Genomic DNA, 115,343 nt, shown 5'->3' with positions numbered 1-115,343 from the left:
CCAAAGGCTGCGACCGTTTTCACCAAATTGACGTTCGAGAAGTTTGGCCGGAATTTCACTGAGGACTTTGATGGTCCGCACGCCCATGAAGCTGAGTTTTTTGTAGGTTTCCTTACCGATGCCGGGGATTTTGGCGGTGGAAAGAGGAGCGAGGAAGTCCTTTTCGGTTCCGGAAGGGATCTCGCGGGTTCCGTTGGGTTTGGCTTCCCCGGTGCCGACTTTGGATACGAGTTTGTTGACAGAGAGGCCGAAGGAAATGGGCAGGCCACTTTCGCGGATGATGGACTGCCGTAGTTCATCGGACCATTTCATGCAGCCAAAATAACGGTCCATGCCGGTGAGGTCGAGGTAGAACTCGTCGATAGAGGCTTTTTCGAAAATCGGTGCGCGGTCTGCGATGATGTCGGTGACCAGTCCTGAGTATTTGCTGTAGCTGTCCATGTCCCCCTGAAGGATGAGGGCGTGTGGGCAGAGTCTTTTAGCCATTTTGACGGGCATGGCAGAGTGGATACCGAAAGCCCTGGCTTCATAGCTGCAGGCTGCCACCACACCGCGGCTGCTGTTGCCGCCTACGATCAGTGGCTTACCCCGCAGGGAGGAGTTCTTCAGACATTCCACAGAGACGAAGAAAGAGTCGAGATCCAGATGTAGTATGGCTCTGTTAAACATATTCGGTTTTTATTCCGCAGTATCGGAACACAAATGTATAATAAAACGACTTTTAATGTCGAATAATTCGACATTTTTATATCTTTGTTCCCTCACAAAACTCAAATCCCTTTTATGTCGACCGATCAAAACCAGAGCAAACCCTCCCGAGGCACTTCGTTGCACCTCGCCAACCGTTTTCATAAGACCAATCCCGTGGCCAATCCGGAAATGAACCAGCTACCGGCTGAAGACCGGGAGATCGCACCTTCCAAAACCCAAACCATTGAAGTCAAGGCCAAGAGCATGATTAACAAGGTGAACAGTCCGGACCTTTTGATGGAATATTCACTGAATCCCTATCAGGGTTGTGAACATGGCTGCGTCTACTGTTATGCCCGCCCGACCCACAATTACTGGGGATACAGTGCTGCTGATGACTTTGAAAATAAAATTCTGGTGAAGGCCAATGCAGTAGAAGTTCTTAGCCGCGAACTCAAATCCAGGAAATATCAGGTGAAGCCGATCATGTTGTCGGGCAATACGGATTGTTACCAGCCGGTAGAAAAAAAATACCGGCTTACCCGACAGATTCTTGAACTCATGCTGGCCTGGCGTCACCCGGTTATGATCATCACTAAAAATGCGCTGATTCAAAGAGATTTGGATTTGCTTGGCGAACTGAATGATCTGCATCTTGTCCAGGTGGCGATCTCGGTTACTGCGGCTCATGATCGTACCCGCAGAGTAATGGAACCAAGGGCTTCCACCATAGCCAGCAGGTTCAGAACCATCCGATTGTTGGCAGAACGAGGGATTCCCGTACATGGTATGTTGGCTCCTATCATCCCCGGTGTCAATGACATGGAAATTTTTGACATGGTCAAGCAGGTAGCAGAGGCTGGCGCCAAAACGGCTTCTTACCAAATCGTAAGGTTGAATGGTGATCTACAGCCCATTTTTGGTCATTGGCTGGAAGAGCAATTTCCGGATCGGAAAGAGCGCATTCTAAACAGCATCCGATCCAGTCACGGCGGAGAACTGGGGGATTCTCGTTTTGGAACACGAATGAAGGGAGAGGGAAACATTGCGGACATCATCCGCCAGCAATTCAAACTAGCCCACTCCCGCTTCATGCCAAAGACAGAGCGGCAAAGTCTGAGGACTGATCTGTTTCGTCCGGTAAGAGGAAATATGAGAGAACTTTGGGAGTTGAGCTAATTCGTTACTATGCTAAGGTAAAATTTGGGGAACAGGAGAATTTGAAAAAGCAACCTGGATGATGGAAATAGAATGCAAACGAAGGAACAGCATGAGTTTGAAGAGTAAACGAGAGAGAAGTGTGCAACCGGTCTTTGCCGACAAGAATACTGTTTAAAGTTTGCGGGTTTTTCCCGACAGTTGGTAGCGATTTTTGGAAGTGGAATTAATTTCAGAAAGAAGAAGTTCTACAGTAAAATGATTATATTTGTTCAATAAAGACCAAAATCATGAAAACCTTATTTTTTAGTATTTTATTTTTGGGCATGACAGTTGGTGCACAGGCTCAATTGTCCACCTTGGACATTTTCACGGAAGAAAGCATCAATTATATAAAGTTACAACTGGATGCCCACGACCAGGTTTCCGGAAAAATAACAGAACTTGCCAATGGGGAATGGCAGATTTCTGCTTTGGGCACTATCCCCAAAACAGACCATAAAAAATTGTCTTCACCTTTAACTGAAGAGCAAGTAGATACACCGGAAGCAGCAGTAAAAACAGTTCTTGCCTCCTATCAGGCCTCTAATAAAACTTGTGCTGAATACCAAATCCGTAAAAGAGATGAATTTTGGCATGTGTTGTTGTTGGATTGTCAGTAATTTTTTTAAGTTGAATTAATTTCAACTGAAGAAAGAGGTGTCGACATTTCTTAATTTTTATTACCAGAACACCACTTAGGACTTATACACATTTTGAATGTGCTTAAGTAAAATTTCGGGTTAACTTTTATAGAGCCTTGAATTTTCTATGGCTTCCAATACCACTTCCGGAACCATGTACCGTATTGATTTTCCCTGTTTGATCATTTCTCGGATTTGGGTCGAGGAAATGTCCAGAAGTGGGGCATCGGTAAATACAATATTGGGATGGTGTGACAGATCAGTCTGGTCTTCGTAATTAGGTCTTTTATAAATGTAGATTTGAAATCTTTCTAACAGTAGCTCATAATTTTTCCATTTTGGAAGGCTGATGAGATTATCCCCTCCCATGATCAATGCAAATTTATGTTCCGGATATTTCTCTTTTAGATAGGTGAGCGTATCTATAGTGTAAGATGGTTTGGGTAGGCTAAATTCGATGTTGGATACCTGAATTTTTGGATTGCCTTCAGCCGCAAGTCTTACCAAATGAAGTCTATCATAATCCCGCGCCAGACTGGCTTTGTTTTTAAGTGGGTTGTGTGGACTTACGACCATCCAAACCTGTTCTAAAACAGTTTCATTCAGCAGGTGCTGGGCAATGATCATGTGGCCAACATGAACCGGATTAAAGGATCCAAAGAAAAGTCCTATTTGCATTAATAGTTTGTCACCACCAGCATCAACAGGTCTTCGCCCGGCATTTGTTCCTGAGGAAGAATGATGGCCGGTTTAGTTGAGCTGCTGAATTCAAAATTCACGTTTTCACTTTCGATAACGGTGAGCATCTCCAACATGAATTTTGCATTCAAACCAAGGTTGATGGCTTCACCTTCATACACACAGCTCAGTTGCTCGGTAGCTTCATTGTTGAAGTCCAAATCCTGAGCGGTGATGGTCAGGCTTTTATTTTGGATATTCAACACCACCTGGTTGGTGGTCTTGTTGGCAAATATGGAGAGCCTTTTCAGGGAAGAAATCAATTCTTCCCGGGCTACAGTCATTCTGTTAGGGTTATTGGCAGGGATTACCGCATTGTAATCCGGGAATTTGGCTTCAATCAACCGAGTTGTAAAGAGTACATTGTCAAATTCAAAGAAGGCCTTTGATTTTCCAAAGTAAATTACCACTTTGCCCTCTCTTGGTAGAATTCCCTTAAGACTGAGCATGGATTTTTTAGTCAACAAAAGGCTGGAAGCCACATCTGACTGAATATCAAGGAAGCTGTATTTTACCAATTTATGAGCATCTGTAGCTGCGAAGGTCACATGGTTAAAATCAATGTTTAGGTTGATTCCGCGCATGCTCTGACGCATTTCATCGTTGCTGGCAGCAAAGAAAGTTTTATCAATTCCTTTTTGGATTTGAATAGAATCCATTTCGATTCGATCTTCATCGCTGGGTTTTTCGATTTCCGGAAAATCTTCCGCCTTTTCCCCGACCAATTTATACTTACCTGATGCAGAAGTAATTTCAATTCCTCTCGTATCAGTGTTTATTACAAAATTAAGAGGTTGTTCAGGCAAAGATTTCAAAGTCTCGAGCAAGGTTTTACCTGGTACGGCGATCCTTCCATTTTCGGTACCGTTCACTTCAACCTCTGTATTGATGGTCATTTCGAGGTTGGAGGAAGCAATTGATAATTTGTTTCCTTTAAGATCAAGTAGAAAATCCTCTAAAACCGGCATAACGGGATTGGCGCTCAATGCGCTGGAAGCGATTTGAAGTGGCTTTAAAAGAGTGGAGGTTGAGGCAACAAATTTCATAATATTGGATTTTTATTCTGGAAGCGCAAAAATACGCCCCAGGACCTTATCCTCAGCATGATTGGCAAATATTCTTTCAGTTATCGGATTATTCTCTTCATTTTTGCCTTCACTAAACAACGCAAGCTCACAAGTGAAGCAGATAATACAAAAAGAGTGGCCATTAATCATAGCAGCCCCAAGCTGGGATTTGAGATTACCGGAATTTGAGCAAATCCAGATTTCCAATGGCGCTCAGGTCTATTCATTAAAGTCAAACAAGGAAGGACTGTGTTATTTGGAGTTTGTGTTTGAGAATGGTCGGCTGACAGAGCACAAAAAACTTAGTTCAAGAGTATGTGCATCCCAAATCCAGGAAGGTACACGAAAGTTTTCAAACCCAGAAATCGTGGATTTCTTTGATTTTTATGGTTGCTCGTACAGTATTCATGCTGATTTGGATTTTACAGTAATGTCCTTGAGTTGTTTGGAAAAGCATTTTGAAACCATTGCCAGGTTTGTGGTGGAATTGTTGACCACACCGATATTTCCGGAGGACCAGCTGGTTAAGGGGAAAGTGTTTCTTGCCTCACAGTTAAGTCACCAGCTGACAGAACCTGATTTTGTTTCTTACAGAGAATTTACAGCCCATCTATATGGAAGCCAATCCCCTTATGGTTACAATTCAACTCCTGAACTCATTAATGATATCAGTTCAGAAGATCTTATACGCTATCACAAGGAGAATTACGTGGCCAATAAATTACAAGTGTTTTATTGTGGAAGTTCCAAGGGATCGGAATTTTGGGAAGGCTTATTGACCATTTTTCCACAAAACAATCATCAGGAACCATATTCAATGAATATACATCATCCTGAAGTTTTGAGCCACCATATTCCCATGGCTAATTGTTCCCAGACCAGTCTGAAAATAGGACTCAAACTGTTTCCCAAAACACATGAGGACTATTATGGGATGTACATGCTGAATACAATATTGGGCGATTATTTTGGTTCAAGGCTGATGCACCATATCAGGGAAAAACACGGTTTAACTTATGACATTCACTCCACAATTGATGCACAGATTCACGATGGTTGTTTTTACATCAGTGCGGAATTGAATCCCGAATCCAGGGAGAAATCTATTGAGATGATTAAAAAGGAAATTAGAAAGCTCCGAACAAAACCTGTGCCGGATCAGGAACTAAACATGGTCAGGAATTATCTGAATGGCCATCTTTTGAGACTGGTGGATGGACCTTTCCAATCTATTCTGTTCCTTAAAATTCTATTGACCGAGTTTAAGTCATTGCAGGCTTTTGATAAATTGGTCAGTAAGATCAGGTTTATCGAACAGAAAGAGTTGATGGAATTGGCCAACAAATATCTTATTGAAGATGAAATGTCAGTTTTTTCTGCAGGAGCCTAGGTAGTTTTCCATTACAGAAACTTAGCTTCAATTCTCAACAACACATTGTATCTTACGGCTTAAACAAAACCAATATGACCCAGGCAATCAAGACCAATTACAGTGCACTCACGACCTTAATTACCGTATTTTTCTTTTGGGGATTCATAGCTGCCGGAAATGGTGTATTCATTCCTTTTTGTAAAAATTATTTTAAACTTGATCAATTTCAAAGTCAATTAGTGGATTTTGCTTTTTACGGGGCGTATTATATTGGAGCATTGATACTGTTTATTATTGGGGCTGTTAAAGCCAAAGATTTGGTATCGAGTTGGGGTTATAAGAGAAGTATAATTTATGGACTTTTATTTTCATTGATGGGGGCCATTGCCATGATCATGGCTGTAAAAACGGGCTCAAATGAAAATGGGTTTAGCTTTTTTCTGTTTGCATTTTTTATTCTGGCCTTGGGCTTTTCACTGCAGCAGACCGCTGCAAATCCATTTGCCATGTTATTGGGTGATCCCGCAACGGGTTCACACCGCATCAACCTAGGAGGTGGCATCAATTCTTTTGGCACAACCATTGGCCCCATTGTAGTGGCATTGGTACTCTTTGGAACCACTTCCGTGAGTGACGAATTGCTGAATTCGCTCAGTCTCGATAAAGTCACTGTTTTGTATGTCTGTGTAGGTTTATTGTTCATGGCAGCGGCTGTTTTGTTTGCGAGTTCGAAGAAAGTGCCACCCGGATATTTTGATGCCAACATTGAACCTGCAAAAAAGGCAATGTGGACCATGGTCCTTATTACTGTAGGATTGTTTTTGTGTTTTACGCCGGTATTCAACAGTTACAAAACAGATTCGTCAGGTTTGGGAGATACAGAAATGCTGGCCCTGGAGAATTACAGAATGTATTGGCTAATTGCAGCCCTGCTTGTCATCTTGATAGGATTAACTTTGGCCAACCAATTCTCGAAGAAGGATAAAACAGGTTGGGGAGCTTTGCAATATCCTCAGTTGGTATTGGGAATGATTGCAATATTCGTTTATGTCGGGGTGGAGGTAAGCATTCAAAGCAACATGGGAGAATTGTTGAAGAGACCCGAATATGGCTCATTACAAGCTGCAGACATTGCACCATATATTTCTATGTATTGGGGAAGTTTAATGATTGGTCGTTGGACAGGTGCAATTCCTGTTTTTGATTTGAATGCAAGAATGAAGACCATTCTGATGGTGATCGTACCCATCGTTGCATTTGGGGTAGTGATTGTACTCAATATGATTGCGAACAAAAACATGAGTCATCTTTATTATTACATTTTATGTGTGCTGGTTTTGGTGGCTGCTTTTTTTGTGAGTAAAGACCGCCCTGTTTTCACCTTGATGTTATTTAGTGGACTTAGCCTGGTGGCTATGATAATTGGATTGACTACCACTGGTCAATTGTCTATTTATGCATTTTTAAGTGGTGGATTGTTTTGTTCGGTGATGTGGCCTTGTATATTTTCTCTCTCTCTGGCGGGCTTGGGAAAATATGAAACACAGGGTTCCGGTTTTTTAATCATGATGATACTTGGAGGAGCAATAATTCCACCGCTACAAGGTAAATTGGCAGATATCCCCACAATTGGAATTCATCAATCCTATTGGATTACCGCTGTATGCTTTACTTACCTTTTGGTATTTGCAATGGCTATAAAATCGATACTAAAAAGACAAGGAATCGATTACGATCAACAAGTAACCGGAGGGCATTGATTTACAATCTGGCAATATGGGGATAAATTGATTTTGTCCAGTATTATTTTCCTCTGATCAGTTTTGGTAAACCTCTTAGAGCAGCCAGTTCGCGGTATTTAACAGAAATTTCTTCAGCGGGTGCGCCGAAATACGTCTTACCAGCTTCCAAACTTTTAGAAACCCCTGAGGTGGCAAGCACAGTTACGTTGGATTCAATTACAAGATTCTGTGCAACCCCTACCTGGCCGTATAAGACCACATGATCGCCTATAATTGTTTTACCTCCTATCCCAACTTGTGCTGCAAAAAGGCAATGCTTTCCAACAACCACTCCATGGCCAATGTGCACCTGACAATCGATTTTGGTACCTTCTCCGATGATCGTGTCTCCAGACACTCCTTTGTTGATGGTAGAACCAGCACCAATTTCAACATGATCATGGAGTATGGTCCGCCCGCAGGAGCGCCATTTGACAAAACCATCTTTAGTTTTTTTATAATAAAAGGCATCGGTGCCTAAAATGGCGCCAGCCTGTATTCTGCAATTTTTACCAATAACTGTGTATTCACCTATATAAACATTGGCCTGGATGTAAGTTCCCTCTCCAATGACTGCATGGTGTCCAATTATTGCACCGGGTTCAATAATCGCAGTAGGATGTATGTCTGCTGTATGTGCATAATTTGTGTTAAGGGCTTGTTCTGGTCTTACAGAAATTACGAGTTGGTTGTAAACTTCGAATGGTTGTTCACAAACCAGCAAAGTTTTACCTGGAGGGCATTCTGTTTCCTTGTTGATCAGAATAATAGTGGCCGGAGAATTTATTGATTTTGAATAATATTTTTCAGCATCCACAAAAGTGAGATCTCCTGGTGTAACCTTATGAATTTCGTTTATTCCATAGACAAGCTGGTTTGCTTCGCCAATAATTTTGAGAGAGAATTTTTCAGCAAGTTCCTTTACAGGGATGGGTTGAGCTAATTTCATATCAATAGATTTCCGTTCTTATTTAATGTGCTTCTAACCAATTATTACCACTTCCAAGGCCAACTTCCAATGGAACACGAAGCCCGGGAATGGCATTTTTCATTTCGTAAACAACCATTTCCTGAACTTGTTTGAGTTCCGTTTTCAAGACGTCAAAAACTAATTCATCGTGGACCTGGAGTATCATTTTAGTTTGCAGGTTTTCTTTCAATAAGCGGTCATGAATTTTAATCATCGCCAGTTTGATCAGGTCCGCAGCAGTTCCCTGTATTGGGGTATTTACAGCGACTCGTTCAGAGTTTGTCCTGGCCAGAGCATTTTTCGAATTTATATCTCTCAATACTCTTTTGCGACCAAGAAGGGTTTTTACAAAACCGTCTGAACGTGCAGCCTCGACAACGCCACTCATGTATTTTTTCAGGCCGGTGTAGGTATTAAAATATTGATCAATTAATTCTTTTGCTTCGGTGCGTGATATACCTAATTGGCGCGAAATATTCGTAGATCCTGCTCCATACAAAATTGAAAAGTTAACCGTTTTCGCGTTGCGGCGTTGGTCAGATGTGACGGCTTCATAAGGAATGCCATACACCTTAGCAGCTGTGGCCCGGTGGATATCTTGTTCTTTGATAAAGGCCTCCATCATGGCCTCCTCATTGCTGATGTCTGCAATTAATCTTAACTCAATTTGACTGTAGTCTGCCGAAAAAATCAGATGGTTTTCATCACGTGGAATGAATGCTTTCCGGATTTCCCTCCCGGCCTCGTCCTTAATGGGAATATTCTGCAGATTCGGATTTTCTGAAGCAAGTCTACCGGTGGCAGCCCTGGCCTGATTAAATGAGCTGTGCACACGCCCTGTTTTTTGATTGATCATCAGGGGCAAAGCGTCTACATAAGTAGATTTCAGTTTTGAAAGTTTACGATGTTCCAAAATAGTTTTAACGACCTCATTTTCATCGGCCAACTCGTTTAGTTTTTCTTCGTCGGTACTGTATTGATTGGTGCTGGTTTTTTTCCATTTGTAGGGTATTTTAAGTCGATCAAAAAGCACTTCTCCTACTTGTTTCGGGCTGGCTATATTAAATCTCACACCGGCTTTGGAATAAATTTCATTTTCTGTAATTTCAATTTGTTTACCCAAAACCTTGCTGTAGTTGTTTAGAAAATCCGCATCAACCCTAACCCCTGCATGTTCAATGTCGCAAAGCACTTTAACCAAGGGTAGCTCAATATTTTGCAAAACATCATTTACTTCAAAGTTGATGATTTCTTTTTCAAGGATGGGTTGAAGTTGTAGAGTGATGTCTGCATCTTCGGCGGCATATTCTTTTATTTTTTCCAATGGAACATCCCTCATGGATCCTTGCTCAGGACTTTTTTTTCCTATCAGTTCTTCAATACCCACCATTTTGTAATTCAGATATGCTTCAGAGAGGAAATCAAGTTTATGACGCAAATCTGGTTCAATGAGATAATGAGCTATCATGGTATCAAAATAAGGTCTAGGCATATTGACACCATATTGGAGCATCATCAGCATGTCGTATTTTATATTTTGGCCGACAAACTTTTTGTGTACATCTTCAAGAAATGGTTTGAATTTATCCACCAATTGTTGTGCTTTTTTCTGATCCCGGTCAACGGGCACATAGTAAGCCTCTTTCGGTTTAAAGGCAAAGGACATCCCTACCAGTTCGGCTGCTGTGGCATCTATTCCTGTGGTTTCGGTATCAAAAGAAATAATTTTTGAGTTTTGCAATTTGTCGAATAACTGTAGTAAGTCTTTTTCCTCTAAAACCAGGTGATATTCATGTGGAGTATTGTAAATGTCATGGTCAGAAACTTTATATTCTGTCAATGGCAATGGTGTTTTTTCTATTTTCTCTTCTACTCCAAAAAGTAAATTTGATGCAGTGCTTGAATGACCGCCTAATACGGATTGCGCCAATGATCGAAATTCAAGTTCTCTGAACAATTCTGCCAACTTTTCTTTATTAGCACCCTCAATTCGGTACGCTTTTTCTTCAAATTGGACAGGAGCATCCAAACTGATGGTAGCCAGTTTTTTACTGAGCAAAGCCTGGTCTGCGAATTCTGTAATTTTATCTTTTAATTTGCCGCTGACTTGGTCTTTATGTGCAATTAAATTTTCAACAGTATCAAATTCCTGCAAGAGTTTTACGGCTGTCTTTTCTCCTACCCCCGGGATTCCGGGAATATTGTCCACTGCATCTCCCATTAGTCCAAGTAAATCGATAACCTGGTCAACTCTGTTAAGTCCCCAGGATTCCACAATTTGTTTTGGGCCTAAAATATCGACTCCATTTCCTTGGCGTGATGGTTTGTACATAAAAATGTGGTCTTCCACCAATTGGCCATAATCTTTATCAGGCGTGACCATAAACACATCAAATCCTTCACCGGCTGCCTGCTTGGCTAAAGTGCCTATCACATCATCCGCTTCATAGGATTCAGCCGTGACAATCGGAATGTTAAAAGCCTTTACAATTTCTTCAATGTAAGGGAGGGCGATGCTGATGTCTTCAGGTTGTGCTTCTCGGTTGGCTTTATATGCAGGAAACTCTTCGTGTCTGAAAGTAGGACCATGTAAATCAAAAGCAACCGCAATATGGGAAGGTTTTTCATTATTAATGATATCCCAAAGAGTTCTGGTAAAGCCTGAAATGGCGGAAGTATTGAGACCTTTGGAATTGATGAGTGGACGACCGATAAAGGCATAATGAGCCCTGTAAACCAAGGCATGACCGTCCAGGAGGAAAAGTTTTTTCATAACTGTATAAGCTGGGGGGCTAAGATAGGAAGTTTGATTAAGGAGGACTCATAATATCCTAAAAACAGAAAGTCTATTGACTTTGTCCATTTTGTTGATTGGCCTGACGATATTGGTCGATGGCTTCTTTAATTTTTTCTTTTCTGTTTTCCGGATCCGGATGTGTAGAGGTAAATTCCTCACGACTTTGTCCACCGGAGGCTTGTTTAAGAATTTCCATTACCCCGATCAGTTCTTCAGGTTTAAATCCGGCATCCATCATAAATCGGACACCTAAATTATCTGATTGAAGTTCCTGGTCCCGGCCATATTTCAGACTGATTAGGGCTGCAATTTGTTGGGCAGCTTGGGCAGATTGGTAATCACCCATGGCGATCCCGGCAGCACCTGCAATTCCTTGCCAAAGCTGATCCTTTTCTATTCGTTCACCTGCATGTCGGGCAATTACATGCCCTATTTCATGCCCCAATACACCTGCCAATTGATCTTTGGTCTGTAGTTGGTTAAATAGAGCCCTGGTGATGAAAATTTGACCGCCGGGCAGTGCAAAAGCATTGATGGTGTTGGGGTCTGCCAAAAGATGAAACTGGTATTGGTAAGGAGTTTTAGAAGCAACACTTTTTTGGACTAGACTGGCTCCAGTTTCCTGGACTAAAGCCTGGGCCCTTTGGTCCGGGTCCATGCCACCATACTCCTGTATCATGGCAGGTTTTGATTGTAAACCAATTGCAATTTCCTGTTCGGGGGTTAAACTGATGTGTTGATATATGCCTAAATATTCATTGTAAGTTTCAGTAGAACAATACCGAAAATAGGAAAAACCGGCAATTACAAGGGCAATAATAATCGGCGCTCCAAGTCTTAAACCTCCTCCACGTAATTTGTTACCGCTGTAAGATTCCCTATAACCCGGGTTGTTCCTGAATAAGCTCATATTTTTGACTTTAACTCTAAATGCAACAAAATACAAATAACAGCGTTAACATCCTAAGGTCTGCCCCATTTTCACCCTTTTCCAAGTTTTCCTAATTTAATTTATTAATATGAACAGAATAATGTATTTGTTTGGTATTGCCATTTTGATCGGCAGTTTGGTTACCCTAAGTTCCTGTAAAAAGGAAGATGATCCTGGTCCTGCGAAAGTAGCATTTATTAATGCATCACCGGATGGAGGAATAATGAATGTAGTCATTAAAGATTCAGCCAGTTATTTTGGTTCAGTAGGATTTTCCAGTTTTATTAGTTATAAGAATGTTGACCCGGGCAATCAGGTAATCAACGTTAAGGATAAATCAAATGGAAGCACTTTGATCAATTCAAGTTATGATTTCGGGGGGGACAAGGCCTATACTCTTGTTGCACTCAATCCAAAATCGAGTCTTGAGGTTATTGTTTTTAACGACACCCATGAAACACCGGATACTTCAATGGCCTATTTACGTTTTGCACATTTGATTTCAAATGGTCCTTCCGTTGATATTTATATTGATGGCGTAAAGGTGTCCAACAGTTTGTCCTATAAACAATATACAAATTTTGGAAGCGTGGCAGCTAAGCCAATTACAGTAGAAGTTAAACTACCCGGCACCAGTGTTGCCTTGTTCAGTTTGTCAAATTATAAGGTGGCTGCAGGAAAGAGTTATACCATTTTTGCATATGGATTAATCGGAGGAAGTGGATTAAATGCACCCGGTTTAAATTCCATGCTAAACAATTAAGAGTTTTTCGTTTGTTGGTAATAAAAAGAGGTGGAAATATTTTTCACCTCTTTTTTATTGCAATTATGTACAAACATAAAAAAGTCATTGTAAAAATCTATTCGTTAAAAGCATTATTTGAACTCCATGCTTTCCGAAAACTATGTTCATTCAAAGCTGCACTGAAAATTATTTACCAATAAATTCAGGTTTTCTTTTTTCAATAAAAGCACTTACTCCTTCCTTGAAGTCATGAGTTTGAGATGCCAATATTTGAAATTTTAATTCAGTTTCTAATTGTGCTTCCAATCCGTGATGGATGGATTCGTTAAGTGCATATTTTGTATAGATCAATCCTTTGGTAGGCATTGCTGCAATTTGGGAAGCAAGTTCTTTACTAGATCTTTCAAAATCATCATTTGCAAACACTTTATAAATCATTCCCATTTGTTGTGCCTCATGAGCGGATACTTTTTCTGCGGTCATCATTAGGGCAGAAGCTCTCTGCCATCCAATTAATCTTGGCAACATAAATGTTCCACTACAATCCGGAATCAAGCCGATTTTACTAAAAGCCTGTATAAAAGAAGCCCCTTCATTGGCCACCACAATATCACATGCCAGGGCCAGATTGGCACCCGCTCCTGCGGCAACCCCATTCACTGCAGCAATGACAGGTTTGTTAAGTTTTCTGATGCGCAGTATGAGGGGATTGTAATGTTCTTCTAAAATGGTTCTGATTTCCGGCCCTTCAGGGTCGACTGCTTCTTTCAGATCTTGTCCTGCACAAAAAGCCTTCCCTTTTCCGGATAAATAGACTACTCTGATTTCATCATTTGAGTAAGCACGATCCAAGGCTTCTTGCAATTCAAGTGACATTTCACGATTGAAGCTATTAAAAACATCAGGTCTGTTAAGGTAAATGTAGAGTATGTGATTGTCTATTTGAACTTCCAGATTTTGCATATTGTAATTTAAATGTTGATTATATAAGGCTCAGAATATCATAAAGTTTAAAAAATTTAAGCTGAAAAGAGAAGCAGATTTGTTTGCCATATGAATTTCCATTCAGACTTTTATACAAATCCCTTATGTTGGTTGAATGGTACAATGGAAAATAAATGTTCCATACATCACCCGCTATATGAATATTTATGCCTCCACTCATTAGCCAAACATTTTTATTTGAAAAATTGTCATCCATGTATACCGCATCAAAATAGGGTCGAATTATGTTACCTATATATTTGATTGGAAGATCTGTACTTAAATTGACAGCAGTTAGAAATTGGTTGGTATTTCCCAAATTATTTCTTTGACTTATTCCAGGAGCAATTTTCATACCGCCTTGACGGATCATAATTTGTTGTGACCATATTCCTTCATCTCTGCTTCTACCCAAAAATAGATTTTCATTGGTATAATCGTGATATCCCTGAAAGGAGGCACCTGCGGAACCACGAATAAAATTTTGTTCGTTTCTTGCAGCAATTGCTGTAGATTTTCTTTGTGAATTTAATGGAAAGAAAGATCCAGCCACCCTTAATTCAAAATATCTTTTATTTTGGATTCTGAATTTTTGATTGAATTCAAGATCTGCTCTTAAATAATTTTGGTTTTTAGCGAAGGCATCCTGATAATTTTCAAATTGTAACAAGGCTGTAAAAGATTGAGGTGATAAGATTTTAGGATTTTCATAAATATATTTTAGTTCATGGATTTGATTGTTGAGATGACTTATTCTGAAAGTTGAATCTGTTGCGTTAAAATCGGTCACCTCATCTCTTATGTGATGAAATTGATAGGAAAATTTAGATTGAATAAATTTTGAAGGTGGCGTATTCAACGTAACTTCTACATAAGGACTGAATTGCATATAATTTAAAGCTTCCTTTAATACCTGCTTTTCATCATACCCAAATCTTTTGGCGTGTATTCCAATTTTAATTGAGTGCAGAGCCCCTTCACTGAAATGTTTTGACCAGGCAGCATGAGCCTTTCCGCTCAGGCTTTTATTGCCAAAAGAGTACATCGGCATGGCATTAAAAGTCCAAACTCTTGGTGGAAAATAAGGTTGAGAAATATATAAACCCGCCATAAACCCATTGTAGGAATTCCTGCCAACGACAGGAGTAATTCCTATTTCGGTTTTTCCTGGATTGTCCACTACAGGAAATAGTTTAAATTGAAGTGGTTCGATTTTTTTAAAAATGCCATGATTGCGGATGGTGTTGTTATGACGGTACAAATCATAGCTTTGAAATTTGGGATCAATAATATAATGGTCTACACTTTCTTTTGGCAGAGTTACTTTACGGCTTCCTTGGAAACCATCGATCCATTTGGAATATTTGATTTGATTCTCCTGCATACCGGTAATTAAAAAAGGCGCAGGAACTTGTCCTGAATTTTTTATTGAGAGTAGGACAGAGTCATTTTGATGCTTGATTTTGCTGATGCGGTAATCCATTTTTTTATTGGTGGTCAGAAAATAGTGGAACAGCCAGTCCATGTTCTTCTCTGTATTTTCGGAATAGACTTTTTCGAGGTCTTCCGGATATGGATGTTTGAATTTCCAGGCCTCATAATATTTTTTCATAATCCGGTCAAAATTGTCCACACCAAGATACTCCTCAGCATCTTCAAACAGTCTGGAAGATTTTGTGTATACATCATTTCCGTAATTTATCAGACTAAAATTTTCACTGTGTTGGTCAGGAAACTGATCTAGATAAGATCTTCCCATGTATTGATAAATCAGTTCATTTTCTTCAAACCCTCCCGTGAATTTAGACATCATTCCGAGATTGTCATTGGAAGAGTTTGGATAATATTCTTCCATATATCTGTCTTCATAGTAGGAATTTAATCCTTCATCCAAATAAGGATGCTCCCTTTCGTTGGATGCAAGAATTCCATAGAACCAATTGTGTCCAACTTCATGGGTTATCACTTGATCCAAACTTTTTGCAAAGCGTTCATTACCAATTACTGTGATCATGGGATACTCCATTCCTGCCCCTGCACTCAAAGCACTGTGAACGGCAGTTGCCTGAGGATAGGGGTATTCTCCAATGTGCTTGGAGTAAAATGCAATGGCACGGCCTACATATTTCACAGCATCTGTCCAGGCACCCAGTGTATTAAACATGGCCCATGTTTCTATTTTTTTTCCGGATTCCAAGACCACTTCATCTTTTTGTACATAGAATTTTTTGTCGGCAAACCAGGCAAAATCATGAACCTGCTCGGCTTTGTAAGTGATGATTTTAAATTTCTTAGAGGATGCGAGTAAATTTGAAAATTTTTCTACTCCATCCTTGATAAACTGGTCTGTTAATGAGATTCGTTGTTTCAAAAATTCTTTCTCAGTTTCCGTTTCAAGAGTTCCCGTGGCTCCGACTACATAGTTTTCCGGAATTTTAATGGAGACCTCAAAGTTTCCGAACTCAGAATAAAATTCTCCCTGATCTAAATTGGGCATTAGGTGCCAGCCTTTGTGATCATAGACAGCCGGTTTAGGATACCATTGAGTAATTTGATAAGTCTGACCCACATGCCCAAGACGGCTGAATGAAACGGGAATTTTAACTGTAAATGGAGTCTCAATGATGATTGTATTACCTGGTAACAGCGGATTTTTTAAATGCAACCATGCCTGATCAGGTTTATTCTTTAAGTACTCTAATCTTACTTCATCCTTATTAACGGTAAATCGTAGGTTTTGAATGGATCCTAGTTCATCCGGTTTTGCATCGTAGAATTTAGTTTTTCTATGAAGGAGCTTTTGTTTCCCAAATTCTGTGTTTTTATTGGAAAAGGCGTTCGGCCAAAGATGCATCCCAATCCGATCCAACACGTCAGGACTTTTATTGGTGTATTGCATAGAAATCTTACCCTGAAGCAAGTGGTTTTCATCATCGAGGGTTACTTCTATTTTATAATCAACGATCTGTTGAAAGTAGTTTTTTTGTTGTGCAAAACTTCTTTCCAGATGCAGGCTGAAAAGAAAGATTAAAAGAAGCATAAATCTGCCAGCACATGGTTTTTCATTTTTAGTTGTGGTCATTTTTTTAACTTGTTGTTTTCTCCTGTGGTACTTTAAAATCAACTTGTATTGAGGAGGGATGTTTTGTATATGCAATATCATTAAATTTAAATCAATAAGGAAAAATTCGATTGTTCAAAAATAAGCAAACAAGATGTCAATTCTGAACAAATTATTCTTTTGAGGTTAATTTTTAGTAAGCATTCATTATTTTTAACAATTTAAATTTTACTAAAGCATGAAATAAACACCAAAGTTGTGAGGACAATAAAGTTTTTCCACTTTACCCATTGTGTAGAAGTCATTATTTTTGATTGGCAGGAGTTTTCTTAATAAATTGATATTTTCCTAAAATGCCGATGGGATTACCATTTGAATCTGTAATCACATTAAAATAGGAACATTCAAAATCCTTACTGAAAATGATTTCACCATTTGGGGCATTAAAAACGCTTAATAGGGTTTTGTTGTTTAATCCTTCGTTATTCTGTCTCCTGCTGGACATGAGGTTTGTTTGATTTCTAAACTCTCGCAATTCTCGTGACCAAGGTTCAATATTTAGGTTCGTAGCTAAAATTTTGGGTGAAAGTGATAGATTGAGCGCATGTGAAAGAGTATCCAGAAACAAATTTAATTTGTTGTAATCATGTAGCGTAAATGGAGGAGTACTGTTGCAAATTCCTACAATGAAATCCTGATTTTCAGAATTTTTTAAATGGGCCAATATTACCGGATTGTTGTAAATGGAAATGGTATCCACTTCCTGGAAACTTTTTTTACTAAAAATTCCTTTTCCCATAGGGTCTATTCGAAATATTGTAATGTTGGAAGGATAGTTTTTAACGAACAAATTGGTTAATTCTCTCCACTCAGGGGTTAATTCTTCGAAAATGACCAAATCCGCCTGAATGCTGTCCAAAATTCTGAAGGTATTATCTCTGTCATCTGTGCTTAGTGAAGGATTGGCAAATAAAACGGAAATAGATAGATCTGAATTTTCTGATGCAAATTTTATAGAGGTGTTGAAAGATAATTGCAAAAACAAGGCTAAAAATCCGGCACATCCAAAGGCTATATACAAAATCCAATTAATATCTAGAAACATAAAAAGAATCCCAATAGCCAGACAAGCAAACATCCAATAGGTGGCATACTTTGCAATCTGTTTAACAAATAAATACTCAGGAGGAAACAAAAACAAGGTACTGATGCCTATGATTCCAATTACCACTGACCACTGAAATATTCTATTTTTAAACCAATGTGATTCCTGAGAATTCAAGCTAAGTTCGATTTGGTTACAAAAGTAACTTTAATTAGTTACTTCTTCCCATTATCGACGACAATCAGTTCTTTATATACATGTTTTGAACCTTCAGGATGAATGAGTTGCATACTTAATATATAGTTTCCTGAAGGTATTTTTTGTTCATTTTTGTCAATGCCATTCCATTTCAAAAGTTCATGAGGTCCAAGAATCTGATGACTGATGACACGGATCAATTGCCCAAACAAGTCATAAATTTCTGCTCTGATTTTATAACCACTCAGTTCAAGATTGAATTCAATGCTCAGAAAGTCTCTATAGCCATCCTGATCCGGGCTGATGATAATGGATGATAGGTTGTATGGTTTATTTTTTTTTGTTATTTCATCCAAATATTGACTGTTTTGAATTCCAGGAGTAGCATATTTTACACCCGATGAAGCAGATTGCCAATGATTTTTATTTGCTGTTAGCAGAGATGGGTTTATTTTTTCCAGTGAAACACCTTCTTTGTTGATTAGTAATGGATTATGCCAGTCTTGCGAATATTGTAAGGAATCTATCACTACCAGACTGTTGTGTATTTGGATCGCTAATAGAAGGCACCCACTTTGATCATCGAAAGAAGGAATTTCAGTCTCTACAATATGATGTGCTTCAGAATAAGGATATAGATTGATCAAACTCTCTTTATCACGTGTAAGCGCAACATAAGATTGAGGTAATAAAAGATAATCAGAATTTATTTTGATGAATCTGGGTTCAGAGAGTGGATTTGAAATATACAGATCTCTTATATTAATTGCTTTATTACTTTTATTATAAAGTTCCACAAAATCTTCGCCACCTGATTCCGGATTAAAAAGAATTTCATTCCAACTAAGATCTCCAAGTTCTGGGACACCGGGAATATAAATTTCCACATCTATTTCCGACATTGAATTTCCTGAGCAGTCGGCAAGATTTTTAATATTTAGCAAATATTTATTTCCACTTACAAGAGGCATGTCAAAAAATAGAATCACTTTACTGTTTTCAGTGGAATGTAAATTTGCAGTGGTGGGGACTAAATCATTATTCAATCGAAAGTTAATAATTTGTTCCACAGAAGCCGGGTCTAAAGATTCATTAAAAATCAGCTCTAGCTCAAATGAATTGGATACTGCGTAAGTGATTAATTCAGGCGCAATTTGGTCAGTTTCTTTATCATATCCAGTATTTATAATTCCAGGTGTACCACCTAAGATATGTTCAGTGGGCCCCCAAACTTCTGAACCTTTGCAAAATTGTAATGGTTTTTTTAATTCTAAACTGTAGCCACCATTTTTTTTAAAACTATTTTGATACCATGAGTCTGAAAAATTTACCTGGTGTATAAGATCACCGGATGCATCAAACAATCGAAGGATTTCTTCAGAGTTGTTAATGGTTGGAAATTTAGAGAGACCAATTCCTTTTCCATAATTCTTAAATAGCGAAGAGTCAGCTTTATGGTAAATGAGAATGAATGAATCCGGCTCAATTATAAAATCCGGAAAGTTTTCCGAAATACTGGAACCATCAGCAATACTTAAATTTTTAAGTTGAAGATGTTTTCCTGAAATGTTCAGCAGTTCAATAAATTCAGTTTCCGGAAGTCCTGCTGTTGGACTGGGATCTGCCATGAATTCATTGATCAGAATTTCTCCGGATTTTGCAGGATAGTGTTTCTGTGAATTAAAGTTGATGTATTGATTTTCACGGACCTGGTTACCTGAAATATCCTGGATATCTTTATAAAAGAGACGATACTTTTTTTCTGGTTCGAAGGCTTTGTCAAAGGTTAAAATTAAATTCCTGTCATTAGGTGGGCATTTATCTACCTTTAAAGGATGTGTAAATGAATCCAAGGAGTAGTTAGTAACGTTTAATGTTTGCAGTTCGTTCGTAAATTCATTGAATTCAATTTTCAATTTGGAATCATCCAATACTTCTGCCTTAATAATGTATGGAGCTATGGTATCCAAATCCTCAACTCTTATTCCAATATCATCAAATATAAATTTGTCTTTTCTGGTTTCAGTATAATAACAATGAATGCCAAAATATGAATCTTTAAGATCTAATTGAATAGAATCGTAAATTTCGGTTTCAACCATGAAGTTATTATCTCCAGTATAATCAGTAGAAACTAACCAAAGTGTGTCTGACATTCGTTTTATTGAAAATCTGCATTCGACCGGATCAGAAGAAAATTTTCCAATAATTCCTGATCCCAGTAACGATATCTTTTTGTTTTGCAGGGCATATAGTTGCCAGCGATCCTCATTTCCATTTTCGCCAATTTCAAGATAATATCCATCAGAAAATATAGGATTGGGTACATCTGCAGCCAAGTAAATTTTAAGTTTATTTGAGGCAGAGGGATTAAATAGCAGCTTGCAATAAATGGTCCAAATCATGCTGTCTGAACTGTATCGGTATGATCTGAATATACTGCTTTCACCGGGGCCACCCGCAAATAAATTAAGTTGGTTTTCTTGATTGACTTTAAATTCAGTTACATCGCCCGTCCATAGATTTAAGTGACCATCATTAAATGATTCGTACCATTGTGCAGAGACGAATAAAGGCAATAGCAAACAAAGTAATACAGAATATCTGCTCTTCATAGTAAGTTTATTTAGAGGTTAATAGTGTCTATCTCCATTCGATTATTTAATCGAATGATAATTTGTGTCTCATTACAAAATTAATAAATAATTTTATTGTAATGTATATTTTTTATTTATCTCCAAATCAGGCGTACCTTTGGGACTTCAATTTTAATTATGAAGATAGCTGTTGTAGGAGTTACCGGAATGGTTGGCCAGGTAATGTTGCAGGTACTGAAGGAGATGGGATTTGCTTCAGCAGAATTGATTCCGGTAGCTTCTGAACAATCAATAGGCAAAACCATTTTATGGAATGACCGGACAATTCCAATCATAAGTATGGAAGATGCAATTGCACTTAAACCGGCCATTGCAATATTTTCTGCGGGCGGAGCTACCTCCACAGAATTTGCCCCGAAGTTTGCAGCTGCGGGAAGTTATGTTATAGACAACTCCTCTGCGTGGAGGATGGATCCTTCTTGTCCACTTGTGGTACCGGAAATTAACAGTGGAAGTATCACTGAACAAACTAAAATAATTGCCAATCCGAATTGCTCCACAATACAGATGGTCATGGCTCTGGCACCCCTTCACCGTCAATATTCAATTGATCGAATAGTAGTGTCAACCTACCAGTCATTCACAGGGACCGGAATGAAAGCCGTCAGGCAATACGAAGCCGAAAGAGATGGAAATCCAGTACCCGAACCAAGGGCATATCACCATCCAATATTTGAAAATTGCATTCCGCACTGTGATGTTTTTCTGGAAAATGGTTATACCAAAGAAGAGATGAAATTGGTGCATGAGACGAGAAAGATATTGTGTGATCCATCACTTAAAATTACGGCAACGGCTGTGCGTGTTCCGGTCCATGGAGGTCACTCGGAGTCCGTGAATGTTACTTTTAAGAAAGACTTTCATATTTCAGATATCAGGAATTTGTTGAAGCAAGCGCCTGGCTTGGTTTTATTGGACAATCCGGAGAAATATGAATATCCTACTCCTTTGTTGGCTAAAAATATGAATGAGGTTTTTGTTGGTCGGATAAGACTGGATGAATCCCAACCAAGGACTATAAATCTTTGGATTACAGCAGACAATTTACGCAAAGGTGCCGCAACGAATGCTGTTCAGATTGCAAAATACCTGGTGGAGCAAGGTTTTTGTTGAAACATAACTACAAGAAATTCAATATATTATGAATTAAGGTCGCAAAAACACCTATCCTTATTTTTTTTTTTAAAGTTTTGGTTTGATTTTTGCACCCATTTTCACGGACTTCAGTGGTCGTATAAGAATACAGCATGACCCAATAATATGGCGTCAAAAAATAGTTTGAATTAAACGGGTAAAACAGCAGACATGCGGACAAGATTGGTAGTATGGGGAACAAATGCCGAGGACCAAAAGGTGCTTTTGGCAGTAGCCCTTCAGGCAGAAGAAAACAAAATTGATATTTGGGCAATCCCCGAAAAATCATGTAGTGAGGATTATTATAACCTCGTCATGACACAATGGAGAGAAGGCAAGGATCTTAATTTTCCGGAGGGCACGGTACACCGTACGACGGAGCTAACCATGTCAGACAGTATTCTTCCTGAGGATCTTAAGGTGGAACGGGGAGATATGATCCAGCGTGCTCAGATGGAATGGCATTTCGTTGTTTTATCTTCCAAGCTTTATCGCAATTTCAAAAACGATCTTGAAGAGCTTTCAGATAAGATCAAAAGACTGGAAGTTTATGACCAAAATCTTTGGGATGATCTTAAAGAACTTTGGTCAAATGTTCAAAAACACATCATGGATCGTAATCTGTTCAGAGATCATTCTGATTCTTTGAGACAAAAATCGGATGCGATGTTTGAAGAGCTTAAAAAGCTTCGTTCTGCTTTAAAATCAGAATTAAATCAAAAATCAAAAGTTTTGGTGGATGGTTTAAAATCCAAGATAGCAGAAATAGAAAAGAAAATCACAGAGGGTGCTGCACTGAAGCCTTTGTTTGATGACATGATTAAAATTCAGACAGAATTTAAAACCATGTCCCTGAACAGGGATGATCGCTCAAGTCTCATGTCTAAGATTGATGAAGTATTTAAAGGCATCAGAGCGAAAAGAGAATCCGGAAAACCGGGTGGTCAACGGGGTGATGCCAATCCGGCTAACAGAAACCAAAGTCGATATGAGGGTTTAATTCAAGCGATCACTAAAATTGAACAAGCGATTGCAAGAGATCATACCGATATTTCATTTGAGAATAGACGAATAGAATCATCTACCGGCCAACTTGAAGCGCAAATTCGCGTGGCTAAAATCAAAATGATTGAAGAGCGAATCAAATTCAAGCAAGAAAAGCTGGATGAATTACTCAAAGTTAAAGCATCTCTGGAAAAAGCGAATGACAATGCTAAAAAAAGGGAAGAGAAAGATGCAAGAAGGAATGAGCAAAGGCAAAAGGTAAAGGAAGAGGAAGAAAAGATTAAAGCCAAAATTCAGGAAAACATTCAACAGCAACATGAGACTTTATCTAATGAAGAAGAGAAATTAATAAAAGCTGCTGAAGAAATAAAGACCAGTAAGTCAAAGGCTAAAAATAAAACCGGACAAGCTGCTCCTGATAGCATAGAGTCCATTCCATCTCTTTCTGTTGAGCAAACTCCTATGTCCAATACATCAGAGGAAAATCCAACTGTTGAAGAAGATAAGCCAACCTCCAATGAGGAGGAATAAAAGACAGTGAGTTTGAAAATTTATTTTTTACTCCTACTCCATTCTAGTAATTTCTGACATAGAATGGATGGCTGTTGCATTAGAACTGTTGCAACTTTTTGAATTTCCAATTGACAAGAGATTTAACTTGTTTTAGTGCAAAGCATTTGAACAGTTCCATATCTGTATGCAAAGTCAAATGTTTAATTTTGTAGGATCGGTCAATATTATGCAAAGACAAAGCAGCCAAAAATTTTCCAGATTATTTTTCTTAATTCGTCAATCGCTGAAAGGCGAGGAGCATGACTATACACAAGGAAGTATTCAGTCTGCAATTGTACTGCTTGCGATTCCCATGATTCTTGAATTGAGTTTGGAATCCGTATTTGCAGTGGTAGACATGTACTTTGTCAGTAAATTGCCAGATAGCCGGGCAGCAGTTGCAACGGTAGGACTTACGGAATCCATGGTCGCTCTTATTTATACCATGGGCATTGGTTTGAGCACAGCAGCCACCGCTTTGGTTGCCAGAAGGATTGGAGAAAAAGACATTGAAAAAGCTTCCCATGCGGGTGCACAGTCAATTATTTTAGCGATTCTGATTTCAGTTATAATGGCCATTTCGGGTTATTGTTATGCGCCAGATTTATTGAGGTTAATGGGAGCTCAGCCGGAAGTAATACACACAGGAACTGATTTTAGTCGCATCATGCTGGGTGGTACTACTGCAATTATATTATTGTTTTTAATCAATGGAATTTTTAGGGGGGCAGGCGATCCGATGATAGCTATGAAAAGTCTGTGGCTTGCGAGTTTATTAAATATTATACTCTGTCCATTATTGATTTATGGCTATGGAATTTTTCCTGAGCTAGGACTTACCGGTGCCGCTGTTGCGACTACTATTGGAAGAACTGCCGGTGTAATTTACCAAAGTTATCACCTTTTCAAAGGTTCCGGTATGCTTAAAATAAAGAGGCATCATTTTAAATTAGATTGGAGTATTCAAAAATCGATCGTATCCCTTGCCTGGCCGGCCACGCTACAATTTTTTATTCAGAGTGGGAGTTGGATATTTCTTGCATTCCTTGTTTCATCAACTGGAAGTACGGATGCCAGCGCGGGTTACCAGATTGCGATTAGAAATGTGGTGTTTTTTATCTTACCGGCATGGGGCTTGTCCAATGCTGCGGCTACTTTGGTGGGACAAAATCTGGGTGCAGGAAACCCAGATCGTGCGCAGAAAAGTGTATTGCTTACTACTAAATACAATGTTTATTTTATGGCAGCCGTGATGATGTTGTTTATCCTGTTTTCTTCCCCAATAATTTCAATTTTTACCAATCAAGAAGAAGTGCATCGGTATGGTGTGTTGGCTTTACAAATTATGGGGGCAGGTTATATTTTTTATGGAATTGGTATGGTGATGATGCAAGCGTTGAATGGAGCCGGCGACACCAGGACTCCTACCTGGATTAATTTCATTGGTTTCTGGTTGTTTCAAATTCCGGCAGCAATTTTTATGGCCAAGATCTTAAACTGGGGTCCGACAGGTGCTTTTATAGCCATTCCATTGGCAGAAACCCTTGTAGCCCTTGCTGCATGGTATTATTTCAAAAAGGGATCCTGGAAGCAAATTAAGATTTAGTTTTTTGATCTTTTTATTATTCTTAGTATTATTAGATGCTTAATAATAAAAATTATTATTTTTTTCAGGAGTCCGCAATTCTCTTGAGCATTTATGTATGTCTACATCCGAATATTCATAAAATGGAAATTTTGGAATCTCAACAATTTTGATGATGGAAATTTTTCTAAAATTTAATTCTGATTGAATCAAATAAAATCCAAAATTTTCAACCCTGTCAAATTTTGCAAGGAAATTTATTGCATACGATTTCTTCAGGAAAGAAGGAAAGTGACCGGGGAAGGAATCGAACCCTCACCATCAGAGCCGAAATCTGATATTCTTATCCGTTGAACTACCCGGCCAGGGAAATAAAAAAGCCTCGCACAACACCCCAAAAAAACCGGAGATCGTTACTGCGAGGCTTGAGTGGGAGCTACTGGGTTCGAACCAGTGACCCTCTGCTTGTAAGGCAGATGCTCTGAACCAGCTGAGCTAAGCTCCCATATAAACTGTAAAATCAATTTTTGGCAACTAAAACCCTAAGTGCTTTTACTTAATCAACAACCCTTTAGTTGTTGACCCAATGGGTTAATTTGGGGATGCAAATATAGGATTTCCCGATTTCTTTTCTCTCCTCAAAATTAAATTTTATTATTTATATATGTAAAATATTCGTTTATAATACATTATAATAAATTCAATCGCACCAAACTCATCTTTCCATTGTTTTCACTGGGCACAATTAGGCTGGTTTCGTTAATTTGAATGGCATCGGTAATCCGGAGATTCAGCTTCGTGTTACTGGTATTCAAAACACTTTTTCTATTGATGCGACCATCGGGAAGTAAGAGATATTGAGAAACCGTGGATTCATTTTTAATTTCATCATTGAACAAGATTCTCAAAAAGGAGCGATTGAAGAAAATGAAAAAGGAAGAATACAATCCATCATCGTCCTGAGAAAATTGTTTCTTCCGAAGAATGTTTTCCCACTGCTTTTCACCGTTTGGCCCAAAGCTCGCTACAAAAATATCTTCAAAATAATAATCCACCCACCTCATGGTCCCCAAACCCGAATTATCCATGGTATTATTGAAATAAGGCCTTCTTGAGAGTTCTTTGCTGTTTTCCATAAAAACCAGACAGGAGCCATCTTCTTTGAAGCATATTTTTTTAATGGCGAAATTCAAAGATGAAACTGAAGATTTTTTACTCTTTCCGGTCCATTCTTTTAATTTTTCTTTATCAAAGGGAATCAATTGGAGCACCTCTCCTACACTCAGATTCTGTATTAAATACCCGGCAGCATATTGCTCACCCTTTTCTTTATATAATCCAGCCAGGTAAATGTTTTTATTGAAATTATTGTAATTTATATCTAGATCATAAACATCGAAGTCTTCTTTTAGTACTACTTCTTTGTTCAGAATTTGATTACCCCTGAAGTCGATTCCCTGTACTTTTATGATGGCCTTATCCCGATATCTTGCCTGTTGACCATCCATCCATAATAAATAAAAATTACCATCATCTCCCAGTGCTGCTTTTTCTACATTTTCATGGTCTGCATCAAAAAGAGCCTCACCGGATTTTGCCAAAAATTCTTCAGGATGAAAGCGGTTGAAGACACAGATCCATTTCAAATTTTTCCTGTCAGTAAAGCTCATGGAAACCCAATGCTGATTGTCTGAACTAATGAGGTTAAACTCAAGCGGGTATTCAATCACTGTTTCGACAGGAAGAATGTGTTCCTGTATCAAAATTCCGTTCTGATCGTAAGTGGAATAAAAAATTTCCACCTTGTTTTCCACCTTGCTCAAATAAAGAATGCCTATGTCATTTCCATGGGTGTAAGTGTCAAGAATGCGCCATTTACGCCCTTTGAGCTCAACATCTTTTTCAACTGTCCAACTCATGTCGGCTCTTAGATTCTGCACGGTAAGTTTGTAAGATTTATCCCTGATCAGGCTTACTTCTTTACCAAAGGGAAGAATGTAATAGGCAAAATCATTTCTCAAATTAATTTCAGGCGAAATCTCAAAATTCTGCCCGAAGACTAAGTTCATGCTCCAGATGAAAACAAAGCTGAATAATTGAAATTGACCGATTTTAGAGATTTGCATTATGATAGAATAGATACTTTTGCAGAGGTTAAGATAGAACGTATGAAACAAAAACCCATCATAGAATGTGTTCCAAATTTTAGTGAAGGTAGGAATCCTGAAATTATTCAACAAATTGCCAAGGCCATAGAAAGTGTGCAGGGAGTAAAACTGCTCAACGTCGATCCTGGTGCATCCACCAACAGAACTGTCATAACCTTTGCAGGAGGACCTGAAGATGTGGTAGAGGCAGCCTTTCAAGCCATTCGGATGGCCTCTCAACTCATAGACATGAGTATGCATAAGGGAGAGCATCCGCGGATGGGTGCAACCGATGTTTGTCCCCTCATCCCTATTTCCGGAATTAGCCTGGCAGAAACCGCCGCTTATGCGAAAGTCCTCGGTGAAAGGGTAGGAAGAGAGCTGGGAATTCCTGTTTATCTTTATGAAGCTGCTGCTTCGGCACCCCATCGTCGGAATCTTGCAGAAATCCGATCAGGCGAATATGAAGGATTTGCAGAGAAAATGAAGCAGGAGGCCTGGAAACCAGATTTTGGACCTGCAGAGTTTAATATAAGAGCTGGAGCAACAGTGATTGGAGCCAGGGATTTTCTAATTGCTTACAATGTAAATTTGAATTCAAAGTCTGTCAGATTGGCCAATGAAGTAGCCTTCGACATTCGAGAAAACGGGCGACCAAAGAGAGATCCGGCAACTCAGAAACTACAAAAAAATGAAACCGGGGAGATTGAAAGAATTCCAGGCTCCTGTCCGGGTGTAAAGGCCATTGGTTGGTATATTGAAGAGTATGGTTACGCGCAAATTTCAATGAACCTGACCGACCTTCAAAAGACACCTTTACACATTGCTTTTGAGGAGTGCAGGCGATCTGCTGACAAATATGGTCTTATAGTCACCGGTTCAGAGCTGGTTGGGCTCGTACCCAGGAAAGCGCTGGTCGATTCCGGGAAGTACTTTTTACACAAACAGAAAAGATCCCTCGGCGTAACAGATGAAGAATTAATCGAGATAGCCATACAATCATTGGGACTTAATTCAGTCTCTGTTTTTGAACCCAATCAAAGAATTATAGAATATATGCTTGAAGAAAAAAAATCGCCGTTGGCAAACTTAACCCTAACGAAATTTGTCGAAGAGACCGCTTCAGACAGTCCTGCTCCGGGTGGTGGCTCTGTAAGTGCATATGCTGCTTCAATGGGTGCTGCGTTGGCCACCATGGTGGCTAATCTCACCGCACATAAAAAGGGTTATGAAGAAAGATTGAGCTATTTCTCAGAAATTGCTGCACAAGGAATCCAATTGAGCCAGGAACTTCTGCAATTAGTGGATGAAGATACTGCCGCATTTAATATGATCATGGAAGCATTCCGTCTGCCAAAACTAACTCCGGAGGATAAAAAGGACAGAAAGAAAGCCATCAAAAAAGCTACCATTATTGCCATTGAGGTACCTCTCAAAACCATCAAACTGGCCAGCAAGGCATTGCCATTAGCGAAAGCTATGGTAGAAAACGGCAACCCTAATTCAATTTCGGATGCAGGTGTTGGGGCCTTGTGTTTAGAAGCCGCCATAAAAGGTGCTGCGCTGAATGTAAAGATCAACGCATCCGGACTGGAAGACCAGGAAATGAAAAAGAAATACTTTGAAGAAGCGGATGCTCATGTCTCGGCGGCAACACAAGAGACAGCAGCAGTTTTAGCGTTGGTAAATGATTTTATCAGTAAGTCTTAATTGTCTTGACCGATTTGAAACGAATTTCCCTTCATTCTTAAAATTCTGTAATAACTGGGATTAATTTTTGTCCTTTAGTTTGTAGGACTTTTTCAATAATAAAACCAATACCCTTTCATTTTGCCAAGACTATTGACCTCCAGTGTCGGAAATGGAATTTTAAAAATATTCAGTATTCGAAGAGCTGATTTCAGATAAGGATTTTTTACAGGAATTTTTCTCAGGTCTAAGTCGAATGAAAGGAGGTATTGTGAATAGCGGGGATAGATTACAGGGTCCAACTTTCTGGTAGTTCCATCAAGGTCCGTCCATTCATTGTGATACCCTCCGTATAGGTTTTGTGCCCCATATCCAATGGCGATGTTCAGGAATCGGGGCCAGTAATTCTTTTGGGATACGCTCCAATTAAAAGGATTAAAGCTGAGCCAATATGTCTGACCGTTGTAATCCTTTAACAACCGTTCTCCCAGGCTCTTACCATATAAATTATCGGCTCTGGACTGAAGGTCAGGGATTCTGGAATATTTTAACCGGTTGGACGAAAATTTGAGATAAATTTTTTGTTCTCGCCATAACGATTCTTGAACCAAAAAAATTCCGGAACCGATGACATTGGCGGCCATATCAGGCCACGAAAAACCCCATTTGGGGCTAAAACCATCAAAAACCTCAATGGTGGACTGAAACAGCATAGAAATCCCTACACCGTAATACATTGCCTGACGATTATTCATGCCGGTCCATCGGGCACCCTGATAAATTAAATCACTTTGAAAATACCCATTGTACACATGTCCCAGTTTATCCATATGCCGCCATTCCTTCCAGTCATTAAAAAATCGGAATTTTCCGGGATTTTGATTTTGGTACCAGGCATAATACAGACCGGCAGAAAAAACCGCATAGCTTAACCCTGTGAATCCACCGGCGAGATAAACCCTGCTTTTTGTAAGACTGTCTGCAGGTTTTATAAATATGTTTTTAGAAGATTGGGCACCCAGACTGCAAACAGAAAGAATGAACATCAAAATGATCATTCTCTGTACAGGGAACAATTTATTCATACTAAAAAAAAATCCGCAGCAAGTCCATTGCTGCGGATTGAATTCAGATTTTATCACCTGATATTATAATTAATAACGGTAGTATTCCGGTTTGTAAGGACCTTCTTTTTTTACCCCAATATAACTTGCCTGATGGTCTTCAAGAGTTTCCAGTTCGACACCGATTTTATTTAGATGTAATCTGGCTACCTGCTCATCCAAATGTTTTGGCAAGGTGTAAACTTTATTTTCGTAGCTGCCATGGTTAGACCACAATTCCATTTGCGCAATTACCTGATTGGTAAATGAATTCGACATTACAAACGAAGGATGTCCAGTTGCACATCCCAGATTCACCAGTCTTCCTTCTGCAAGAAGGATGATGTCTTTACCATCTACGGTATATTTATCGACCTGAGGTTTGATTTCAACTTTAGTATTTCCAAAATTGGTATTCAACCAGGCCACATCAATTTCATTGTCAAAATGGCCGATGTTGCAGACTACTGTTTTGTCTTTCATCAATTTGAAATGACGTCCCACCAGGATGTCACGGTTTCCAGTTGCAGTTACCACGATGTTGGCTAATTTCACGGCATTGTCCATTTTAAGGACCTGGTAACCGTCCATAGCGGCTTGTAGCGCACAGATAGGATCAATTTCAGTAACTATGACGCGGCACCCTGCACCTCTAAGAGAGGCAGCGGAGCCTTTGCCCACATCACCATATCCTGCCACCACTGCTACTTTTCCGGCCATCATTAAGTCAGTAGCTCTTCGTATTGCATCTACACAAGATTCTTTGCAACCGTATTTATTGTCAAATTTAGATTTTGTAACAGAGTCATTGATGTTGATGGCGGGCATGCTTAGGGTACCTTTTTGTACTCTTTCATAAAGTCTCAATACACCCGTAGTGGTCTCTTCAGAAATTCCTTTAATCCCTGCAATTAATTCCGGAAAACGATCCAAAACCATATTGGTAAGGTCTCCTCCATCATCGAGGATCATGTTAAGTGGCTGACCATCTTTAAAAGCAAATAAAGTCTGCTCGATGCACCAGTCGAATTCTTCATTGTTCATTCCCTTCCATGCATATACCGGAATCCCCCTGGCAGCAATTGCCGCAGCGGCATGATCCTGTGTAGAGAAGATGTTACAGGAAGACCAACTTACTTCTGCACCAAGCTCGATCAGTGTCTCAATTAAAACAGCCGTCTGAATGGTCATGTGAAGACATCCTGCGATTCTTGCACCACTGAGGGGTTTCACTTTACCATATTTTTCTCTAAGAGACATCAGACCCGGCATTTCAGCCTCGGCAAGTTCGATCTCTTTTCTTCCCCAATCTGCCAGATTAAGGTCTTTCACTTTAAATTTCAGTTGATTAGCAACTTGTTCCATTAATTATTTATTTAATTTTTGCAAAGTTAGTTAATAAATATCAGTCCCTATTTAACCGATCGTGTATATAAAGGATTGAGGATTAATTTGGTTGTAATTATTGGTCGCTTTCTTAAAGAGGTTAAAGAAGATTTTTAATAATTTTAGCGTGCTGCTCATCTTATTTTGATAATAAATATCCTGCGGATACAGCTATTAGACAAACCAACACACTTAATACAGCATATCCCAATGCCAATGCCCAATCCCCGTTCTTGATGAGTAAAAAATTTTCAAAACTAAAAGTAGAAAAAGTGCTGAAACCACCACAAAATCCAACCATTAGCAAAGTGCGTATCCATTCTTTTTCCGGATTGGAAATATAGCGCGACATCAGGAAACCCAGGAATAATGAGGCCAAAATATTTATGAAAAATGTAGGGACCATAAAATACTTTGGATTGGAAAATTGAATCATGCCTATAAGATACCGGACACAGCATCCTGTTCCACCACCCAAAAAAACAAATAGTAAATGATGTGAATTCAAGACTTCATTTTTATAACAGCAATCCTTTTGGACTGCGTTTAACCAAAAAGTGAATAACAGCTGAGAAGGTACATCCCAAAACAAGGATCATCACCAACAAATTAAAATTACCCAGTTCAATCAAGCTGAAAGTCATCATGATTACGATTGTATTTACGGAGATCAATAATGAAGTTGCCTGAAGGTGATTCATGCCCAATGAAATCAAAACATGATGTATGTGTTGTTTGTCGGGTGTAAATGGAGACCTTCCATTGAAAATCCGTATAATAAATACACGGAGGGTATCGTACAATGGAATAAATAAAATGGCAATGGTAAAGGCCGGTGCAGAAATTATTTTAAGTTCTGAAGGTTCCATGGTTTTGTTGACCTCAATAAAACTGATGGCAAGGATGGCACATATGGTTCCTACCAGCATGGATCCAGTATCCCCCATAAAGATTTTTGCAGGACTGATGTTGAATTTCATAAAGGCAATCAACGAACCTACCAATGCAAACGAAATAATACTGAGCACAACCTGATCAGTTTCCTTAAACCAATATCCCAGTGTAACGCATATTAAAACTCCCGTACTGGCACAAAGTGTGTTGATGCCGTCTATTAAATTGAATGCATTGATGATCACTAAAATGGTAAACAAGGAAAAGATGATACTGAACCACATAGGAAGTTCTTGTATTCCAAATATTCCATAGAAGCTCGATATTCTGATATTTGCTTTAAAAACCAGTATAGCCGCCGCGAAAACCTGACCCAGCATCTTTTTATAAGGGGTGAGCGGTAAAATATCATCTTTTGCGCCCACCAGAAATATAATTACAAAAGCACAGAGTATGTATTGCAGGTTTCCAAATACCTGAAAAGGAGTCCATAGTATGATGCTGAACAATACACCGGCAAAAATACCTATACCTCCCAGTGTTGGAATACTCTTACTGTGAGAGGTGCGTTCTCCTGGTTCATCTGTAAGTTTTTTAACTTTAGCAATGTTAATGATCGACGGAATGGCGATGTAGGTAAGTATAAAAGCGGTTAAAAAACAAAGTATGATCTGGTACATAATCCCAATTAGGATCAACAAAGATCGCAAATATTATAATTATTTATATATATTATTTTAAATTGTGCGGATCGACCGAAAGTTATTGGATCACGAACCTTACCAACCTGATAATTAAGTTAACCAAAATGGAAAACAAAACCATCGTTGTTATGGGAAAGTAAAAACTAAATCCTTCTTTTTTGATGTAAATGTCACCTGGCAGGTGACCAATCCATTTTAGATAAGGACCAAAAAAATAAACTAACAGAGCGGCAACCAACAGTAAAATGCCCGTTATTGCAAGCCATTTGGCAAGTTCGGGGTTCATTTCATTCTACTTTTTTAGCATTGAATTTGTTCATCGCATTGGACATCCCTTCGGCACAAAAGCTAAGACAGGTATCTGCGCAGAGGCTCAAAATTTCAGGCATTTTGGCAGCTTCTGATTCAGACCATTTGCCCAGAACATAATTCACCTGACGTCCTTTTGAAAAATTAGCCCCAATACCTACCCTTAATCGGGGATACTGATTGGTGGACAATTGCAGGTCTATATCTTTAAGTCCATTATGACCACCATCAGAACCACCTGACCGGAGTCTTATGCTGCCAAAATCAATGTTCAAATCATCCAGGACTACTATTAGATTGGTCAGTTCCAGTTTTTCTTTAGTCATCCAGTATCGCACAGCCTTTCCACTCAGATTCATATAGGTAGTAGGTTTGATCAGGATGAGCTGATGTCCTTTATGTTTGACAACTGTCCGGTGGCAGTGAGTATCCGGATTCCAGGCAGCCCCGGCAACTCTGGCCATTTCATCAACAACCTCAAAACCCACGTTGTGCCGAGTTCCGAAATAATCGACATGCATATTCCCCAAACCGGCAATCAGAAACTTCATTTATAGATATTTTTTGCAAATATAGGATTCAAAAACCAGCGTTTCAATTTCCGCTTTATTCTCATCTTTGTTTGTGATGGGGCAAAATTTTAAGGAAAGCGTTATTTTTTTAAGCAAATGGAATCTTCGCAAAGCCATCAATGCCTTCAAAGTCTGGTTTTCATTCAAGGTTTCCAAATTGGCCGGAAGGCCGATTCATTGGGGGATGCCGATAACAGTGGCCATTGAGCCGACTACTGCTTGCAATTTAAGATGCCCGGAATGTCCCAGCGGATTGCGTGCTTTCACACGGCCTACCGGTAATCTTAAGTTGGAACAATTCAAGGAATATCTGAATCCTTTGAAAAATCATTTGTCCAATCTGATTTTTTATTTTCAGGGAGAGCCATTTATCAATCCCGATTTACTCGCCATGGTCCGGCATGCACACCACCTGAATATTTACACTTCCAGTTCTACAAACGCTCATTTTTTGGACGAGGATACCTGTGAAAAAATAGTGCACAGCGGACTTGACCGATTGATCCTTTCCATTGATGGAACTACCCAAAGTAGTTATGAGCAATACAGAATCGGCGGAGACCTCAACAAAGTCTTAGAAGGAACTAAAAATCTCATTGCTGCCAGAAATAGACTAAAGTCAAAAACTCCTTTTTTGGTTTTTCAATTTTTAGTAGTGAAACACAATGAACATGAAATCGAAGATTTGAGGACTCTGGCCGGTGAATTGGGCGTTGATAAAGTCGAGCTAAAAACAGCGCAGGTTTATGACTTTGTAAATGGATCAGAACTTATTCCTGAGCAGGAAGTTTACAGTCGGTATCAGAGAATAGCAGATGGTACCTTCCAAATTAAAAATCCCATGCACAACGAATGCTGGAGAATGTGGCAGGGGTGTGTGATTACCTGGGATGGGAGAGTGGTTCCATGTTGTTTTGACAAAGATGCCGAGCATCAACTTGGAAGATTGAGTGGCAATGATTTTCTTTCCATTTGGCGTGGAGAGAATTACAGAGAATTCAGACAAAGCATTCTTGCCGGGAGAGATCAGATTGACATTTGCAGAAATTGTACAGAGGGGACTAAGACTTCCTAAACAATTTCCACTTCCACCAAAGTTTAATAAAAAAGGTGCAGTTATAAGCCGCACCTTTTTAAGATTTAACTGATCAAATGATTAATCATCATCTGGTCAGAATAATTTTTTTCGTTGTTTTAGACTTGCCGGATTTATACTCCATGAAATAAATTCCATCGGAGTAATTATGTAAATCAAGATTTAAGTTTTTCTCACCCTGCAAGGTTTTTTCCATCATGGTTTTACCATTTAAATTTTTCAAACTCAGCACAGCTCCAGAAGTACTACCCTGAACTTCAATATTTACTATCAACATCCCTTTGGTAGGATTTGGGAACGCAGAGAGCAATATTTCCTTCTCAGGGTTTTCAGTAGCAACCGGACCCACTAATATTTGAAAATTCTCAATACCCAACCAGCCTCCTCTTCCGTCATTCAGGGTATAAGAAAAGCCATCGTAGTAATTGGAAGAGCCATTATGCGTATAGCTCAGGCGATTGTCATCGATGTCTTTCTGGGTAAAAGTACTTCCATAAACCAGTGCATTTCCATTCAATTTAAGTTCACCGAAATTTGGTATGTACACAAGAGTGTAGACAAGATCATTGGCCACATTGTCTTTGTCAGTACACAACAACAGTTGATTGTCCACTCCTTTGGTTTCACCAACCTGTAGTTTGAGCGGGCCGTTGTTAATGAGCGACGGAGCCTCTACAGTGAGGTCAGCACAATATTGCAAGGTAAAGTTTTCCAATTGGCCTGACCTAAAGGTGTTTTTAGCAATGATCTCTAATTTCCAATCACCTTTAAGATCTTCTCCAATCAGCTTACTGAGGGGTTCGAATGGTCGCATTCTGGTTCCTCGTGTAGGAGGGCAGGTAAGTCCAACCGGAGATTCGTCATCAAAGCTGCAATCAAAATCCAGGGTAACTGCACAGTTGTAGTTGAATAAATTAACTTTGGTTCCGGCTGGGCTGATCAGATTAATGTTGATATCCCTGACTGCATCTGCCCGGATCTGTAAGCCATTTACATTCATATCGGAAAGTCTTCCTGAAAAGGCAATCGGGATGGCTGATGTATAAGTACGATTTGGGAAAAGACCAATTGGATTGCCGGTATAAGGCTGGTCGATACAGGATTTGTTCTTAGTTTGGAAAACAAATATTTCAGAGGATCCACCTTCCCCGCATAAATTAACAGGTATTAAACGCCAATAATATAAAGTATTTTCTTTCAGTAAAACTGGTAACCTAAGACTGTCCGTAAAAACAAACTGTTCGGAATACAAAATGGTATTTCCAAAGGCTGGCGAAGTGGCCAATTCAAAATGGTATGAATCAGCATTGTCACTTTTTTTCCATCGGAAAAGGGGAGTTTCAGTCAACCCTCTTTCGCTTCTGAAAGGTGATAATAGAGCGCCATCCGTGAAATCATTTTTAATGGCATTAACCTTCAATTCATCCCTCAAAGTATCTCCTGCAGGTGTAACAGCAGCAATTACTAAATTCAGGCTTGACTTGCCGGTCAGGTTTCTTAAATCGATGGATAAATTAGTATCATCATTTGGTCCTAAAACTGGGCTGCTGAACTGATAGGTAGATCCTGCCGGAAGACCGCTTTCGATGAACAAATTAATGTTGCCACTGAATCCTCCAAAGGCACAGGATCTCACGGTAACATTCAGGATTTCAGGAAGACATAATGTGGCCACATTTGGACTTACACCCATGCTTACCTTTGGGGTGGTACTTTCGATAATCAAAATATCCGCATCGGAAATGTCAAAAAAGATGTGGTCTGCCGCTCTGATCCAGATTCTCACCCTGATGTTATTACCGATGTCCGGAATGTCCACCAGTTCGCTACCGTCGTTGTCTGTATTGGCTTTTAAAAGGATGGGGTTATTGTATTCCCGACCTTTAAACATCAGAATGTCAACTTTTTGGCAGTTGACCGGGGCCTCATTGGTTTTATTCACATTCCATTTAATGGTGTTACAGGTATTTTTTACCAGACGGTCTGAGGTAAGATTAGGAAACTTAACTTCAAACGGTCCTGCATTTTCGGAAACTTTTAACTTGAGTAATTCATAGGAGCTGCCCCCGGCACCAGGATGATTGTCGCGAACTACAAAACGAAATTTAAGGTCTCTGGTATTTTTAGGGAGGGCCTCTCTGACATCCACATTGTCAAGATTTATAATTGAGTTCCATTGTGGAATCGTACGATTAGGGCTTGATCCAGGGAAAAGAACTCTGAAAAGTGGGCCATTTTCAGATACATCACCTAACAAATTACCATAAGAGCCATTGTCAAATTGCTCCCAACCGTAAGTCAATGTGGTGTCTTCCAAATCAGAACCACTACCTTTTAGTTCGAAAGGTGTCTGGACAGGCAGATACAAGCCTTGTTTTGTTAAAATAGTTGCCGAAGGATAGGTATTGCCTACTTCTTTTTTAACACCGCAGGACATAGCCCGTGTGAATCCAATTACCTGCTCCAAAGAATTGGTGTGAAAAAAGTTGGGGTGTGGTAAGTTTGAAGATTCAATATTGAGGTTACCACAAAGGCCGCTATAGGACATTATAGTTGTCCCGCTGCCAGGTTCATATCTGGTGCCGCTTTCATTGCCATTGCAATTCGAAAAAGTGTGGGAGGCACTGAATTGATGGCCCATTTCATGACAAAATATTCTCAGTGCTACATAGGCTACATCGGTTGTATACCAACAAGTAACGCCGGCAGCTTTTCCGGAGCTGGCACAAACGGAACCTAACGAAGCAACACCCCCTACATCTGAGCAAGATATGTTGAAAACATGTCCATATTCATAAAACCCGGGTGTAATGATCGGATTGACAACCCCTGGGTTTTGACTTAACAATGACCTACCCATTCCATCATTGTCGTATGGATCGTTGTTAGGATTAAGGAAAACTATTTTATCGTTGTTTGCGCACAAATTGATGTGGATGCCAAAATCTTTTTCATAAACTGCATTTGCATAAGTCAAGGCATCTGCCATTTTGGCCAGAGCAGTTTGGACAGATCCTCCTCCAAGGTTGGAGGCCATACCCCATTCGCCGGTACAAGCCAAGGCAATCCGATAAGTATGCAGGATTACAGGCTGGGCACTCACCACTGAGGCTGCCAGGGATTGATTTTGTCCTTCTTTTGTTTTATTATGGTTTTCGAAAACGACCCTGCCGCCTTCGCCACATGCCAGGGAAAGTCCTGAAGGATCCACAATGATATCTTTGGCCCAGTATACCCCAAAATGGTTAGGGTTGCCTTTGACCAAGGGTTCAATTATTATATCTCCCTGGTCGGTCAGGATGTATGCTTTGAGTTCGGAATCAGTCATGAACAATCTCATATAATTTGACCCGTCGCTGCCTTTGTAGGTCTTGATTTCAGGATATTTGGCTGCTAATTCCGGTTCCATGACAGGAGATTCCATCACATGGAAGGTACGTAGACTTCCATCCGGCATTGGTAAGGAAACTGCCATAGTACGTCCATTTTGATTTTCAGCCGGAGCTTCCGCCAAAATACTGGCTCTAAGCGATTTAAAATTAATTTCAAATTGCTTGTACTGCTGAATAGAGCGCCATGAAGGGCTCAATTGTTCAGTTGGAAGGAGGCTTTGGAATTCCGAGTCAAGTCTCCAAACCGGTTTCTGTGCTACCAAACTGAATGAAGCAACTAAGAAAGTGAAACTCAGTAGTAAAAATTCTTTTTTCATGAAGGCGGTTGATTTTCTGCAAAAATAGGAATTATGTAACGAAACAAGGCTTTACTGACCTTTATCCAGGGGTAAAAGTCTCCATTGTCCATTATGTAACGTTTAAGCACTTAAAAAGTGGCAACAAATGCCAAAAACTTTTGGTTGACTGTTTTAGATTTCAGAAGTCGCTTACGAAGTTTAAGTAAAAACTTTATCAGAACGGATTAGGCCAAAGAAATCCACAAAACTGCCATATTGGCATAATAACTCATTATGGTATGGTTTGTGACACAATATTCGCTCCCATACTCCGTAATATCCATTAATTTTGCCTCCTTATTTAATTCGAACAGATGTTTAATTTTCTTAAAAAAGTTTTTGGGACCAAGCAGGATCGTGATGTAAAAGAATACAATCCCAAAATTCAATTGATTCTAAATTATCAGCAAGAATATTCCAATCTCAGTAATGATGATTTAAGGAACAAGACTCTTGAATTCCGTTCCCGCATCAAGGAATATTTGGCGCCAATAGATGCCAAAATTGACCAATTGCGCGAGCAGGCTGAAGCCGAACCAGACATCCATACTAAAGAGGATATTTTCAACGACATTGATCGCGAAAGAAAAGAGCGAGACGGCATGATTGAGGAAATCCTTCGGGAGATATTGCCGGAGGCTTTTGCTGTAGTAAAGGAAACTGCCTATCGTTTTACCAACAATACCACCCTCGAGGTTTCTGCAACAGATCGTGACCGTGACCTTTCTGTTTCCAGGTCTTACATTAATCTGGATGGAGACAAGGCCTATTATTCAAACAGCTGGTCTGCTGCGGGAGGTGAAATTGTCTGGAACATGGTCCATTATGATGTTCAGTTGATCGGTGGTATGGTGCTGCATGACGGAAAGATTGCCGAGATGGGAACCGGAGAAGGAAAGACTCTGGTGGCCACCCTACCCGCTTACCTGAATGGATTGTCCGGTGAAGGTGTGCACATCGTTACCGTCAATGATTATTTGGCCAGGAGAGACTCCGAATGGGTTGGACCTATTTTTGAATTTTTGCATCTGAGTGTGGATTGTATAGATAAGTACAAGCCCCATTCACCGCAGAGAAAGAAGGCGTATGAATGTGACATCATCTATGGCACCAACAATGAATTTGGATTCGACTACCTTAGGGACAATATGGTGCGGAACATGGATGAGAAAGTCCAGAGAAAGCATCATTACTCCATGGTAGATGAGGTGGACAGTGTATTGATCGATGATGCCAGAACTCCTTTGATCATTTCAGGTCCGGTGGATATAGATGAGGAAAGTGAAGAATACAACAAACTAAAACCCAAAGTAGAAAGACTGATCAGTGAGCAAAGGAAATTGCACAATCAGTTTCTCACAGATGCGCGGAAATTAATTTCAGAAGGCAAGACAGGATCCGCAGAGGGTGAGGGTGGATTGGCTTTATTCAGGGCATACAGAACCCTTCCTAAGTCCCGTCCACTTATTAAGTTTCTCAGTGAAGATGGCATTAGGAACATACTTCAGAAAACGGAGAACTTCTATATGCAGGAGCAGAACCGCAACATGAAGGTGGCAGATGAGCCTTTGTTGTTTACCATAGACGAGAAAAATCGTCAGGTCGAACTTACCCCGCGGGGGGAGGATTTTATGGCTACCGGAGAATCAGAACCTTCCTTTTTTATCATTCCGGATTTGGCTGAGTCCCTTCATAAAATTGATTTGGATGAAAGTCTGAAGAAAGAGGAAATTACTGCGCAAAAAGAAAAAATACTCAATGAGTTTGCTATTAAATCACAGCGATTGCATTGCGTCAGTCAGTTACTAAAAGCCTATACTTTATTTGAGAAGGACGAAGAATATGTGGTGTTGGATGGTGAAGTAAAAATTGTGGATGAAGGCACCGGTCGTATGTTGGAGGGCAGAAGATATTCCGATGGGTTGCACCAGGCTTTGGAAGCAAAGGAAAATGTGAAAGTAGGAGAACTGACTCAAACCTATGCAACCGTAACCCTGCAGAATTATTTCAGGATGTACCATAAGCTTGCCGGTATGACCGGTACGGCAGAGACTGAGGCGGGTGAGTTTTGGCAGATCTACAAACTGGATGTGGTGGTAATTCCAACCAACCGACCGGTTGTCAGAGACGACCGGGAAGATCTGGTGTATAAGACAGCCCGTGAAAAATTCAATGCAGTCATTGAGGAGATTGAAAAATGCACCCATGAAGGAAGGCCGGTTCTGGTGGGTACCACCTCGGTGGATATTTCAGAAAAACTGGCCAGAATGCTCCAGCTTAGAGGAATCGCTCACAGCGTTCTCAACGCCAAACAACATCAGCGTGAAGCAGAAATTGTTGCAGAAGCCGGTAAAGCAGGAAAGGTTACCATTGCTACCAACATGGCGGGTAGAGGAACGGACATTAAAATTTCGGATGAGGTGAAAAAGTCCGGCGGACTTGCCATCATTGGTACTGAAAGACATGAATCGCGAAGAGTTGACCGTCAGTTAAGAGGACGGGCAGGCCGACAGGGAGATCCAGGATCTTCGCAATTTTTTGTGTCTTTCGAAGACAATCTGATGCGATTGTTTAATTCAGATCGGATCACCGGAATTATGGATAAACTAGGCCATAAGGAAGGAGAGGTGATGCAGCATTCCATGGTAACCAAATCCATCGAAAGAGCTCAAAAGAAAGTGGAGGAAAATAATTTCGGGATGCGTAAGCGACTCCTGGAGTATGATGATGTAATGAATATCCAGCGTGAAGCCATTTATAAAAAGAGAGATCATGCACTTTATGGTGAGCGTCTTGCAGTTGACCTGAGCTATATGTTTAACTCTACACTGGATGCGCTGGTAAAGAATGCAAGATCATCGGGTGATCTTGAATCATTCATCAATGATTCGATCACCATGTTTGGATTTGAACCAGAGATCGATGCAGCATTTTTTAATGAGTCGCCATTGGCGGATTTGCAAAATGAATACCACAAACAGTTTTTTGCACATTACGAAAAAAAGGAAGGGCAGATCAAAGAAATTCTGTTTCCACACATCACCGATGTTTACAAAAATGAAGGTCACAGGTATCAGCGGATTGTAGTTCCTTTTGTAGATGAATTAAAGGAGCCACTTCCAATTTCAGCAGAATTGGAAAAAGCAGTGAAGTCCAAAGGATCCAGCATCATGCGGGACATTGAGCGATCCGTAGCACTGAGCATTCTGGATACCAATTGGAAAGAGCATCTTCGCAACATGGACGAGCTCAAGGAATCTGTACAGGCGGCATCCTTTGAGCAAAAAGACCCATTGGTGATTTATAAAATGGAGGCTTACAAACTATTTGAGATGTTGGTCTTCAAGATGAATCAGGACATCACCTCTTATCTGGCAAAAGGTAAATTGATGATCACAGTGAATCAGGAAGTAAAGGAGGCACGACCTCAAAGTACTGATCTCAGCAGAGTCAGAACCAATAAAAGTCAAGAAGAGGAAAGAGCACGAAGAGCGGCCGAACAAGCCGGAAGAGAATCAATTCCACAAATACAAACAGTACGAAACAGTGGGCCAAAAATTGGGCGAAATGATGTGTGTCCTTGTGGCAGTGGAAAAAAATATAAGAATTGTCATGGAGCAGGATTGGGTTAGGTAAATTAACGTGAGAACGATTTAAAAATTTAAGCTTATGAAGTATCTGTTGATAGTAGTGGTGTTGATCACTTTGATGAGCAAACAGGGGAATGCTCAGGCAAAAGTGCAGATAAATGCTGACCCATCCATTTCCGCCATGATGAATCAATACCTAAGGATTAACAAAAGCATCACCCACATCTCTGGTTGGAGGATAACGGTAATTACCACAGTCGATCGCAGGCAGATGGAAGCAACGAGAATAGAATTTCAAAAGCAATTTTCTTTTCCGGTAAAGTGGGAATACAAAGAACCTTATTATCATTTAAAAGCCGGAGCTTTTTTGAACAGGAATGATGCTGCATCTGCATTGGAAAATATAAAAAAGAAATTCAACTCCGCTTTTTTATCCATCGATAAAATTCAATACAATGAGCTTTAGAAATTGTTGAATCTAATGAAGCCAAATTGCGCCTAAGCAGTCATAAAATTTAATTAAATCATCCTTGAATGATAAGAACGGTAAGAAATGCTCAGTATGATTGGATGATCATTGGCATATATCTGAGCCTTATTATCATTGGTTGGTTCAGTATTTATGCAGCCACTTATACCTATAGTGAGAATACTAATTTTTTAGATTTATCAGTTCCTATTACCAAGCAGTCGGTTTACATTGCAATTGCACTTTCCGTATTTATTATTACCTTATTTATTGATATCAAATTCTGGCATACGTTTGCTTATATATTTTATGGGATAAGCATTTTTTTATTGCTAATGGTGTTGATAGTGGGCTCAGAAATCAAAGGAGCAAGAGCCTGGTTTGTAATAGGAGGATTTTCCTTCCAGCCGTCAGAAATAGCTAAGTTTTGTACTACGCTGGCAGTGTCAAGTTACCTCTCCTACTACAAGGTAAATCTTAAGACAGGCATATACCAATGGATTGTGGTTGGGATTATTTTTGCGCCTGTGTTTTTCATTTTATTGCAACCGGATGCAGGTTCTGCCATTACTTTTTTATCACTCTTTATTTTACTTTTTATTGAAGGATTTAATCCACTTTATTATATCTCAGCAATATTACTTTTTTTATCTTTTGTTTTTTCCATCTTATTTCCGCTGAACCAGGTAATCATGGCCATTATACTGGCAGCAATTGGATTCAGCTGGTTTAATTTTAGAATTTTCAAATATCATTTTGTCTTGTTGGGTATTCTGTTGATCAGCTTGATTTATGGATTTTATTTTATGAAGCTGGATTATATGATTTATGTTGCCTTATTATTTCTTGCCATCAGTCTAGTTCTGTTGTGGCGAAACAGACAAGAGAAGTTGTCACTTTTTTTACCACTGGCAGTTGCAGTACTTTATGGTTTTTCTTATTTCTCCATTAATTTATTTAATGGTTTGGAGTTGCATCAGCAGGAGCGAATCAAGGTTTGGTTAAAGCCTTCAGAGTGCGATCCCAGAGGCTCCCTGTATAATCTGTTGCAATCCAAAGTTGCCATCGGATCGGGAGGAACCCTTGGCAAAGGATTTATGAATGGCAACATGACCAAGTTAAAATTTGTTCCGGAGCAATCCACGGATTTTATTTTTAGTACCATCGGTGAGGAGCAGGGATTTTTCGGAAGTGTCATCGTGATATTATTATTTGTGATACTTATTTGGCGGATATTGAACACCTGTGAGCACATGACCAATCGCTTCGCTTCTTATTTTGGATTGTCGCTGGCGGGATTTTTGTTTATACATGTTTTAGTAAACATCGGTATGACCATGGGGTTGGTTCCCATAATTGGGATTCCATTACCCTTTATCAGTAAAGGAGGATCATCATTGGTTGGATTTTCCTTAATGCTGGGCGTATTTATTAGAATGCAATCCAGATCTGCATGACAGGATTTAATTTATTGCATGAGGATTCTACCAGTCGTGCGAGGGCTGGCGAAATTCAGACCGATCATGGTTTGGTTCATACACCGGTATTCATGCCGGTGGGTACTTCTGCTACTGTAAAGGCAGTCCATCAGCAAGAGCTTGCCGCTGTGGTGAAGGCTGAGATTATCCTTGGGAACACTTACCATTTGTATCTGCGTCCCGGTCTTGAAGTGATTGAAGCAGCAAGAGGACTCCATCAATTTATGAATTGGCAAGGACCCATCCTGACAGACAGTGGTGGATATCAGGTATTTTCTCTGAGTGCCCGCCGAAAAATCAAACCTGAAGGGGTTACTTTTCAATCACACATAGATGGCTCAAAGCATATTTTTACCCCTGAATCTGTGGTAGACACCCAAAGAATACTTGGTTCAGATATCATGATGGCTTTGGATGAATGTCCACCCTATCCATGTACCAGGAAGTATGCTGAAAAATCTTTAAAAATAACCAATGACTGGTTGATTAGGGGAATTGAGCATTTTAAGAATACCGCAGCAAAATATGAACAGGAACAAATATTCGTACCTATAGCGCAAGGTTCTGTATTTGATGATCTCCGAAAAGAATCGATATTGTTTAACAGTCAATATTCCAACCCAATTTATGCCCTAGGAGGGTTGTCTGTAGGAGAACCGCAAGAAGAGCTGTACAGAATGGTGGCTTTGTCCACAGAGTTTATGCCTCGGCAAAGCGCACGTTATCTAATGGGGGTAGGAACTCCTGCCAATCTCTTAGAATGCATTGGACAAGGCATAGATATGTTTGATTGTGTCCTGCCTACCAGAAATGCCAGGCACGGCATCATCTATACTACCCGTGGAATCATCCATATCCGAAACCAAAAATGGAAGACTGATTTCAGTATGATTGATGATGGCCTGGAGGTTCCAACAAGTAACTTACACAGCAAGGCTTACCTGCGACATTTGTTTATGGTCGGAGAAATACTTGCTGCACAAATAGCAAGCATTCAAAATTTAAGTTTTTATACCTGGTTGATGAGGGAGGCACGCAAACAGATCCTGTTAAACAATTTTGACTCCTGGAAGAGAGAAATATTGATCACCATAAATCAAAAATTGTAATGAACCTGAAAGGCTTCGGCCTGTCGATTTTGGATAAGTATATACTTGGTAAATATGTGTCAACTTTCATATTTACAATGGCCATTTTATCGCTCATAGCCGTTGTATTTGATGTTTCAGAAAGAATTGAAAAATTTATTTCTAAAGATCTCGGGTGGTGGCAGGTGACCCGTGATTATTACTTCAATTTTATTCCCTGGATAAATTCACTGTTGTTCCCATTGTATTCGCTCATTACCGTCATATTTTTTACTTCACGGATGGCTGACCAGACCGAGATCATTCCAATGCTCAGTTCGGGAATTTCTTATAGAAGATTTCTCAGACCATTCATCATCGCGGCCACTTTTTTTACACTTATACACTTGTTGGGTAATCATATCGTAGTTCCCAGGGGAAATAAGATTCTTAAGGACTTTGAAAACACCTATATCAAGACTTCCAACATTTACTCCAAGGACCGCAATGTTCATTTATTTGTCGAGCCTCAGGTGGAAGCTTTTATTTATCTCTTCAACGTATCGGATTCCTCAGGGAGTAATTTCCAATTGAGAAGACTGGAAGGATCCAGGGTGGTACAAATTTTAACCGCCAAGACCATCCGATGGAAGAGTCCACCGCACATCTGGACGCTTGGTGACTATGAGGTCAGGACGCTGGAAGACAGCACAGAAAAGTTTGATGTTTATCAAGCTAAATTTGTTGATACTTCTATCAATTTACTGGTTTCCGATTTTGTCATTCTCAAAAACAGGAAGGAAATGATGCGGACCCCAGAATTGAGTCAGTTTATAGACAGGGAGAAAGTGAAGGGCTCAGGCATTACAGGTCCGTATGAGGTAGAAAAGCACCGGCGAACGGCAGATCCTTTTACTTCCTTGATATTGGCAATAATTGGGACCTGTATTGCGTCAAGAAAGGTGAGAGGTGGTCTGGGGCTTCATCTGGCAGTTGGGGTAATTTTGGGGGTGGTGTTCATTTTTTTGTCTAAACTATCCCTCACTTTTGCCAATAATGAAGTTATTCCTCCATTGTTAGCTGTTTGGATACCAAATATAATATTTTCTTTTGTGGCATTTTATACATATAAAATTGCGCAAAAGTAAAATTGCGATGGGATATTGTGAAAAATTGAAAATTTCAATATTTAAGTGAACAATAATTTATTTAAAATTCTGTAATGCATTACGATCCTGTAAATCAATCCGGTAGATGAATTTAAGGAAATTAATATTTTTTTAACATATTTTTGTTTAACCAAATGCCCTTAATAATTAAACAGAATCATATATTTGTAAAAAATTAGCAACATGTCGACGTTAGAGTTCTATACATCTTTTGACAAACAATCGCAGACACTTCACAACTTTGCCTTTAGTCTCACCAGAGATTCAGAGGATGCGAAAGATCTATATCAGGAGACTGCCTTTCGTGCTTTATCGAACAGGGACAAATTTCAACCTGGAACAAACTTTAAGGCATGGTTGATCACCATTATGAAGAATATCTTCATTAACAATTACCGCCGTAAGGTTAAAGGTGGAATTGTAAATGACAACAGTGAAAACCAGTACTATCTCAATTCAATCAATAATTCAATTTCCAACAGTGCTGAATCAGACATCATGATGGATGAGCTGAACGGAATGGTGGAAAGTTTGGATGATTCCCTCCGCATTCCTTTTCTCCGTTATTTCCATGGGTTTAAATACCAGGAAATTGCCGACGAACTGGAGCTTCCACTAGGTACTGTGAAGAGCCGAATATTTTTTGCCCGTAAGGCTTTGAAGAATATGATTGCCCAGCACTACAAGGGCTATGAGGATATTGCGATAAGGGAGAATTAGTTTAATTAGAAAATTAGTTAATTAGCTAATTAGCTAATTAGCTAATTAGCTAATTTTCTAATTAGTTACTGTTCGATTCATACCCTTCAGGTAGTGTATCTCTAAATAAACAATAAATAGATTTAGTATTTACAATTATTAAATTAGTTGGTCATCAATTTAGTTTGGAGTTGTGGGTGTGTGGTTATTTATACTCCCTATATTTTGACATGATTTCAATTGAAATCAAATGCTTTTTGAGATAGGCAGAATCGGCTGAGTAACTTCCTTTTGAGGGAAATAAAACCTCAATCGTTGGAACGAACCAGCCATTAAGATGCGGGAAAGCGTTTTTTAGGCCTGTCTCGCCTTTCCCCGAAAGGTCATCACCTTTTGGTTGTAAAAGGAAATTATTTTCATAAAGGAATTCCCAACTCACACGCCCTCTTGCCATTATATCTGGTGAAAGTTTGGCGTCAAGAAGTGCGGCCCTAAATTCCGATTTCACATGTTCATCTGTGCAAACTTGTTCTACAATGTCGCCCCATTGGAAAACCCTGTTATTGCCTTCCATGTAGCTGTTGAATTGTCCATCTGCAGTATCAAATGCTCTGGAGCCTTATAAGAACAATGTTCCAAAATCATGAAGATCGACTGAATGAAATTTCAATTTTTGCACAGGGCGAATCCCTTTAAATTTAGATTTTGCGGTCCGGTTTTCATTTCACTAAAGAATCGGTATCAATAAACAAATTCTTAACAAATAAGGCTTCTTTCAATTTCCTGAAATAGCTAAGATGGCTTAGCTTTGCAGCGTTTTTCCAAAGGGTCTTTCCCATGAAGAAATTATATAAAATCCTAACTTTATCAGTCCTCTTTTGCTTCGGCCGAATAGAGGCTCAGCAGCCAGTAGGCGCTGAAACACCAGCCCAGCATGAAGCTCATGAGCATGATCATGGTTCTGCACAAGAAGGGCATGAAGGTCATAATCATGGACCGGTTTCAACCGAAGCTGCCCCTGTGGAATCTGCAGGACACTCCGACACCGATCATGGACATGCCCCTTTCAATGCCAAGGAAACTGCGTTTCACCACATTTCAGATTTAAATGTGTACAGCATTGGTCCGTGGAATTTTCCACTCCCTTGCATTCTTTATGCACCAGCAAACGGGTGGTCAGTATTTTCATCCGGACGATTCCACATCGATGATGCACATCATGGTTCAGGTCATATGGCCGTCGATCGATATGTGCTTCATGAAGGAAAAGTGATGAGAGTGACCGATCCCACCTTCCCGGTAGGAGAAATAGAGATTCAGGGATTTTCTACAGAGGTAAAAGATGAAACCGGTGGCAAGAAGGAATACATTTATGTTTCCTATCAGGGTAGAAATATTGAAACTGAGAAAGCCAGTACTGCAGACGGAGGTTTGTTTAAAGGTGGAATTACCGGCTTTTATGATTTCTCCATCAGCAAGAATGTATTCGCAATGTTGTTGGTCGTGGGGTTGATGTCTTTGTTATTTATCAGCATGGCCCGCAGGTATAAAGCCAATCCAGGTACTCCACCAACGGGCGTTCAAAAATTAATGGAACCGATCATCCTTTTTATTCAGGATGAAGTTGCCAAGCCATTTATCGGGGCAAAATACCTTGGTTACATGCCATTGTTGTTGTCTTTGTTTTTCTTTATATTGGGTTTGAATTTATTCGGGCAGATTCCGTTTTTCGGTGGAGCCAATGTTACCGGAAATCTTGCGGTGACCATGGTGCTGGCCTTGATTGTTTTCATCGTAGTGAACGTAAAAGGCAATCGTCATTATTGGGAACACATTCTTTGGATGCCAGGAATTCCGGCAGGTATCAAGACCCTGATTACGCCCATAGAAATTCTTGGAATCTTTATCAAACCAGTCACCTTGATGCTCAGGCTTTTTGCCAACATCACAGCGGGCCATATCGTGATCATCATTTTCGTCAGTTTGATATTTATCATTGGTAAATCCGGTGAAAACGTAGGTGCTGCATCAGGTGCCGCCGTTGGGTCGGTATTACTTTCTTTATTCATGATGGCCATAGAGCTTTTGGTAGCGTTTATCCAGGCTTATGTGTTCACACTACTGACTGCATCCTACATAGGGGCAGCCACAGAGGAGCATCATCATGAGCATAAAACAGAACATCATTAATTTTTAACTATATAAAACAAATTTTATGACTGGTTCAATTGTAGCTCTAGGTATGGGTATTGCAGCGATCGGCGCAGGTATCGGAGTAGGAAACATTGGAGGAAAGGCATTGGATGCTATTGCACGCCAGCCTGAGGCCATTGGAGATATCCGTTCCAACATGATTCTGACTGCTGCCCTTGTAGAAGGTGCAGCGTTGATTGCGATCCTTTTAGCTTATCTAGTAGCTTAAAAAATTTTACGAACAGGGTGCAGAACGGTTGGTTGCTGTACCTGTTCTTTTTGAATTTAAATCTAAAAGCATGGATTCTTTAATCTTACTTTCAATAGACTTCAGTCCAATAAAGCCAACTTTCGGTTTGCTGTTCTGGTCCTCACTGATCTTTCTTATTTTTTGGTTGATTATTGGCAAATTTGCCTTTAAACCTATCATCAGCGCCCTGAACAGTCGTGCAAACGATATCCAGGATTCCTTGAATGCTGCAAAAAATGCAAAAGAGGAAATGATGAAGCTGAAATCAGAAAATGAGCAGATCATGAATGAGGCACGAGAAGAAAAAATGCGCATTCTGAGAGATGCCAAGGAATCAGCGAATCAAATTGTTGCAGAGGCACGTGACAAGGCTAAAGAGGAGGCTCAGAGAATTGTGGTCAATGCAAAAAATGATATTGAGAATGCCAAAAAATCTGCCCTTGTGGACGTAAAGAATCAAGTGGGTGTGATGGCAGTGGATATTGCTGAGAAAATCATCCGACAGAAATTGGAAACAGACCAAAATCAGCAGGACTATATTAAAAGACTGGTTGACGAGATCAAAGTAAACTGATAAATAATGTCAATGTCAAAAATTGCCGGACGATATGCCAAATCTCTCATAGATCTGGCTACCGAAAAGTCTGCACTCAAAGAGGTGCATGAGGACATCAGAACCATTCAAGCGGTTTGTGAGAATCGGGATTTTGCTTTAATGCTCAAAAGTCCCATTATTCATGGAGACAAGAAAATGGAAATCTTTAAAACCATCCTGGGCACTCATATTTCTGACCTTACGAATGCTTTTGTGAACCTCCTCATTTCAAAAGGAAGAGAACCTGTTTTGGCGCAGATTTGCACAGAATTTATTCAGCAATTCAAAAGCATCAATAAGATCCGCACTGCTGTGGTAACCTCTGCTCAGCCTTTGGGCGAAACTCAGTTGGTTGAAATCAGAAACCGATTCAATCCATGGCTGAAACCCGGTGAAACTTTAGAAATTATACAAAAAACAGATGCCTCTCTTATCGGGGGTATCATCTTTGAATTGGATGGACAGCAAGTGGACTCAACAGCCAAACGCCAGTTGGATCAAATGCGCACCAATCTATATGACAAATCGTACATTAATCTTGTGGTTAAATCTTAAATACTAAAATTCTTATCATGGTAAATATCAGACCCGAAGAAATATCAGCTATTCTGAAGCAACAGATTTCAGGTGTTAACACCGCAGCTGAACTCGAAGAAATTGGAACGGTACTCACTGTTGGTGATGGTATCGCCCGCGTTTATGGGCTTACGAATGCACAGGCAGGAGAGTTGGTTGAATTCGAAACTGGCGTTCAAGCCATCGTACTTAACCTAGAAGAGGACAACGTGGGTGTCGTACTCATGGGTCCGTGGACCGGAATCAAAGAAGGTTCCCGGGTAAAAAGGACTTCTAAAATTGCCTCTATACAAGTTGGAGAAGGTTTTGTAGGCCGTGTGGTGAACCCTCTGGGTCAGCCCATCGACGGTAAAGGACCGATTCCGGGTGTTAAATATGAAATGCCATTGGAGAGAAAGGCCCCCGGTGTTATTTTCCGTCAACCGGTAAATGAACCACTACAAACCGGTATCAAAGCGATTGACTCCATGATTCCGATTGGTCGTGGCCAGCGGGAATTGATCATTGGCGACCGCCAAACCGGTAAAACTGCCATCGCCATTGACACCATCATCAATCAAAAAGAATTCTACGACCGTGGAGAACCCGTTTATTGCATCTACGTGGCTTCCGGACAGAAATCTTCGACGGTAGCGAAAGTTGCCCGTACTTTAGAAGAATATGGGGCAATGCCTTATACTACGATAGTTTCAGCCTCTGCTGCTGATCCTGCTCCTTTGCAATTCTTTGCACCGTTTGCCGGTGCCGCGATCGGAGAATTTTTCCGGGACACCGGCCGTCCGGCATTGGTTATTTATGATGACCTCAGCAAACAGGCCGTAGCATACCGTGAAGTATCTCTATTGCTTAGAAGACCTCCGGGACGTGAGGCTTATCCGGGAGACGTATTTTACCTACACTCCAGGTTGTTGGAAAGAGCTGCAAAAGTGATCAACAACGACGAGATAGCACGAACCATGAATGACCTGCCAGACTCACTTAAGAATGCAGGTATCGTAAAAGGTGGAGGATCTTTGACCGCCTTACCCATTATCGAAACACAGGCGGGTGACGTTTCTGCCTACATTCCTACCAACGTAATCTCGATCACCGACGGACAGATATTCCTGGAATCAAACCTCTTCAATGCGGGTATCAGACCTGCCATCAACGTGGGTATCTCTGTATCCAGGGTGGGTGGTAATGCTCAGATCAAATCCATGAAAAAAGTATCCGGAACCCTGAAACTCGATCAGGCGCAATATCGCGAACTGGAAGCTTTTTCTAAATTTGGCTCTGATTTGGATGCCGCTACAAAAGCTGTACTTGACAAAGGAAAGCGCAATGTGGAAGTATTGAAACAACCACAATATTCACCGGTTACTGTAGAAAAACAAGTGGCGCTGATTTACCTTGGAACGAACAATTTGCTAAAAGATATTCCGGTGGAAAGAGTAAAAGATTTTGAAACATTGCTCTATACCGAACTTGACCAAAAACATCCGGAAATTCTTGAGAATTTCAGAAAAGGAAAACTGGATGATGCAGACCTCGCCATTCTAAAGAAGATGGCCGGGGAGATGAAGTTGAAGTAATTGGGGAATTAGAGAATTAGAGAATGTGAGAATTGGGGAATTAGAGATGACTGAACGATCTATGCTTCAGTAGAGTATCATGCGACAGCACGATAAGTGAAGGAACCGCGAAAGCGGCTAATTGGAGAATTTGGGAATTAGAGGATGAGAGAATTGGGGAATGAGGGAGTTTTGATTTGAGAGCGAATAGAGCAATATATTAATAACATTTTTAACACCCTAAAATATGCAGAATGAGAGATTCTGGAAATAATGTAATACTTGAAAAGTCAGTATTATTTTCATTGAAATTGATAGAGTATGTTGAAATTCTGGAGAAAGACAGAAAATTTGTAATTGCAAATCAACTGCTGAGATCAGGAACTTCAATAGGTGCAAATATTTCGGAAGCACAAGATGCGGAGAGCAAAGCTGATTTTATTCATAAAATGAAATTGGCTTCAAAAGAATTGAATGAAACAATTTATTGGTTCAAATTGTGCCAAAATTCTCTGAGCTATCCGGATTGTAACAGCCTAAACAATGAACTGGAGGATATCAGAAAAATTCTAAATGCAATTCTAGGTAGCTTGAAAAAGAAATGAAAGTTTCCGAGCTAGTACACTTCCAAAGTTGATGTTAGATCTAGTTTACTTACGCCTAATAGATTTAGTTACGCCTTCTCCATTTCTCTAATTTTCACATTCTCTAATTCTCTAATTATAAATTAAAATTATGGCCGCAAATTTAAAAGAGGTACGTAACAGGATAAAGTCGGTGATATCGACTCAGCAGATTACCAAAGCGATGAAGATGGTATCGGCTGCTAAATTGCGCAGAGCCCAGCAGGCTATTGTGCAGATGCGTCCTTATGCCAATAAGTTAAATGCCATGATGAAAAACATCATGAGTTTTTCTGATGGACAGGGTGCGGAGGCTTTTGCAAGGGCTACTGAAAAAAAGAATCCACTGATGGTTGTCATTACTTCTGATCGTGGACTTTGCGGTGCTTTCAACACCAACATCATCAAGCTTGCGACCAAACAAATCAATGAGCAATACAGCACCCAGGCCAAAGAAGGAAAATTGAGTTTTCTTTTTATTGGAAAAAAGGGTTTTGAATATTTTAGAAGAAGGTATCCACAATGTCCCATCAACAGCGATCATGTGGGGGCATTTTCAGGATTGAGTTTTGAAAAAATTGCTGGTATTGCCGATGGCATCATGTCAGATTTTAAAACCGGAAAAGTGGATCAGGTAGAAATCTTTTACGGAAGATTTAAAAATGCCGCGACTCAGTTTCCGGAAGTAGAACAATATTTGCCGGTTCCAAAAGTAATTGCTGCTCCACCTGTTGCAGGAACGCCAACCGACAAAGTGGTTCCTGATTTTCTATTTGAACCTGCGCAAGGAGAATTATTGCAGGAATTGATTCCATCCATTCTGCAATCGCAACTATTTAAATGTACACTGGACAATCTTGCTTCAGAATTGGGAGCAAGGATGACAGCCATGGACAAGGCATCTGAAAATGCTGAAGCCATGTTGGGTGAATTGAAAATCAATTACAACAAAGCACGTCAGGAGGCCATCACGAAGGAGCTTTCCGAAATCGTTGGCGGAGCGGCTGCACTGGGCGGATAGTGAAATTGAAAATACCTACCGCTTTAATTTTGCTCAGCATTTGATCGACCGAACATCAATCAACTGAAAAATCATTCACCGGGATGATTTAACATTTTGACAAAGTCATTGTTCTTATTTTTGTCGCCTATGTTTTTTCGGTCCAATTTTATAAAAATTTCGGGCTTTTCCTTAGCCCTGATAATGGTTTCCTGCAAACAGGAACAAAAACCTAATGTGCCAACCGGACCACCTCCCAAGAAGCCTTCGTTGGTGGATGCCTACATCGTAAAGGAGGAACAGCTTGATGAGTCATTGAGAATTCCGGGTAGCCTGATTCCCAATGAACAGACCGACATCCGAACAGAAACTTCCGGTATTCTTGAGTCCGTATTGTTCAAGGATGGACAAAAAGTAAAAAAAGGCCAGTTGCTTGCCAAAATAAACAACATCGAGCAGAGAGCAAGACTGTCTAAGCTCAAGGTCCAATTGGAAATGGCGCAAAACACCGAGCAGAGACAAAATCAATTGTTAAAAGCCCAGGCCATAGGTCAACAGGAATATGACCAGGCACTGCTGGAAGTCAAAAGCCTGCAGGCGGATTTGAATATTCTGAGAGCAGAGTTGAGCAAATTTGAGATCAGGGCACCTTTTTCAGGGACCCTGGGTTTGAGGATGATGAGTCCGGGGGCCTATTGCACACCTAGCAATGTCCTGGTTTCGATCAGTCAGGAAGATCTATTGAAAGTTCAGTTTTCCATTCCGGAACGATACATCAGTAAGATATCATTGGGACAGGTTTTAGAATTTACCTGCCAAAATTCCAAGGAAGTATATAAGGCAAAATTGGAATCCACCGAATCTGCCATGGATCAGCAGACTAGAAGTTTGAAGGTGCAAGCAAGGGTAATGGGTAAAGCTGATGGATTGAAACCCGGACTCTTTGCTGAGGTCAGTATGCCATTTCAAAATAAGACCAAGAGCATCATGGTACCCAGTCAGAGTATCATACCACAGGCAAGAGATAAGAAAGTGGCCATCCTGAAAAATGGTTTGGTAGAGTTTAAAGTGGTTTCCCTGGGTTACAGAGATTCTTCCAGGGTAGAAATCCTCTCAGGTCTTCAGGCAGGAGACACCTTGTTGATTACCGGTATCATGGGTCTGAAACCTGGTGCGCCGGCTAAAATACAATCCATTAATTAATCCGATGAATCTATCCCACCTCAGCCTTAATCGCCCCGTGCTGGCAGTGGTTCTGAATCTTGCCATTATCCTGTTTGGATACATTGGCTATAAGAGTCTGGGGGTAAGAGATTATCCCGCAATTGATCCTCCCAACATCACCGTAAGAACCTCTTATCCCGGTGCGAACGCAGAGATTGTAGAATCCCAGATAACTGAGCCACTGGAGAATTCCATCAATGGCATTGCAGGAATCAAGAACATCACCTCCCTCAGCAGTCAGGGCAACAGCAACATTACGGTAGAGTTTGAGTTGAGTGTAAATCTGGAAGAAGCAGCCAATGATGTTAGAGATAAAGTATCCCAGGCAGTAAGAAATCTACCTAATGATCTGGATGCCCCACCAACCGTTACCAAAGCGGACGCCAGTGGGGAGCCTATTCTCTCCATGACGGTCAAAAGCAATTCCAGGAATCCTCTGGAACTGACAGAATTTGCATATAACCATTTGGTGGAACGACTACAGACAATTCCCGGTGTCAGCAACATCATGATCTGGGGAGAAAAGCGTTACGCCATGCGTATCTGGATGGATCCTGTCAAACTGAGTGCCTACAACCTAACTCCGCTGGATGTGCAGCAAGCGCTGAGCCGGGAACACGTAGAGCTTCCTTCTGGGAAAATAGCAGGAAACCAAACCGAACTCAGCGTAAAAACTGTCGGTCAATTGCAGACAGAGCAAGAATTTAATGATTTGCTGATCCGTTCGGTAAATGGTTCGGAAATCAGACTGAAAGACATTGGAGAGGCAGTACTGGGACCGGAAAACGAAGAGACTATTCTTAAAGAGAGTGGAGTGCCCATGATTGCCATTGCTGTAATGCCCCAACCGGGAACCAGTTATGTTGCCATATCTGATGAATTTTACAAGAGAATCGAGCAAATCAAAGCCACCTTACCTGCAGAATTTGAAATTAATGTGGCACTGGATCAGGCCAAATTTGTTAAAAAGGCCATCCTGGAAGTAGAAGAAACCCTAATGATCGCATTGCTACTGGTGATATTGATCGTTTTTCTTTTCTTCAGGGACTGGATCATTGCCATAAGGCCATTGATTGACATCCCGGTCTCTTTGATCGGCGCATTTTTTGTCATGTATCTGGCTGGTTTTTCCATCAATATATTAACCCTTCTTGCCATTGTTCTGGCGACCGGTTTAGTGGTGGATGACGGCATTGTCGTAACAGAGAATATCTTTAAAAAAATGGAGGCCGGCATGTCCAAAATGAGGGCAGCCAGAGAGGGGTCATCGGAAATTTATTTTGCAGTAATTGCGACTTCCATTACCCTAGCGGTGGTGTTTATTCCGGTTATTTTCCTTCAGGGATTTGTAGGTCGTTTATTCAGAGAATTTGGGGTGGTAGTGGCAGGAGCGGTGCTGATATCGGCCTTTGTGAGTCTTACACTGACGCCAGTATTGAACGTTTATGCTTCCAGAAAATCCACAGAACCGGGTTGGTTTTATCGGGTCACCGAACCTTTTTTCAGAGGACTTGAAAATGGATATGGTAGATTGCTTACCAATTTTTTAAAATTCAGATGGATAGCAATTGTCGTATTGGTTATTTGTCTTGGAGGGAGTTATTATTTTTTCAATGCCATTCCATCCGAGCTGGCGCCAATGGAAGACCGCGGTCAGTTCAGGCTTCAGGTAAGTGCCCCTGAAGGTACTTCTTACGACCGTATGGATAAGTATGTGGACAAGCTCAGTCAGCTGATGATGGACTCAGTTCCGGAACATGAAGTAGTCCTGTCCGTTACCTCGCCCGGATTTACAGGATCCGGAGCGGCCAACACCGGTTTTGTAAGGGTAATTTTAACAGAGCCGTCCCAACGAAAAAGCAGCCAGGATCAGATTGTGCAGCGAGTAAGCAAGAGTCTCTCGAAGATAGGCGAAGGCCGGGCTTTCCCTATCCAGGAACAAACCATTTCCGTCAGCAGAAGAAGTGGCCTCCCAGTACAGTTTGTAATTCAGAACAGTAATTTTGAAAAGTTAAAGTCCGTACTGCCAACCTTCCTGGAGGAGGCAGCCAAAAGTCCTAAATTAATCAATATCGATTCAGATCTTAAATTCAACAAACCGGAACTGAAGATAGAAGTAGACAGATTGAAGGCTTCAGACCTTGGTGTGAGTGTGGAGGATGTAGCCCAAACCCTTCAGCTTGCACTCAGCAACAGGCGATTTGGATATTTTACCATGAATGGCAGACAATATCAGGTCATTGGTCAGGTGAGTCGTAATTTTCGGGATGCCCCTTCCGATCTGAAGACATTTTATGTGCGCACTAAGGATGGCAATTCCATCAGTCTGGACAATTTGGTAGACATTTCTGAAGGAATTAACACCCCGACAATATATCATTTCAACCGTTACAAATCTGCCACCATTTCAGCAGGACTTGCGCCGGGCTTTACTCTTGGAGAAGGCATTGAAGAAATGAAAAAAATTGCAGATAAAATTCTGGACAATTCCTATTCCACAGCATTGAGTGGCACGTCCAGAGATTTTGCTGAAAGTTCCGGTAGCGTTGGTTTTGCATTTGTACTGGCGTTGGTTTTAATTTTTCTGGTGCTTGCTGCACAATTTGAAAGTTTTGTCGATCCTTTCATCATCATGGTTACTGTTCCGTTGGCCATATTTGGCGCGCTGTTATCTCTTTGGTTAACCGATCAAACCATCAATATTTTTTCTCAGATTGGAATGATCATGCTCATCGGTCTGGTGACCAAAAATGGAATTCTGATCGTTGATTTTTCCAATCAAAAAAGAAGGAAAGGAGAAAGTAAATTGACTTCAGTGATTGAAGGATCCAAAGAACGGCTCCGACCAATTTTGATGACCACCTTGGCCATGGCCTTAGGTGCTTCACCGCTTGCGTTCTCTTTTGGTTCGGCTTCGTCCAGCAGGATTCCACTAGGTGTGGTCATTATGGGCGGGTTGTTGTTTGCACTTGTTCTGACCTTATTTGTGATTCCTGCGATGTATACATTTCTATCATCACCCAAGAAGCAAAAGGATGAAGAAGTTTAAAATAGTTATTTGCGCTTTTACTATTCTTCAAGCAGCCGTTGCTCAGGAGGGCAGTCTGAGTTTATCTGAAGCATTACAGGTGGCCGTCAGTAAAAATTATGGTGTGCTAATTGCAAAAAATGATGCTGCTTTGGCGGCGCACAACAACAACTGGACCAACGCAGGAGCCTATCCGGAATTGAGATTCAACGCAAACCCTTCCTTCTCCAGCAATAGTCTGGAACAAAAGTTGGTGAACGGTACTGAAATCAAACGGAATAATGCCCTCTCAGAAGTCATCAATGCCAATGTGCAGCTCAACTGGAATCTCTTCAATGGATTTAAATTGTATGCGACCAAAGATCGGTTGGAGGTAATAGAGCGTATAGGTCAGTTGAATATTGAATCAGAAATTCTCTCTTTGGTATACGATGTTTCTGCTGCTTACTACAATGTCATCAGGTTGCAAAATTTGAGTTTAGTGACCCTTGAGCAAATTGAAGTGTCAAGAGACCGAGTTGATCTGGAAGAAAAGAAATTTAAGCTGGGACGCACCGGCAAGTCAGATCTCCTAAAAGCTAAATTGGATTTACAGGAATTGCAGATTATTTTCAGCAAACAAGAGGACGATGTGCGGGATGCTTATGCCCGACTTTTTTATTTGATGCAGGAGAAGCAAATTGCTTTTCCAAAATTGACTGACACCATTTCGGGGAGAGAAAATATTTCTGCGGTAGGAATTAATTTGAATTATGATCAACATCCACAGCTAAGAATTTTAAATGAGCAAATGTTGGTCAACAATTTTGCTAAAAGAGAATTGTTGGCAGAGAGAATTCCGTCTTTAAATTTTCTTGGTGCCTATAATTTTAACAGAACAGAAAATCAGGCAGGATTCAATTTGTTTTCGTTGAACTATGGTCCCATCGCGCAATTGCAAATTTCCGTTCCACTTTTTGATGGGAGACGCATCAGCAAATCATCCAAAGCACTCGATTATTCCCTACAGTCGCTTGCTTTACAAAAAGAAATGTGGGCCAGCAATACTGATTATGAGATACAGTTGAACACCAGAAAAGCTGCACAAAGTTTAAAAATTTACGAACTGGAGCAATCCAGAATGGAGTTGGCCAAAGAAAATTTAGAAGTCATCAAAGAAAAATTCAGGCTTGCCACTATCACCAGTTTAGAATTCTCTCAAGTGCAGTTTGACATCATAGACATTGCTGCCAAAATGCAGGACGCCTTGTATGAATCTATGTTGGCTAAATTACAAGTTGATTATTTGTCCGGTAAACTTTCGGACAAGTTAAGTTCTCCAAAATAAATATATAACCCATATTAAGCATTAGAATTTCTATTCCAAGTCAAAGAATTTCAGCTTTCGCTGTTCCGTAAATGCAAGCATTTCCTCATGCCGCTTTCGCGGTTCCTTCACGTGAAGCACTGTCGTGCTTCATTCCGCTTTGCGGAAATCGTTCAGTCATCCATTAGCTAATTTTCAAATTCTCTAATTCTCTAATTTTCTCGTTAGCCGCTTTCGCGGTTCCTTCCCTTGAAGCACTGTCGTGCTTCATTCCGCATTGCGGAAATCGGTCAGTCACCCAATTATTAAAGATGTTTAATTTCTAATTAATCCCCATAAAATTTACCTGACTCTGAATTACGCTTAATCAACAGGATTCAAAAATATTTCTAAATAAATTATTTCCTGTTTTTTAGAATTAAAAAGACCGCATCTTGCGACGCGGTCTTCTCTTCAAAAATTAACCCTGAACTTTAGAACAATTAACTACGAAAACAATTACTGTCTTTTATTGAATTTCGATGGTTTTCTCATCTTTGATGGCTACTTTCTTCTCAATGGTTAGTTTTAACACCCCGTTGTTGTAGCTGCCGGAAATTTTAGCTGCATCAGCATGCTCAGGCAATTTGAATGCTCTGGAGAATTTGCTGTAGCTGAATTCCTTTCTGGTATAATTTTCTTTTGTCTCTTCGGTTTCTTTTTCCTGACTGGTAGAGATGTTCAAATATCCTTTTTCAACAGATACTTTGAAATCTTCTTTTTTAAGTCCCGGAGCTGCGACCTCAACAATAAATGAATTTTCGTTTTCACTCACGTTTACCGCAGGAACCGTGGATTGAAAAGCCTGTCCACCAAAAAAATCATTTAAACCATTGTTTAATAAATCTTCTACCATGGTGCCGATTTGGTTGGCCATGGGTGTGATCGGATAGAAAAAATTACGTTTCATAATTTTATTTATTTTTATAATTATTCAATGTTGATGCTTTTATTCAGATTCTCATTTTTGGGCATGATGATCTCCAGTATTCCGTTTTCATACTTCGCCTGAATGGATTCTTTCACGACGTCCACAGGAATCCTGACATTTCTCTTCATTTCCATTTTCTTGAACTCACTCAATCTGATTTTGTCTGCATTGGTATTTTCTGCAGGATGCGTAGAGATGGTAATCAGATTGTCTTCTGTTTTGATTTTTATTTCTGATTTGTCATATCCCGCCAGATTAAATCTCAGCATATATTGGCTTGGATTCTCCAGAATATTCACCGGAATAAATTCCATGCCCTCCTGGCTGATCTTTACTTTAGGTAAATAGTCGGATGGTCTTACACAGTTTTGAGGATTTTTGAATTGGATGCTATTGGTCCACATGATTTATAGATTTTAAAGTTAATAATGGAAATCATGGATCAAAGGACGTACCAATGCCGAAAATTGATCAATCTGGCAGAATTTCAATAAAATTATATGACAATATGGCTGAAATTAGTGGTGGGATGTGGACAAAAAGGCAGGATGGGTAATTAGCTAATGAGTTAATTAGTTAATGGGTTAATGGCCTTTTCATTTGGTTTTTCGATGGATTCACATATGTGAATCCATCGATTTTTATCACTTGTTCAAATGAGCTTATGAGCTCATTAGTTAAAGTCCTTTCTCATCTGATTATAGGAATGATTCAAACTAGTGAATCATTCCAGTTTTGAATAAGTTCAATTAGCTAATTAGCTAATTAACTCATTAGCTAATTAACTCATTTTCCATATTTTTCATTCAGCGCCTGGACCATGGTGGGTGTGATGTCCAGTGCAGAGTCGGCGTAGAAAATGTTGCCTTCGCGTGCGACGGAGAAGACAAATTTGTATTTTTTATTGGCGTTCAATTCCTGGAGGTAGGAGGTGATTTTGGCGTGTAGTTTATCGTTGAATTCGGCAGTTTCTTCGGCAAATTGGGCACCCATATTTTCTTTGCGCATCATGAGTTCCTGCTCCATTTTCGCAAGTTTCTGCTGGCCGGCTTCCAGTTCTTTGCGGGTCATGTTAGGGGCATTTTCCTGGAGTTTCTGGAATTCGCGCTGAAGGCCGCCCTCTTTATTTTTTAATTCAGCCATCATGTTTTCCTGTTTTTTCTTAAAAGACTGTTCGCCCTCTTTGAAAAAACTCAACTGGCTGAGCAGAGAATCAGAATAAAAATAAGCAATAGGATAATCAGCATCGGATGAAGTCGTGCCAGATGAACTGGCTGTGGTAGTTGAAGATGCTGCGGTGGAATTATTTTTTAATTTATTGTTTTGAGTCAATAAATAAATGATGGCGATTAAAGAGACGGCGTGTAGGATCCAGCTTAAGTTTTTCATATGTTGATTTTCTGATGAGATTAAAATTCTGCATTACCCGGGAAGCGTGGGAAAGGGATGACGTCGCGGATATTGGTCATGCCGGTCATAAACAAAACCAGTCGTTCAAAACCCAGCCCAAAGCCCGCATGCGGGCAGGCCCCATATCTGCGGGTATCGAGGTACCAGTACATTTCCTCGGTGGGAATGTGCATTTCATTCATTCTTTCCGTGAGTTTATCCAAGCGCTCTTCTCGTTGAGATCCACCAACGATTTCGCCAATGCCGGGGAACAGAATGTCCATGGCGGCTACCGTTTTTCCATCGTCGTTCTGGCGCATGTAGAAGGCTTTAATTTCCTTCGGATAATTGATCAGGATGACCGGTTTTTTAAAATGCTTTTCTACCAGGAAACGTTCGTGTTCGGACTGTAGGTCAGTCCCCCATTTTTCCACCGGAAATTTGAACTTACCTTTTTTGTTGGGGGTAGAATTTTGAAGGATGTCGATTGCTTCTGTATAGGTAAGGCGAACGAAATCATTGTCCACGACGAATTTTAGCCGGTCGAGCAGATTCATTTCATTGCGTTCTGCCTGAGGTTTTTGTTTTTCGTCTTCCAGCTCGCGGTCGTTCAGGAATTTAAGATCATCGACGCAATCTGCGAGAATTTTTTTGATGACGTATTTTAGCAAAGCTTCTGCCAGGTCCATGTTGCTGTTCAGATCAGCAAAGGCCACTTCCGGTTCGATCATCCAGAATTCAGCGAGGTGTCTTGGGGTATTGGAATTTTCAGCCCGGAAGGTCGGTCCAAAAGTATAGACTTGTGATAGAGCCATGGCTGCCAGTTCGGCTTCTAACTGACCGGAAACGGTGAGATTTGATGCGCGACCAAAGAAGTCTTCTTTGAAGTCGATCTGGTTCTGTTCATCCCGTGGCAATTTGTCCAGGTCTAAAGTGGTGACTTTGAACATTTCGCCTGCCCCTTCAGCATCAGAAGCGGTAATGATGGGTGTATGTAGATAATAGAATCCACGTTGGTTAAAAAATTCGTGGATGGCAAATGCGATGTGGTGACGGATTCTAAAAATCGCGCCAAAAGTATTTGTTCTAAAGCGCAGATGTGCGATCTGACGTAGGAATTCGAGACTGTGTTTTTTAGGCTGCAGGGGGTAAGCGGCAGGATCCGAGTCACCAAAGATGGACAAGGATTTACACTGCAATTCCACTTTTTGTCCTGAGCCTTGTGAGGCTACCAGCAGGCCGGTAGCATGGATGGCTGCACCGATGGTTACCCTTTTCAACAGCGATTCGTCAAACTGCTCAAAATCAACCACCACCTGGAGGTTGTTGATGGTAGAACCATCATTCAGGGCGACAAAACGATTGCTGCGGAAGGTTCTGACCCATCCCATGACACTGACTTCCTGACCCTGTCCATCCTGCTCCAATACTTCACTGATCCGTACGCGATCCATTACATTTGATTTTTGAGTTGCAAAACTAAGGTTTATCTGCCAAGAATAGGCATTTAGAGCCGATTTTAAGCAGTTTGATTATCTTGCATCGACCCTGTCAAAATTTATTATTATGGATTATCAGACCAATGGAAAGTATTTTGAAACCAATCGACAACTTTGGGAAAAGAGGACCCATGTGCACATCGGTTCTGAATTTTATGAGACAGAGGCCATTGTTGGTGGTAAGTCCTCTTTGACAGAAATAGAAGAGTCTCTGTTGCCGGATCTCAAAGGGAAGAGACTTTTGCATTTACAGTGTCATTTTGGATTGGACACCATTTCGTTGGCGCGAAGAGGAGCCATTTGTACCGGCATAGATTTTTCGAAAGAGGCCATTTCCAGTGCCAGGGAGCTCAGCAAAAAAGCGGGTGTATCGATAGATTTCAGGGAGGCCAATGTATATGATACGTTGAGTTTGAATCTTGGAAAATTTGATGTGGTATTTACCAGCTATGGGGTGTTGTGCTGGTTGCCAGATCTGGAGGAGTGGGCGAGGATTGTTGCAGATTCTTTGTCAACCGGTGGAATGTTGTACCTGGCAGAGTTTCATCCGGCCTTGTATATGTTTGATTTTAATACCGGGTCCATGTCTTATCCTTATTTTAATACCGGAAATCCCTTTGAAGATCTTGAAGAGAATACCTATGCAGATGGATCGGCATCGATTGCCATGCCTTCATTTTTTTGGTCACATTCCATTTCAGAAGTGTTGAATCCATTGCTGAAACAGGGCATGGAGATCAGTAAATTGGAGGAATATCCGTTCTCCCCGTTTAATTGTTTTCCGGCCATGAAAGAAGTGGGTGAGCGCAGGTATTATTTTGGACCTGGAAAGGCCCAGGTGCCACAAGTTTTTGTGGTGATGGCGAGGAAGAAATAATTAGAAATAATCTGATGCCCATTTATTTCTAAATTGGTCCAAACCAATTTAGAAAAATACAACGGGTGATGCCGATGGATACAACTTAATGGTCCAAAAAAAAGTGATAATTGAACTAAATTATTATTCCAATTGATATTAACCCAAATAATACTTCTAATAATATAGAATATCAATATTGGCAACAGTATTATTATTTTATTGACATTTAGACTACAAAGCTAATTTTTCAAACGCTTGCTTATTTGAATAACATTCGGGTTGAATATGCAATTCTTTAAGAAGCAAAATAATACTGAAATAGTTGTGTACTTAATTATTGGGTTTATACAAACCACAGATATGGGGCATAAGTTAGAAACTTGTGCCACCCATGGGGAATAACCAAGAATGCCTTAAGTGGGATTTAATTAAGTCAATACCAATAATGATAATGGTCATGTAAATTCTAATACAAAATACGTAATATCGACAGTAAATGGGTAAACCATGAGGTACGCATTTGATGATGTCAAAAGAGATTGGAATTCGGGGAGGCATCAATGCAGTACGGAGAAGTGGAGTGTGCGTAGTTGGTATTTTGTATTAAATATTTTGATTTGAGATGGGGTAGGGTCTATTAAAAACATAAAACAGTATGAAAAAAAATACATCTTTAATAACAGCATTATTCGTGGCAGGAATTTTTTTAGGAAGATTCGCCCAGGCTCAGGAGTCACTAAATGTTTCTGGTAGTAACGCCACTGGGAGCGGTGGCACCGTGGCATACAGTGTGGGACAAATTGCTTACACCACCATTACCGGAAGTTCTGGTAGCGTTGCGCAGGGTGTCCAACACGCATACGAGATTTTCAATGTAGGCACACAAAAAACGGCGTTGAATATCTCACTCAAAGTATTTCCCAATCCGACCGCGGATGATTTAACCTTGCATATCGGCGATTACCAAAATGAAAAGTTGCTTTATCAAATTTTTGACATGCAAGGTGAAAAAATTCACAACGGACCAATAGTAGCCCGGCATACGCAAATTAGCATGATCCAATTACCACCCGGTACTTACTTTTTGAATGTTGTAGATCAAAAAAATCAAAAAATTCATTCATTCAAAATCATTAAAATCCAAAAAATATGAATAAGCTAATCTTAACATGTGCAGCGATGTTTTGGACTGCAGTTTTGTTTGCTCAATCACCCGAAAAATTGAGCTATCAGGCGGTGGTTCGCAACACGACCAATCAATTGGTTGCCAATGCAGAGATTGGTATGAAAATAAGTATTTTACAAGGCTCTGCATCCGGAACAACGGTATATGAGGAGATTTTCAATCCAAATCCGCATACGAATGCCAATGGGTTGGTTTCTGTTGAAATTGGCAGCGGCATCCCTGTCTTCGGAAACTTCACAGCCATAGACTGGTCTAAGGGTCCTTATTTTATCAAAACAGAAACTGATCCGGCTGGAGGTACCAATTACACGATCACGGGTGTAAGCCAGATGTTGAGCGTACCTTATGCATTGTATGCGAGGACGGCCGAAGAATTAAAAACCGGAGAAACTGACCCTCAGTGGAAAGCCAGTCCTTCATATGGTATCAGCAATACAAATATTTTAAACTGGAACAATGCATTTTCCTGGGGCGATCATGCAGCTTCCGGCTATCTGAAAAGTTTTAGTGAAACCGACCCGTTATGGAAGGCAAGTCCTTCATTTGGTATCAGCAATGCAAATCTTTCAAATTGGAACAATGCGTTTTCCTGGGGCGACCATGCAAATGCGGGTTATCTGAAAAGCTTTAGTGAAAACGATCCTCTTTGGTCTGCAAGTCCCTCTTACGGCATCACAAATGGTCATATTTCAGACTGGAACTCTGCCCTGATGCACAGCACTACAAGCAGCGGTTCCGTGCACGGATCTACGACAGTGGGAGGTAATCTTTTCAGACTTATGAACCCGTCTGGTGTCAGTTTTTTGCGACTGAATGGCGATAACAGTGTCAGTGCGTTGAATGCTGCTGATTTTCGTTCAGCCATCGGCGCCGGAACGGGCAGTGGTACTGTCACCAACATTTCAACCATTAATGGCATCACCGGAGGACCAATCAACAGCACCGGCACCATTGGGTTGACGGGACAGGCTTTTGCCCTACACAACCTGAATGAAAACGGCCTCATCGCCAGAGCGGGTGTCGGAACGATTGCTGCACGGGAGATAAAAGTGATTGGGAACGGTATGAGCATTGCAGATGGTGATGGATCCAGAGGCGATCCCACCATCACCCTCGATATTGGCAAATCTGCCACTCAGGTGGCGGCTGGAAATCACACCCATGGAAAAATATCAGACGATGGGCAAATTGGTGCAGCTATTGGTCGCATCATCATGACCGGATTGGGAGGAACTTTGGAGGCCGTGGCTGGTACAGGAGAAGGACAGATGCTGTTCTGGAACGGCTTACAATGGGTCAAGTTAGCACCAGGTTTGAATGACCAAACCCTTTCATTCCAGGACGGTGAGCCAAAATGGGATCGCGCAGCAAATCACACTCATGGAAAAATATCAGACGATGGGCAAATCGGCGCAGCTACTGGTCGCCTCGTCATGACCGGATTGGCAGGTACTCTTGAAGCAGTTGCGGGCACGGAGGAAGGACAGATGTTGTTCTGGAACGACTTGCAATGGGTCAAATTAGCGCCAGGTATAAATGGCCAATCCCTTGTTTTTATTGACGGAAAACCAACTTGGTGGCCTGAGGCATCGGGCTCGAATGTCGTGGTGAATCCAACCACCGGCAGGGTTTGGATGGACCGCAACCTTGGTGCCTCACGAGTGGCCACCTCCAGCACGGACGCTGGCGGTTATGGCTATCTCTATCAGTGGGGACGCGATGGTGACGGACACCAGCTCAGGACATCCAACACAACCAGTACTAAAAGCAGCAGCAATACGCCCGGTCATGATAAATTTATAACTTCAAGCGCCATACCATACGACTGGCGCAATCCTCAAAACGACGCATTGTGGCAGCATGATAAGTACATTAACAATCCATGCCCTAGTGGTTACAGGGTGCCTACCGATTCAGAATGGGAAGCAGAACGGTTGACTTGGCATAGCAACAATGCGGAAGGGGCTTTTCGCTCATGGTTAAAATTGACCATGGGGGGGTATCGACAAGCCGATGGCTCTCTTGAAGATGTTGGATCCAACGGACGTTATTGGTCAAGCACTGCAACTCCTAGTGCTGGTGGTGGAGCTTATTATTTATATTTTAGTAGCGGAAGTGCCAGATTAGACAGTGGCAATAGAGTGATCGGGCGGTCTGTTCGCTGCATTAAGGATTAAAATTTTTGAAATTCACTGAAATCTAATGAAATTTAGTCTTTCAGATTTCTGCTTCAGAATCTTCGTGCTGGTTTTCCTGTTATTTTCTTTCAATCAGTCAGATGGTCAAACAATCCGGGGCGTTTTTTCTGGACAGCCCAATCAGCCAATCAAACTCAAGGGTTATGAGGGTTTTGATACCTACGTGATTGACAGTGCAGTAACCGATGAAAAAGGCTCGTTCGAACTTTCTTACAGCAAAAATGATCAGGGCATGGGCTATCTGGTCTCAGCTGACGAAAAACCCTTTTTTGTGGTTTTGTGCGGAGAACCAATTCAATTGAAGGGGACTGATTTGGCCTTACCGGAAACCATAAAGCTCATTGCCGGCAAGGAAAATAATCTATTTAAGCAATACACCTCGGAGCATGCGCGTCGGGAACAAACCCTGAGCGCATGGGATTATTTGGAGAAAATTTACCGTCTCGATACGCTCTTTAGGAGTTATGAAGATTCAAGACAATTCATATTCAAGGAAAAGCGACGCATCCAGGCAGAGGATAATTTGTTTTTGGCAAGCTTGCCAAAAAATTCTTACGTGTGCTGGTATTTACCGATTCGCAAACTCATAGGGTCAGCATCGGTGATTGCACAATTCCGACCGAATGAAATACCGACCGCTATTTCTTCATTCAGGGCCATGGATTACATGGATGAACGCTTATCCAAAAGTGGCATGCTGAACGATTTAATGGAAAGTCATTTTTGGCTCATCGAAAACAGTGGACGTTCGTTAGATTCCGTTTATCTTGAAATGAAGATTTCCATAGACTGTATGATCCAAAACCTGAAATCAGATGAAAAAAAGTTGAATGAAATAGGCAACCAACTATTTAAACTGTTGGAAAGAAGCAGTCTGTTTGCAGCATCAGAACATCTCTCCTTGAGACTACTCAATGATTCATCATGTACCCTGAACCAAGATTTGGCAGCCCGGCTGGAAAGCTATCGTGCCATGAAAAAAGGAAATTCAGCACCAGAGATAGAATTCCGGGGCGATGTACTGGCTCCCGCTTACGAAGCAGGGAAGATTCCCGAAAAGTTATCTGATGTAAATTCCAATTACACCGTTGTCATTTTTGGTGCAAGTTGGTGCCCCCAATGTCCGGTGGAGTTATCTCAAATGATTCGTAAATATCCTGCATGGAAAGCGCATAACGTGGAGGTCGTTTTTGTATCCCTGGACGACAGTAAGCAGGCGTTTAAAAGTTTCGCATCTGTGTTTCCCTTTATCAGTATTTGTGATTATAAAAAATGGGAAAGTCCCAATGTAAAAAAATACCATGTATTTGCAACACCAACCATCTACCTTCTTGATCATAAACAGGAGATTTTACTTCGTCCCCATTCGGTGAGCCAATTGGATTCCTGGATTGATTGGTATCTGTTAAAAGGGAATAAATAATTGGCGATTTAGTCACAGGCGTTTTTATACTTTTAGAAAATGCTGATGACGAAAGTTTGCTTTGTACAATCAGTTTTCGGAAGGATGTATTGCTTCTTGAAATTACAGAACATCAGCGTTTTTAAAATCCACCTGGCATAAAACTAAATTGTTGTTTATTCAAGAGGCCCAGGCCTGGGGCAAAATAATCTTGCCAAATGCGATGCAACTTTTTTATCCAGCACCTCAGACCTGCGGTAAGGGCCCGGAAAATTAATTCTCATAGAAGCAAATTATTTCTAATTTAGCACGGCAACTAACCCTAGACGGATGCCAAGCTGGAAGGTCCTGTATATACAAGGAAGATATGAATTTAAAGTAGAGCAGCAACTTGCCCGACTGGGGATAGAGCATTATTTACCCAAGGTCCAAGTCATGCGCCAATGGTCGGATCGGATGAAGAAATTGACGGTACCCGCATTTCCTTCTTATTTATTTGTGTGCAATGAAGACAAGGACCGGCAGGCTGTCTTTCAGGCTAAAGGTGTATTGCATTATGTACGTCATGAAAACCAGGATGCCATTATAAGGGAAGAAGAGCTTGATTTGCTTCGCAAGGGAGGGTCCATGATTATTCAGAATTCCTTGCAGGCCATCCGAGGGTTAAAAGGAAAACAGGTCAAAATAAAAGCCGGTTTATTGGCCGGGAATACCGGAATACTGGTAGATCTCATTGGTAAAAAATTCGTTCAGTTAAAACTTGAAAATCTATCCATGTTTTTTTTGGTAGAAATACCGACTGATCAATTACAGTTGAACTGAACGAACGCAATATAAGAATCACCTTCCATGCCTTGCTTGCGGATCTGTGAGTGAGGACGGCGAAGCCGTAAAATAAAGTTAGCATCTAACTGAAGGATTTTAGGGCGAAACAGGAATTAGTAAGCACTGCAAATATCTTATTGACCAAAATACTACGAATGAATATTTTTAAGAACACTATAAAACACCTACCAAATGGAAACCATTTTATTAGACTTAGCGGAGCAAGAGGGAGTGGAGCTGCTCACCATCCGTGTTCCGTATGATCCAATTTTGATTGCAGCAGTTAAGAAAATCCAAGGTGTACGATGGGATCCAGATCATCGTGTATGGAAAGTTCCTCCCCGAAAAGGCTTGCTCATGGAACTCAGAAATAGTTTTGGAGAAAACGCCAAGCTGGACGAAAGTGAACTTAGAAGAAAATTAAATCAAGTTAAGGAGCAACAGAGGTTTCGACATGCGTATGACCTTCCTTTGGAAAGATTTTCGGCATGGCTTAAGAGCAAAAGGTACAGTAAAAATACTCAGAAGACTTATCTCGACGCAATAGGTGTTTTTCTAAAATTCATGAAAGGCAAACCTATCAATGAGATCGTCCTGGAGGACATCATAAGGTTTAATAACGATTACATTCTTTACAAGGCTTATTCTTCTTCCTATCAGAATCAAGTAGTCAACGCATTAAAATTGTTTTTTCGGGTGGAAGAAAACAAGTTAATAGATCTGGAGGAAATACATCGTCCCAGACGTTCCTTTAAATTACCTAACGTACTCAGCAAAGAAGAAGTCAGGCAGATTCTCGACAGTTTAAAAAACCTTAAACACAGAGTAATGCTGAGTCTCCTTTACGCATGTGGCTTAAGGCGAAGTGAGTTACTGGAACTTAGATTAACGGATATAATGATCGATCGTCAGTTGTTGCTCATTCAACAATCCAAAGGAAATAAAGACCGGGTGGTACCACTCAGTCAGAAATTGCAGGGCCAAATGGAAGAATATATAAAAACATACAAGCCGAAGCATTACCTTTTTGAAGGACAAAATGGAGGAAAATACAGTGAGACCAGTATTGCCAAGGTACTTAAGAATGCTCTTGTGGAAACTGGAAATCAAAAGGCGGTAAGTCTGCACTGGCTCAGGCACAGTTACGCGACCCATCTTTTAGAAAGTGGAACAGATCTTCGTTATATCCAGGAATTGCTTGGGCATAAAAGCAGCAGGACCACAGAGATCTATACCCACGTCAGCCAGAAAAAAATACAGGGCATCCGAAGTCCATTTGACGATTTGTAAAAAGATATCCAATACTAAAAGTGTACATAGCTTACAAAAACAGTAGACTTTGTTTACTTTTGGTGTACATTATAGGTCATTCAAATATATGAACCGTCAAATCCTAAAGAAATAAATATTAAATTACTTATGTATAAAATCATTAAAATATATAACCAATTTATAGGTTTCCAGAATTAATCATACACGTTAAATTATATGAACAAGTCAAAACTTCTATTTTTCATTCTCTTATTCCAACTTCATTTACAAGGTCAGACTATTAGCAGTTTGGGGACGAAAGGAATTGTAGAACTTGAATGTATTCAATCAAAAACAACAAATACGTTTATTGTTGCTTCCATGGAGCGTATCAGCACACAACCTAATAACCGAGAACGTACACTAATACATAGAAGTATCGATAATGGTATGACCTGGTCGGTTATTGATTCCATAGAACCAAGAAATCTGGAAGCAACAGTTGCTGATCCAGTATTAGCACATGATGATGTTGGTAACTTCTATCTAATCGTAATGCGAGTAATTTCGTGGGATGACTGGATAATAGATTTGGAACTCTATAAATCAATAGATGATGGATTATCGTGGAAATTTATTAGTAAACCGTATCATGATGGTAAGGCATCAGATTACCCTCAATTAATTGCAAAAGGCAATGGAGAACTTTTTTTAGTTTATAATTTAGCTGATTTTGTAATTCAGCCATGGGATGTCAAAATAAATTTTACGAAATCGGTAAATGGTGGTGAAACATGGAGCACTCCCCATTCATTTCTTATACCACAAGAATTTTTTAATTTCAATACAGGACCTGACATTAGTTGGGGCAAAAATAAAAAATTATTTGTTACTTTCGGAAGTGTTGTACATAACCAAATATATCATTTTACAAGTAATGATTTTGGAGATAATTGGTCGAATATTTCAATCTCAAATAATTCTACCACTATATCAAACAATATCACTAAGCCCATATCACATACTAACTTTAATTTTGCTGGTGTGTTGTCCCACGAACCGCATGAAACAAATACTCCAATTACTTATCACAGTTTCATTGATGAAAATTGGAATTCGATCAAATTATCTGATGGTGCTTATGCCCAAGGTTATATCACTAGTGATGGTAATGTTCATGTCATTTATAACCAAAAAGAATTTAATACTTTTAATCTCAAATATGTCTTTTCTGAAAATAAAGGAAAAACTTTTTCAACTCCAATGGTTCTTTATTCAGCCGAATACACAAATGATGAATTAGGAGAATACCAATCCTTAACGTTGGGTAATGATGGTAATTTTTATTTAGCATTTTGTGATTGGGCGGATAATTCAAAAGCCAAAATGTTAGTATTCTCTTCAAGAACTACAGGAACAGAAAATATTTTTCAAAATAACTTTCAAATTTGGCCAAATCCCGCGTCTGACAAATTGAATATTAAACTTGAAAACCCATTAATTACTGAAAGCATATTATTAATTAGTTCTGATGGGCGGTTAATAAAAAAATTAAATGTTGAATTAAGATACAATTTATATGAAATGGATATTTCAAATATTTCTAAAGGTATGTATTCATTTATAGTAAAAGAATTCAATAGGGTTTTAGTTCAAAAATTAATAGTACTTTAAAAGTCGGCACATCGATTACTAAATGTATTATGAAACTAAAAACGACCTATAACACAGCACTGAACAAAATCCGCTTTTTAAAATTTTTTGATTAAATGAAAATACAAAAGTTTGGCTTAAATTTCTACCTTTGGCTGCAATGCCAGCGGACTTCGTCAGTGCTAAACCGTTAGCACCAATTTTATGACAGACCAACAACTCGAAATATTATTGACAGAAAGATGTAGGACTCTTGACTTAACAAAGACTGCGTTTAACAATCTTGAACAAATATTCAAAGACAATGAAGGCGACATAGACTTTTTAGGAGGCTTTGAACAAAATGAAATTAAAGCAATATTTGACAGGTTTGAATATCAAATTGACAGACGACACGGAGGTTCAATTATTAAAACCCGAATAGGACTTTATTTCGAAAACACAAACCAAATTGGGCTTGACAACTTAAGACCAATTGGATATTATGCACTAGATACAGATTTTAGTGGAGCAGTTTTGGACGACTGGTTTGTTATTGAGAAAGAGAAATTTTAGTACAGACAATTAAATAGCTGACTAATGAAAAGAAAACAATGTTGACGACAAAAAAAGTACGAAATGGAAATAAAAACTGGTGCTAACAGCACCTACAAGAAATTGGCGGTTCAGTGGTTACATGAAGTTTTGTGCTTCGTATCAAGTGTAGTGGTGGCAGACAGTTTTCGTCTCCGAAATCGCCAACTTCTTGTAGCCGCAAATCGTTACCAGTAATGCTATGACGACAGTGCAACATCAAACGACAGTGCAAAAAATGAACAGAAAAGCCAACGCTTCAGCAAAATCAAAAGAGGTGCAACGCCACCCACAAGCCGACACACAGTTGCACCACATTTGCTTTTGCCCAACCGCACTCCGTAACCTGACAACTTTTCGTTTCTAATGACAGAGAATGAAAAAATATTAGCTGGACTTTTACAAGGTGTTCATTCGTGGACTGACCTGAAACCGAAACTTTCAGAATATAACACATCAGCCACAGACACAACCGCCAAGACAACAAGAGCAGGAAAATTATTTGAATACTTTACAAAACTTTGTTTTCTCCATGACAGTGAATTTGCAGCAGAATACGACTGCAAAGACGTTTACCTCTATGAAGAAATACCAACCGACCTAAAACAAAAACTAAACTTACCGACTGTTGAACACGGTATAGATTTACTAATTGTTGACCGTGACGAAAAAGTAATTGCAATTCAGTGCAAATTCAAGAATGACGAAACAGTAAAACTCAATTGGAATGCTGACAAATTGGGCAACTTCTTTGGCTTTGCCCGAAACGCTGACTTGCATTGTGTTTTTTCAAATTCTTCTGACATCACACAAGTTGCTCAAAACTTAACTGACAACTTCAAATTTTTCAGTTACTCACATCTTCAAAATATTTCAGCAGCGACCTTTGAGAAAATGAGAAACGCTTTAATCGGTGAACCGATTAAAGAAATCAAAAAACCAACTCCGCACGACTACCAACAAGACGCAATTGAAGCAGTAGTAAATCACTTTAAAGACAACGAAAGAGGGCAATTGATTTTGCCCTGCGGAGCAGGCAAAACATTAACCTCTCTTTGGATTAAGGAGAAACTACAAGCTACAAACACTTTGGTTTTAGTTCCTTCATTAGCATTGTTGCGACAAATCAAAAGCAATTGGAACGAAGCATACAACACAAAATTTATTCGCTTAAATGTTTGTAGCGAAAAAGATATTGATGCAGACATTGACAACGATATTGCAATTACACACACTTACGAAATACCAGGGAATGTAACATCTGATAAAAATCTTGTTGCTTCCTTTTTGCAACGACCAGAAAACAAGGTTGTTTTTTCAACCTATCAATCTTTACAGGTTGTTGTTGATGCATTACAAGTAGTTCCAGACTTTCAATTTGATTTGATTATTGCAGACGAAGCCCACAAAACAGCAGGTTTTGAAGACCTTAATAAATTCACTTTAGTTCACAACAAAGAAAAAGTAAGAGGCGTAAAACGCCTCTACATGACAGCAACTCCACGAATTGCTTCGCCTGAATTGAAAGCAAAACATACAGGGAGAATTACTTTTTTAAAAGACATGAGCAATCCTAAAGTTTACGGTAAAGAAGCGTATCGTATGACTTTTGGAACGGCAATCACGAAGAAGATTTTAGTAAACTATAAAATCATTGCTGTTGGTGTTTCAGACAGCGATTTAAAGAAATACATTGAACGAAATATTCAGTTGACCAAATCCGAAAGTATAACTGACTATGCACACAATTACGCATTGAATATTGTAATGGAAAAGTATAAAGCATTTCATGCTTTAACTTTCCATTCTCGTATCAAAAACGCTTTTGCCTTTGCTGCACGACACAACAGATTAGTTCCTAATGCAATTTCAACTTCAATTAGCGGAACTCAAACGACAAGCGAAAGGGAAATTATTTTGAAAGCGTTTGAGCAAGCCGACAAAGCTGTTGTTTCTAATGCAAAGTGTTTAACCGAAGGTGTTGATGTTCCTGTAATAGATGTTGTTTATTACAGCGACCCGAAGAATTCAAAAATTGATATTGTGCAATCCGCAGGAAGAGCCTTGCGTAAAGCCAAGCACAGAAATAAGGAAATGGGTTTTATCGTTGTTCCCATTTTTCACAAGGACAGAGAAACAGTAGAAGATGCAATTGAAAAAAGTGATTACAAAAACTTAATTACAGTAATCCGTTCACTTTGCGACCAAGATGAAAGACTTGTTACTGAAATAAACGAATTGGCGTGGGAAAAGGAAAACAGAAAACAAAAGGCAACCATAGAATTTACCTTCTCAGATGACCAAACTGAACGAGTAATTCAGTTTGAACAAATTCAAGAGAAACTTAAAAATGCTTTGTTCAACCAAGTCATTGAAACGCTAAAAGACAGTTGGGAAATTCACTACAAGGAAGTTGAACAATATTTCAAAGCCAATGGAAACTCCAACATTCCAGCCCGATACAAACTAAAGAACGGTTTTGGATTAGGAACATGGTGTGTAAGTCAAAGAGTGAATTTCAATAAAGGACTTCTCTCCGATAGCGAAATAAAAAAACTTGAAAAAGTAAATTTTGACTTTGACCCTGACAAGTCATTATTTGAAAGCGATTACAAATTATTGTTAGAATACAAGGCTATACATGATAATGTAAACGTTCCAACAATGGGAACTACCTTAGGAAGAAAAGTAAATAGATTGAGAATTAATTATCGCAAAGGATTGCTAAATCCTGAAAGGGTTGAGCAATTGTTAGCAATTGGATTTCAATTTACTTTTGAAGAAAGTAAATCATGGGAAGAAAGATTTGAAGAACTAAAAGAATATTATGAAAAACATAATACTAAACAAGTTAGTTCAGCAATAAATCTAGCATTATATTCTTGGGAAAGACGACAACGTGAGGCAAACTCAAAACAGAAACTTGATAGAGAACTTGTTCAAAAACTAAATAGTATAAACTTCGATTGGAGCTTTAGTAATGACAAAAAAGTAACATTAAGTTGGCAAAAGAAATATGAATTGTTATCTGAATATTTTAAAACTTACAATTCAGTAAAAATCTCCAAAGACCATCCTCAATATGAAATATTAAAGCAGTTTGTAAAAGAATTAAAATATAGTAATTCAAGAAACAGACTAAATGAAACCAAACTCAAATTATTAGCAGAGATTGGAATAAAATTAGAAAACACTAAGAGAGAATTTTTTGATTGGGATGTAATGATAAATCGCCTAATTCAATATAATCAGACTAACGACAATTTCTTTGTTAAAAAAGCAATTGACAAAGATTTATTCAATTGGCTTCATAGGGTTAGGCTAAAATATAGAGAAAACCAGTTAGACGATTTACAAATAAATTCTATCCTTAAAACAGGATATGTTTTCAATACTTACAAAAAAGTTGAACATGAAAAAGAGATTGGAACACAAGAAAAAAACTGGCAGCAAAATTATAATCTATTGAAAGAATTAATTGAAAATGGGAACTCATTTGCAAGTATGGCAGAAATAAATCCAATTTTAAATGGTTGGATGCAAAATCAAAGATTTATTCATAGTAGAAATAAATTAAAACCCCATAGAAAAGATTTACTAGACAAAATCAATTTCCCATTTGAAAAAGGCGGTGGAAAGTGGAAGGGAACAAGAAAATCTGGTAGAGTAAAGTCCGAAATAACGCCACTAGATTGGAAGTTAAATTACAATCAACTTTTGCTATTCAAAAATATTCATAGTCATTTGGATGTTCCGAGTAAAGAGAAGGATTTATACAGATGGATGCAGATACAACGAAAGTCGTTTAGAGAAGATATTTTAAATGATGAACAACTCAAGCTATTACAGGATATTGCATTCCCTTTCAGTATAAGCAAAGAAATTCAACTTGAAAATAATTGGAATTCGCAATATGAAGATTTAGAAAAATTGTTCAAAGAACAAGGAAATAATGAGATTAAAAGAAATCACCCGTTATACAAATTTGCTGCTAGTCAGCGAACTGCATATAAGAGGAATAAACTACTTCCTGCAAGACTTGATAAATTAAAAGCTATTGATTTCAATTTTGAAACAAATCGTTATGAAAGATTTGATTTAGCATGGATGAAGCGTTATGAAGAATTAAAAAAATATAGTATCGCTAATAACAATTGTAACCCTTCTGCAAAAACAGGAAATTACAAGTCTCTTGGCACTTGGGTTCTTGGGCAGAGAATGGAGAAAAAGCAAAATAAATTAGACGATTTTAAAATTGAATTATTAAATGAATTGGGGTTCAAATGGAGTGAAGACATAATCAATGAAGGGAGTAAACAAGACGACATCAAGTGGTTGAAGAAGTATAACATACTATTAAAATTTAAAGAGTTAAACGGCACAACAATAGTTCCACAACACAATAAGGAAATAGGACGCTGGGTAAATGACCAAAGAGTAAATTATAAGCGTAATAAATTATCGCAATTCAGATTTGACAAACTAAATGAAATTGGTTTTGTGTGGGATGTCAAAAAAACAAATAATATTACTGTATAATAATGCATAGTGAATTTAATATATACTTTGACACGCCTAAGACTTTTGAAATTCAAAATATTAAACCACTTGCAGGTTTGGTTGGACTATATTTTATCTTCACAACAGACTGCGAAATTCAATATCCATTCAAAAAATCAAAATTACTTTACATCGGAATGAGTGAGAAAAAGACGAACAGTATGGGAAGTAGGCTGACTGGACACTTTGAAGGAAAAAGTAAAAACTTAGGACTTGTAAATTATAGAAAAGTAGGTCAACTTAAATTCACGATAATAAATTTTGAAATGCTTAAAAACTTTTGGGAATTTAGAATAGAAGATTTGGAAAGCTATTTTATACTTGACTTCGTTGAAAAATATGGTGTTTACCCGATTTGCAATAACAAATCAGGATTTGAAATTTTAGAAAAAAAGATAAAAGCAAATTTTGTAATTGACTGGAAATATTTTGAATAACAACAAATACTATGGACGATAAAATAAAAAGTGGTAAGGACGTGATTGATGATTTTTTTGCGGAAATCTATAACATTCCGAATGCAGACAAAAAGACCGTTGACGCAATAGTTGAGCTTTATAGTCAGGGAAAACTTTCTGATAAAAATGTTCAAAATACTTTGGACGAAATTGTTCAGAAGGAACTAAAACAAATTGACAAAGAAGATGAGTAATAACAAGATTAAATCAATAAACATCACTGGCATCAGAGGTGTTAGAGAAGGTTTAAATCTTTCTCCCGACAAGAAGTCGTTACTAATCTATGGCGACAATGGAACAGGTAAAAGTTCAATTACAGATGCTTTAGAATGGTTCTATAATGACAGCATAGAACATTTGACAGGTGAAGAAGTTGGAGGCAAGGGGAAAAACGCATTAAGAAACGTATTTCTCAATCCAAGTGATGAAGCAAAGATTGAAATTCAATATTCAAACAAGTTACTTGACAATGAAAAGTCAATAAACAATTTACTTAAAACATTTAACTCAAATAGTTCTAAGGAGTTTGCAAGTTATTTTAGTCAATCGCAATCTGAAAACTTAATTCTGCGATACAGAGATTTGGTGCAGTTTATCATTGCTACAAAAGGAGACAAACTTAAACACCTTCAAAATATAATTGGCTTCAGCCAAGTGCAAGAACTAAGAAGTTTATTAAAGCTTGTTGGCGGACGAATTGCCCGAGGAATAAAGGCTGGTGGATATAGTAATAAGCGAAGTGCTCAACAAGCCATTCTTTTAGAGAGTTTAGGACAAAACATCACATCTTCAAAGCAATTCTTTGAAACAGCTTTAAAAGTAATTGCACCGTTAAAACTTGAAAAAGAAATCAAATCTTTTAAGGATGTTAAAACAGCACTTAAATCAATTGAAACAAATGAAGAAACTAAAGTTGTTGAGCAGATTGCTTTCCACAACAAAATTGCTGATACATTAACTGATTTAGAAATTGAGATTAATAACATTCATTCTTTATACAAAGATTATTACAAATCCTATATCGCATTAAGGAAGGATGCCGATAAAATAGGTAAACTTCAATTGCTGGCATTACTCTCAGAAGGTTTAAAGGTTCTTAAAAAAGACATTGTAAAGGATGATTTTTGCCCATTGTGTCAACAAGAAAAGGACAAACTCAAACTTACACAAGAATTAAATCAAAGAGTTGAAGATTTAAAGGAAATAAAAGCGGAACAAGACAGACTCAATGAAGAATGCGAAGAGCTTACTAAGCTACTTCGTAATAATTATACAGTAATTAGCGGTTTGCTAAAAGAGAAGCATCTTGCCGAAAAGGAAAACGAAGCAACAAAAAAGAAGATTGAGCAAATTCAAAATACTATAAAAGTTATTGGCGAAGATTTGAAAAAAGATATTTTTTCAACAAACCCTTTAAAAGAGTTTTCGCTTGTCAAAATTGATGACAAAGAAATTAAGGGCTTAATTTCCAACGCCAAAGTAAAATCGAAGGCACTTGCCGATAGCATCAAAGGAAATATTAAACTGCAAATTCATACAAAGCTTTCAAGAGCATTAGATGCTTATACGGCTCATAAAAAACTTGAAAGAGAAGAGGATGTTTTAACGAAACAACAAATAACATTTGAGGCTTTATACACTGACTTTATTAAAAGACAGGAAGAAGCGTTAGAAGGTTTCTTAACAATGTTTTCGGATGAAATAAACAGCTATTACGTTGAAATGAACCCGAATGAAAAAGTTGAGGACATTCAACTTGTTCCAATCAAAGACAAAAATGATGAACTCTCTGGAATTACAATAGAATATACATTTTACAACGAAAGACAAACACCGCCAGTAGCTTTATTAAGTGAAAGCCACATAAACTGTTTAGGTTTAGCTTTCTTCTTAGCATCTGTTAAGGCTTTCAATAAAGAGAATGATTTTTTTGTATTGGATGATGTTATTTCAAGCTTTGACAGCACACATAGAACAAGATTTATTCGGCTTCTGATAAATAAGTTCAGTGATTATCAAATCATTTTATTAACCCACGAGAAAGACTTTTTTGATATTGCATCAAGTGAAGCAAAACGAAATAATTGGTTAATAACATCACTTTCTTGGACAGCGGAAAAGGGAACAACTTTTGAAACTCCGCTTGTAGATTTGAGAACCAAAATCGAAGGCAAGTTCAAAGCAAAGAACATTGACGGACTTGGCAATGACATTAGACGTTATGCTGAAAGACAATTAAAACAGATTGCATTCAACATTGAAGCTGGACTTACATTTCGTTTCAATGACAGGAATGAGGAAAGAATGATGAATGAACTTTTGTCGTCTGTTCAAAGCAGAGTGAACAAGCAATCACCAGCAGACTTGAAAACCAAAAACAACATCGACAGTATTCTGGCTTCACCAATTCTAATAGGAAATAAAACATCACACGACAATACATTTAAAGAAAACATTAACGACCTTGACGTATTTTGGGAAGACGTAAAAAAACTAATCAAGACTTTTTATTGCTCTGACGACAAGTGTAAATCGTTTGTTGCAATGAAAAACTTTGACAATGTAAAAAACAAAATTCGTTGCAATTGTGGAACGGTAAACTATGACTGGAAAAAATAAGCCAACGCATTTGGTAGCACATTTGCATTTTTTGCCAACGCAAAAGCCAAACAAAAAAATGCAAAAGAGCTACCAAGCCAACGCACCAAGACAGCAGTAAAATGGACAGACACAGCAACAACGGACGAAGAAGCACTACTGGTAACAGCGGGTTTAATAAATTGGCGGTTCAGTGGTTAAATGAAGTTCAGTTTTTCAATCAAACTTTCGTGCAGGTTGACAGTTTTGTGCTCCGAAATCGCCAACTTCTTAAACCCGCAAACCGTTAGTGGCAAGCTTACATAAAAACCTGAAAGAATGGCAATTACAGACAAAACAAGAAAAAATCTTTGGGCAAAATCAGGTAATAGATGTTCTATATGCAAAATAGAATTATTTAACAATGAGAAAAATAAAGATGAATTTAATATTGGCGAAGAATGTCACATAATTAGCAGTAAACTAAATGGACCACGATATAAAGAATATCTTAAAGATTACGATGACTTTGGAAATTTAATTCTACTATGTAGAAATCATCACAAAGAAATTGACGAATTAACTGAAACTTATACAGAAGAATTACTTCGTTATATGAAATTAAATCACGAAAATTGGGTTAAAACAACTATCAATAATGCAATTAATAAAGAGAAAGAAAGTAAGCCGAAATTTTTAGCACGAATAACATCGGGGAAAGAATTACTGAATATTATAGCGGATTGCCACGGTTATAGAACTGACTACGATGAAATTGAAAATGAAGAAGACGCAAAATACATTGGAAGTGTTTTCCAAGAATTGTCTGATTACGGCGATATTAGTGGAATGGTTGAAGCTTACGACAAAGTCCAAATGGGTTTTCAACTCAATGAACTAATAAAAGAACTTAATGAAAAAGGATACTTTCTATTTGGAGAGAAAGGAATTGAAAAAATGAAATTTAGCAATGGAGAAAGTGACAATTGGAAAGTTGCAACGCTTATAATTAAGAAAAAAGAAAGTAGTGAAATAATAAAAATTGATTTAAACGAACAAAAAGCCAGCCACTAACAGGGGTTTTGCAAAAGTGGGGCATTTGTGTTAAATTTGAGCATTAGGAATTCTAATAAACATTTGTATTAAAATGAACATTTGTACTTCTAATCCCCCACCTTCGCAAAGCCCCAAAACGTTACAAGCCATTTTAAAAGACAGACATACAATGAAAAAATCAATCTTGACATTTTTAATCTTATTAATTGCAAATGCCACATTTTGCCAGACAAAGGAGACTCCTTCAAATTTAAATTTCGACTTTGAAATTACTGAGAAGGGAAGTCCAAGTGGTTGGAACAATTTCGGAGGTTCAAATTACAATCTTGCCATCGACTCAATTATCATAAAAAGTGGAAAATATTCTGCTTCCATTGAGTTTAAAGAAGGAAATCCAGACTTCAAGGCTTGGGCTTTTACAATTCCCGACAACTACGCGGGTAAGAAAATTACACTTACGGGATACATTAAAACCGAGAACGTGACAGACGGATATGCTGGACTATGGATGAGAATTGACCCATCTATTGCCTTTGATAATATGAATAAAAATGGGGTAAAAGGTACAACTGACTGGACAAAATATGAGATAACCCTTGAGATGAACCCTGAAAAAACAAAACAAATTGTTATTGGAGGATTGTTAGTTGGGAAAGGTAAAATGTGGTTAGATAATTTCAGCTTATCTATTGATGGGAAAGACATAAAAGACCTAAAACCATTTCAAAGAAAATTATTTCCTGCTGAAAAAGATAAAGAATTTGACAAAGGCTCGGGAATTACAAGTGTCTCGATTGACAAACCCCAAATTGAAAATCTAAAAAGCCTTGGTTTAATTTGGGGCTTTTTAAAATACTATCACCCTAATATTGCTAAGGGAGAATACAACTGGGATTATGAACTTTTTAGAATTCTTCCAAAAGCTCTAAATTCAGACAACAGCAAAAAACGTGATACCGTTTTGATAAAATGGATAAATAGTTTTGGTGAATTTTCACAAGGAAAGGAAACTGTGATTAAATCATCAGAAGTAAAAATTGAACCTGATTTAGTTTGGATTAAAAATTCCAATTTTTCAGATGAACTTACGACCTTACTATTAAAAGTTAAAAATGCAAATAGACCGAAAGAGCATTACTATATAGGATTACAACCTGGAGTTGGCAACCCTGACTTTAAAAACGAAAATGCCTATTCATCGATGAAATATCCCGATGCGGGTTTTCGACTTTTGACTTTATACAGATATTGGAACATTATTCAATACTACTTCCCATATAAAAATCTTATCGAAGAAGATTGGAAAAATGTATTAGAAGAATTTATACCCAAATTTATTGAAGCAAAAGATGAAACAGAATACACACTTGAAGTATTGGAACTTATTGGGCGGGTTCACGACACCCACGCAAATATTTGGGGCGGAAACCAAGTTTTAAATAATCATTTCGGACTTCGTTATGCTTCTGTTGAACTAACATTTATTGAAAGCAAACCTGTTGTAACAGGATTTTATGATAAAAAATTGGGAAAGGAGACAGGATTGGAAATTGGAGATGTAATTTCAGTTATTAATAATAGACCAGTTGAAGAAATAGTAAAAGAAAGATTAAAATTTTCTCCAGCTTCGAATTACCCGACCAAATTGAGAGATATTGCATCCAATCTTTTAAGAACAAATGATTCTATAATTAATATTGAATTTATTAGGATTGACAAAATAGAAAGCAAAACATTAAAAACGTTTTCTTCAAAAGAAATTAACCTATACAGTAAATATCAAGGTACAGACACTTGCTTCAAATTGATAAATAAAGACATTGCCTATATAAGTAATGGTTCTCTTAAAAGAGAATACCTGCCTAAAATTTGGAAAGAAATAGAAAATACAAAAGGGTTAATTATCGACATTAGAAATTACCCTTCTGATTTTCCTATCTATGATTTGAGTAATTATTTAATGCCCAAAAGCATCCCATTTGTAAAATTTACAAACGGTAGTATTGAAAGTCCGGGCCTTTTTACTTTTACCAAATCATTAAACGCAGGAAAGAAAAATAAAAGATATTATAAAGGGAAAGTCGTTATTATAATAAATGAAATTTCACAGAGTTCTGCGGAATTTCACACAATGGCATATCGGGTTAATCCAAACTCAACTGTTATTGGTTCGACAACAGCGGGTGCAGACGGCAATGTGTCGCAATTTTACTTACCAGGCGGAATTTCCACAATGATTAGTGGAATTGGTGTTTATTATCCTAACGGAAAAGAAACACAAAGAGTCGGCATTGTGCCTAACATTGAACTTAAACCGACAATTCAAGGAATTTCAAAAGGACAAGACGAATTAATTAATAAGGCAATAGAAATAATCAACGGACAATAAAAACGGCTTGTAACACGGGTTTGGCAAAAGTGGCGGTTCAGTGCTACGCAGACACATTTGTGGTTAATCAAAGTTTGGTTCTCCGCATCAACATTTATGGTGAAAATCGCCACCTTCGCCAAGCCCGAAACCGTTATGCACAATGCCTAGAAAGACAACCAAAAATGATATTTGACATGAAAAAATTTCTATTACTTGCGTTAATCACCGCAATTAGTTTTACAGCCTTCTCGCAAGTTAATCAGACGGATAAAGAGAAAGGTCAGGCATTTTCATATGCCTATATCTCTGTTTCTGGTAAGTTGTTTTCCAAAAACTCAAAATAATTGTTGACCTTGGCGACTCTCCCGAACAAATAAAATTAAGGGAAGAATATTCAGATGTGTTAACTAATAGAAAGTCGTATGCGGCCATTTTAAACTACATGGTTGAAAATGAATATGAATTAGTGGAGACACTTACTTTAGAAGAAGGCAGTAGCTTTCAAGGAACTGGATCTGGAGGAACCTCTGGTGTAATTTTTATCATGAAGCGGAGAAAATAAATCTCAAAAAAGACATCTCAATGTGTAAGGCACTGTGCATAACAGCCGCTAAAAGCAAGCAGGTCTGAGTAGCTTTTCAATCGTCTTTTCTTTCTTCATCTTTTGGTTCTTAATCCAAACTAACTACTTTTGATTCCCCTGCCAGCTTTTAGCGGCAGAACGTTATAGCCAATTTCAGGACACGACAACCAAGCAACAATTCAAAAAAAACAAAAATAATTATGGGATTATTTGATATTTTCAAAAGTAAACGCCAAGAAGGTGACGACACTGAGTCTAAAACTAAAATCGTTGGTGTAGATAACGTTTATTTAATTGATATTCCAACAGATTGGACACAATACGAAAGTGACAGATTTAGGACAGTTAATAAATCTAAGAGTCTCAATTTCTCTGTTACCAATTATGGAAAACCTTTGGATATCGCGAATCCATTTACGCTTGACGAATTGAAAAATGAAACCTTTGCTCTATTTGAAAGGTTTGTAAATGAAGGTGGTTACGAAGCTATTGACGACAGAGAGACAAATAATAATTATGTTTATCAAGCCTTTAAAGTTGATAACGAAACACAATACTATTATTACACATTTAGAGAAGGAATTGGACAACTTATTCGAATTGTCTTTATTTTAAAAGAAAACGGAAACTATAAAGCATCAACAAAACAAATACTACTTGAAATAGGAAGTAGCATAAAGATAAAAATAGCATAAAAGAAACTGGCTATAACAGCACCTACAAGAAATTGGCGGTTCGGTGGTTAAATGAAGCTTTGAGCTTCGTATCAAGTTCAGTGGTGGCAGACAGTTTTGTGCTTCGAAATCGCCAACTTCTTGTAGCTGCAAAACGTTATAGCCAATTTCAGGACACGACAACCAAGCAACAATTCAAAAAAAACAAAAATAATTATGGGATTATTTGATATTTTCAAAAGTAAACGCCAAGAAGGTGACGACACTGAGTCTAAAACTAAAATCGTTGGTGTAGATAACGTTTATTTAATTGATATTCCAACAGATTGGACACAATACGAAAGTGACAGATTTAGGACAGTTAATAAATCTAAGAGTCTCAATTTCTCTGTTACCAATTATGGAAAACCTTTGGATATCGCGAATCCATTTACGCTTGACGAATTGAAAAATGAAACCTTTGCTCTATTTGAAAGGTTTGTAAATGAAGGTGGTTACGAAGCTATTGACGACAGAGAGACAAATAATAATTATGTTTATCAAGCCTTTAAAGTTGATAACGAAACACAATACTATTATTACACATTTAGAGAAGGAATTGGACAACTTATTCGAATTGTCTTTATTTTAAAAGAAAACGGAAACTATAAAGCATCAACAAAACAAATACTACTTGAAATAGGAAGTAGCATAAAGATAAAAATAGCATAAAAGAAACTGGCTATAACAGCACCTACAAGAAATTGGCGGTTCGGTGGTTAAATGAAGCTTTGAGCTTCGTATCAAGTTCAGTGGTGGCAGACAGTTTTGTGCTTCGAAATCGCCAACTTCTTGTAGCTGCAAAACGTTAATTCCAATTTCAAGAACTAAATTAGTTATGAAAACGTTAAGTTAAAGATATAAACAGTCAAAAAGACAATAAAAAAGCCCACGACCACCCATCGAAATGGGGACGCAGGCCCACTAACTAGAAAATTAGGCCGCAAAAATAGGTTTTATATTTGCTTTAAAGCTGTTTCATTAATAATTTTTATTCATCATTAAAATTTTTAAAAATGAAACATTTATTTTTCGAGGATTAGGTTTGATTATCCTAATCTCTTTCATTGCTTTTTCTTGCCAAAATGAGGCTGATAGGTCTGAATTAGCAACAACAGACCAAAGTTTTAGCTCAATCAAATTTCAAGAGTTTTTTCAGGAAGTTAATTCTGGATTTAACAACAGTAAGGTCTTATCTTCGAGAGGAATTATTCCTCCGCAATTTTCATCAGCCTGTCAACCACAACCACCTGCGACTGGTTTGACTTGTGCAACAGCCCATATTGTAAGGACAGTAAACTTACCTCCAAATCCAACTTGCCCAGTATGCACTACTGCAACCGTTGGCTTTGATGTCAGAGTATGTTGGGTAATTCCTCCAGGTTCAACGGTACCTACGTATTCATTTACATTTTGGAATTTCGGACTTACTGGACTATCACCAGATTGCGAAACATGCATTTTTAACCTTCCAGGTCATGGTGGTGATGTAGTATTAGATCAAATGTCTTATCAGGCATCTTTGATTGTTGAGAGTGAATATGTAAGTCCTTGGGTTAATACATGGCACCCACCCTGTGTAAATAATTCATATTACTCATCTGATTTTGTTCGTCAAACTTGCTACCGCTGGTGTATAAATTTGAGTAATTTTGAAATTAGCCAAATCACATGTGGTGATAAATGTTGTCAGCGCACAAGAACTTTTTGCTGGGAGCCTCTACCACTTCCTGATGGTACTGTAAGAATATCTCCGCCTGTGTTTCAAACCATTGGAGCTTCAAACTGTGGTATCATTACCTTAACTTGTAATGGATTGCAATTGCCTTGTGAGGATAGACCGTGTGGAATTGTTCCATAGTTTAATTTTATTTATTAACAAAGAATGGGCGACTTAATACCAGTCACCCATTCTTTTATTTTAAGATAATGAAAGTAAATACTCTCAAAGTTTAGATTTGTTAGCAATCAAAAAATACAAAAATGAAAAAATCTACTCCTATTTTTGACAATGAATTTTGTTTGGTTGAATTTTATTGTATCTCAACAATATACTCCACTCCAATTCAAAAATTATATTCCACTATGGACGCATCTTCACAATACAGATAAGATTCCAATAAAAAGTGGAAATTTAATTTTTTTGGAACAAAATTTCTATCGAGCCCCAGCAGTAATTGATAAAAACGTCCTATATAATGTGTATAATATTGTATTCGGACCGGCATGGATAGGCGGTTACTATATAGAGGCAATTGATGTGACAAATGGAATGTTGTTATGGGATCAGGTATATTATAGTGAAACTGTCGGAGAAAGGCGCTATGCGAATAGACCTATTGTTAAAGGAGATAATCTGGAATTATTAATCCACGAAGAGTATAGTAAGTTTGACACATTTTTTAAACCAATATGGTTTGTTGCTTCTGCTAAAGGCTAATTTTAGATAAAAGAAATGGAGTTATTTTTGATTCAACATTTTCTATTCCAAAAGATCCCCATGCCAGAAGAATTCCTGTTCCCTTTCCCTATGGCCCTACACATCTTTATTATAATGATACAAACTTCATTGTCATTAATCACCTAGATTTGACTGACACATTAACTGGTAAAAGTAGTATATGGTATAATCGAATTGTTCTTGATATTAGTAACAAAGAAATAGGCAATACTGAACTCTATGTTCCAACTAAATACCATAAATTGGTTGATGGATTATTCAATTATGATAATTCCAATAACACATTTTGTACTTACACTTCAGAAACTCACCCAGATTCAATGATTCAAAAAGATTTTGATATTGGATATTATTACATGGATAGAAATTTGAATATTCTGACTTCAGGCAAGTTGAATATCTTAAAAACTGCTGATGCGAATACATTTGGACCGTATTATATTTCTGATGATTATTTTATTTTTGGGGCAACTAAATATCAAGAGAATCCTTACTCTTACTTTGCCTTGGATATTATTCTTTTTGATCGATTGGGGACTGCAATAGAAAAAGTAGACCTGAGGCCACTTGAAATAAGTTCTGACAAAGTAAGTTTCGCACAATCCATACTTTTAAAAACTTCTAAAGGTCCTAGAATTTTAATTTGTGTTCATAAAAGAACAAAAAATAGTGTAGAATTTTACCTATCAGACGGCTTGGGCAATATCATTAAAACAAATACATTTACAATCAACCCTGGAACTAAAACTGAAATATCTTTGAATAAAATGGACTTGATTGGTGAAAATGTATTGTGCAATTTTACCTACCGAGAAAATGCTACTAATTTGAATGAGGCTCCACTTTGGTCAAGTTGGGCTATGTTTAAGGGTGAAGACTTGGGTATTTTGACTACGAATAAAGATGTAAGTTTCGAAAATGGAAACTTATTAAAAATATCGCCAAATCCAGCTAATGAGATTATACAATTGAAATTTGATAAAGCATATTCTGGATTGCTTAATATTTATAATGAAATAGGCCAGTTAATTTATTCTACTAAATTAAAAAATGACAAAGAAGTTAATTATGATGCAAGTGGATTAATTAATGGATATTATAGTGTTCAATTCATTACCAATAATAAGATTTTAAAATCTCAATTCATTAAAACTAATTGATGTAAGAAACAAGCATTTTTAAAAACCAATGAAATATACTTTAAGATTGGAACTGAAAAGAAACTGGAATTAACACAGTATTGACGAACATGCCACCAAACAGCTATCTTTTTCAGGCTTGGTATAAAGGTAAGATATTTTCCACTCTTGGTATTATTCAAGTGGTGGCACGTCGTCAATACTCATCCGTTATGCCTCATTGTAGGACGACAATGCAACTTTCAACATTCGTGCTGATATCGGACGACAAAATGCCAACGCTTCGTAAAATTAAAAGAGGTGCAAGCCAACACACAAAGCCCACGTTTTTGCACCACATTTAATTTTACCCAACCGCACCCAAAGACCACCCACCTCCCCAAAGTAATTGCGAATTCACTAATAAGATACTTATAGTCCGTAGACTTATTGACATCTATTACGCAGTTTTGCACTCTAATTTTTCAATAAAATGGGTGCATCTTATTCAAAAGAAGAAAAATCATATTTGCTAAAGGTTGGCGACAAAATTCGCCAATTACGAACTGACATTGGCTTATCTCAAGAGAAACTATCGTTTGCTTGCGACCTTGACAGAACATATATCGGCTCGGTTGAAAGAGGCGAAAGAAATATCTCTGTCATAAATCTGAAAAAGATAGCAAAGGCTTTAAAAACTGACCCATCTGAACTTCTTAAATTCTAAACATGAACGAAGCATTTAAATTGCCACCTAAATCTGTTACGCTACTTACTAAGCCAGAGGAGTTGACACAAAAGTTATCCGAACTTATCGGAACGGAATTTAAGATTACAGGCAAGACAAGAACTGACGGCTCTAATATTAGAAAGTTAATTGCCGCGACTCTTGAAAAGTCTGCATTACCCGAAGCAGCAGAAAAAGAAAGTTACGAAATAGTTCCTCCCAAGGGAAAAGGAGTTCCTAAAATAACAAGAGAATTTATTGATACCTACATTGTAACATCTGGCGATTCCTATAATCTACAAGTTTGGAATAGATTACCTGCAAGTAATACTCTTTTAATTAAATATGATTCAGGCGAAAGTTTGAAATGCACTGATGTAAGATTTGTATTTGTGCAAATAGATTTAGCAAAAAGTATTATCGCATCGGTCATAGTTCTGACAGCCGAATACATTGAAAAACATTTTGGAAAGTTTGGAAAACCAACAATAAAACATCAACTACTGATTTCTTCAAAGGCAAGAAAAAGTATTTTTGAAAGCCCCGACAAAGTACTTTCATTTCCTGATAGCAAAAAACTATCTTACAGCATAACTCATGACTATGTTCCTCCTAAGTCGGGAATGGTTGAAGAACCAGATATTAAAGAGTTGTATTCAATTGCACTTTTAAAAGAAATGGTTGCTAAAAAATTAATCGGAAGGAAACTTGACGCAGCAGCAACTAAAAACAGAGGACAAGCACTTGAAAGAATGGTGTTGGAATTATTGGGTTACATTATTAAAGAAAACGAATTATTGTATGGTGCTTTTCCTGACATAAGAAACCAATTGTTAGAGGTGAAAGTTCAGGATTCACCAACAGTTGACTTAGGTAGATTTTCTCCCGAAAGAGAAGAGTTTGTAATAGAAGAAAAGAACCTAACAACTTTTGATGTTCGTTATTTAATTGCTTTAACAAATCCTAAGACCGAAATAATTGAAGGGATAATCTTAACGCCAGGAGAAAGGCTTGGCGATATATTTTCTTATGTAAGTTCAGAGAGTTATAAATGCCAAAGAAACATTCCAATGAGCTTTTTTGAAAAGCATTATGGTAAAGCGGTATTTAATCCAGCTTAAAAATTGGCGAAACACCAAAAGCCTCTGCAACTTTAATTTCTAATTGCTCTTCGAGCAGAGAAATTTTATCTGCATTATTTTCAGCGTTAAGTTTTTTAACGATTTTGATTATTGACTTTGCAATAGGGGAATTACAATCAGGTAAAGGATACTTTTCTACATACTGGGTAAAATATCTTCTCCTGCCTGAATAAAGCTTATTGTTGAAAACAAGGTCGTGATACTTTGTCATTAATTTTGAATTTGAAACACCTTGTATTAATAAGAGTTTGTCCACATTTTCCTTCTTTTCGGCTACTATCCAATAGCAATTTCCATTGACCAGTTTTCCTCCTTCATCAAAGAAAAATCTTGGCGACAAACTTATATCAGGAAACACCAACTTTGGTAAATTCCAATAGTCCGGATTATGAGGAACCCATATTTCAAACCATTTTCTGCCAGCATCAATCAAATATTTTCTCTCCTTTAGTCGTGCTTCAAATCTCTCAAAGTATTTTTTAGCTTTTGGGAACTGCTCTATATCAATAGTTGTTTTGTTTCCGTCCTTATTATAATGAGGATATAGAATTTGAAGAGTAGCTTTTGCGGTTGTTCCCCATCTGCCAATATTCTCCTGTGAAATCAAATCTTTAAGTAAATCCGCTTCAGGCTTTTCAGTTCCTAACTTATCCCATTCATCATTTATAAATACTTTGTCAGCCGTAGTTTTTATACCAACTCTAACTTTGAATAAATCGCCAACGAAACAAGATGCATTATTGTCAATCTTATTTACCCAGAGAGATTCGGAATCTGAAAGCAACTCCCATGAATAACCTTTTGAGGTTCGACACATTAGAACGCCATCAGTTTTTTTATATCTTTTTGCGTTGACAGAGAAGTAACCTGAATCGGATGTATTCAATACATCATAAATATTAGCGGCAGGTTTTAGTTCTCCTTTGTAACCATTCAGTTCTTCATAAACCTTAATGAATTTAGCTGCATTTGAAATTGCCTCAACATTTCCTTTTTTCTTACCAATAAATATTGCAGGAAGAACAGCAGCGTCAAAAAGTTTGGTGTCACCTAAATCAACAATTTCAAGTATTTCGTAATTCTCATTTAAAAACTTTCTGACACTTTCGCCACTCTTAGTTGACAAATACCTGTTAGATGTTATAACGCCAATAATCCCTCCCATTTTTAGACTTGCAGTCATTGCAATTAAAAAAGGATAATATAAATCAACACGACCTTTTAAATCGAATTTTTGAGCAAGTAGTTGTGCTTGCTCTGTTCCAAGAATTTGAGTTCTTACATACGGAGGATTGGCAATTACAATGTCAGCGGACTCATTTATTCCATTCCCTTTTGCTCCAAAAAAATTAAGTGTTAATTGATTTTGATTTATGTCTACGACTTCCAAAAAATCTCCTTTTACCAAATTGGTTCTTTGTTTACCAAATCGGTATGACCTTTCTTTTGCAAGGCTCAAATATTCTTCATTTAAATCATAACCATTTAGTGTAAAATCAATATCACGAGCCGACAAGTGTTCTCCCATAGACAACAAAAGTTCGCCATCACCGCAAGCAGGGTCAAGGACTGTTACTTCTTTCCTATCTACATAAGACAAGATTCGACTACTTAAATAGTCTGCCAAGCCCTTTGGAGTAAAAGTAGCACCTGTGTTTTTTATCAATTCCTTCGTTTCCACTTTTTTTAATTTCTTGCCTGACAAAGATACTTAAAATCATCAAACATTCAAGACGAAATTATGAACATTTTTAGAAAACAGCCTTTAGACACGGTTACAACATTTTACAACGTAAAGCCCATGCATTTGCAGGCACATTTGCTTTTTTTCCAACGCTTGGACCAACTCAAAAAAATCAAAAGAGCCTACAAGCCAACCCACCACGACAGACATTGTGAAAGGACAAACGACAACCGAAGAAGAACAACGAAGGCATAACACGGGTTTGGCAAAAGTGGCGGTTTAGTGCTTCGTATGACAGTTTTTGCTAAATTTGAACTTTGGTGCTTCGTATGAAATTTAGTGGTAAAAATCGCCACCTTCGCCAAGCCCGAAACCGTTACAAGCAAGCCTAACAGACGACACAACAACGACCAAACGGACGACTATAAACATAAAATGAAACGCTAATTTTGACAGGTGACCAACGACATACAGACCATATTTCAAACAAACAGCAAGTGAGCCGACACTCATTGCCGACCCTTCTGTATTTTTTATTTTCCCCACCGCACATTTTTTTTAATTCAATTTTAGCCAGCCACACATTGGCACATTTGCAAGCCGCACAAGCCGACACACAAACCCAAGCTTGCAAAAGAGCCAATTTTGCCATCGCACCGACAAATAATGATGTTTCATATCTCAATTGTCAGGCTTATCCTGACTGTTTAACTATGAATGATAACATTTTTAACAAAACAAGACGATTATCTAAATTATCTTTCGTATCATTGCTGTCAGGTTTAACCTGACATATTTACTATGAAAAATAAATATATTTCAACGCAATCAAACGAGCTTCTATCCTATTTCAACGGACAGGACAGGAATTGCTTTGACAATTCTTTGGCTTACAAAGCCCTGCCCGACTCTAAAGCAAGTGCAGTCAGAGAACTACTAAGCGACATGACAAAGAGAGGTTTGTTGATGCGTTTGAAAGAAGGTGTTTATTACATCATACCCTACGAACAAAATGCGGAAACCTTTATGCCCGACTGGCATTTGATTGCAGAACATTTAGTGAATGATGCCAAACACTACATTGGTTATTACTCGGCTTTACAGATTCACAACCTGATTACACAGCCATCGTTGAAAGAACAAATCGTTGTATCAAAACAAATACGACCATCAGAAATAAAAATAAAAGAAGTTTCTTTTCAATTTATCTATCACAACGAGAAACACTTTTTCGGTTCAAAGAAAATTTGGATTGATAGTTTTAATAAAGTGCTTTGTTCTGATTTAGAAAAAACATTTATAGACTGCTTATTCAAACCCGATTATGCAGGTGGCATTGTGGAAGTAGCAAGAGCAATCTATACCTCAAAAGACAAAATCAAATACGACATACTACTTGAATATGCAAAGAAATTTGATTCGCAAGCTGTAATAAAACGATTGGGGTTTCTTTTAGAAATGCTTGACATCAACTCAAAAATTATTGCCGACTTGAAAAAACTGAAAACAGCTTCGTATGTGTTGCTCGATACTGAATTACCCAAAACAGGCAAGCGAAACAGCCGTTGGAGCATTCAACAAAATTTGGAAACCGAAACCATTAAATCTGCTATTTACACATGATTAAACCTGGAGAAATACAGCAAAAAGCAAGAGCTGTTGGGGTTCGTGACCAGCAGATAGAAAAGGACTATATTCTTTCGTGGATTCTCTTTGGTATTGCCAAACATGAGCAACTTTCAAAGGCAATAGTTTTCAAAGGCGGGACTGTTTTAAAGAAAGTATATTTTGAAGATTATCGTTTTTCGGAAGACCTTGATTTCACCTTGCTGAATAGCGAAACAACCAACGAGTTGATTTTTGATTGGTTCAAGGATGTATTTGAATTCATAAAAGAGGAAGCCAATATTCCGCTTGAAATTATAGACAATAACGAGCATGAAGATGGCGGCATCAATTTTTACATCAGTTACATTGGTCCGCTTGGCGGACAAGGCAATAACAAACGTGTAAAAGTGGACATTTCTCGCAGTGAACAATTGGTGTTTGAACCTGTGATGAAAGATGTGTTTGTTGACTACACCGATTTGGAAGCATACCAATTGCTTTGCTATCCATTGGAAGAAGTATTGGTAGAAAAAATGCGGTCGGTAATGCAGCGTATGCAAGCCCGTGATTTTTACGACATCTGGTATTTGCTGGAAGAACACGGAATGGATGCCGATTTTTACCTGAACGAATTTGAAACCAAATGCAAAAGCAAAGATTTAAAGCACACCGATTTTCCGCAAAAATTAACGGAACGTTTGCCTCAATACAAAGGCAGGTGGCAAAGCTCTATGAGTGAACAAATAAAAGACCTGCCCGACTTTGACCAAGTGGAAAGAGAAGTGCAACGACATATTAAAAACTTGAATTCCTAATAAATGCATATCGCCCAGATAGACAACAATTTGCAACAACTCGTAAAGACTTTCAAAAAAGAGAGTTTCATTTATTATTTGTTGTTGGCATACGGACAACCAAAAGCAACTATAAAACGCATCAAAGACGGTGGACTGAACCTTTCTAAAGTGGACGGTGAAATTGCTTGGAAAAAGAAACTATTTTTTAAATCCGTAAAAGGCGTTGACTTGCATGAACTCATTGCCGACCTAACCGCAGACAACAAAGCCGTGAAACACGACCCTCGTTTTGTGGTGGTTACAGATTACAAAAATCTATTGGCGGTTGACACCAAAACGCAAGACACTTTAGACATTTCCATCACTGACATTGCCAAACACTTTGATTTCTTTTTGCCTTGGGCGGGCATGGAGAAAGCGCAACACCAAAACGAAAACCCTGCTGATGTTAGAGCTGCCGAAAAAATGGCGAAACTCTATGACGACATCAAGAAAGATAATCCAATAAAAACACAAGCCGAAGTTCATAACCTGAATGTGTTTCTTTCTCGTTTGTTGTTTTGTTTCTTTGCTGAGGATACAGGCATTTTAGAAAAAGGGCAATTTACATTGGGCGTTGGAAGCCACACTCAACAAGACGGAAGCGACCTGAATACATATCTCGACAAGTTGTTTGAGGTAATGAATACCGAACAAAGCAAACGAAAGAATTTACCTCAATACCTAACCGCTTTTCCGTATGTAAACGGTGGACTTTTTAGAAACAAACACACCGCACCAAAATTTACTCGTAAAAGCAGACAGTCAGTAATTGATAGTGGAGAATTAGATTGGAGTGCCATCAATCCTGATATTTTTGGTTCAATGATTCAGGCGGTAATTACGCCTGAACACCGTGGCGGTTTAGGAATGCACTATACGAGTGTGCCTAACATTATGAAAGTAATTGAGCCGCTTTTTTTAAATGAACTCTACGAAGAATTTGAAGCAGCCAAAGGCAACAACAAAAAACTAAACGCATTACTGCACCGCATTTGGAACATTAAAATATTTGACCCTGCCTGCGGCAGTGGCAATTTTTTAATTATTGCTTACAAAGAATTGCGGAAGTTGGAAATGAAAATTTTCAAAGCAATGGGCAGTTTGGCATTTAGCAATATTAGTTTGGGTAATTTTTACGGAATTGAATTAGACGATTTTGCTCATGAAGTGGCCATTCTTTCTTTGTGGTTGGCAGAACACCAAATGAACCAAGTTTTCTTTAAAGAGTTTGGACGAACCAAACCTGCATTGCCATTGACCGAAACAGGAAATATTGTGCATGGTAACGCCACACGTTTGGATTGGGAAACAGTTTGTCCGAAAGAAAAAGGAAAGGAAATTTTTATTTTAGGTAATCCACCATACTTAGGTTCTAAAAGACAAAGCCCTTCACAAAAAGCGGAAATGGCAACAGTTTTTTCAGGAATTGAAGGATATAAGAATCTTGACTATATCGCTTGTTGGTTTTATATAGGCTCCGACTATATTAGAAATTTTAATGCACACATGGCTTTTGTTACAACAAATTCAATTTCACAAGGAGACCAAGTAGCATTATTATGGCCAAACATTTTTACAAAAGGTGTTTTTATATATTTTGCTCATAGCACATTTAAATGGGGCAATAATGCAAAAGGCAATGCAGGTGTAAGCTGTGTAATAATTGGACTAAGCAGTAAATCCAACAGAGAACGTTTGATTATTAATGATAAAATAAAAATCAAAGTAAATACAATAAGCCCTTATTTAACCCCGAATTCATCAATTATAGTTTCAAAAAGAACTGCTCCACTTTCGAGTATTCCAATAATGAGCTATGGTAATATGCCTTTAGAAGGTGGTCATTTAAGATTCGGAAGTGAAGAAAAGGAATCGCTAATCAAAAGTTCATCTTCAACAAAGAAGTTCATTAAAAAAGTTATTGGTGGTGATGAGTTTCTGCAAGGCCTTGAAAGATTTTGTTTGTGGATTGATGATAGCGAACTTAAAGAAGCTAATGCAATTCCAGAAATTAAAAAACGAATTCAATTAGTCAAAGAATTTAGAGAGGATGGTGGCGATGTTGCAAGGACTTTAGTTCACAAATCGCATCAATTCAGATATAGAAATATAGCAAGGGAAACTTTGATTTTAATACCATGCACATCTTCTGAGAGAAGAGAGTTCCTGCAATGTGGCTTCTTTGATTCAAGTTACATCACAATGAATTCTGCACAAGTAGTGTATGATTCTGAACCTTATATTTTTGGAATCTTATCATCCAAAATGCACATGCTTTGGAGTAAGGCAACAGCAGGTTGCCTTGAATCTCGTCTAAGATATTCTGCAATGCTTTGTTATAATACTTTTCCAGTGCCTGAACTAAGTAAATCAAATAAAGATGAAATTTATAAGCAATCCTTGAATGTCCTTGCAGAAAGAGAAGCACATTCAGAAAAAACAATAGCACAACTTTACGACCCTGATAAAATGCCTGATGGTTTGCGTGAGGCACATCATCAACTTGACTTAGCAGTAGAACGCTGCTACCGAACCAAGCCATTTGAAACAGACGAAGAACGCTTGGAGTATTTATTTAAACTCTACGAGCAAATGATAGAAGAAGAAAAAAGCAAAGGAACTTTGTTTGAAACCGAAGCTAAACCCAAAAAGAAAAAGAAATAAATATGCCTGACATAGTAAAAATAGAATATCACCAAACAGGCGAAAGTGTAAAAAACACTGCCAACGGAATGCGACCAATGGCAGCCCGTGCTTACGAAGAACGTAAAAGTCAATATTTATTAATCAAAGCACCGCCAGCATCGGGTAAATCAAGAGCATTGATGTTTTTGGCTTTAGATAAAATACGCAAACAAGGTTTAAAAAAAGTAATTGTTGCCGTTCCCGAAAGGTCAATTGCAGGTTCGTTTGCAATGGCAGATTTAAAAAAGGAAAACAATTTTTTCGCCAATTGGGAACCCAATGACGATTACAACCTTTGCACTCCAGGCATGGACGGAAGCACAAGCAAAGTAAATGCTTTCAAAAACTTCATGGACAACAAAGAAGAAATTTTGATTTGCACCCATGCCACACTTCGCTTTGCTTTTGAAGAATTGGACGAAAGCAAATTTAACAATGTGTTATTAGCCATAGATGAATTTCACCACGTTTCGGCAGATAACGACAGCCGTTTGGGTGAATTACTCCGCAGCATTATGGAAAAGTCAACGGCTCATATTGTAGCCATGACAGGTTCGTATTTCAGAGGCGACAGCGTTCCTGTTTTATTGCCAGCGGATGAAGCCAAGTTTACAAAAGTAACTTACAACTATTACGAGCAACTAAACGGCTACAATTATTTAAAATCATTGGGCATTGGCTACCATTTTTATCAAGGCAAATACACTTCTGCCATTTTGGAGATTTTAGACACCAACAAAAAAACGATACTTCACATACCCAATGTAAATTCAGGCGAATCCACCAAAGACAAGCACAATGAAGTGGACACGATTTTGGATGCCATTGGAGAAGTGAAAAAAGTAGATAGCGACACAGGTATCATCCATTTAAAACGGCATAGCGACAAAAAAATAATCAAAGTTGCCGACTTAGTAAATGACATTCCGAAAGACAGAGAAAAAGTAATTACCTATTTGCGAAACATCAAAACTGTGGACGACATGGATTTGATAATTGCTTTAGGTATGGCAAAAGAAGGTTTTGATTGGCCTTTTTGCGAACATGCTTTAACTGTAGGTTACAGAGGTTCATTGACCGAAGTAATTCAAATTATTGGTCGTTGCACTCGTGACAGCAACAATAAAACCCATGCACAATTTACCAACTTAATTGCTCAACCTGATGCAGCAGACGATTTGGTAAAACTATCGGTAAACAATATGCTGAAAGCTATTACCGCTTCGCTATTGATGGAACAAGTGCTTGCACCAAATTTTAAATTCAAAACAAAACTTTCGGATGACGACAAAGCAGGTGCAGGAGAAGTTAAAATCAGAGGTTTTAAATTACCAAGTTCAAAACGTGTAAAAGACATTATTGAATCGGACTTGAACGATTTGAAAGCAACCATTTTGCAAGACGACACCGTATTGAAAGCCATTCCGGGAAATCTTGACCCCGAAGTGATAAACAAAGTTTTGATTCCAAAAATCATTCAAATAAAATATCCTGAACTATCTGCCGAAGAAGTGGAAGAAGTTCGTCAGCATGTAGTGGTTGATTCTATTATGAAAAGCGGAGAATTAAAAGAAGTTGGCGACAAACGATTTATCCGAATGGCAGACAAGTTTGTAAACATTGATGATTTGCATATTGATTTGATTGACCGCATCAATCCTTTCCAAAAAGCATTTGAAATAATTTCAAAAGATGTTACAACGAAAGTTTTGAAAGTGATTCAAGACGTAATTGCATCAACAAGAATTCAAATGACTTTAGATGAAGCCTTGCTTTTATATCCTGATAAAGTAAAAGCGTTTATGGACAAAGAAAAAAGAGAACCAAGTGTTACATCATCTGACCCATTGGAAAAAAGAATGGCAGAAGCCATCATTTATTTAAAAGATTTAAAACGTAAAAAGCAAAGTGGACAAGGATAAAAAGCTACAAGAATTATTGGACAACGACCCGTTAGGATTGTTGAACGTAAAGCCATCGACTTCTCCTGCAAGGAATGAAGATGAAAGGCTTGTGGCTTCTTTCCAAGAAATAAACGAGTTTTTTGAACAAAACAAACGAGAACCAAAAGCCGACAATGGCATTCAGGAACATCAATTGTATTCACGTTTAAACTCCATTCGAGCAAACGCCACAAAATCGGAAATGCTAAAAGCCCACGACATTCACGGTCTATTAAGCATTGAACCAAAAGAACCAGTTTCAATTGACGACATAATGGACAATGACCCTTTGGGTTTATTAGATGATGAAACCGAAGGTTTGTTTGAATTGAAAAACATAAAGCCAACCGACAAAAGCAGAGCAGAAACAGATTTTGTTGCAAGACGAAAGCCTTGCAAAGACTTTGGTAAATACGAACAGATTTTTAAAGCAGTTCAAAAAGACCTGAAAGAAGGAAAACGAAAACTGATTGAATTTAAACTTGGCAACCTTAGACAAGGAGCATATTACGTTCATAACGGAATTTTATTTTTTGTAGAGAAAATTGAAATCACAAAAAAGGAACATTACAAACCAGACGGAACAAGAGTAAGAGAAGACGGTCGAACAAGATGTATTTTCGAGAACGGAACAGAATCAAATATGCTGAAACGTTCTATTGAAAAATTGCTTTATGCCAACGGACAAGTTGTAACAGAAAACGCAGACCAAACAAACGAAGACTTTACCAATAAATTCAACAACATCACAGACGAGGACGAAGAAGCAGGTTTCATTTACATTCTCAAATCAAAGTCGGACAAGAAAGAAATAAAAGAGATTCACAACCTTTTTAAAATTGGTTTTTCCAAGACAACAGTTGAGGATAGAGTAAAAAAATGCTTTTCAAGAGCCGACCTATTTAATGGCAGACGTAAGAATTGTAATGGCTTACAAATGCTACAACATGAACCCACAGAAATTGGAACAACTGCTTCATAATTTCTTTGGTAACTCTTGCTTAAACATTGACGTGTTTGACAAAGACGGCAACCGACACACACCGAGAGAATGGTTTATTGCTCCGTTAGCAATTATAGAACAAGCAATTCACTACATCATTTCGGGCGACATTATTTATTACAAATACGATTCAACAAACGAAGAAATAATAGAAAGATGAAAAGCCATCGCACAGGTGTAAGCACATTTGCAAGCCGCACAAGCCCAAGCACAGACCAAAGCTTGCAAAAGAGCTTCCACCTTTCCCACCCAGACAAAATTGAATTAAAAAAAATCTCCTCCCCTTCTGAAAATAAAAAATACGCAACCGCACAACCCAACGACAGACAAAAATCAGTTGCTATGCAGACACCAAAACAGTTGACAGTAAAGCGTTTCAACTACTCGGTGGACAGAAGGCCAGCTTGTAACACGGGTTTGGCAAAAGTGGCGGTTCAGTGCTCCGCAGACACATTTGTGGTTAATCAAAGTTTGGTTCTCCGCATCAACATTTGTGGTGAAAATCGCCACCTTCGCCAAGCCCGAAAACGTTAGCGGTCATGCATAAACTAATCCTATTGAAATGAAACGAAATAAAAAAATGATTAAGAAAATTTCCCCCATAATATTTTTCTTGATAATTCTATCAGGAAATTTATTTGCTCAAACGACAATTAATGTAAATGTAAATGCTAGTTCTAGCATATCTGTAATGAAGCCTATTTGGCGAGACCATTATGAAAATCATCTGATGGCTGGTTATGGAGGCAATCCAAACATTACAGGTCCGCACATTTCATTTCTAAACGACCCTTCTTTTGCAACTGAAATGGCAGAACTACAACCTCGATATATCAGAATTTCAATAGGAAGAATTGATAATCCTCCTGATACCAATTACTCCTCTACCAATACCAATGTGCTTCGCAACTTACCTTATGAATTTTATAAAGGCGGAAACAACATGGTGGATGCTAACAATTTATCTAACTATGATTTCACTTATATTGATTCGATGATTACCGCAGTTCAATCCATGGGGCTGAACCATTTATAACAATGGACTACATGCCTTTCACTTTAAGTTCAGATACTGTCCCTAATTACCAAGCAGCATTATCCATCATTTACAACTTAGCCTACGATAACAAAATTAGAAATTCACCTCCTTCTACGAATGCAATTTATGGAAGAGTCATGTACCAGTTGATAAAACATTGTTATACCAATTTTGGTGTCACCTATTTCGAACATTGGAATGAGCCTGATCAACAATGGGCAAATCCTATTATGGTAAAGTTTTTCTGGACTGGTGACGAATATGACCTCTATGACTCCTATGCTGCCATTGCAGATGAAGTGTCTGCAGATGTATCCTTGGCAAGTAATATAAAATTAGGAGGTTGCAGTTTTGCTTTTTACTCTTTTTTAACTTAATACCGATTCGTTTTTTACAAGAAGTGCAAGCAAATAATAAAAAGTTTGATTTTCTTTCCTTCCACCCATATTCTGATACACAATATAAAGGAGGATACGATAGTGCGAAAGTTGCTTTAGCCACGAGTTGGAGAAACACCTATGTGCCAAGCGCAGAGCTGATCAATGCTGAATGGGGGCGAATTGACCCAACAACGACAACCTATGGAGATTTGGATTATGGATTGAATAAAACCGAACATATCATTGATATGCTGGATAGAAATATTTCGATGTCACATGAAGTATGTCTTTTGATGCAGATTCATCAACTAACAATTTCTTAGTTTAGGAATGTATCGCGTTGGACCAATTTTTCCAAAACCATCGGCATATGTTTTCTATAATTTAAATAAAATGAATGATGCGCTAAATAGATTACCATTAACAATAAATCCCGGAATGTATGCCCTAGCTGGAAAAAGCAACACAAATGATAAAGTAGTAATTATCTTGCCTGCCGAAAACCCTGCATCTGGAAGCAATTCAGTAAACTTAACTGTGAGTAACTTGCCATGGGGAGCGGAAATTGTTATGCAAAACGCTATGAGCTAACTGAATCATCTTATTTAAGCGGAACAATTTTTAACCAAACGGAATCATCCATTTCTGCTGGAAGCGTTTTTACAGATACAGTCGTTTACTCTTCTATAGGTAATAGTGGACGATTAATTGTTTGGGAATTATCTTCCAATCCATTGTCGTCACTAGAGAATTTTACTTCTCGTCAAAATGATTTTACATTGTTCCCAAATCCGAATACTGGATCTTTTGAAATTAATTTTTCTTCAAATTCTGCAAAGACTAATAAAATCAACATCTATAATTCAATAGGTCAAATAGTATATGAAAAAATAGACATAAGTGTATCTGGGAATATAAAAATAGACTCGAACCTAAATAATGGTATTTATTTTCTTGGAATTGAAACTGAAAACGGTGTAAGATACTCTAAGTTTATAATTAATAAATGAAAAATATAATATTGCACGAACCGCTAACACGGGTTTGGCAAAAGTGGCGGTTTTATGCTCCGCAGACACATTTGTGGTTAATCAAAGTTTGGTTCTACGCATCAACATTTGTGGTGAAAATCGCCACCTTCGCCAAGCCCGAAACCGTTAGCACTCACCCTAAAAAACCGACACGACCGACAACAAATGAGCAGAAAATAAAAGACAAAATGCCAACGCTTCGTAAAATTAAAAGAGCTGCAAGCCGATACACAAGCCAACGCTTTTGCAGCACATTTAATTTTACCCAACCGCACCCAAGCCCACACACCACCCTGACAACTGACAAAATATTGATAACTTTTTATCTTGAAATGTGAGATATTAAATGACATTATTTTAAATTTGCCCTATAAAATAAATAAGTCATAAGTTTTATGAACAGAATTAAAGAAGTCTTGGAGGAAAAAGGAATTAAACAGAAATGGCTTGCAGAGCAGTTAGGTAAAAGCTATAATATGGTTAATTCTTATATTCAGAACAGACAACAACCGAGACTGGAAGTTTTATTTGAAATTGCTGAAATATTAGGTGTGGAAGCAAAAGAATTGCTAAGAAACAAAGTTGAATTAAAATGAAAGGAGCATTAACATACATTGAACCAAAAGCCATTCAACAGACTGTTGAAGAACCACTAATGCTTGAATTTGAAAAAAGGAAAAGTTGGGTTCATCAAGGCGAAAAAGAGATTGTAAATAAACTTAAAGTAATTTCGCTGTTTTCTGGAAGCGGTGGTTTGGATTTAGGTTTTTTAGCTACTGGTAAATTTGAAATCATTTTTGCAAATGACTTCAATTATTCTGCTTGTGAAACATATGCACATAATATTGGGAATCACATTATGTGTGAAGACATTTCAAAATTAAAGAAAATACCAAATGCAGATATAATTATTGGTGGTCCGCCTTGTCAAGGTTTTTCTACAGCGAATCCTTCACGTTCGTTTGACGACCCAAGAAACCAACTATTTAAAGAATATTCAAGAATTATTAAAGATGTCAAACCTAAACTTTTCTTAATGGAAAATGTATCAGGAATGGTAACGATGGAAAAAGGTAATGTCTTTAAATTAATAAAAAAAGAGTTAAGTAGTTGTGGCTATACTTTATATGATAGCCTTTTAAACGCTAAAGATTACGGAGTGCCACAAAGCAGACGAAGAATGATAATAATTGGTGTCAGAGATGACATAAATGCAAAATTTGAATTTCCAAAACCAACTCATAACGAAGAAAATTATGTCACTGTTGGTGCAACAATAATTGATAAACCAATACCAAAAACCAATCCTAATCACAAAGTAAGTAATATTACTGACCTTAACCTAAAACGTGTAAAACACATACCTGAAGGTGGGTCAATGAAAGATTGTCCAGAAAATCTTCAAAATAATAGCGATTTAAATAGAGCAATGAGAAGATTACATAGTAATAAAGAAAGCTATACTATTGTGCATAATAATTGTGACCATTATTATCACCCAACGGAAAACAGAAGAATAACTATTAGAGAAATGGCGAGGCTACAGGGATATCCTGACGATTATATATTTTTAGGAAGCAAATCAGAACAATCAAGACAAGTAGGAAATAGTGTTCCGGTAGGTCTTGGCAAAGCAGTTGCTAAATCAATTTTTAACTTTTTAAATAATCTTCAAAAATGAAAAAATACATAACACTTGAAAATAATATTTATGAGGCAACATTGATATTATCAACAGAAAAAACAAATGACGAGTTCGTTCCTATTAATAGAAAAACAGGTGTCGGTGGAGATAAAAATCATTTTTTTGTTGCGACTTCTCTTTATTCAGATTTTGAAAAATTCTTTCCAAAAATCTTAAAAGACAAAAAAGAAAATAAATCAAACAGAAATAATGTAAGAATTAAAAATTATTTCTCTATTTCAAACATTTTAAATGACTTAGATTTTATAAACAATGAAATCGAAAGAAATTATAAAGATGAAACTTCAATAGATACAAAAGATTTTTCTGAGACTATTTTCTCAATTGCAGAAGAACAAAATCTAAAAACAAATTTTTATATAGAATCTGATTTAGGTTCTGCTGGTAATGGTATCGGGTTTAAAAATTGGGACAACTCTTACAGTAACACTATAAAACATTTATTACTTCATACAACGAAAACAAAAGTTTATCTTTTTAAAAAGGATAATGATATCTGTTCTTATTTTGAGTTCAATCAACACTATTTAGCTCAAAATACGGAATCTAAATTGGATTTAAGTAATGAAAAGTTAATCCAAAAAATATTCTATGGTGCACCTGGTACAGGCAAGTCGCATAAGGTTAAAGAACTAGTTACAGGTAAAGAAGAAAGAACAGAAAGAGTTACATTTCATCCTGAATATGATTATTCTGCTTTTGTAGGTGGCTATAAGCCGACTATGGACGGAAAAGATATTCGATATGAATTCGTTCCTCAAGCATTTTCAAACATATATGTGAAGGCTTGGAATGATTTAGACAATGATTACTATTTAGTTATTGAGGAAATAAACCGAGGAAATTGTGCCGAAATATTTGGTGATATTTTTCAATTATTGGACAGAAACAATGATTATCATATAACTCCATCTAAAGAATTAAAAGAGTATTTAAATACAAAATTCATTGGTAATAATAAAACTGATGGTAACAAACTTATTCTACCACCAAACCTTAATATTTTGGCTACGATGAATACTTCTGACCAATCTTTGTTTCCAATGGATAGTGCTTTTAAAAGAAGATGGGACTGGGAGTATATTCCAATAAATTATGAAGACTCTGAAAACAACAAATCTTCAAAATTCAAAGTGCAACTTTCGGAAACAGAATCATTTTCTTGGCTTTCGTTTATTAAATCTGTGAATTCAGTTATTAAACAGAATGATAATTTGGGAATGGATAAATGTTTAGGAAATTATTTTATAAAACCAGAAACAGAGGAAATTGATATTGAAACCTTTGTCAATAAAGCAATTTTCTATTTGTGGAATGATGTTTTTAAAGATGAAATGGAAGAAAATAATATATTCTTAAACAAAACTACATATGAAGACTTTTTCCCTATTGAGCCAAACGGAATTGTAAAATTAAGGGAGATACTTGAAATCCTTAAAATTGATATAACAGCGGAGTTATGAAAATTCTGATTGAAGGAGAAAAATATGCATTAGAGTTACTTCAAGATATTTTTGATGACCCAAAATTTTATCATCAGGAAAATCGAGAAGCAACAATATTATCTGTTGGATATTATCATTCTTATGAAAAGGGCGAATTGGTATATATGTTACCCAAAGTTTTTATGGCTGACAGCCAAGAAACAGTTTTGGCATTACTAAAAAAGACCTTTTAGAATTAGAAAATTTAGAAACCTTTAAGCATAAAGACGAATATAACTGGATAAGACAAGTTTCAGTTTACTTTTATAACAGTTTATTGGAGTTCAGACGAAGAAATAGATTAACTGCAATTATACAAAGCTCTCTTTCCTCAAACCTTAATACAAATCTAGGAAAACAAGAATATTCGTATTTAGATTTACTTTTAAGTTTTGTTAATTTTTACAAGAAAAACAAGAGCAATATTCTATTTAAACACATTGAATTTAAGTCACAACAAGTTAGAAATCCTAATTGGGGAAGAACTATAAGTAAATCGTTACCTTTAATAACACAAGACAAACAACCTATTTATAATATTTATAGAAATAAGAAGAAAGTAATAAATACTGAGGAGGAACTAATGATTTATTTCTTTTCGATTTTGAACCATTTCAATATTGAACATCATTTACATCTCCAAATAGACAAGTCATACGAAATAATAAAAGGTTCTCAATTCAAATTATTGCAAAAGAATGGTTTGTCAAAATTGAGAAAAATAAAATATCGTTATTTTAACGATACACTTAAAAAAATGTATCACTTATGCGAAATTTACTTTTCACAGACAGACATAAGTAGTATCAGCCGAAAAAATGAAGAATTTATTTCAGTCAATAATTACAATCTCGTCTTTGAAGATATGATTGACAAGCTATTCACAGACCCAATAATTGAAAAGAAAACAGCAGACGGCACCACTTTGAAAAATTTGAAATACAATGATGATGGTAAAATAATTGACCACGTTTTTGACTACCAATCAATTTTAGACACAAGTGATATTTTTTATATTGGCGACTCTAAGTATTACAAATCGGACAACATTGCTGGTAAAGTTTCAAAATACAAACAGTTTAATTATGCTAAAAATGTTATTCAGTATAACATTGACCTATTGAACGAAACTGGAAAATATTACACTGAAAATTTAAGATATAGAGATGATTTAACCGAAGGTTATAACATAACCCCTAATTTTTTCATTTACGGTTATATAAGCGACTACAAGAACTTTGATAAAACAGAATTAAACGCAAAAGGCGACATTGTTAAATCGTTCCATTTTGAAAACAGACTATTTGATAGAGATACATTGTTTGTGCATCAATATAAAATTAATTTTCTGTACGTGTTAAAATCATACACTCAATTTGGTAAGCAGACTATAGAAAAATTTAGAACTGAAACCAAAACAATGTTTAGGAATAATTTTGTTGATTTTTTTTCAAACAAAGACAAATCTAAATTTGAACTTTACGAATATCAACAAGAAAATATTGCAGACTTTATAGAGACAAACTTTAGATTGCTAAATGGAAAGTGTTTTAAAACAATTGACAACAAATTAATTTTAGCAAAATATGACAGCGACACAATTGTAGATAAATTATTACACGACTTTAGACCTTTGAAACTAACATAAAGCCAACGCATTTGGTGGCACATTTGCAGTTTTTCCAACCGCACAAAGCCAAGCAAAAAACAGCAAAAGAGCCACCAAGCAACCGCACCAAGACAGACACGAAATGACAGCGAACAACCACGACAGAAAAGAAGGGCGAAGTGCTAACAGCACCTACAAGAAATTGGCGGTTCAGTGGTTAAATCAAGCTTTGTGCTTCGTATCAAGTTCAGTGCTGGCAGACAGTTTTGTGCTTCGAAATCGCCAACTTCTTGTAGCTGCAAACCGTTATAAGAAATTAATAAACCAAATAGTAACAAATTAAAACCATAATATAATGAAAAACATGAACATTTACAATCATTCTTACTCTATTTTAAGGTCTTTTCCAACTAAAGAAGTAAAAGTCTATGACGAAAACTATTTTAATCTTGAAGGTAATGGTACTGAACTTAATTCTTTTGGAATTAAAAACAACATAATTATTTTCAAAACAGATGTTAAATATTTACTGGAAAACAAAACTTTAACCCTAGAGTGGACATCAGAATTTAACGAATTAAAATTACCAAGTAACGTAAATGAAACATCAGATGAACTTAAAACCCTATTTGTAGAACTCATGTTTTTACACTATTCAAACTTATGTAATTTTGTTTATAGCAGCTACATGCAAGATCCTGCCCGTTTCCCATTTGTACTCGAAACAAAGAACATGCACACTTGCCTTGAATTTGTAGAGGAAAAACTTTCGGAGGCAAAATTGAACTAACATTACCTTTTATATAAAAATCTACCATATTAAGTAAAATTAAATTAACTAAATTCGGCTACAATATTTCCATCAATAGGAATATTAAACCCTTTTATAACTTCTATTGAAGATAAACTACTATTTTCGTCATTAAACAACTCTATATACATAAAAAATTAAATTCTTATAACATTGTATTCCCGACCATAGCTGCTTTCAACTTTGGTGAAAAATTCAACTTTATTTATGTATTCATCTTTTTTTTACTACTTTCGTAGCAGCTACGGCGTGAATACTTCGACGTTACCAGCAAGCGTAGGACGACCGACCCGACCACCAACAGACGACCAAAAAACGGCAGGCAATTTCGCTGTAACTTGACACAAACCGACCTGACTTTACCGACACTCAAGCCGACCCAAATGGGTTTAAAAAATTTTCCCACCGCACATTTAAAATAGTTTTCCCTCCCACATTTGGCACATTTGGTTTTGCCCCAACACACAAAGCCGACCCTTCGCAAAACCAAAAGAGCCAAATTTCCCAGCGCTTTTAAAAATATATTGGACAATAATATCCACTATTAAAAAAAGCACTTATCTTTGCACCGATAAAAAGTAAATTATGTTTTCAAAGGCTTGTGAATATGGTATTAGAGCTTCAATTTTCATTGCAGAGCAATCTTTGCTTGACAGAAAAGTGAGCTTGAAGGAAGTGGCAGAAGCTATTGAATCGCCCTCAGCATACACCTCCAAAATTTTGCAGCGATTATCCAAAAGCAACATTATTAATTCTGACAAAGGACCAACAGGTGGTTTTTCAATGGCCAAAAGTGAATTGGAAAAAGTGAAATTAAGTTCGATTGTTTATGCAATTGATGGAGATTCTGTTTACAATGGCTGTGGTTTGGGTTTAAAACAATGCAATGCGGATAAACCTTGTCCTGTGCACAATCAATTTAAAGTCATAAGAGATGAACTTAAAAAAATGCTTGAAACTACTACTGTAAAAACTTTGGCAATGGATTTTGAGAAGGGCTTAACATTTTTAAAACGATAAAAAATTTGAATAAATAGTGGACAATAATATCCAATATAAATAAGAAATGGAAACAAAAAATATATTCAGCGAATCAGGCATTATCCTCACACTATTGCTGATAGCAATACCAGTAATTGTTGCTTCGATATTGGTAATCATTAAAGCCAAGAATATTCTAAAGAAATTCTTGAAGAAAAAGAACTCGAAAAGTTTAATGAGTATTTGAAAAGTTTAAGCCCCGAAGAAGTTCAAAAATTAGAGCAACGAAAAAAGAACTTGAATTTTCGCTTTCTAATATTGAATTAGCTGGCGATACGACACCTATAGACGAAAAAGGATTAATTGACAATGTAAGCGAAGCAAGTTCATTGCGATTTATTGAACAAAAGAAGAAAAGTCAAGCAAGACCTTATATTGAACCAGACTTAACCAAACTCATTCTATGGTATTTAGGTTGTGCCACTTTTTGGTTGTTGTTTGGAACTACTGTTGGTGAATATGTAGGGATTAAATTTGTTGCTCCAGATGTTGACCAATACAGTTGGTTGAGTTTTGGAAGATTACGACCTGTACACACTAACGCTGTATTTTGGGGCTGGGCATCTTTGGCAATGTTGGGCTTGGCATATTATGTCATTCCAAGAGTGAGCAATGTACCAATTGCAAGTATAAAAACGGGTTATCGAACTCTCATTCTCATAAACACTTCAGTTGTACTTGGTAGTTTGTTCCTAATGGCTGGCATCAACAATGGCGGTGGCGAATACCGAGAATACATTTGGCCAGTGATGGCTTTCTTTGGTATTGGTGTTATCATTTCGCTAAGAAATTTTTACAAAACCATAGCCAAAAGAACAACCAAAGAAATTTATGTTTCTAATTGGTACATCATTTCTGCTATGATGTTTCTATTGGTGATTGCCGTAATTGCGTATTGGCCAAGTTGGCAAAATGGCTTAGGTGAAACAATTATACAAGGTTACTATATGCACCAAGGTGTGGGTATGTGGTTTATGCTTTTCAATCTTGGACTAATGTATTATTTCCTTCCCCAACAATTAAACAAGCCCATCTACTCATACAGTTTGGGAATCTTGGCGTTTTGGGTTCAAATCCTATTTTATACTTTAATAGGAACGCATCATTTTATTTTTAGTGCTATTCCTTGGTGGTTACAGACTGTTGCCATTGTTGGTAGTGCAGGAATGATAATACCAGTTGTTGCAGGTACTACAAACTTTTTTAATGACTTTTAAAGGCTCGTGGCACAAACTTTCAGGCAGCTATACTTTACCATTTTATTTGATTGGTATTATTTTCTACTTCACGGGTTCTTTACAAGGAACTGCTGAAGCTTTCAAGTTTACCAATTTAATATGGCACTTTACCGATTTTACTGTAGCTCATTCACATCTCACAATGTATGGCATTATCTGCTTTATGCTTTGGGGCTTTATTTATACCGTTGTACCACGATTGACAGGAAAAGAACCTCCTCAAATTACAGTTGGTGCTCATTTTTGGTTAGCATTAATTGGATTGTTGTTCTACACATTCCCATTAATGTACGGTTCAACACTCAGGGGTTTAATGTGGATGGAAGGTGCCAAATCATTTATTGAAAGTGTAGAATTGATGGCTCCCTATTGGTTATGGCGAGCTATTGGTGGTTCATTGATGTGGCTATCTCATATTTTGTTTGCCTATAATTTTTATGTAATGGTAAAAGAAAGTAGAAATAGAAATACCGAGCTCTCCGAAAGACATTCTAAATGCAAAGGTTGAACTGGACAATCAAGAAGTAACAAATTAATATATACGAAATGGAATTTTTCGACAATCATAAAAAGCTATTCAGAACGGCACTAGGACTATTTGTTGGGCTAACAATAATTGTTGCCATAATGCCTGCTATCAATAATCAGGAAAACAATGCTCCTTTGCCCGGATATGAGCCATTGAGTCAAGAAGCATATCTTGGTAAAAAAAGTTTTATTGCCAACGGCTGTGTGGCTTGTCATACCCAACAAGTTAGAAATGTAGATATGGACAATGTTTGGGGCAGCAGACCCGGTATACCAGCCGATTATGCGGGTATTTCGAGAATAGATTTTTGGACAAACACTGCTACATTAATGGGTACGGAAAGAACAGGCCCCGATTTAACCAATATAGGTTTAAGACAGCCGAGCTTAACTTGGAATTTATTGCACCTCTACCAACCCAGAGCCGTAGTAGAAAAATCAATAATGCCAGCTTACCCTTGGCTATTTGAATTGAAAAATGAGTTAGGCGAAAAGATGTTGAAGTAGTAGTGCCTGATGCGTACAGAAAAGGAATTAGCGGAAGAATTGTTGCCACGCAAGAAGCACTCCAATTAGTAGCGTATCTCCAAAGCCTAAAACAAACGCCACTACCTGATGGTAAATTACCTATGGAATTTTTGTACAAGAAAAAGAAATTCCTGTGGTAGTAAATGGAAATAATGCTAACCTACCTGATGGCAAATTATTGTACACTAATAATTGTATGAGTTGCCACCAAGCCAATGGCGAAGGACTTAAAGGTGCTTTCCCATCATTAAAGGGTAGCCCGATAGTTCTGGGTGATGATCTCGAATTATTAGTCAACATTATAATGCTTGGTTATGATGCAAGACCAGAATATGCAGTGATGAATGCAGTAGGCTTGGATAATAACCTCACTCCCGAAGAAGTTACCGCCATTATTAATCACGAAAAAACAAGTTGGGGTAATAATGCCAAAACAGTAACTCCCGAAGAAGTAAAAAAGCTTATGGATTTTATAAAATTAACATCTAACAAATAACAAGATGAAAGTAAAATATCTCCTATCCGTACTTATCATTTTTATAGCTCAAATAGCTATCGCTTGTCCTGTTTGCGAAAAGCAACAACCTAAAATAACGCAAGGATTAACTCACGGTGCCGGGCCTCAAAGTAATTGGGATTGGGTAATTATCGCCATTATCTCCGTCATCACCATTTTAACGCTGATTTACTCCATAAAATATCTAGTAAAACCCGGTGAAAAAAATGAAGACCATATCAAACAATCAATCTTAAGCAATTAAATAAGATGGAAGAATATAAAAGCAAGATTAAACTTTTTGTGGATGATGAACAACAACCCATAGCTGAGTTGGTTCCACCGGTGCAATTTGATTTTGACACCAGCAAATTAACAGATGGCGAGCACACCTTAAAACTCATTAGCAAATCACCCACAGGCAGAGAAGGTATAAGGAAAATAAAATTTATTGTCAAAAATGGTCCTGCTATCTCCGTAGAAGGATTGAGTGATAATGGCGTAGTTGACGGAGTTATTCCGTTGATGATAAATGCTTATGACAAGGGCAATCAAAAAAAATTCCTTATTGAAGGTAGTGAAACTCCGCAAAGTATCCTGAGTTGGCTTTGGATTTTGCTCATTGCTTTTTGGGTTGGGCAGCATTTTATATCATCACAAATTTTAGTCTGTAATTCAATAAAAATAGAAATGGCTAACAAGGAAATTTGGTTAGAGACATTAATCACCGACACCCCTCAAGAAGGTAGAGAATTAGCTATAAAAATGGCAAGAAAGTCTATCGCAGCCATACAAACAGATGCCGAAACAAGAGAAAAATTAAGAAGCGATTATGCCAATGATACCGCACAACTTATTGCTTCTGCCAATGTCATTGCTATCGAGTTTCAGACTATTGCTGCAGCGAATAATTATTGGAAAACTGAAAAATAAATTTAATAATGAAAGACATACTAAATCTTGATGATGTTAAAAGGTGGTGGATTGTTTCTACGATAAAGTACGAAATGACGAACAATTGAAAGATGTTTTCAATAATGTAATTCAAGACCGTTGGCCTGCACATTTGGAAAAAATGTACCGCTTTTGGCAAACGGTTTTGTTGGATGAACACACCTATCACGGCAGTCCGTTTTTGCCGCACGCAAAACTTCCTGTTGGCATTGAACATTTCAACCAATGGTTAAAATTGTTTTACGAAACTGTTGATGAAAATTTTGAAGGTGAAAAAGCAGAACGAATGAAGTGGCAAGGACAACGAATGGCTGAAATGTTTCATTCAAAATTGAGTATTACAAAAAACAATCCTTCCATTCCATTGCTATGACAGTTGTAAAAATGCCCATAGCTCTTATTTGCACTTTCCTATGGATTGGGTTTGTTTGTGCCATCAGCTTATGGAAGCCTGGCTCAAATTCCGTGCTCCAGGAATTAGTGTGCCTTTGGGATTAGGCATGGAAGATTGGTTTTTAATGCCCTCAATAAAGTTGAATTGGTATTTGCTTTGATTGTCATCATCAACATTTTTATAATACATCTGAAATTCTGGAAATGGCAAAATCTGTTTTTTGCCTTCCTGTTATTCTTTTTATTAATTCAAACTTTTTGGCTATACCTGCATTAGATGCAAGAGCAGAATTACATATACAAGGTCAAATTGTACCTCCTTCCAATCTGCATTTTTATTATGTAGGACTTAGAATTCGTTAAAGTAGCAAGTCTAACATTTTTTGGTATAACACTTCTTAAAAACACAACAATATGAGCAACGAAAAAATCATCAATGATATTGAAACAAAATATCAGCAATTGGGTGAAAATCCCGAAACGTATCTAAAAGGATTGCTTCACGCAAAACCAATCAACTATTGGGATTATGTAGAAGCAGACACGCTACTTTCTTTAAAACCAAGAACCAATTTCAAGGACGAAGAAATCTTTATTATGTATCATCAAGTAACGGAGCTTTTCCTTAAAATGATGGTTCACGAAATAAAGCAATTGGTTTATGAACCTTTTAATGAAGATGTTTGGTTGAAAAAATTAGAGATTGAACCGCTACACGAATATGCTTATAGGTTCGTTTGATGTAATGAAATACGGAATGAATTATGATGACTATAATACTTTTCGCAGCGGCAACACCAGCTGATGGTTTTCAGTCGGTTACATTTCGCTTAATCGAAATCTACTGCACCCGCTTAGTAAATCTAATCAATGAAGAAGGCAAGCAACGAATTTCAGACACACCTACTAGCAGAGAAGTTAGAAGAATACTTAGAGCATATCAGTATTGAAAGATGCTGGATTCAAAATAGAGAAACCGGCAAAAGTCACCTACCCTATTGCAGCTTGAAGAAAAGTATTTGACCGATTAGTTGCAATGGCAACAAAACGAAAGGCTCTATATCGGAAGATAAAGTTTTGAAAATGCAAAATTGTTCGGAAGCATTGAAA

The 115,343-nt window shown here is 38.1% G+C and carries 95 protein-coding genes, 2 tRNA genes and 6 pseudogenes (1 of these 103 running past the window's edge); 77 read left to right on the top strand and 26 right to left on the bottom strand.

The window, feature by feature from the left end; all coding sequences use genetic code 11:
• Positions 1-669 carry the 5' portion of a DNA polymerase IV gene (gene dinB, locus IPJ53_00825; GenBank protein ID MBK7797631.1) on the bottom strand. It extends 477 nt beyond the left edge of the window, so the window shows 669 of its 1,146 coding nt (coding positions 1-669); the start codon lies at positions 667-669; its stop codon lies beyond the left edge, outside the window.
• Positions 670-783: 114 nt separating this feature from the next.
• Between dinB and IPJ53_00820 the strand changes: the two genes are divergently transcribed.
• Together IPJ53_00820 and IPJ53_00815 are read left to right on the top strand one after the other, a co-directional pair.
• Positions 784-1,869: a PA0069 family radical SAM protein gene (locus IPJ53_00820; GenBank protein MBK7797630.1), complete on the top strand. Its 1,086-nt coding sequence runs from the start codon at positions 784-786 to the stop codon at positions 1,867-1,869.
• Between the two features lie 269 nt (positions 1,870-2,138).
• The gene (locus IPJ53_00815) at positions 2,139-2,510 is read left to right on the top strand and encodes a hypothetical protein (GenBank protein ID MBK7797629.1); all 372 of its coding nucleotides are present in this window, start codon (positions 2,139-2,141) and stop codon (positions 2,508-2,510) included.
• Positions 2,511-2,630: 120 nt separating this feature from the next.
• Here IPJ53_00815 and IPJ53_00810 read toward each other — a convergent pair whose 3' ends face one another.
• Positions 2,631-3,209, bottom strand: coding sequence for a nicotinate-nucleotide adenylyltransferase (locus IPJ53_00810; GenBank protein MBK7797628.1), 579 nt, complete (start codon positions 3,207-3,209; stop codon positions 2,631-2,633).
• Entirely contained in the window at positions 3,209-4,315 is a 1,107-nt protein-coding gene (gene dnaN, locus IPJ53_00805) for a DNA polymerase III subunit beta (GenBank protein MBK7797627.1), read from the bottom strand. The genes IPJ53_00810 and dnaN overlap by 1 nt, the downstream gene beginning before the upstream one ends.
• Before the next feature lie 133 nt (positions 4,316-4,448).
• Here dnaN and IPJ53_00800 point away from each other — a divergent pair, with 133 nt between their 5' ends.
• Both IPJ53_00800 and IPJ53_00795 read left to right on the top strand, forming a co-directional pair.
• On the top strand, positions 4,449-5,726 hold the full coding sequence (locus tag IPJ53_00800) for an insulinase family protein (GenBank protein MBK7797626.1): 1,278 nt from the start codon (positions 4,449-4,451) through the stop codon (positions 5,724-5,726).
• A gap of 74 nt (positions 5,727-5,800) precedes the next feature.
• Positions 5,801-7,468: an MFS transporter gene (locus IPJ53_00795; GenBank protein ID MBK7797625.1), complete on the top strand. Its 1,668-nt coding sequence runs from the start codon at positions 5,801-5,803 to the stop codon at positions 7,466-7,468.
• A 43-nt stretch (positions 7,469-7,511) separates the two neighbouring features.
• On the opposite strand, the gene IPJ53_00790 is transcribed toward IPJ53_00795, so the two are convergent.
• The 3 genes from IPJ53_00790 to IPJ53_00780 form a co-directional block, all read right to left on the bottom strand.
• Entirely contained in the window at positions 7,512-8,438 is a 927-nt protein-coding gene (locus IPJ53_00790; protein MBK7797624.1) for a UDP-3-O-(3-hydroxymyristoyl)glucosamine N-acyltransferase, read from the bottom strand.
• Between the two features lie 22 nt (positions 8,439-8,460).
• Entirely contained in the window at positions 8,461-11,232 is a 2,772-nt protein-coding gene (polA, locus tag IPJ53_00785; protein MBK7797623.1) for a DNA polymerase I, read from the bottom strand.
• 73 nt (positions 11,233-11,305) lie between these two features.
• A complete protein-coding gene (locus tag IPJ53_00780) occupies positions 11,306-12,166 on the bottom strand; it encodes a M48 family metallopeptidase (protein ID MBK7797622.1) in 861 nt (286 codons plus the stop codon).
• Between the two features lie 109 nt (positions 12,167-12,275).
• Here IPJ53_00780 and IPJ53_00775 point away from each other — a divergent pair, with 109 nt between their 5' ends.
• Positions 12,276-12,950 carry a DUF4397 domain-containing protein gene (locus tag IPJ53_00775; protein ID MBK7797621.1) on the top strand — a complete coding sequence of 225 codons (675 nt, stop codon included), beginning with the start codon at positions 12,276-12,278 and terminating at the stop codon, positions 12,948-12,950.
• 168 nt (positions 12,951-13,118) lie between these two features.
• Here IPJ53_00775 and IPJ53_00770 read toward each other — a convergent pair whose 3' ends face one another.
• From IPJ53_00770 to IPJ53_00755, 4 genes are all read right to left on the bottom strand, one after another.
• A complete protein-coding gene (locus tag IPJ53_00770; protein MBK7797620.1) occupies positions 13,119-13,895 on the bottom strand; it encodes an enoyl-CoA hydratase/isomerase family protein in 777 nt (258 codons plus the stop codon).
• 19 nt (positions 13,896-13,914) lie between these two features.
• Positions 13,915-16,998, bottom strand: coding sequence for a M1 family metallopeptidase (locus tag IPJ53_00765; GenBank protein ID MBK7797619.1), 3,084 nt, complete (start codon positions 16,996-16,998; stop codon positions 13,915-13,917).
• Between the two features lie 283 nt (positions 16,999-17,281).
• A complete protein-coding gene (locus IPJ53_00760) occupies positions 17,282-18,259 on the bottom strand; it encodes an endonuclease/exonuclease/phosphatase family protein (protein MBK7797618.1) in 978 nt (325 codons plus the stop codon).
• A 38-nt stretch (positions 18,260-18,297) separates the two neighbouring features.
• A complete protein-coding gene (locus tag IPJ53_00755) occupies positions 18,298-20,895 on the bottom strand; it encodes a lamin tail domain-containing protein (protein ID MBK7797617.1) in 2,598 nt (865 codons plus the stop codon).
• Between the two features lie 159 nt (positions 20,896-21,054).
• Between IPJ53_00755 and IPJ53_00750 the strand changes: the two genes are divergently transcribed.
• The 3 genes from IPJ53_00750 to IPJ53_00740 all read left to right on the top strand — a co-directional run bounded on the left by IPJ53_00750 (position 21,055) and on the right by IPJ53_00740 (position 25,234).
• Positions 21,055-22,050, top strand: coding sequence for an aspartate-semialdehyde dehydrogenase (locus IPJ53_00750; GenBank protein ID MBK7797616.1), 996 nt, complete (start codon positions 21,055-21,057; stop codon positions 22,048-22,050).
• A gap of 192 nt (positions 22,051-22,242) precedes the next feature.
• Positions 22,243-23,607 carry a hypothetical protein gene (locus IPJ53_00745; GenBank protein MBK7797615.1) on the top strand — a complete coding sequence of 455 codons (1,365 nt, stop codon included), beginning with the start codon at positions 22,243-22,245 and terminating at the stop codon, positions 23,605-23,607.
• 208 nt (positions 23,608-23,815) lie between these two features.
• On the top strand, positions 23,816-25,234 hold the full coding sequence (locus tag IPJ53_00740) for an MATE family efflux transporter (protein ID MBK7797614.1): 1,419 nt from the start codon (positions 23,816-23,818) through the stop codon (positions 25,232-25,234).
• A 271-nt stretch (positions 25,235-25,505) separates the two neighbouring features.
• Here the strand turns inward: IPJ53_00740 and IPJ53_00735 are convergent.
• The 3 genes from IPJ53_00735 to IPJ53_00725 all read right to left on the bottom strand — a co-directional run bounded on the left by IPJ53_00735 (position 25,506) and on the right by IPJ53_00725 (position 27,282).
• Positions 25,506-25,578, bottom strand: a tRNA-Arg gene (locus IPJ53_00735).
• A 65-nt stretch (positions 25,579-25,643) separates the two neighbouring features.
• Positions 25,644-25,718, bottom strand: a tRNA-Val gene (locus IPJ53_00730).
• A gap of 184 nt (positions 25,719-25,902) precedes the next feature.
• A complete protein-coding gene (locus tag IPJ53_00725) occupies positions 25,903-27,282 on the bottom strand; it encodes a hypothetical protein (protein MBK7797613.1) in 1,380 nt (459 codons plus the stop codon).
• Positions 27,283-27,381: 99 nt separating this feature from the next.
• On the opposite strand from IPJ53_00725, the gene ftcD reads away from it, so the two are divergent.
• A complete protein-coding gene (gene ftcD / locus IPJ53_00720) occupies positions 27,382-29,070 on the top strand; it encodes a glutamate formimidoyltransferase (protein ID MBK7797612.1) in 1,689 nt (562 codons plus the stop codon).
• Positions 29,071-29,162: 92 nt separating this feature from the next.
• Here ftcD and IPJ53_00715 read toward each other — a convergent pair whose 3' ends face one another.
• The 6 genes from IPJ53_00715 to IPJ53_00690 form a co-directional block, all read right to left on the bottom strand.
• Entirely contained in the window at positions 29,163-30,134 is a 972-nt protein-coding gene (locus tag IPJ53_00715) for a DUF2279 domain-containing protein (GenBank protein MBK7797611.1), read from the bottom strand.
• Positions 30,135-30,203: 69 nt separating this feature from the next.
• Positions 30,204-31,517 carry an adenosylhomocysteinase gene (locus IPJ53_00710; protein MBK7797610.1) on the bottom strand — a complete coding sequence of 438 codons (1,314 nt, stop codon included), beginning with the start codon at positions 31,515-31,517 and terminating at the stop codon, positions 30,204-30,206.
• Positions 31,518-31,677: 160 nt separating this feature from the next.
• Entirely contained in the window at positions 31,678-32,046 is a 369-nt protein-coding gene (locus IPJ53_00705) for a CrcB family protein (protein ID MBK7797609.1), read from the bottom strand.
• A gap of 10 nt (positions 32,047-32,056) precedes the next feature.
• Positions 32,057-33,112: an undecaprenyl/decaprenyl-phosphate alpha-N-acetylglucosaminyl 1-phosphate transferase gene (locus IPJ53_00700; GenBank protein MBK7797608.1), complete on the bottom strand. Its 1,056-nt coding sequence runs from the start codon at positions 33,110-33,112 to the stop codon at positions 32,057-32,059.
• 82 nt (positions 33,113-33,194) lie between these two features.
• Positions 33,195-33,422: a DUF2905 domain-containing protein gene (locus IPJ53_00695; GenBank protein MBK7797607.1), complete on the bottom strand. Its 228-nt coding sequence runs from the start codon at positions 33,420-33,422 to the stop codon at positions 33,195-33,197.
• A gap of 1 nt (position 33,423) precedes the next feature.
• The gene (locus IPJ53_00690) at positions 33,424-33,996 is read right to left on the bottom strand and encodes an aminoacyl-tRNA hydrolase (protein MBK7797606.1); all 573 of its coding nucleotides are present in this window, start codon (positions 33,994-33,996) and stop codon (positions 33,424-33,426) included.
• Between the two features lie 76 nt (positions 33,997-34,072).
• Here IPJ53_00690 and IPJ53_00685 point away from each other — a divergent pair, with 76 nt between their 5' ends.
• Positions 34,073-35,092 (top strand): SPASM domain-containing protein, encoded by a 1,020-nt coding sequence (locus IPJ53_00685; protein ID MBK7797605.1) that lies wholly within the window; start codon positions 34,073-34,075, stop codon positions 35,090-35,092.
• Between the two features lie 88 nt (positions 35,093-35,180).
• Here the strand turns inward: IPJ53_00685 and IPJ53_00680 are convergent, their stop codons facing one another.
• The gene (locus IPJ53_00680; protein MBK7797604.1) at positions 35,181-38,822 is read right to left on the bottom strand and encodes a T9SS type A sorting domain-containing protein; all 3,642 of its coding nucleotides are present in this window, start codon (positions 38,820-38,822) and stop codon (positions 35,181-35,183) included.
• 335 nt (positions 38,823-39,157) lie between these two features.
• Here IPJ53_00680 and secA point away from each other — a divergent pair, with 335 nt between their 5' ends.
• The 6 genes from secA to IPJ53_00650 all read left to right on the top strand — a co-directional run bounded on the left by secA (position 39,158) and on the right by IPJ53_00650 (position 47,336).
• Positions 39,158-42,475: a preprotein translocase subunit SecA gene (gene secA, locus IPJ53_00675; protein MBK7797603.1), complete on the top strand. Its 3,318-nt coding sequence runs from the start codon at positions 39,158-39,160 to the stop codon at positions 42,473-42,475.
• A 37-nt stretch (positions 42,476-42,512) separates the two neighbouring features.
• Positions 42,513-42,899 carry a hypothetical protein gene (locus IPJ53_00670; protein ID MBK7797602.1) on the top strand — a complete coding sequence of 129 codons (387 nt, stop codon included), beginning with the start codon at positions 42,513-42,515 and terminating at the stop codon, positions 42,897-42,899.
• Between the two features lie 68 nt (positions 42,900-42,967).
• Complete coding sequence (locus tag IPJ53_00665; GenBank protein ID MBK7797601.1) at positions 42,968-44,359, top strand: rod shape-determining protein RodA; 1,392 nt, start codon at positions 42,968-42,970, stop codon at positions 44,357-44,359.
• Positions 44,356-45,489: a tRNA guanosine(34) transglycosylase Tgt gene (tgt, locus tag IPJ53_00660; protein MBK7797600.1), complete on the top strand. Its 1,134-nt coding sequence runs from the start codon at positions 44,356-44,358 to the stop codon at positions 45,487-45,489. The genes IPJ53_00665 and tgt overlap by 4 nt, the downstream gene beginning before the upstream one ends.
• Positions 45,489-46,595, top strand: coding sequence for an LptF/LptG family permease (locus IPJ53_00655; GenBank protein MBK7797599.1), 1,107 nt, complete (start codon positions 45,489-45,491; stop codon positions 46,593-46,595). Before tgt ends, IPJ53_00655 begins: the two co-directional genes overlap by 1 nt.
• Positions 46,596-46,799: 204 nt before the next feature.
• Entirely contained in the window at positions 46,800-47,336 is a 537-nt protein-coding gene (locus IPJ53_00650; GenBank protein ID MBK7797598.1) for an RNA polymerase sigma factor, read from the top strand.
• 184 nt (positions 47,337-47,520) lie between these two features.
• Here IPJ53_00650 and IPJ53_00645 read toward each other — a convergent pair whose 3' ends face one another.
• A complete protein-coding gene (locus tag IPJ53_00645; protein ID MBK7797597.1) occupies positions 47,521-47,889 on the bottom strand; it encodes a hypothetical protein in 369 nt (122 codons plus the stop codon).
• A 263-nt stretch (positions 47,890-48,152) separates the two neighbouring features.
• On the opposite strand from IPJ53_00645, the gene atpB reads away from it, so the two are divergent.
• From atpB to IPJ53_00595, 10 genes are all read left to right on the top strand, one after another.
• Complete coding sequence (gene atpB, locus IPJ53_00640; protein MBK7797596.1) at positions 48,153-49,505, top strand: F0F1 ATP synthase subunit A; 1,353 nt, start codon at positions 48,153-48,155, stop codon at positions 49,503-49,505.
• A gap of 25 nt (positions 49,506-49,530) precedes the next feature.
• On the top strand, positions 49,531-49,737 hold the full coding sequence (atpE, locus tag IPJ53_00635) for an ATP synthase F0 subunit C (protein ID MBK7797595.1): 207 nt from the start codon (positions 49,531-49,533) through the stop codon (positions 49,735-49,737).
• Positions 49,738-49,807: 70 nt separating this feature from the next.
• Positions 49,808-50,332, top strand: coding sequence for a F0F1 ATP synthase subunit B (gene atpF / locus IPJ53_00630; GenBank protein ID MBK7797594.1), 525 nt, complete (start codon positions 49,808-49,810; stop codon positions 50,330-50,332).
• Positions 50,333-50,344: 12 nt separating this feature from the next.
• A complete protein-coding gene (atpH, locus tag IPJ53_00625) occupies positions 50,345-50,908 on the top strand; it encodes an ATP synthase F1 subunit delta (protein MBK7797593.1) in 564 nt (187 codons plus the stop codon).
• A gap of 17 nt (positions 50,909-50,925) precedes the next feature.
• The gene (locus IPJ53_00620) at positions 50,926-52,503 is read left to right on the top strand and encodes a F0F1 ATP synthase subunit alpha (GenBank protein ID MBK7797592.1); all 1,578 of its coding nucleotides are present in this window, start codon (positions 50,926-50,928) and stop codon (positions 52,501-52,503) included.
• A 233-nt stretch (positions 52,504-52,736) separates the two neighbouring features.
• Positions 52,737-53,087: a four helix bundle protein gene (locus tag IPJ53_00615; GenBank protein MBK7797591.1), complete on the top strand. Its 351-nt coding sequence runs from the start codon at positions 52,737-52,739 to the stop codon at positions 53,085-53,087.
• A gap of 130 nt (positions 53,088-53,217) precedes the next feature.
• A complete protein-coding gene (atpG, locus tag IPJ53_00610; protein MBK7797590.1) occupies positions 53,218-54,126 on the top strand; it encodes an ATP synthase F1 subunit gamma in 909 nt (302 codons plus the stop codon).
• 183 nt (positions 54,127-54,309) lie between these two features.
• On the top strand, positions 54,310-55,308 hold the full coding sequence (locus IPJ53_00605; protein ID MBK7797589.1) for an efflux RND transporter periplasmic adaptor subunit: 999 nt from the start codon (positions 54,310-54,312) through the stop codon (positions 55,306-55,308).
• A 4-nt stretch (positions 55,309-55,312) separates the two neighbouring features.
• Positions 55,313-58,378 (top strand): efflux RND transporter permease subunit, encoded by a 3,066-nt coding sequence (locus IPJ53_00600; protein ID MBK7797588.1) that lies wholly within the window; start codon positions 55,313-55,315, stop codon positions 58,376-58,378.
• A complete protein-coding gene (locus IPJ53_00595) occupies positions 58,365-59,684 on the top strand; it encodes a TolC family protein (protein ID MBK7797587.1) in 1,320 nt (439 codons plus the stop codon). The genes IPJ53_00600 and IPJ53_00595 overlap by 14 nt, the downstream gene beginning before the upstream one ends.
• A 487-nt stretch (positions 59,685-60,171) precedes the next feature.
• Here the strand turns inward: IPJ53_00595 and IPJ53_00590 are convergent, their stop codons facing one another.
• The 4 genes from IPJ53_00590 to asnS form a co-directional block, all read right to left on the bottom strand.
• Positions 60,172-60,612 (bottom strand): Hsp20/alpha crystallin family protein, encoded by a 441-nt coding sequence (locus IPJ53_00590; protein ID MBK7797586.1) that lies wholly within the window; start codon positions 60,610-60,612, stop codon positions 60,172-60,174.
• Positions 60,613-60,632: 20 nt separating this feature from the next.
• Positions 60,633-61,037 carry an Hsp20/alpha crystallin family protein gene (locus IPJ53_00585; GenBank protein ID MBK7797585.1) on the bottom strand — a complete coding sequence of 135 codons (405 nt, stop codon included), beginning with the start codon at positions 61,035-61,037 and terminating at the stop codon, positions 60,633-60,635.
• Between the two features lie 382 nt (positions 61,038-61,419).
• On the bottom strand, positions 61,420-62,022 hold the full coding sequence (locus tag IPJ53_00580) for an OmpH family outer membrane protein (GenBank protein ID MBK7797584.1): 603 nt from the start codon (positions 62,020-62,022) through the stop codon (positions 61,420-61,422).
• A gap of 20 nt (positions 62,023-62,042) precedes the next feature.
• Positions 62,043-63,476 carry an asparagine--tRNA ligase gene (gene asnS, locus IPJ53_00575; protein MBK7797583.1) on the bottom strand — a complete coding sequence of 478 codons (1,434 nt, stop codon included), beginning with the start codon at positions 63,474-63,476 and terminating at the stop codon, positions 62,043-62,045.
• Between the two features lie 112 nt (positions 63,477-63,588).
• Between asnS and IPJ53_00570 the strand changes: the two genes are divergently transcribed.
• The 23 genes from IPJ53_00570 to IPJ53_00460 all read left to right on the top strand — a co-directional run bounded on the left by IPJ53_00570 (position 63,589) and on the right by IPJ53_00460 (position 91,213).
• Positions 63,589-64,398 carry a methyltransferase domain-containing protein gene (locus IPJ53_00570; GenBank protein ID MBK7797582.1) on the top strand — a complete coding sequence of 270 codons (810 nt, stop codon included), beginning with the start codon at positions 63,589-63,591 and terminating at the stop codon, positions 64,396-64,398.
• Between the two features lie 637 nt (positions 64,399-65,035).
• A complete protein-coding gene (locus IPJ53_00565) occupies positions 65,036-65,533 on the top strand; it encodes a T9SS type A sorting domain-containing protein (protein MBK7797581.1) in 498 nt (165 codons plus the stop codon).
• Complete coding sequence (locus IPJ53_00560; GenBank protein ID MBK7797580.1) at positions 65,530-67,743, top strand: hypothetical protein; 2,214 nt, start codon at positions 65,530-65,532, stop codon at positions 67,741-67,743. The genes IPJ53_00565 and IPJ53_00560 overlap by 4 nt, the downstream gene beginning before the upstream one ends.
• 25 nt (positions 67,744-67,768) lie before the next feature.
• On the top strand, positions 67,769-69,187 hold the full coding sequence (locus IPJ53_00555) for a redoxin domain-containing protein (GenBank protein ID MBK7797579.1): 1,419 nt from the start codon (positions 67,769-67,771) through the stop codon (positions 69,185-69,187).
• A 309-nt stretch (positions 69,188-69,496) separates the two neighbouring features.
• Complete coding sequence (locus IPJ53_00550; protein ID MBK7797578.1) at positions 69,497-69,988, top strand: UpxY family transcription antiterminator; 492 nt, start codon at positions 69,497-69,499, stop codon at positions 69,986-69,988.
• Between the two features lie 195 nt (positions 69,989-70,183).
• Entirely contained in the window at positions 70,184-71,281 is a 1,098-nt protein-coding gene (locus IPJ53_00545) for a site-specific integrase (protein MBK7797577.1), read from the top strand.
• Positions 71,282-71,479: 198 nt separating this feature from the next.
• The gene (locus tag IPJ53_00540) at positions 71,480-72,916 is read left to right on the top strand and encodes a T9SS type A sorting domain-containing protein (protein ID MBK7797576.1); all 1,437 of its coding nucleotides are present in this window, start codon (positions 71,480-71,482) and stop codon (positions 72,914-72,916) included.
• A 183-nt stretch (positions 72,917-73,099) separates the two neighbouring features.
• Positions 73,100-73,450, top strand: coding sequence for a hypothetical protein (locus IPJ53_00535; protein ID MBK7797575.1), 351 nt, complete (start codon positions 73,100-73,102; stop codon positions 73,448-73,450).
• Positions 73,451-73,834: 384 nt separating this feature from the next.
• Positions 73,835-78,007, top strand: a complete 4,173-nt coding sequence (locus IPJ53_00530) for a Helicase associated domain protein (GenBank protein MBK7797574.1) — start codon at positions 73,835-73,837, stop codon at positions 78,005-78,007.
• A gap of 2 nt (positions 78,008-78,009) precedes the next feature.
• Positions 78,010-78,465, top strand: coding sequence for a hypothetical protein (locus tag IPJ53_00525; protein ID MBK7797573.1), 456 nt, complete (start codon positions 78,010-78,012; stop codon positions 78,463-78,465).
• 11 nt (positions 78,466-78,476) lie between these two features.
• The gene (locus IPJ53_00520) at positions 78,477-78,680 is read left to right on the top strand and encodes a hypothetical protein (protein ID MBK7797572.1); all 204 of its coding nucleotides are present in this window, start codon (positions 78,477-78,479) and stop codon (positions 78,678-78,680) included.
• Positions 78,673-81,105 (top strand): AAA family ATPase, encoded by a 2,433-nt coding sequence (locus tag IPJ53_00515; protein MBK7797571.1) that lies wholly within the window; start codon positions 78,673-78,675, stop codon positions 81,103-81,105. The genes IPJ53_00520 and IPJ53_00515 overlap by 8 nt, the downstream gene beginning before the upstream one ends.
• A 297-nt stretch (positions 81,106-81,402) precedes the next feature.
• The gene (locus IPJ53_00510) at positions 81,403-82,137 is read left to right on the top strand and encodes an HNH endonuclease (protein MBK7797570.1); all 735 of its coding nucleotides are present in this window, start codon (positions 81,403-81,405) and stop codon (positions 82,135-82,137) included.
• 151 nt (positions 82,138-82,288) lie between these two features.
• Positions 82,289-84,508 (top strand): peptidase S41, encoded by a 2,220-nt coding sequence (locus IPJ53_00505; GenBank protein ID MBK7797569.1) that lies wholly within the window; start codon positions 82,289-82,291, stop codon positions 84,506-84,508.
• Between the two features lie 20 nt (positions 84,509-84,528).
• Positions 84,529-84,834, top strand: a complete 306-nt coding sequence (locus IPJ53_00500; GenBank protein ID MBK7797568.1) for a hypothetical protein — start codon at positions 84,529-84,531, stop codon at positions 84,832-84,834.
• Between the two features lie 56 nt (positions 84,835-84,890).
• Entirely contained in the window at positions 84,891-85,052 is a 162-nt protein-coding gene (locus tag IPJ53_00495; protein MBK7797567.1) for a hypothetical protein, read from the top strand.
• Between the two features lie 221 nt (positions 85,053-85,273).
• Complete coding sequence (locus IPJ53_00490) at positions 85,274-85,768, top strand: hypothetical protein (GenBank protein MBK7797566.1); 495 nt, start codon at positions 85,274-85,276, stop codon at positions 85,766-85,768.
• A gap of 195 nt (positions 85,769-85,963) precedes the next feature.
• On the top strand, positions 85,964-86,458 hold the full coding sequence (locus tag IPJ53_00485; protein ID MBK7797565.1) for a hypothetical protein: 495 nt from the start codon (positions 85,964-85,966) through the stop codon (positions 86,456-86,458).
• Positions 86,459-86,831: 373 nt separating this feature from the next.
• On the top strand, positions 86,832-87,647 hold the full coding sequence (locus IPJ53_00480; protein MBK7797564.1) for a hypothetical protein: 816 nt from the start codon (positions 86,832-86,834) through the stop codon (positions 87,645-87,647).
• Between the two features lie 150 nt (positions 87,648-87,797).
• Positions 87,798-88,226 carry a hypothetical protein gene (locus IPJ53_00475; protein ID MBK7797563.1) on the top strand — a complete coding sequence of 143 codons (429 nt, stop codon included), beginning with the start codon at positions 87,798-87,800 and terminating at the stop codon, positions 88,224-88,226.
• 149 nt (positions 88,227-88,375) lie between these two features.
• On the top strand, positions 88,376-89,407 hold the full coding sequence (locus IPJ53_00470) for a T9SS type A sorting domain-containing protein (protein ID MBK7797562.1): 1,032 nt from the start codon (positions 88,376-88,378) through the stop codon (positions 89,405-89,407).
• Between the two features lie 451 nt (positions 89,408-89,858).
• Positions 89,859-90,092 carry a helix-turn-helix transcriptional regulator gene (locus IPJ53_00465; protein ID MBK7797561.1) on the top strand — a complete coding sequence of 78 codons (234 nt, stop codon included), beginning with the start codon at positions 89,859-89,861 and terminating at the stop codon, positions 90,090-90,092.
• Positions 90,093-90,094: 2 nt separating this feature from the next.
• Positions 90,095-91,213, top strand: a complete 1,119-nt coding sequence (locus IPJ53_00460) for a nuclease (protein ID MBK7797560.1) — start codon at positions 90,095-90,097, stop codon at positions 91,211-91,213.
• Here IPJ53_00460 and IPJ53_00455 read toward each other — a convergent pair.
• Positions 91,200-92,915, bottom strand: coding sequence for an N-6 DNA methylase (locus tag IPJ53_00455; GenBank protein ID MBK7797559.1), 1,716 nt, complete (start codon positions 92,913-92,915; stop codon positions 91,200-91,202). The two genes, IPJ53_00460 and IPJ53_00455, sit on opposite strands and share 14 nt — an antisense overlap.
• Positions 92,916-93,719: 804 nt before the next feature.
• On the opposite strand from IPJ53_00455, the gene IPJ53_00450 reads away from it, so the two are divergent.
• The 28 genes and pseudogenes from IPJ53_00450 to IPJ53_00315 all read left to right on the top strand — a co-directional run bounded on the left by IPJ53_00450 (position 93,720) and on the right by IPJ53_00315 (position 114,974).
• On the top strand, positions 93,720-94,541 hold the full coding sequence (locus tag IPJ53_00450; protein MBK7797558.1) for a transcriptional regulator: 822 nt from the start codon (positions 93,720-93,722) through the stop codon (positions 94,539-94,541).
• Entirely contained in the window at positions 94,538-95,341 is an 804-nt protein-coding gene (locus IPJ53_00445; protein ID MBK7797557.1) for a nucleotidyl transferase AbiEii/AbiGii toxin family protein, read from the top strand. Before IPJ53_00450 ends, IPJ53_00445 begins: the two co-directional genes overlap by 4 nt.
• A 3-nt stretch (positions 95,342-95,344) precedes the next feature.
• Positions 95,345-98,029: a class I SAM-dependent DNA methyltransferase gene (locus tag IPJ53_00440; GenBank protein MBK7797556.1), complete on the top strand. Its 2,685-nt coding sequence runs from the start codon at positions 95,345-95,347 to the stop codon at positions 98,027-98,029.
• Between the two features lie 2 nt (positions 98,030-98,031).
• The gene (locus IPJ53_00435) at positions 98,032-99,972 is read left to right on the top strand and encodes a DEAD/DEAH box helicase family protein (GenBank protein ID MBK7797555.1); all 1,941 of its coding nucleotides are present in this window, start codon (positions 98,032-98,034) and stop codon (positions 99,970-99,972) included.
• Positions 99,959-101,156, top strand: a pseudogene (locus IPJ53_00430) (GIY-YIG nuclease family protein). Before IPJ53_00435 ends, IPJ53_00430 begins: the two are co-directional and overlap by 14 nt.
• A complete protein-coding gene (locus tag IPJ53_00425) occupies positions 101,153-101,530 on the top strand; it encodes a hypothetical protein (GenBank protein ID MBK7797554.1) in 378 nt (125 codons plus the stop codon). Before IPJ53_00430 ends, IPJ53_00425 begins: the two are co-directional and overlap by 4 nt.
• 28 nt (positions 101,531-101,558) lie before the next feature.
• Positions 101,559-102,032 carry a hypothetical protein gene (locus tag IPJ53_00420; protein ID MBK7797553.1) on the top strand — a complete coding sequence of 158 codons (474 nt, stop codon included), beginning with the start codon at positions 101,559-101,561 and terminating at the stop codon, positions 102,030-102,032.
• 11 nt (positions 102,033-102,043) lie between these two features.
• Positions 102,044-102,412 carry a hypothetical protein gene (locus IPJ53_00415; GenBank protein MBK7797552.1) on the top strand — a complete coding sequence of 123 codons (369 nt, stop codon included), beginning with the start codon at positions 102,044-102,046 and terminating at the stop codon, positions 102,410-102,412.
• A complete protein-coding gene (locus IPJ53_00410; GenBank protein ID MBK7797551.1) occupies positions 102,379-102,738 on the top strand; it encodes a hypothetical protein in 360 nt (119 codons plus the stop codon). Before IPJ53_00415 ends, IPJ53_00410 begins: the two co-directional genes overlap by 34 nt.
• Before the next feature lie 7 nt (positions 102,739-102,745).
• Positions 102,746-103,006 (top strand): hypothetical protein, encoded by a 261-nt coding sequence (locus IPJ53_00405; GenBank protein ID MBK7797550.1) that lies wholly within the window; start codon positions 102,746-102,748, stop codon positions 103,004-103,006.
• Complete coding sequence (locus IPJ53_00400) at positions 102,967-103,425, top strand: T9SS type A sorting domain-containing protein (GenBank protein ID MBK7797549.1); 459 nt, start codon at positions 102,967-102,969, stop codon at positions 103,423-103,425. Before IPJ53_00405 ends, IPJ53_00400 begins: the two co-directional genes overlap by 40 nt.
• Entirely contained in the window at positions 103,422-103,784 is a 363-nt protein-coding gene (locus IPJ53_00395; GenBank protein ID MBK7797548.1) for a hypothetical protein, read from the top strand. Before IPJ53_00400 ends, IPJ53_00395 begins: the two co-directional genes overlap by 4 nt.
• Positions 103,785-103,841: 57 nt before the next feature.
• Entirely contained in the window at positions 103,842-104,042 is a 201-nt protein-coding gene (locus IPJ53_00390) for a helix-turn-helix transcriptional regulator (protein MBK7797547.1), read from the top strand.
• The gene (locus tag IPJ53_00385; protein MBK7797546.1) at positions 104,039-105,127 is read left to right on the top strand and encodes a DNA cytosine methyltransferase; all 1,089 of its coding nucleotides are present in this window, start codon (positions 104,039-104,041) and stop codon (positions 105,125-105,127) included. The genes IPJ53_00390 and IPJ53_00385 overlap by 4 nt, the downstream gene beginning before the upstream one ends.
• Complete coding sequence (locus tag IPJ53_00380) at positions 105,124-106,614, top strand: AAA family ATPase (GenBank protein MBK7797545.1); 1,491 nt, start codon at positions 105,124-105,126, stop codon at positions 106,612-106,614. Before IPJ53_00385 ends, IPJ53_00380 begins: the two co-directional genes overlap by 4 nt.
• A complete protein-coding gene (locus tag IPJ53_00375; protein MBK7797544.1) occupies positions 106,611-106,829 on the top strand; it encodes a hypothetical protein in 219 nt (72 codons plus the stop codon). Before IPJ53_00380 ends, IPJ53_00375 begins: the two co-directional genes overlap by 4 nt.
• 518 nt (positions 106,830-107,347) lie before the next feature.
• Positions 107,348-108,283, top strand: coding sequence for a hypothetical protein (locus tag IPJ53_00370; GenBank protein ID MBK7797543.1), 936 nt, complete (start codon positions 107,348-107,350; stop codon positions 108,281-108,283).
• Positions 108,284-108,386: 103 nt separating this feature from the next.
• A complete protein-coding gene (locus tag IPJ53_00365; GenBank protein ID MBK7797542.1) occupies positions 108,387-108,587 on the top strand; it encodes a hypothetical protein in 201 nt (66 codons plus the stop codon).
• A 12-nt stretch (positions 108,588-108,599) separates the two neighbouring features.
• Positions 108,600-109,034, top strand: a complete 435-nt coding sequence (locus IPJ53_00360; protein ID MBK7797541.1) for a hypothetical protein — start codon at positions 108,600-108,602, stop codon at positions 109,032-109,034.
• 606 nt (positions 109,035-109,640) lie between these two features.
• Complete coding sequence (locus tag IPJ53_00355) at positions 109,641-110,075, top strand: Rrf2 family transcriptional regulator (protein ID MBK7797540.1); 435 nt, start codon at positions 109,641-109,643, stop codon at positions 110,073-110,075.
• 46 nt (positions 110,076-110,121) lie between these two features.
• Positions 110,122-111,870: pseudogene (locus IPJ53_00350) on the top strand (cbb3-type cytochrome c oxidase subunit I).
• A gap of 10 nt (positions 111,871-111,880) precedes the next feature.
• Positions 111,881-112,886 (top strand): annotated as a pseudogene (locus IPJ53_00345) (cytochrome c).
• Positions 112,887-112,890: 4 nt separating this feature from the next.
• A complete protein-coding gene (locus IPJ53_00340; protein MBK7797539.1) occupies positions 112,891-113,151 on the top strand; it encodes a hypothetical protein in 261 nt (86 codons plus the stop codon).
• Positions 113,152-113,156: 5 nt separating this feature from the next.
• A pseudogene (locus IPJ53_00335) lies at positions 113,157-113,560 on the top strand (cytochrome C).
• Positions 113,561-113,576: 16 nt separating this feature from the next.
• Positions 113,577-113,819 carry a hexameric tyrosine-coordinated heme protein gene (locus IPJ53_00330; GenBank protein ID MBK7797538.1) on the top strand — a complete coding sequence of 81 codons (243 nt, stop codon included), beginning with the start codon at positions 113,577-113,579 and terminating at the stop codon, positions 113,817-113,819.
• A gap of 8 nt (positions 113,820-113,827) precedes the next feature.
• Positions 113,828-114,213 (top strand): annotated as a pseudogene (locus IPJ53_00325) (group III truncated hemoglobin).
• Positions 114,210-114,651 (top strand): annotated as a pseudogene (locus tag IPJ53_00320) (hypothetical protein). The pseudogenes IPJ53_00325 and IPJ53_00320 overlap by 4 nt, the downstream one beginning before the upstream one ends.
• The gene (locus tag IPJ53_00315; GenBank protein ID MBK7797537.1) at positions 114,648-114,974 is read left to right on the top strand and encodes a hypothetical protein; all 327 of its coding nucleotides are present in this window, start codon (positions 114,648-114,650) and stop codon (positions 114,972-114,974) included. The pseudogene IPJ53_00320 and the gene IPJ53_00315 overlap by 4 nt, the downstream one beginning before the upstream one ends.
• The last annotated feature ends 369 nt before the right edge of the window (positions 114,975-115,343 follow it).

It is taken from the genome of Candidatus Vicinibacter affinis (assembly GCA_016714365.1).
GTDB classification, from domain to species: Bacteria; Bacteroidota; Bacteroidia; order Chitinophagales; family Saprospiraceae; genus Vicinibacter; species Vicinibacter affinis.
This window is presented reverse-complemented; position numbering and strand designations above follow the sequence as displayed.

Coding starts and splice junctions, on each gene's coding strand:
- IPJ53_00715 (MBK7797611.1), bottom strand. CDS start 30,134: ATGAATAAATTGTTCCCTGTACAGAGAATGATCATTTTGATGTTCATT.
- IPJ53_00390 (MBK7797547.1), top strand. CDS start 103,842: ATGAACAGAATTAAAGAAGTCTTGGAGGAAAAAGGAATTAAACAGAAA.
- IPJ53_00695 (MBK7797607.1), bottom strand. CDS start 33,422: ATGAACCCCGAACTTGCCAAATGGCTTGCAATAACGGGCATTTTACTG.
- IPJ53_00355 (MBK7797540.1), top strand. CDS start 109,641: ATGTTTTCAAAGGCTTGTGAATATGGTATTAGAGCTTCAATTTTCATT.
- IPJ53_00725 (MBK7797613.1), bottom strand. CDS start 27,282: ATGAACTTAGTCTTCGGGCAGAATTTTGAGATTTCGCCTGAAATTAAT.
- IPJ53_00580 (MBK7797584.1), bottom strand. CDS start 62,022: ATGAAAAACTTAAGCTGGATCCTACACGCCGTCTCTTTAATCGCCATC.
- IPJ53_00795 (MBK7797625.1), top strand. CDS start 5,801: ATGACCCAGGCAATCAAGACCAATTACAGTGCACTCACGACCTTAATT.
- IPJ53_00685 (MBK7797605.1), top strand. CDS start 34,073: ATGGGGCAAAATTTTAAGGAAAGCGTTATTTTTTTAAGCAAATGGAAT.
- IPJ53_00520 (MBK7797572.1), top strand. CDS start 78,477: ATGGACGATAAAATAAAAAGTGGTAAGGACGTGATTGATGATTTTTTT.
- secA (MBK7797603.1), top strand. CDS start 39,158: ATGTTTAATTTTCTTAAAAAAGTTTTTGGGACCAAGCAGGATCGTGAT.
- IPJ53_00810 (MBK7797628.1), bottom strand. CDS start 3,209: ATGCAAATAGGACTTTTCTTTGGATCCTTTAATCCGGTTCATGTTGGC.
- IPJ53_00460 (MBK7797560.1), top strand. CDS start 90,095: ATGAACGAAGCATTTAAATTGCCACCTAAATCTGTTACGCTACTTACT.
- IPJ53_00775 (MBK7797621.1), top strand. CDS start 12,276: ATGAACAGAATAATGTATTTGTTTGGTATTGCCATTTTGATCGGCAGT.
- IPJ53_00560 (MBK7797580.1), top strand. CDS start 65,530: ATGAATAAGCTAATCTTAACATGTGCAGCGATGTTTTGGACTGCAGTT.
- IPJ53_00405 (MBK7797550.1), top strand. CDS start 102,746: ATGTATCGCGTTGGACCAATTTTTCCAAAACCATCGGCATATGTTTTC.
- IPJ53_00780 (MBK7797622.1), bottom strand. CDS start 12,166: ATGAGCTTATTCAGGAACAACCCGGGTTATAGGGAATCTTACAGCGGT.
- IPJ53_00330 (MBK7797538.1), top strand. CDS start 113,577: ATGGCTAACAAGGAAATTTGGTTAGAGACATTAATCACCGACACCCCT.
- asnS (MBK7797583.1), bottom strand. CDS start 63,476: ATGGATCGCGTACGGATCAGTGAAGTATTGGAGCAGGATGGACAGGGT.
- IPJ53_00645 (MBK7797597.1), bottom strand. CDS start 47,889: ATGGAAGGCAATAACAGGGTTTTCCAATGGGGCGACATTGTAGAACAA.
- polA (MBK7797623.1), bottom strand. CDS start 11,232: ATGAAAAAACTTTTCCTCCTGGACGGTCATGCCTTGGTTTACAGGGCT.
- IPJ53_00485 (MBK7797565.1), top strand. CDS start 85,964: ATGGGATTATTTGATATTTTCAAAAGTAAACGCCAAGAAGGTGACGAC.
- IPJ53_00790 (MBK7797624.1), bottom strand. CDS start 8,438: ATGAAATTAGCTCAACCCATCCCTGTAAAGGAACTTGCTGAAAAATTC.
- IPJ53_00570 (MBK7797582.1), top strand. CDS start 63,589: ATGGATTATCAGACCAATGGAAAGTATTTTGAAACCAATCGACAACTT.
- IPJ53_00315 (MBK7797537.1), top strand. CDS start 114,648: ATGAGCAACGAAAAAATCATCAATGATATTGAAACAAAATATCAGCAA.
- IPJ53_00465 (MBK7797561.1), top strand. CDS start 89,859: ATGGGTGCATCTTATTCAAAAGAAGAAAAATCATATTTGCTAAAGGTT.
- IPJ53_00415 (MBK7797552.1), top strand. CDS start 102,044: ATGCCTTTCACTTTAAGTTCAGATACTGTCCCTAATTACCAAGCAGCA.
- IPJ53_00750 (MBK7797616.1), top strand. CDS start 21,055: ATGAAGATAGCTGTTGTAGGAGTTACCGGAATGGTTGGCCAGGTAATG.
- IPJ53_00555 (MBK7797579.1), top strand. CDS start 67,769: ATGAAATTTAGTCTTTCAGATTTCTGCTTCAGAATCTTCGTGCTGGTT.
- IPJ53_00690 (MBK7797606.1), bottom strand. CDS start 33,996: ATGAAGTTTCTGATTGCCGGTTTGGGGAATATGCATGTCGATTATTTC.
- IPJ53_00665 (MBK7797601.1), top strand. CDS start 42,968: ATGATAAGAACGGTAAGAAATGCTCAGTATGATTGGATGATCATTGGC.
- IPJ53_00515 (MBK7797571.1), top strand. CDS start 78,673: ATGAGTAATAACAAGATTAAATCAATAAACATCACTGGCATCAGAGGT.
- IPJ53_00425 (MBK7797554.1), top strand. CDS start 101,153: ATGAAAAGCCATCGCACAGGTGTAAGCACATTTGCAAGCCGCACAAGC.
- IPJ53_00525 (MBK7797573.1), top strand. CDS start 78,010: ATGCATAGTGAATTTAATATATACTTTGACACGCCTAAGACTTTTGAA.
- IPJ53_00395 (MBK7797548.1), top strand. CDS start 103,422: ATGAAAAATATAATATTGCACGAACCGCTAACACGGGTTTGGCAAAAG.
- IPJ53_00535 (MBK7797575.1), top strand. CDS start 73,100: ATGACAGACCAACAACTCGAAATATTATTGACAGAAAGATGTAGGACT.
- IPJ53_00710 (MBK7797610.1), bottom strand. CDS start 31,517: ATGGAACAAGTTGCTAATCAACTGAAATTTAAAGTGAAAGACCTTAAT.
- IPJ53_00620 (MBK7797592.1), top strand. CDS start 50,926: ATGGTAAATATCAGACCCGAAGAAATATCAGCTATTCTGAAGCAACAG.
- ftcD (MBK7797612.1), top strand. CDS start 27,382: ATGAAACAAAAACCCATCATAGAATGTGTTCCAAATTTTAGTGAAGGT.
- IPJ53_00420 (MBK7797553.1), top strand. CDS start 101,559: ATGAAACGAAATAAAAAAATGATTAAGAAAATTTCCCCCATAATATTT.
- IPJ53_00595 (MBK7797587.1), top strand. CDS start 58,365: ATGAAGAAGTTTAAAATAGTTATTTGCGCTTTTACTATTCTTCAAGCA.
- IPJ53_00740 (MBK7797614.1), top strand. CDS start 23,816: ATGCAAAGACAAAGCAGCCAAAAATTTTCCAGATTATTTTTCTTAATT.
- IPJ53_00360 (MBK7797541.1), top strand. CDS start 108,600: ATGAAAAACATGAACATTTACAATCATTCTTACTCTATTTTAAGGTCT.
- IPJ53_00435 (MBK7797555.1), top strand. CDS start 98,032: ATGCCTGACATAGTAAAAATAGAATATCACCAAACAGGCGAAAGTGTA.
- IPJ53_00505 (MBK7797569.1), top strand. CDS start 82,289: ATGAAAAAATCAATCTTGACATTTTTAATCTTATTAATTGCAAATGCC.
- IPJ53_00585 (MBK7797585.1), bottom strand. CDS start 61,037: ATGTGGACCAATAGCATCCAATTCAAAAATCCTCAAAACTGTGTAAGA.
- IPJ53_00385 (MBK7797546.1), top strand. CDS start 104,039: ATGAAAGGAGCATTAACATACATTGAACCAAAAGCCATTCAACAGACT.
- atpB (MBK7797596.1), top strand. CDS start 48,153: ATGAAGAAATTATATAAAATCCTAACTTTATCAGTCCTCTTTTGCTTC.
- IPJ53_00820 (MBK7797630.1), top strand. CDS start 784: ATGTCGACCGATCAAAACCAGAGCAAACCCTCCCGAGGCACTTCGTTG.
- IPJ53_00815 (MBK7797629.1), top strand. CDS start 2,139: ATGAAAACCTTATTTTTTAGTATTTTATTTTTGGGCATGACAGTTGGT.
- IPJ53_00650 (MBK7797598.1), top strand. CDS start 46,800: ATGTCGACGTTAGAGTTCTATACATCTTTTGACAAACAATCGCAGACA.
- IPJ53_00440 (MBK7797556.1), top strand. CDS start 95,345: ATGCATATCGCCCAGATAGACAACAATTTGCAACAACTCGTAAAGACT.
- IPJ53_00340 (MBK7797539.1), top strand. CDS start 112,891: ATGAAAGTAAAATATCTCCTATCCGTACTTATCATTTTTATAGCTCAA.
- atpG (MBK7797590.1), top strand. CDS start 53,218: ATGGCCGCAAATTTAAAAGAGGTACGTAACAGGATAAAGTCGGTGATA.
- IPJ53_00490 (MBK7797566.1), top strand. CDS start 85,274: ATGGGATTATTTGATATTTTCAAAAGTAAACGCCAAGAAGGTGACGAC.
- IPJ53_00770 (MBK7797620.1), bottom strand. CDS start 13,895: ATGCAAAATCTGGAAGTTCAAATAGACAATCACATACTCTACATTTAC.
- IPJ53_00540 (MBK7797576.1), top strand. CDS start 71,480: ATGAACAAGTCAAAACTTCTATTTTTCATTCTCTTATTCCAACTTCAT.
- IPJ53_00605 (MBK7797589.1), top strand. CDS start 54,310: ATGGTTTCCTGCAAACAGGAACAAAAACCTAATGTGCCAACCGGACCA.
- atpE (MBK7797595.1), top strand. CDS start 49,531: ATGACTGGTTCAATTGTAGCTCTAGGTATGGGTATTGCAGCGATCGGC.
- IPJ53_00615 (MBK7797591.1), top strand. CDS start 52,737: ATGAGAGATTCTGGAAATAATGTAATACTTGAAAAGTCAGTATTATTT.
- IPJ53_00765 (MBK7797619.1), bottom strand. CDS start 16,998: ATGACCACAACTAAAAATGAAAAACCATGTGCTGGCAGATTTATGCTT.
- IPJ53_00365 (MBK7797542.1), top strand. CDS start 108,387: ATGACAGCGAACAACCACGACAGAAAAGAAGGGCGAAGTGCTAACAGC.
- IPJ53_00680 (MBK7797604.1), bottom strand. CDS start 38,822: ATGAAAAAAGAATTTTTACTACTGAGTTTCACTTTCTTAGTTGCTTCA.
- tgt (MBK7797600.1), top strand. CDS start 44,356: ATGACAGGATTTAATTTATTGCATGAGGATTCTACCAGTCGTGCGAGG.
- IPJ53_00510 (MBK7797570.1), top strand. CDS start 81,403: ATGGCAATTACAGACAAAACAAGAAAAAATCTTTGGGCAAAATCAGGT.
- IPJ53_00530 (MBK7797574.1), top strand. CDS start 73,835: ATGACAGAGAATGAAAAAATATTAGCTGGACTTTTACAAGGTGTTCAT.
- IPJ53_00450 (MBK7797558.1), top strand. CDS start 93,720: ATGAAAAATAAATATATTTCAACGCAATCAAACGAGCTTCTATCCTAT.
- IPJ53_00400 (MBK7797549.1), top strand. CDS start 102,967: ATGGGGAGCGGAAATTGTTATGCAAAACGCTATGAGCTAACTGAATCA.
- IPJ53_00545 (MBK7797577.1), top strand. CDS start 70,184: ATGGAAACCATTTTATTAGACTTAGCGGAGCAAGAGGGAGTGGAGCTG.
- IPJ53_00445 (MBK7797557.1), top strand. CDS start 94,538: ATGATTAAACCTGGAGAAATACAGCAAAAAGCAAGAGCTGTTGGGGTT.
- atpF (MBK7797594.1), top strand. CDS start 49,808: ATGGATTCTTTAATCTTACTTTCAATAGACTTCAGTCCAATAAAGCCA.
- dnaN (MBK7797627.1), bottom strand. CDS start 4,315: ATGAAATTTGTTGCCTCAACCTCCACTCTTTTAAAGCCACTTCAAATC.
- IPJ53_00655 (MBK7797599.1), top strand. CDS start 45,489: ATGAACCTGAAAGGCTTCGGCCTGTCGATTTTGGATAAGTATATACTT.
- IPJ53_00700 (MBK7797608.1), bottom strand. CDS start 33,112: ATGTACCAGATCATACTTTGTTTTTTAACCGCTTTTATACTTACCTAC.
- IPJ53_00380 (MBK7797545.1), top strand. CDS start 105,124: ATGAAAAAATACATAACACTTGAAAATAATATTTATGAGGCAACATTG.
- IPJ53_00590 (MBK7797586.1), bottom strand. CDS start 60,612: ATGAAACGTAATTTTTTCTATCCGATCACACCCATGGCCAACCAAATC.
- IPJ53_00475 (MBK7797563.1), top strand. CDS start 87,798: ATGAATTTTGTTTGGTTGAATTTTATTGTATCTCAACAATATACTCCA.
- IPJ53_00755 (MBK7797617.1), bottom strand. CDS start 20,895: ATGAAGAGCAGATATTCTGTATTACTTTGTTTGCTATTGCCTTTATTC.
- IPJ53_00670 (MBK7797602.1), top strand. CDS start 42,513: ATGAAGTATCTGTTGATAGTAGTGGTGTTGATCACTTTGATGAGCAAA.
- IPJ53_00745 (MBK7797615.1), top strand. CDS start 22,243: ATGCGGACAAGATTGGTAGTATGGGGAACAAATGCCGAGGACCAAAAG.
- IPJ53_00375 (MBK7797544.1), top strand. CDS start 106,611: ATGAAAATTCTGATTGAAGGAGAAAAATATGCATTAGAGTTACTTCAA.
- IPJ53_00565 (MBK7797581.1), top strand. CDS start 65,036: ATGAAAAAAAATACATCTTTAATAACAGCATTATTCGTGGCAGGAATT.
- IPJ53_00550 (MBK7797578.1), top strand. CDS start 69,497: ATGCCAAGCTGGAAGGTCCTGTATATACAAGGAAGATATGAATTTAAA.
- IPJ53_00600 (MBK7797588.1), top strand. CDS start 55,313: ATGAATCTATCCCACCTCAGCCTTAATCGCCCCGTGCTGGCAGTGGTT.
- atpH (MBK7797593.1), top strand. CDS start 50,345: ATGTCAAAAATTGCCGGACGATATGCCAAATCTCTCATAGATCTGGCT.